Raw genomic sequence first — 102,594 nt, 5'->3', positions numbered from 1 at the left:
CGCTATTATGTAGCTGTTGCACAGGAAAAATTTTAGGGGAGCAGGTATTCTGCTCTCCTATGACGATTCGAACACCTTCATCATTAAAATGGCTGATTGATAAATACCAGAAACAGTGTCAGCAGCTTACTGCAGTTGAGGATTCAATTGCTGAGTTAACCGTAAAACGTGAAGTCTTGCGGGATTGTATTAACTCTTTGGCTAAAGTAATTGAGATACATGAAGTTCCTATTTCAGCTGTAGACATCCCCCCATTACGAAAAAACACGAAAAGAACCAATTTAGCTTATGGTTTAGTGACCAAGCTAATATATAAGTATCTTGGTCTATTGCCTGTTGACCAGGATGCTTCAGTTTCAGAGTTTTTTTACTTCATATTAGAGCAGTCAGGATGGCACAACTATGATCCAGAGAGCATCCGTCTGTTTCGAAAGGCAGTAAGACAGCGCTTACAAAATATGGCTTATCAAGGAAAGCTTCAAAGAACCCAGTTCGGCTCCCATCATTCAGAAGCACGTTATCGCGCTAAAAAATAAATTGACCTCATATTCAGATTTTTCCATACAACTATAACTTAAATAGGGCGATTGGTATCGCCCTATGCTAAGTCACGTTTTGATATCTGAAAACGAGAGGTGAACTAGTTCATTACTTATTTTCGTTAAATAGTAATTCACTTCCTCTCCTGACACCCTCACCATAACATCTCCACCAGCGTGAATAGCCAACAATCAGAGAGCGCCTCAGTGCATCAGTGAATCGGAAGCCTTCAGTAGTTCTCCGATGATCTTCTCGCCATGTCATCTCGTTACAGTAATCAAGCATGTACCTAGCCATCATCCGATGAAAAGTACCGTATTCACTCCTCCTAAGTCGGCTGAAGAACGACTCTGCTTGATTATTATTTACACCGTCAATTGTTGAGTACTCCTTTGAGTGTTCTACTGTCTCGTGAATGAACCGTGATGAAAACATCGAATAAGCAGGGCATTCGTCTGTTCGCACCAAAGCTCCTTTTTCAATGTAATTCTGGGCGATAAACCTAGCCGCACTGTCATCTTCTGCTTTTGCCAGGAAGCATCTTGTCCTGACCCCGCCTAAACCAGGTGTTACTTGCCTAACAACCATTACTATTCGGCGGTTTCTCTTCTTTCTCTCAAAATTTGCTCGAGATATTTTACTGCGCTTTGCCCCTTGGCTTTTGCCAAGCTTTATTTTTTCAGCAATGGCTTCTGGCTTAGCTTTGTTTCTAAATTGTCCACTTCTGGGCTTACCTCCGAAGTGTCCACCATCGACATGCACCTCCCCAGACATAAGAGCTTTATCTTCAGTTCTCATTAGTGCCTCACGCAATTTATGGCAAAATATCCAAGCAGTTTTATACGCAACACCCAGTTTTCTCGATAATGATGAAGCTGAAATACCGTTTGGACTGGACGTAAAAACGAACAACATAAGTAACAACTTTTTGAATGAGAGTTTTCTATCTGCCCAGACTGTTTTTGTTGTCACACTGAAATAAGCATCACAGTGCTTACAACGCCATTGCCTCCTGCTGGCTCGAAAAAAATGCTGGTCTATTGCTCCACACGATAAACAGGACTGAGTTGTTTGATTGCCCCATCTAACTTCACAAAAAAACTTGAACGCATCCTCTTCCGACATATCGGCTATGTCCATTATCGATAGATCCCTAACCGCGCTTGATAACAACCAATGTTGAGACATATTACCTCCCCCTGGCATTTCCTCGGCAAAACCTTGCATCTACCGAGAAAAGTCAGCATAGAAAATTAATTAAAATTCAGTTGGTTGAGGCGATAAGTTGTCGCACGAACTCAAGAAGGCTTCTTTTCGTGTTGACAACTTAATGTGAAAGGGACAAAATCGTGAGTATCAAAGGGGTTCGCATTTCTTTGATAAATCACTCAGGCCAGATGTTACCGCATCTGGCTTTTGTGTTTCCGGCCCCATTTAATTCATGCTCTAGCTATTCATAGCGTCCTCCCTTTGCAGATAACGGTTAATCTTTAGTGGATTTTAAGGCTTCATTCGCTAGCCAAATGGCAATGTCTCTGACCAAGGCGAACTTTCCTCGCCTGTTTTCTATCGTAAAAACTCTTACCGGCACTGTGTTTCTAGTCAACGATTGCCGAAATGCCTCATCAGAGCGATATCCTAACGAACTCCACAACGCCTCACCGGTAATAACAGGTGAGTGATGCAGTTTTAGTAACTGGTTTTCCAAATGCTCTACCAGTTTCTGGAGCTCTTCGTCTTCGCTCACGACTGAATTCCTTGCTTTGATGTGACAGAGCAAGACTAACTACGATTAAAGTGTTTTAATATGGTTTTTCTAAGGCCTGAATGACCAGTGAAATCACCTCCATGAATTTTTATCAGACTGATTTTACTTATCTATTTTTTTATCAACGATAATTTGGCACAGGTCATGCCAAACTTTTTCGCCCCAAAAATATGTTTACTTTTTCTGACTACAAGAAGCTAAAACCGGATATCAGAGCTATTGCGACTCGATATTGGGCTGAAGTTGTTAAGCAACGGCTTGGTGTTACTACGCCTAATCAGATACTAGCGAAACACCTGGGTGAAGAAGTCACTTCTATACCAGGTTGGTCGAATAATTCTTCAAGGTTCTGGAATAGAATGTTGCAGGGTAAGGCGTTGCTCAGAGAAAACAGCGCTGACAAAACGGAAGGTTTACTACCAGGGACAAAAGCAATTTTTACTCATTCACTGTGGCAGTTGCTTGGCAGCAACAGCTTTGAGCAGGTATTCATCAACAAAATTCTGTTATCTCTTTCCCCTGAAATCAGAGGCTGCATCTTTAAAGTAAACTCAGATGGGAGCTTGCACCGGAAAACAACATTGAGCACAAAAACAGCCCAATTTATATGCTCTTCAAATAGCTTGGATGCTTTGACTTGTTTACTGGCACTTACTCTAGAAGCAAAAAAGCAAGGGCGACTGCCAGTACAGCGGCATTATGAAATGGGAGTGATGTCTATCTTCTTCCGGATGGCTGCATTAACGGGGCTGAAGGTTGTTGCTATGCAGGTTTACGAATTGATTAGCAACATCTTCAACCAGAGCGCTGACGATATAAAAAGAATAACAGCTTACGATGAGAGCCTGCCAATCCCTTCACGGATATTGCCAGCACAATATCCACAAACTCAAAGAGCATTGGGATATCTCGAGACTATTTTAACATTGGCTACGCAGAAAAGGTTGATCGGCGAAGATGATAAAGAAAGGGCCATTTTCCTTAATCAAATAAATCATACCAATATTGCTGATATGCTCATGGAACTGGTGTCCGTTGAGCAGAAATTTGAGTTAATAGGAACCAATAGCACTGTTTTATCAAAGGTTTTAAGGGAGGTAAAAAAGCACAGAGCAACAAAATCAGACTAAATTGATTCTATTAGAAAGCTTCACAATACGGATAGAACCGTTTTTGCGAGGGCCTTTGCATTAAAGTGATGTAAGCTTACAGTAAAATTTAGAAAGTATTAAATCCGGACATTACGTTGTTATATGGGGACTCCGGTGCCGCCATGTCGATCGCTGAGCCATTTCGTTGTTAATGCGGGGCTGCTCTGCCGCCGCTATACCTAACCTAGTTGGCTAGTATAATTAATTCAAGCTATCTTGTCTAAGTGATTAATTCTCAAATTTAGGTGGATATATGGAGTTTCTAAACGCAGCAATATTATCAGGGTTAATCTATGATGGTATTAAAACCGGAGCATCAATAGGTGTTGACATGCTAAAGACCAAATTAAGGGCGTGGACAATCGATGATTCGGAATTATCTCAACTAGCCAAGCACTTGAGGGATGCTGGGATTAATGAAGAACTTAACCAATTGGCAATTGAGAGAAGAATTACTGAACATCAACCTCTGTGTAGTTTGATCCAGAAAATTAGGCCTTCAAATTCAGAGATGCACGTAAAACAGGCATCTGGAACTGGTCACAATATATGTAATACTGGAGACAGCAATATAACGGTTGGTGACATCATTGTTAATGACAAAGGATAGTTAATGAGCAGTCGTGACATAAATCAGGCCTCGCTAGTAGGTCATAATATAAACGCATCTGATAACGCGACTGTAAACGTAGGCGGTATTAACTATATCATTTCGGGGATTACTTCAAATGACCTTGTAGGTTACTCTAAGAGATTTTTGAAAGAAATAACCCATAGAAACATAAAGTCAGCAAAAATATACTTAAATAGCCTGGATTATTTTGACTCGCTTGACCACGATAGTAGAAGTATCAACTCTGTATTTAAGTTTAAGCTCAGCCTTTACAATGGTGGTGAGGTGCAAAAAATAGATAGGGAGCTATTTTTAGATCTTATAAAAAACAAGGGTGTAGGACCTGTAATGCGTGACATAGTAGAGTCAATTTTCATAGAGTATTTGTCTATGAGCTCTAATTGTGATGCAAGAGAGCGGTACAATAAAATAGAAGATAAAACTGATTTTACGAATGAAATTTTTTATGAAAAGGTCGCTAATTTAAAAGATTTATACTCACGTGTTGATGCGGGGTTATCGAACGTCTCAGAGAATGAGTTATGTGCGTTGGTTAGATGCGCATTCAGATGTGAAGATATCAACTTAGCTGTTCAACTCTCAACTCAGCTCAATACAGAGTTTCCAAACATTAATAGCGACATACTGTTAGTACTTGCTAGAGCTTACCAAAACAATAAAGAGATTGGAGCCAAACATTTCTGGCTAATTGATCGTTGTTTAATGACAGCTCTCGAGGGCCTTGTCGATAGATGCATAAATTTGTCAGAAGAAACAGCCGACCCGCGCGTAACCAGAATTGCAGCAGTGTTGCTCGCTTCAACATGGTATCAGAACCAAAAGTTGGCGAAACTATGCTTGGATAACATTACTGAGGCAGAAAAGGCAAATCCAAATATAGGAAGATACATAAAACCTAACAATGAAACATCGTGCAAGGTTAAAAATATAAATTATTTACTGAAGGATAGTAGACTTACAATAGATGAAGTCGACCTTGTTAATTTATTTTATGCTTACTTTGATCATGGCATTTCAAAGCGAGATTTGATGAGTTGGCACAGAAAAGGAGGTCGATTAAATTCGAAAAAATATCGGGATAAAGATTTCCTGGATTTGTTGTTCAATATTTTAGTTCTAGATTCTTCTGATGGAAAAGATAAAATTGATCTATCAAGAAGAGTTGAAAGTTTCTTAGAGAAGCACTCGTCCAAACTTAATGAATTTAATGTGATGATGATTCATTGCTTATGTAAAGGTCTACTTGAGTTTGGTCTAGCCTATCATGTAGTGAGGCTTTTAGAGCCTTTAATTCCACAATTCCCTTGGATTTCACCTGCAATAGATACATATGCCCAGGCTTTGTTGGCATCTGATCAGCATGAAAAGCTAGAATATCTTCTTGAATCCCTTAAAGGGCTTGATGACTCATATGTATTGCGATTAGTCAAAATTGAAAGAGCATGTTTTTTTAGAGACTATGACAATGCGGTCAAGCTTTCTGAGCTTGCGGTTAAAAATTACCCTAACTCGTGCTATTGTTGGTGCATTTTACTTAGAAACCTACACTTATCTAAATGCGAACACTCTGTTTTACAAACTACTTTGGAAATAATCCCCGATGATGTGTTGAACAGGTATAGTGAGGATGGTTTAAGACTACTGCATTTAATATCTAAAACTGATTCAGACTTTGCTAACTCTATCATCTTGGAGTGGTTTATTGATGATCCAGTTGGTATGGCACTGCATGTAACTAATTTGCATTTTAGTCAACTGGAACACTGGAAAGAACAATCCTATAATAAATATCCATCTAACCGTTGCTCTCAAGCGGTGGTATACAGCATAGGGAAGCGTCAACTGACAAAATTGCTTGTAGATAATGCTGATTCTAGTGAGTACTTGATCGACACTGCTTCTCCAGTAGGTATAGCTCTAGTAGAGGCTAGTGAAGGCGAAGAAATAAAGATTGGAGCAACTATTTATAGGGTAGAAGAAAAGCTTCCCCCCATAGTCGGATCATTTCGCATATCTACGGATATTCGTGACAATATAAATGCAGGTAATGATTGTTTCTATAAGTTCACAATTGAAGAAAACTGTGTTGAGGATATCCTACAATTCATAGGCGGAATATCTGATGGTCCGAAGTTATTTGATTCTGAGATTGACGGAAATAAAATTCCACTGTTAATGAGATTAAACAAGACTCATAGCTCGGACTTAATCCGAGGTGCAGTTCTCTATCTTTGCGATCACGAAAGCAACAGATATTTTTACTTATTTTCCCAAGGTGAGTCTGTAGAACATGGGGTTATACTTGACGTCCTCTCATTAGTCTATCTCGCACTTACTGGCTTAGGCAATACGGATGTCAAATTTTATGTCACGCCTGAAACTTACGACATAGTATCTGAATGGTTAACTCGAACTGGTCGTTCTGATTATCTTTCAATAGCAAAGTTGGGCGATAGTTTTGTAAAAACCACTTCAGAGAATGTTAGAAATGATCTTTTCTATAATAACTTAAATCATATTTTTGGGCTTTGTGAGATAATATCACCAAAGCGCATAGATATGCTGGGCTCCCTGACTAAGATTCGAGATGTATTAGATGTTTCGCATTATAGTTCGTTAAAGTCCTCTATTTCTCATGGATTACCATTTCTCTGTTTAGACCAATTTTTATGCGCTTTCTATAGATCCCTGAATATTAGACTAGTGAATGCCAAAAATTTCTTGTCTGATATTAATGCGAAGTTGCCAATTAATCACAAGTATAATGCCGAGTGCTTTGTAGAGTTATCGCTTGATGTCCCAGTCTCCTTTAATGATGTTTTTGAACTTTGTTGTCAAAAAGGAAGAGGTCAATATTTAGCTGCTGAGGTAATAAGAAAACATTCTCATGGTTATCCATCGTATGAGGCTGGGCTCAGAGTTCTTACGGAGTGCTGCACGAGAGCTCTTAGTAGCGCATTTGTAGGATGTAATGGAAGAATATTCGATGCCAAGGGACAGCTGAAACTCTCACAGTGGTGTCACACTGTGAATATCGTATATGCTTGCTGTAGATCTGCAATGATCTTTTTGGATGGAGTCACATCTGAGCAGCGACTATCCAAATTGATAGTAGAGGTCTTAACAACATTTGTCGATTCTAAGCGACTAGCAGTCTTTTCCATGTTCCTTTTTCAGAGATTTGTTAATGGGCACTTCCTAAGTATAGACGCCATTAATGTTGAGATAACCTCTTTAATGGGTAAGAACACGCGGGTTAGGCGATTGGAGCCCTGATTAATTGTTAGATCTTCTCCAGTTGGGCCAGAGGATGGTTAATGAAGTGATCAATGAAAGTTTTTGTTAATGCTTTATTGCCCGATACTCTAATTTTAGCTAGAACATCTCTAAAATCTTTATATACAATTTGATATTTTATTGTATTGCTCTGAGCTTTGCGCAGTTTATCAATCGCTTCATCTGAAAACACTCCTGAAGTCCAAAACTCAAAAGTCATTTTTCTATCTTTCCAATCAGGGTGTGTAAGAGCAAATGCACGGAAAATAGGAACTTGTTCTGTAAGCCAATAATTTATTTCTTCTGCTGTTACCTGATTGTTAAAGCTATATCCCTTTCCCTCGATAAATATTAGCTCCTTCTGGTTTGTGCATATTACATCTGCTTCTTTCACTCCATTCATCGTTTTGCAGAGGCGATTTAACTCTACGGACTGAGCAAACTCAGACCTCATGGCTTCAGCAATAATATACTCGAATAATGCACCTCTTAATCTGCTGGCTGCGCCTTCAATTTTTCCTAATGAATCAAATAGCATATCAATTTTTGCAGGATTTAAGGCTTGTATTGCAACCCTTGAAAGTAGATCGGTTAACTCCCTTAAGTTTCTTGCGGTTTCATTATCAAATATTGCTGCTGTAGTGGCCGGAGAGATGCCAAGGGATTTTAACTTTCTAAAAGCTGGCTCACTAAACGAGTGTGCTAAAAAGAAACAGAGCTGCTTCCCAACATTTTTTAAACTCCTAAGTGCATTGAGCTTCTGTAAAAATGGCTGTATTCCAAGTTCGCTAACTTCATGGTTTAGCAAAATATCACATACAACAAACCCTGGTTTAGGAGTGGAGCCATCGCGACCGAAGCTTATTAGTGGACTGAGATACGATGGACCTGCTAAATCCCATGCGGTAGTGCTGACAGTAGGGTTGTTTTCTAAAGTGCGAATTGCCACTTGGTTATATGAAACGAACCCAAGCTTACGCATCCAGCTTTTGACCCCCCGAAGCATAAGTTCTTCCACAAAGATCCTTGCTTTCATTACCGGGATTAGTGTTTCTATATGATTAGTATGAAGCCCTAAATATACACAGGTGCCTATACCTTCCACATGAATTTCTTTAATCAGGTTAGCATTTTTCAGTGTATTGAGTATGGCATCTACAGATAAGTGTTTCTTTTGTTTTATCGGTGCACCGCAAGCAATTTCAAAATGCTTTTTAGGCATAACACCATCTCGCTCCCTAAGTGCGGTAATTGCAAAGCCATAGGCAGAATTAGTTGCTAAAAGTGCTGATTCAAGTCTTGCCCAGTAGAGGCCACTACCAGCCTGCTCTTTTAAAAATAGAAACTTTGCCCGTCTCGGGAAGGAAAGCCCTAAGCGAAAGATACCATTTCCTGTTCTAGAAACTCGTTGCCTAGCCGCTTCTGGCGACAACTTGAATGCTTTAACCAAGTATTCTGTTATCTCTGAACTTAGAGTGGGTCCATGTTGCTTAAGATATTCATGAACTAAATTAACCATTGTCACACTGCGCTATATATACAAGATAAAATAACAATAGCATCAAAAAGAAGGCTAAGCAGAGAGCCCTTTAAATCTGGGGTCTTGAGAAGGACTTTTTCCGTGTAAATCTAGAGTCTGTCACAGTCCTCAAAATTTAGTATTTTTTGAGTATTCTAAAATGGTGCAAAAACGGTATGAGTTAACTTTACTCACACCGCAGGTCTGCTGTGCAACAGCTACATAATAGCGGGGATACTTTAAAAAGCAAGCTGGAGCGCTTTTCTGACCACATTACCCGGATTGAAGTGCACCTAAGCGATGAAAACAGCAGTGCGAAACAAGATGGCAATGACAAGCGTTGCCTGTTGGAAGCCCGGTTGCAGGGCATGGAACCGATGGCGGTGACAGAGCATGCCGCAGTGGTTGGGCAGGCAGTAAGCGGTGCGGCCGACAAGCTGCAACGTAAGTTAAGTTCGGTGCTAGGTAAGCTGCGGGACAAACAAAGCCGTTCGGTCAGCCCTGATTTCTCTGAGCCAGAGGCGGCAGAGCCAGAGCAGGGCTAAACGCCAGTAAGGCCTTTATATACTGCAACGGCGCCATTGGCGCCGTTGTTGGTTATTCGCGGTGAAACACTTTGTTGCTAGCCAGCCAGGTTTGCAGTACCTCCAACTGCCAGAGCTGCTCGGGCGGTATGGCAAAAGGATCTTGCTCCAGCACAATAAAGTCCGCCCACATACCGGGAGCCAGCGAGCCTAAGCGCTCGTCCTGAAAGGCACCGTAAGCGGCATCGCGGGTAAAGCTGCGCAGGGCTTCGGTTAAAGTAAGCCGCTGCTCGGGCAGCCAGCCACCGACCGGCTGGTTTTGCTGATCTTGCCGGGTCACTGATGCATGCAAGCCATGAAATGGATTCGCCAGCTCGACCGGAAAATCGGAACCACCCACAATAGGGCTGCTCTGATCGACAAAAGTGCGCCAGGCATAAGCACCGCGTAGCCGCGCAACTCCCAGTCGATCACCAGCCATATTCATATCCGAGGTGGCATGCACCGCCTGCATCGAAGGCAACACATGCAAGGCTTTAAAACGCGGAATATCCTGTGGCGAGACGATTTGTGCATGCTCCATGCGATGACGGCCCAGAGCTAGCTGCTCGTTGCTGGCTAATTGTTCAAAGCGATCCAGCACCATGCGATTGGCCCGGTCACCGATGGCATGCACATTGGCCTGGAAGCCTGCCTGTATGGTGGCTTGCATTTGGGCAGTGAGCCTATCCGGCTCGGTCACCAGCAGGCCACGATGCTCGGGCTGATCGCTGTAATCGGCTAACAAGGCAGCGCCGCGACTGCCCAAGGCGCCGTCACCGTAGAGTTTTACTGCCCGGATCAGCAGTAAATCCAGCTCATCGTCAATAATGCCCTGATCCAGCCAGTCCTGCAGATCGGAATTACGGGCCGAGAGCATGGCATAAATACGCAGCGGTAAGGCGTTTTCTGCGCGCAGCCGTTGGTACAAACGCGCCAGGCTGCTATCAATGCCGGCATCGTGCACACTGGTAATACCCAGCGATAACAGCTCGGCAAAAGCAGCTTCCAGCGCTTGAAGCACTTCAGCTTCATTCGGCTCCGGCAATACGGCACCGATGTACTGGCGGGCATTGTTCAGCAATACACCGGTCGGGTTGCCTTGTTCATCGCGCAGAATGCGGCCACCGGGCGGGTCCAGCGTATCCTTGGTGATGCCAGCCAGCTCCAGCGCTTTGCTGTTGGCCCAGCCAGCATGGCCATCAATCCGGCTCAGCCAGACTGGCCGGTCTGACACGGCTTCATCCAGCAAAGCGGTACTCGGGAATTCGTTGTTGTCCCACAGCACCTGATTCCAGCCGCGGCCAAGGATCCATTGCTGCTCTGGATGCTGAGCGGCAAATGCAGCCACCCGCTCCACGGCTTCTTGCTCGCTCTGGGTGCCGCGAAGTTCTACCTGCATCAGGTTTTGGCCCAGCCCCAAAATATGGCCGTGGCCGTCAATCAGGCCTGGCAGAATGGCTTTGCCCTGGCCATCCTGCCAGACGGCATCCGGGAAATCTTGTTTGATGGCATCACCCCGGGCCAGGACTTTGCCGCTGTCGGTATCAATCAGCAGTTGCTGAAACTGCACCAACTGGCCATCGGCCGCAAAGCCATAACCCTTAATATTGGTCCAGCCCAGTTGCTGGGCGAGGGCGCTGCTGCTAAGCAACAGTGCCGTAGTAAGTGCTAGTATGGATCGCATGGTCTGTTCCTGAAATTATTGTTATGTTTTCATTCTTTTTATACGTTGTATCCGACAGGGCTAAGCCGTCGGATTTACTATAACAGCTGTTATTTGTCGCTGTCAGCCTCTGCGGTCTGAGGATGGCTGGCTGCGGCCAGTCGGATCATCTGCTTGATTTGCTGCACAATGGCGGCCGTTGTTTCGGGTTCAAAAGCGGCGATGCGTGGTGTATGAATATGACCAACCGGCAGCCTGGGGGCATAGCGATCGCGCAGCAGGATGCTGCGATAAGAAATCTCATTCGACAAATAGCCACCACCTCCGCCTTGCACCGCAGTTTGATCTGCCAGCTCAGTCAATGACTGCGCTGCAAACTCACCGCGCTCCAGCGTGGTCACACTGCGATTGTCGTTGATTTGAAAGCGTCCCTCTGCCTGCATCATGGCCTGATAGGGCAGGCTGTAGGCCACAAACTCCGGGCCAGCTAAAGGCGTGCCATCCAGCTGTGGCAACACAGGGTTGCTGGCACTGCCACCGGTATAAACATTCAGATTGTCCGGTGCCTCGGCGCTGCGTCGACGGCCGGGGAAGTGCTCCAGATCAAAATGCTGCCGTCCCATGCTGACCGTCAGCAGTAGATCAATACTCTGCTCTTGAAGCAAGGGGATTAGCAGTTGTTCGATCATGCCCTGATCAAAATCGGCAAAGCGTACCGGGATCATGGCGGTTTGCACTTCGATTTGCCGGCCATCCTGTTGGAATACCCAGCCATCCAACATTAGGGCGGTGACGCCGGATGGGTTGGACTGGTTCAGGTTGCGGTCCAGTAAGAAAGGGTCGAAGCCGGTCAGCAAAATACGCACATCGCTGTCTTTTGCAAACCGGATGGTCAGCTGGCCACGACTGCTTAATTCCAATGCCTCCAACAGCAAGGGCAAATGGACGCAGGGTGGGTGTTGCTGACACCATTGGCGTAGGGTCTGCGTCATCATCAGCCGGGCCCAGTACAGGGCTCGGTCATCGTAGTTGGGGTTGGTTCTGGCTTGATAGGTCGCCTGTTGCCACAGTTGCTCGCCATGCAAGCGCAAGCGGGGTGCCAGCTCCCGGCTATGTTCGGTGTGCTGCAGTTCCAGTCGCAGGTTATTGACCAGGGGTTCAAAACGGCTTAGCACCTGCGGCATCATCAGCCAGGCTGCGTCCAGCCGTTGCTCCTCTACCGTTGAATTGGTAATTGCTGGCTCCGAAAACTGGGCGCTGCTTAACAACAAAGCAGAGGAGAAAACGGTTGCGATCAAACTGGGCATAACGGACCCCACTTAAGGGTTGGGTTGGCTCAGGAGCTGGTGTAGTGGCTCAGCCAAATGCTGTAGGTGTGTGCCAAGTATATGGCAAACCGCCAGGCGGTTCAAAGCCGCTGCATGCCAGCTGCCTTCTGCCCAATCGGTTGAGCCAGCCAGGTAGTTGACAGCAGAGGGCTCATCTTCCAGCAATATATCGGCTCTTCCTTGTTGTAACAAGCCAAAAGCTTGCTCGAGACTGGCCACCTCCAGCCGTCTTCCGGCAAAGTGCGTTTGTTCCGCCATCTTAAACCCACGGATATGCACCACGATAAGGCTGGGGTTGCTTTGCCAGTTTTCCAGGGGTGTGGTGGATAGTGCGTATGCTTTTAGGGTGAAATCTCCCAGCGGCACTGGGATCATCAGAATATCCGGGTATTCATCTTGAAGGGTACAGAGACGAAAGAGGTCTGCATCGAGCTCCTGTGAGCGGACTAAGCGTAAGCGCCGCTCGGATGGTAGGTGAAAGAAAACCGGTTGATACCCCAGTTGCTGGTAAGCTTGCTGCAAACGTTGTTCTATCAGAGTGCTCAGCTCGGATGGGCTTTGGGTGCTGCCGATACTGAGTTCAGGCAAGCTGTCAGCAAAGGCGTTGCTGACACAGAGCAAACCGCCCAGCGTGAAGCATCTTATCCAAGCATGACCACTTAGTGATAAACGCATCGAAACCCTGTGCTGTGAAGAAGTCCTTTTCAGTATAGGTTGCGATTGCGCTGTCGCCCAATGTGAACTGGCTCTGTTTTTTGTTGTTTTAACCGATCAAGCCAGGCCGCCCTGGCACAACCTGGCTGGATCCAGCAGAGCTTTCAGTTCTTTTTCAGTCAAATCCGTTTCTTCCCGCGCGACTTCTATTACAGGCCGCTGCTGCTGATAGGCTTTCTTAGCGATTTCGGCGGCTTTCATGTAGCCAATCACCGGGTTTAATGCCGTCACCAGCATAGGGTTACGATGCAGTGCCTGCTGAATATGCGCTTCATTGACGGTAAAGCCGGCAATGGCCTGATCGGCCAGCGCCTGACAGCCATTGGCCAGCAACTCAATGCTTTGCAGCAGGTTGTAGGCAATCACCGGCAGCATCACATTGAGTTCAAAATTGCCGGATTGACCTGCCACTGTGATGGTGCTGTCGTTGCCAATCACCTGCGCACAAAGCATGGCAACAGCTTCCGGCACCACCGGGTTAACCTTGCCGGGCATAATGGACGAGCCGGGTTGCAGGGCCGGCAGCTCAATTTCCGCCAGGCCAGCTAAAGGGCCTGAGTTCATCCAGCGCAAGTCATTGCTGATTTTCAGCAAGGAGACCGCCAGTGTTTTTAGCTGGCCTGACAGGCTAACGCTGAGATCCTGACTGCTGATGCCAAAGAAGAAATCATTGGCTGGGCTGAACGGGTAGCCGAGCTCACTGCTGAGCTGTTGACAAAAACTGCTGGCAAAGGCCGGGTGCGCATTAATGCCGGTACCAACGGCCGTGCCGCCTTGCGGCAACTGGCGCAGACTGTGCAGCAAGTGTTGCAGTTGATCGCGGTTATGCAACAACTGGCTTTGCCAACCAGAAAGCACCTGGCCAAAGGTCACCGGCATCGCATCCATTAAATGAGTACGACCGGTTTTTACCATGTGGCCGATGTGCTGTTCTTTTTGCTGCAGGCTGGTCAGCAGGTGTTGCAGCTTTGGCAGCAGTTGCTGCTCCAGTGCCAGCAAGGCACTCAGTTGAATAGCCGTTGGGATCACATCATTACTGCTTTGCCCCAGATTAACATCATCGTTCGGACTGACCGGTTCACCCAGCTGTTGGCTGGCGAGGCTAGCCAGCACCTCATTCACATTCATATTGCTGCTGGTGCCAGAGCCGGTTTGAAACACATCAACCGGGTACTGCGCTAAGTCGGTTTGCTGCAGTTGGGATTTAGCGGCTGTGATAATGGCATCCGCTTTGGTCGTAGGCAATAACCCCAGTTGCTGATTGGCCCCGGCGGCGGCGGCCTTAATGTGCAGCAAGGCCTGAAGAAAGCGCACCGGCAGGGTTAACCCACTTAGTTGAAAGTTTTGCACAGCACGTTGAGTTTGTGCCTGATAGAGCGCATCGGCCGGCACTTCCAGTTCGCCCATGCTATCGCGTTCGGTACGTGTGGTCATTTCAGAGCTCCATTTATTGGCTGTGGTAACTGAGACTTTGGGGCGTTTTGTAACATATCTGCCAGCCCCATTGCTGTTTTTAACAGCAGTGTAGCGGTATTCGCAACCACCTGCCGGGAAGACAGGTGGTTTTTTTATTTGGTGGGAACCATTTTTCCAATTGCCTATCGAAGCGGAGTTGGTTATTTTTGTGATACTATCCTAGAATCGCTGTGACAAGGGTTATCCTTGTCTGTTGTCTGACTGAATAAAACGATAAAAGCGCTACCGATGCCACAACCTTTGCTCACGCTTACAACCAGGCTACCGAACACGCACCGGCGCATCCTGCTGTCTTTGCTGGTGCTCAGTCTGATGATTCTATTTTGGCCCACCAGCTCTAAGCCGGAAAAGCCGTTGTTAACCTTGATGCCGGTGTTGCTAAGTGCCAGCTGGACGCAACTAGAGCCAGAGCATGGTTGGCAGCAGCAGATGCAACAGTGGCAACTGGCGCTGTTTCCTGAGCCAGAGCCAGAGGTCGATGAGTCCCTCACCCACTATGCTATCCAATCCGGCGATAGCTTAAGCCGCATCTTCTCCCGTCATGGTTTTAGCCAGCAACAGCTGCATCAGATTATGGCGGCCGATCAGTCTTTGTTGGCGCTGGATGTATTACGCCCAGGCCACACTCTGACCTTCCAGCGGGATGAACAAAACGAGTTGCTGTCGATGGAGCTTTTTATCCATGCGGGCAATCGGGTGTTGTTTCAGCGGGAAGCCGATGGTGAATTCAGCTATCAGGAACTGTTGGACGAAGGCGAATGGTACAGTCAAACCCTGGTCGGTGAAATTTACGGCAGCTTTTATTTATCGGCGCAGCGAGCCGGGTTAAATGATGCCGAGATTGCCACCGTCAGCCAGTTGTTTCGTGACAGGGTAAACTTTTCCCGAGATATCCAGGCTGGCGCCCGCTTTCAGGTGATCCGCAGCGACAATTATGTCGGTGAAGAAGCCACCGGCCAAAGTCGGATTGAAGGCATTCGTCTTTTTAACCGTCGCCAGCAGCTAACGGCTTTTCTGCATGACAATGGCCAGTACTACGATGCCGAAGGCAATAGCCTGCAGCGCGCCTTTATGCGCGTTCCGCTGCAACGCGAGTTTCGTATTAGCTCGGCGTTTAATCCACGTCGGTTGCATCCAGTAACTCGGCGGGTATCCCCCCACAACGGCACCGACTTCGCTACCCCTACCGGCACGCCGGTATTGGCCGCTGCCGATGGCGTAGTCATCCGGGTAGAAAATCACCCCTTTGCCGGCCGTTACATTGAAATTCAGCACCATGGCCAGTACAAAACCCGCTATCTGCATTTAGATCGGACGCTGGTGCGCAATGGTCAGCGGGTGGAACGCGGCCAACGCATTGCACTTTCCGGTGCCACCGGTCGGGTCACGGGGCCGCATTTGCACTACGAGCTGCATGTAAACAACAGGCCAGTCAACCCGATGACCGCCAATATTCCACTGGCACAACCGATCCCGGATGAAGGTCGTGATGCCTTTTTTGAAAAAGTCGCTTTTATGATCCAGCAAATGGACGAAGAAACCCTGCTGGCGCAAAAGCAATAGGTTGGCTGAGCTTCTTTAATGCTGGCTTATCTGACACTGTTTGTCAGCGCCTTCACTGCAGCGACCTTGCTGCCGGGCTCCTCTGAAGTCTTACTACTGGCCCTGCAGCAGCAGGGCTATCTGCCTATCTTGCTTTGGTTCTTTGCCACCACGGGCAATACACTGGGTTCTTGTGTGAATTGGTACCTCGGTAAAGAGGTCAATCGTTTTCAGCACAAGCGTTGGTTCCCTTTTACACCTGCCCAAATGACCGCTGCCAGCCTGCGCTTTCAGCGCTATGGCAGTTGGAGCTTACTGCTAAGCTGGCTGCCGGTGGTTGGCGACCCACTGACGCTGATAGCCGGTGTGTTGCGGGTGCGCTTTTCGTTATTTTTGCTGTTGGTGGCTCTTGGTAAAGGGCTGCGTTATGCGGTGTTGCTTGGACTTGGCATGGCCATCTTCCAATGAATAAAAAAGCAGGCCGTAGCCTGCTTGGTCCAAATCAGCGGCATGCTAGTACCTGGCAGCCTGGCCTTCAGCTGGCAGGGCGGCACGAATAAAGTTGCGCAAGTCGTCGTTGGACTTTTTCAAATCCTCGTAGCGCAGATACATCATATGGCCGCTGCGGTAGCCGGCAAAGTGCAGACGGTCGCGCATTTTGCTGCTGGGGTCCAGCTGCCACATGCTGTACTTGGCATCAAAGTAGTTGGTGGCACCATCGTAGTAGCCGGCCTGAAACAGCACTTGTAGATAAGGGTTTTGGGCCATGGCCTGGCGCAGGTTATCGCCGGTGTTGTCGTTGTTGCGATCCCAGGGATGCACCGGGCCGAACATGTTGTATTTGATGTCGGTGACATAATTCAGATCGTTTCGAATGTAGTGGTTGATGGCCGGGGTAAAGGAGTGCAACCAGGAGGTCAGCTCCGCCCAGTAATCCGGGCGTTCGCCCACGTCCTTTTTATCAATGCCTAAATAACGTGAATCCAGCCGGCCTAGGGTTTTACCCTGATCGCGCAGTAAGTCTTTCCAGAAAAAGGCGGTATCAATATCCAGGTTGCTGCCCAGTACTGATTGCAGTGACAAGCCGGAGTAACGGGCAACCTGCTCCGCAATACGTTGCTTTTCTGCATCCTCAATAAAAGCACCTTTGGCCAGCGCCGGCAGGTACTGATTCAGGGTAAAGGCTTCCACTTCCGGCAATAACTCATACAGATCGCGCTGCTGCAGATCTGCTGGCAGCACACCATGGTACCAGGCCGTGGCGGCAAAGTAAGGCAGGCGGTTGGCGGCTTTCACCGGACCATTGCGGTCGATGCCCATATCGGTTGGAGAAACCAGGATCACCCCGTTCAAATACATCCACTGGCGGTTTTGTAATTCCAGTGCCAGGCCAGCGACCCGGGTGGTACCATAGCTTTCGCCAATCAGAAATTTCGGCGATGTCCAGCGGTTGTGGCGGGTAACAAAGGTGTTGATCCATTCGGCCAGATAGCTAACATCTGCATTCACGCCAAAGAACATCTCGCGCTGTTTCTCGCGGGATAACAGCTCGCCCTGGCTGTTCGGCACTACCCGGGAATAGCCGGTATTGACCGGATTGACAAAAACAATATCTGCCACATCCAGCACCGAGTAGGGGTTGGTTTTCACGCCATAAGGCTGTACCGGATAGCCTTCGGCATCAATATTTAGCACCTTTGGGCCGGTGTAGGCCACATGCATCCAGACCGAGGCGGAGCCCGGACCGCCATTGAACGAAATCATCAAAGGCCGTTTGCCGACATCGGACACATCGGTGCGGCGGTAATAGGTATAAAACAAGGTGGCTACTGGCTCGCCCTGTTCGTCCCAGACCGGCTGAGTACCGGTCAGAGCGCTGTACTGCACGCGTTGGCCGTTAATACGGGTTTGGTGTTTGGTTTCCACCGCCTGATCAATCTCAATCTGGCGGGTCGTGGCATAACTGAAGCTGCTGCTGAGCAGCAGACAGACAAGTAAAAGAGGTCGAAGCATAATTTTTATTCAAATTGGCATGGGTTTCTGCATTTAAGCGGAAAAAAGCGGTTAGCGCCAGCGACCTGCGGTTAATAACGGCTGGTAGCGATAAAGCTCAATGCTCAAACTCTGCCATATGTAAAAGCAGCATAAAGGCGAATCATTATCAATATTATCTTATTGATGGCAAAGCATTTTTTGTATTTCTGCCGATTTTGGACTATGCTTAGTACCCGTTTTAATGTTCGGAGTTTGCTATGCAAGGCCATCCACAGGTGCTGGCGCAACTGAATCAGTTGCTTACCACCGAACTGACCTCGATAAATCAGTACTTTTTGCATGCCCGCATGTACAAAAACTGGGGCTTAAAAGGCCTGAACGATGCCTGTTATAAAAAATCCATTCTGGATATGAAGCAATCCGATAAGCTGATTGAGCGTATTCTGTTTTTGGAAGGGCTGCCGAACCTGCAGGCACTGGGCAAACTGAATATTGGTGAAGCTACCGAAGAAATGCTGCAATGCGATATGGATTTTCAGTTGCAACAAGTGCCGCAACTCAAGCAAGCCATTGCGCTGTGTGAGCAGCATCAGGACTATGTCAGCCGCGACCTGTTGACCGAGATGCTGGAAGATGAAGAAGAGTACATCGATTGGCTGGAAACTCAGCAGCACCAAATCAGCAGCATGGGGCTGGCCAACTACCTGCAGTTGCAGACGGGAGGTGATTAATGCAGGGCAAGCAAGTCATTATTGACGCACTCAATACTATACTGGCCAATGAGCTCAGTGCGATGGATCAGTACTTTATCCATTCGCGCATGTACCAGGACTGGGGCCTGGAGAAGCTGTACCAGCGCATCGATCATGAGTTTGATGATGAAAAAGGCCATGCCGCCGCTTTGATCGAGCGTATCTTGTTTTTGGAAGGCGTGCCGGATCTGAGCAAACGCGATGGCATCAAGGTAGGCAAAGATGTACCCGAAATGCTGCAAAACGATCTGGATGTGGAATACCGGGTGGATGCTTTGCTCAAAGACACCATGGCGCTGTGCGAGAAAGAGCAGGATTACGTGACCCGCAACATCTTGCAGCAGCTACTCGAGGATACCGAAAACGATCATGCTTACTGGCTGGAGCAACAGCTGCGCCTAATCAAGCTGCTGGGGTTGCCCAACTATCTTCAATCGCAGAGTTAAACGCATAGGCCCCTGCCAAGCAGGGGCTATAAGTATTGCCGTTGACGACAAACTCACAATAAACACCTCGAATAATTAAAAAATAAATTCCTAATCATTTTAAACGAATAATACCATCGATTTATATTGAGAATAATTCTCATTTAATGGTTGATCACTGCTGGTAGTCAGTGCCTATAATGGATATATAGATTACCGGAGATCCACATGAATACAGCCAGCCTGAGTAAATTCAGCAAACTAACCCCACGTAAACTGTTGGGCTGGGGTATTTTGCTGCTTGGGGCTGGTTATGGCTTGCAGCAGCTGGCTTTGTTAATGCAGCAGCAGGACCATGTTCGTTATGCGTTCTATGCCGGGATGGTGGCAGCTATGGCAACTGCCTTAGGCGCTCTTCCTGCCTTGTTCTCTCGCCGTCTTTCCAACCGTTTGCATGCTGCTATGTTGGGTTTTGGAGGCGGGGTGATGCTGGCTGCCAGTATTTTTTCGCTGATCGTACCGGCTCTTGCCCTGTTTGAAACCAGCGCTCAAAGCTGGCAAGGCCCACTGCAGGTGGCTGCGGCTATTTTGTTGGGGGCATTGCTGATGCTGGCGCTTGAGCGTAGCGTGCCGCATGAACACTTTATTAAAGGCGCAGAAGGTCATCAGGCGCTGGCATTAAAGCGCAGCTGGCTTTTTGTCATTGCCATTATTCTGCACAATATCCCGGAAGGGTTGGCGATTGGTGTTGCTTATGCCAGTGGCGATGCGGTAGGGGCTTCGGCTCTGACAACCGGTATCTCCTTGCAGAATGTGCCGGAAGGCTTTGTGGTGGCCATGGCATTACTTGCCGTAGGCTACAGCCGGCTGGTGGCCTTGAGCGTAGGGATGTTATCAGGTCTGGTGGAGCCCATCATGGCGGTGATCGGTGCCATCGTGATGACCAACCCGATGCTGCTGCCCTGGGGTCTGGCGATGGCGGCAGGTGCCATGTTGTTTGTGATAAGCCATGAGATGATCCCGGAGTCGCACCGGCAGGGCCATGAAATGGCAGCCACCAATGGCCTTATGCTTGGCTTTGTGCTGATGCTGGTATTGGATACAGCGCTTGGGTAAGACAAAAAGCACGATTTAAAACACAGCAAGGTTAAAGTGCGCTAGACTAATTGTGATATTATCACATTTGAAGGGGTTCTTATGCTGTGGCAGTTGATGTTGGCCGCATCCTTGGTGGTGCTGGTCGCTGTGCTCGGTGGTGTATTGTTGCTGCTGGCACGACCCTGGCTGACCTGGCTACAGCCTTTGTTGTTGTGTCTGGCCATTGGTGTCTTGCTGGGTAGTGCTTTTTTGCATCTGATCCCGGAGGCGCTTGAAATATCATCGTCACCTCATTCAGTGATGCTGGCAGTATTGCTGGGTTTTTTGCTGTTTCATGGTCTGGAGCAGGGGCTGCATTGGCATCATCATGAGCTGCCCACGCAGGGGGAAAAGCTGCCAACCTACGCCCGGATGAATCTCATCGGGGATGGCCTGCACAATGCGGTGGATGGCATCTTGATCGGTGCAAGTTTTCTGGTCGACCCGGCGCTGGGTTGGGCCACCACCCTGGCTGTAGTCTGGCATGAGCTGCCGAAGGAACTGTCGGATGTGGCCATCTTGCTGCATGGCGGTGCCAGCTTTAAGCGTGCCATAGCATTAAATGCACTGTGCAGTGTGCCGGTGTTTGCCGGTGCTTTGCTGCTCTATCTGGCTGGCCAGTGGCTGGTGTTGCCACTAGCGGCGCTCTTAGCCATTACCGCCGGTGGCTTCTTATACATTGCCCTGATCGATCTTTATCCACTGCTTAAGGGGGTGTGGCAACAACGCATGTTGTCGCAGCACCTGGCCCTCTTTACCGGCCTTGGCCTGATGCTGGGCTTTGTATTGCTGGAAGGGCATTAAAGCCGGCTGAGTCTTGTACCGCCAGCTTCGGACCGCTTAGAAGGTCAAGCCATGAAACCGAAAGGGCTCGGCGGTACTGAATTTGGCCGAGGTCTCGCCGGCATAGACCTGACGCTGATCAGCCCGCAGCACTTTGACCTCGGCTTGCTCACTAAAATCCAGTTTGGTTAAATCGACCCAGAAGGTATTGGGTGTTAATGCCGTTTCAAAGAAATAGCGCAAATGCTTGTGATCGGCCACCACCCGCCACTGGGTGGTGGATAAATTCGGGTAGCCTTCAATCTGATAGCCATAGGGCACAGAGGTATTGCGGATCACACTGAAAACACCGGCGGTGGCTATGGTCGGATCGCTGGTTTGCGGAATACTGTGGATGTAATAATGTGCCCGCACAAAACGATCGGCTGCTTTCACCGTACCCGGTAAAAATTGATTGCCAGGAATGCTGTCCCAGTATTTTTGAATCGCCAGCTGCTGCTCATAGGGTGGATCATTGGTCATCACTACATAGGACGGGTCATGATGCACCACCAGCTTGCCGTTGATGTACTCAAAAATGGCACTGTCGCCGCTGGCATCTGATACCGACAGATGCACTGTGGTCAATTTGTCAGTGCCTGGGATCACATCGGTGACCACCACAAAGTCTTCTCTGCTCAAAGCTTCGACAGTTTCTGCTACGCTGGCAAAGTTATCCAGCACATACTGCGCCCACAGCGAAATGGCCAGGCCCGGTTTATCCCCTTGCGGGCTGAAAGCCGGGTATTCGGACTCCACCAGCCACAGCATATTGGCGACCAGACCTTTCTCATTCATGCCATCCGAGGTGGCGATGTCCCAGGAGCTGACTGCCAGACTGCCATACTTCGCAGTCCATGCCAGGCTGTTAGCGCCGACCTCACCATGCCGCTGCATACCCCGTGGGAACACCCAAAGATTGGCTGGGATCGGCATGGAAAAATCCATGCTACGGCCGGTAAGAATGGTTTGTTCTGGGCCTTTGTACATCACCCGGGTGCAGGCCTCGGCCAGTTCTGTGGTGGCAAATAAAGTAAGCGTACCAGCTGCCAGCAGGCAACTTAATTTTTTCAGGGCAAAGCGCATCTGTACATCTCCGTTGTCAATGGAACTGCTGTCAGGTCAAATCGCATAATGCAAGTTTAGCAGCGTATGCATCTTTCACACAGCAAGCTGCGACATTATGCCGCATCCCTTCCTGCGGCAAGCTTTGTTAGATTAGATGAAATAAAATCATCGGCTTATTCATGGTTTCTAATATTCTGGCCCTTAGTTTACTCCCGCTCAGCCTTGCTGCAGGCCAGAACCTTATGGTGCGGCATGAGTCCTCGCTTGAGGTTCTGGTAGTCACCAGCAGCCGGCAGGCACAGGCATTGGTCAACCTGGCCGAATCCGTGGCTGTGCTCAGCGAAGAAAGCATTCAAAACGTCAATCCGGGTCATCCGGCCGAGCTGTTAAACCGGATCTCTGGGGTGCATGTCAATGATCTGGGTGGGGAAGGCCATATGACGGCCATTCGACAGCCCATCACCACCGGCGGGGTTTACCTCTTTTTAGAAGATGGTCTGCCAACCCGGCCGACCGGCTTTTTTAATCACAATGGGCTGTATGAAATTGACATGCCGAGCGCAGGCCGGGTAGAAGTAACCAAGGGGCCGGGTTCGGCGCTCTATGGTAGCGATGCCATTGGCGGTATTTTTAATATCCTCACCTCAGAGCCGACCGATGAACTCAGTGGCCGGCTGCAGGCCGAGCTTGGCAGTGATGGTTGGCAACGTGGCCTGGGGGCATTCAGCGGTGCTCTGAACGCCCAGCACCGGGCCCGGCTGCAACTGAATCGTACCCAAAGCGATGGCTTTCGCGAAGAAGCCGATTATCAGCGTTTATCCAGCAGCTTGCGCTTAGACAGTGACTTAACACCGCAGCTGCAGCTTAAAACCCTGGCCAGTTTTGGCCGCATTGACCAAAGCGGCACTTCGGGCTTAAACCTGGCTGATTTTACCAACAATCCTCGAAAAAACCGTTTTCATGGCGAGATGGGCGCACGTGATGTGCAGGCGTTTCGATTATCGACGGAACTGCGTTATCAGCTGTCCGATCGCAGCGAATGGATGCTGACACCGTTTTACCGCAACAATCGCTCGGATCTGATGCCCAGCTGGATGCTGACCTTTGATCCTGTGCTTCAGTCCACCCGCTTTTCCTCCTATGGGCTGCTCACACAGTTCTCACAACAGGCTTCAGCGGATTTAAATTGGACAGCCGGAGTGGACCTGGATGTCACCCCTGCTACTTTCCGTGAGCAGCAAATCAGTGTGTTACTGCAAGACGGTATTTTTATCGACTACCAGCAGACGGGTCGCAGCAATTACCATTTTGAGGCCGATCAAACCAGCATCTCGCCCTATGCGCAGTTGCAATGGTTTGCCTCAGAGCAATGGATCCTGAGCCTGGGCGCCCGGTACGACTGGTTTGAAGTCGATTACACCGATCAGCTGGATCCGTCGGTGCCGCAGCAAGTAGGGCGTACTAGCTGGCTTCGACCCGAGTCGCAGCGCATTCGCTACCAGCAACTTAGCCCCAAGTTCGGCGTCGTTTACAAGCTGGCTTCGAATCAGCAGCTGTATGCCAATCGTCGCCATGCCTTTCGGGTGCCTTCGGTCGGGCAGGTGTTTCGCCCTGGCTCCAGTCAGGATACCACCGAGCTGAAACCGGTCACCGCCATCAACCATGAATTAGGCTGGCGGGTGCAGCTGGATGGGCTGCGGCTTGATGCCAGTGTCTACGATTTGCAGATTAAAGACGATGTGGTCAATTACATTGATGGCAACACCCGCAAGGTCATCAATGCCGGCCAAACCTCGCATCGGGGGCTGGAGCTGATGGCCAGCTGGCAACTCAGCGACGCCTGGCAGTGGAACCTGAGTGGCACCTTTACCCGGCAAAAGTACCGTGATTTTCAGTATTTATTCAGCTGCTTTCCACCGGCCTGTGTGCCTGCTATCAACGAAACCCGCAACTTTGCTGGCTTTGAGGTAGGCAAAGCGCCGCGTCAGCTTTGGCAAAGCAGCCTGAGTTACCAACCGCACAGCATTGAGGGGCTATGGCTGGAGCTGGAATGGCAGCAGGTTGGCCGTTACTACACCGATGAGACCAACACCAATACCTACCCGGGGCATGATCTGTTCAACCTGCGGGCGCGCTATCAGCTGAGTAAACACTGGCAACTGGCGATTCGGCTGATGAACCTGACCGATAAGACCTATTCCAGCCTCACCAGCAATCAGGTGGGCTCAAGCGATATTGATTATCGGCCCGGCATGCCGCGCAGTGTTTTTGTCTCGGCGACCTGGCAATTTTAAGGTGCAGAGTATGAGGATGCAGCCATGACCACATCAAACGCAATTCGCACCAGCCAGTTGGTGCGCTGGCACCGCAGGCTGCTCTGGTTGGGTGGCATCACTTTGCTGCTGTTTGCGCTGACCGGCGTGACGCACCCCATCATGAGTTGGACCGGGCCACAGGCCGTCACCATGCGGCCGCCGATGCTTAGCTTAAGCGAAGCCGAGCTGAACCAGGCGATGCAGCGGTTGCAGCAAGCCAATCTGCCCGCTCAGTCGCTGGTGAAGCTGGTGCCCTACCAGCAGCAGGTGCTGTTGCAGCTAACCTCGGACCTGCAAAGCCCGCGCCACTACCTGAGCCTGAGCGATGAAGCCAGCGCCATCAGCGATCAGCAGATGGCGATCTGGTTGGCCACTCACTACAGCGGTTTGGATGAAACCCAGGTGCGCCGCAGCCGTTTGCAAACCGAGTTTGACAGCGCCTACCCGTCGGTCAATCGCTTATTACCGGTGTGGCAGGTCGATTTTGACCCCGGGCTCAGTCTGTATGTGCACACCGAAACCCTGAGTCTGGCGGGCATCACCAACAGCTATAAAACCAACTTGCAGGCGCTGTTTCGCCAGTTTCACAGCTGGCAGTGGCTCGATGGGGTGCCACTTATAAAAGCCCTGCTGATGACGCTGTTGCTGGGCAGTGCTTTGCTGTTGGTATTGACCGGCGGCTGGCTGTTGTTGCGACTGCCGTTTCAGGCGAAGCGTCGCGGCCTGCGCCGTTGGCATTATTTGCTGTCCTGGGGATTATGGCTGCCGGTGACCTTGTATTTGCTGACAGGTATCTATCACTTTGCTTATAAGTATGTACAGCCGGATACGCTGGGCTTAACCGCCAGCAACGCCCAGCCATTGCCAGAGCACTGGCAACTGCCGGCAAACGTGTTGCCTAGGGGTGCTGTACTGAATAGCGCCAGTCTGGTACAGGGGCCCGCTTCGCACTGGTACTGGCGCTTGTCACTGCACAATGCCGGGCAGCAGGCCGACCGGCACAGCCGCTTTGCCGGTCAGGCATCTGAGCATGGGGCGCTCTTCATCCCTCTGCTGCCGGATGCGCCAGTGCTGGATGATGCTTCGTATGCGCAGCTGTTGGCGGAGCGCTTTATTGGGCTAACACCCGAAGCGCTATCCGGACAACAGTTGGTGCAGCGTTTTGGGCCGGATTACGATTTTCGCAATAAGCGCCTGCCGGTCTGGCAGCTCGATTACGCCAAGGGTCGGATTTTTGTCGACAGTGCCAGTGGTCAACTGGTGGAGCAACAAAGCCGCAGCAGCCGCTATGAGCGTTACAGCTTTTCCTTTGTGCACAAATGGGGCATTTTGCAGCCCTGGCTGGGGCGCGATGGCCGCGATGCAGTGGTGGTGGCCATGATGGCACTGGTCTTGCTGCTGGCTGGCATGGGCTTTGCGATGCGGCTTGCTCGGCGCTGACTCTGATCATAGGCTATATATAATTTATAGGCTATGGCTGGACAGGTAATGCGAATTGAAACTATCAGCTACATCAAACAACATGCTGCCAAGCTGGAACTAGAAGAGCCGATTGTGGTGACACAAGGCGGTAAAGCGGTGTTTCGGATAGAGTCTGAAGTCAGCGCCCGCTTGCGGGATGAAGGCATTGCCTTGCTCAAGTTGATGCACCTGGCTGAGCGCGATATATGTGATGGCCACACACTAACTCTGGATGAAAGGCTGCAGCAGTTACGTCAAGTACCAGTCAGTGGAAAGTGATTTTAAGTCCGTTCTATCTTACTGTCGAAGATACTCCTCATTACAGCAATCTTCATTGCGACTGCGACACTATGTCGCATGGTGCTTTTGGGGGGCAGCCGTTATTCTTAGTGCAGACTTTTCCACTGCTGTGCGATAGTCTGTAATGACATTTTGCAACGGCTGCCTGGCAGCCGTCTTTTTTGTGGAACCTGTGTGTCATGCTCTCCCTGACTGTTCTTGAACCGCAGCACCAATTGCGTCAGTTAGCCCGCTTTCGTTGGGGGGTGATTGGCTTTATCGCACTGGCGATGTTGGCCGCCTTGCTGTTGCATTACCCGGTCAGCTCCCGGCCTTTGCTGTTGCTTTTGCTGGGCCTTTTTGCCGCCTCCAATTTGTTATTGCCGTTACTGCCCCATGCCAACCGTTACAGCATGCGGCTATATGCGCTCTACGCCGTGGGCGACATTGTATTGCTGTGCTGCATGCTGCTGTTAACCGGCGGGGTCAGCAATGGTCTGGTCGCGCTGTTGCTGTTGCCGGTGGCGATGGCTTCGGTGTTGTTGCCGGGCCGCTTGTGTTATCTGGTGGCCCTGATTGCAGTGCTGGCGTACACCTTGCTGCTGCAATTGGGTGATCTCAATGCGCTGTCAGCTGCCGGTCCCTGGTTGGAGTTGCAGCCGGAAAACGCGGCCATCCTGGCGCATGCGCATCATGGCGCTGGGCATGGCAGCTTTGATCAGCATCTGCTGCAAATGTGGTGGGCTTTTGCGCTTTCTGCAGCACTGATCAGCTGGTTTATCAGTGCTCAGGCCCGGCAAATTCGTAAGCAAGCCAGGGTGCTCAACCAGTTGCAGCAACAGCAGCTGCAACAGGAGCAAATGCTGGCACTGGCCACTTTTGCCGCCAATACCGCCCATGATTTAGCCACGCCGATTCAAACCATGGCACTGATTGCCGATGAGCTTCAGGTCGACGCAGCTCAAAGTGACCAGTTGAAGGATTTGCAACAACAATTGCAGCGTTGTCAGCATCTGGTGCAGCAGCTGCGCCAGGATGCCGGCAGTTTACGTCAGCCGCAGCAAGCCGAGCCGGTATTAACACTGACGGAGCAAACGGTGCAGCGTTGGCTGGCCAGCCGGCCTGATATTGAAGTCGACTGCCAGTTTGACCGTAAGGCTACTGATTTTTTACTGGCCGAGCCGCAAAGCTTAGCGGCGGCGCTGCTGAATATTCTGGATAATGCCGCCGATGCCAGCCTCGCGCGGCAACAGTCAAAGCTCTCAATTGCCTGCCAGCTCAGCGCGCAAGGCTGCAGCATTCGCATTCGCGACTATGGCGAGGGATTTTCCGAGCAGCGCTTGCAGGAGCTGGGGCATTTGCCACAGCTGAGTAGTCAGGGCCTTGGCATCGGTCAGTTTCTGGCCAATGCCAGCATTGAGCGATTAGGCGGTAAGGTTGTCCGCAGTAATCTGGCCGATGGCGCGCTCACCTGCATTGAGCTGCCAAGGAGGCATGTATGAATGAGCCGGAACACATTAAGCTGGTCTTGGTCGATGACGATGCGGTGCTGCTGCGCACCCTGGCACGCCGCTTTGAGCAAACCGGTGCCAGCGTGGTGACTTTTGCCGAGCCCTGTACCAGCGACCAGCTGATTGCCGAGCAGGCCGATGCCTACCTGCTGGATTTACGTTTTGCCGGCCAGTCTGGCTTGAGTTTTATTGAGCCACTGCGTACAGCCCTTCCCAACTGCCGGATTGTGCTGTTAACCGGCTATGGCAGTATCGCCAATGCAGTGCAGGCAGTGAAATTAGGTGCCGACGACTATCTGACCAAACCGGTCGATTTTCAGCAGTTGCTGCAGGTACTTTGTGGCCGGGACTTACCTGCTGAGCCTGGCCCGCCGGCAGCTGAGCAACCAGGCATAGGCCCAACGCCCAGTTTGCTCAGCCCGGAACAACTGGAATGGGAGCATATCCAGCGGGTGCTGGCAAAGCAGGATGGCAATATCTCACAAACCGCCCGGGTGCTGGGTATGCATCGCCGCACCTTGCAGCGCAAGTTGCTGAAACGTCGCCCTTAACTACGGCCTTGGTGCTGTTCATCTTGTTTTAATCTGTTCGCTGTGTTGTGTTCATCCCTTAGTCGGTTTTCCCTTCATGCCGGAGTTGTAAAGTAACCCCTGTCCGGTGTGACTGCACCCTTCACTGAAAAGGAAAACCTATGTCGACTCGAATTGTATCCGTAATTTCTGGAACCGTGCTTAGCCTGGCTGCTCTGCAGGTAGTTGCAGCGCCGGTGGTTAACAACAACATCACCGAAGCTGAGGTGAAAGCTGCCCAACAGGCTTGGGGGCAAGCGTTGATTGCTATCAGCTCTGCTTACACCGATGGTGGCCGCGATAAGGCAGAACAAAAAGCGCGCTCGGTACTGGATGCGGCTTATGGCTACGGCCATGGTGCTGTCTTGTTTAAGCCTACGCTGGCCAGTGGCGAGCAAACCTTTCGTACCAGTTACGAGGGTGCTTTGGCCTATTTTGTTGGTGGCAACAGCGCATTTCCTACTGACAGTGGCTTTGCGCTAAAAGGCTGGACCGGTTATCAGTTTAACAATGCGGCGGTGTACATCAACGGCGACCTGGCACTGACCATGGGCCATGTGATGCTGACCGATGCCAGTGGCGCTGTCACTACCGTGGACAAAACCTGGGGCTTCAAAAAAGACGAGCAGGGCGCCCTGCGCATCGTACTGCATCACTCGTCATTGCCTTTTAGTGCCAACTAAGCGGACGAGTAGGGGAGCAATGGCAAGGATGCCATTGCCAGGGTAACGTTATTTAGTGAGTAAGCTGGTTATTGTTTCTGTAAGTGTTGTTCATCCCAACCCAGTTTGGCTGGCCATCCCTCCTCTGCGGCCAGCCTTTTTTTTATTCTGGCTGCAAGCAATAACCCAAACCACGGCGGGTATGGAGCAGCTTGACCGCATGGGATTCATCAATTTTTTTGCGTAGCCGCGCCATGTACACATCCACGATGTTGGTGAGCGGATCTTCATTCAGACCCCAGACATTGGTCAGGATCCGTTCCCTGCTATAGACTTTGCCGCTATTGCTCATCAGTAATTCCAGAATGCCGAGTTCCTTGGCCGTTAATTGCAGTGCTTTACCGGCGCGTTGGGCTTGCATGCTGTCTAAATCCAGCACCAGATCGGCCACCTGCAACTGACGTTGATGCAGGCTGCTGACATCCCGTTTCGCCAGGGCTTCAATCCGGGCTAACAGCTCTTCAAAATGAAACGGCTTACCCAAATAGTCATCGGCGCCGGCCCGCAGGCCCCGTACCCGCTCATCCACTTCGGACAGGGCAGATAAAATCAGAATACGGGCCGGAATTTGTTGGCTGCGGATTTGCTGACACAGGGTCAGGCCATCCAGTTGCGGCAGCATACGATCGAGCACAATCACATCCGGCTCAAACTGCCGTACCATCTCCAAGGCATGCAGGCCATCCTGCAGCAGCAAGGTCAGGTAACCTTCCGCTTTTAAGCCTCGTGATAAAAAGCTGCCGACTTTTTCGTCGTCTTCAATAATCAGTATTTTCATGCTGGGTTCCGCTAAAAAGGGGGAGGCTAAGGCGCACCCGGGTGCCCTGAGGCTGATTGGGATGCAGCTCAATGGTGCCATCCTGCGCTTCCATAATGGCTTTGGCAATGCAAAGTCCTATTCCCAAACCATCGGGCCGGGCATTGCGGGCGGCAGTTCCGCGAAAGTGGCGCTGGAACAAGCGCTCCTGTTCTTCTGCATTGATGCCAATGCCCTGATCGCACAGCTCCAACTGCAGCTCATTGTCACTCAGTGCCAGGCTAAGCTGCAGCTGCGGGTTAGTGGCGGCATACTGTTGGGCATTGTCGGTAATAATGCGCAGCACACTGGCAAATTTGTCTGCATCGAGCAGCAGCCAGGCGTCGGCTGGTAACTTGGCTGGCATGTTCAGCGCTAACTGGTAGCCGCTACTTAGTTGCTGTTGCACCGTAGCCGTGGCGAGAGTCTGGAAATCAAATACACTGATGCGTTGCAAGTGCACATGCAGCAAGCGCTCTTCACCTCTTGCCAGCAGCAACAAATCCTCAATGCGCCGGCTTAATTGCTGGCTGGCCGCCAGAATACGGCCAAAGGCTTCTTTGTATTCAGCGCTGTCTTTGTCCTTGCCGCGCAGGCTGATTTCGGCTTCACCCTGAATGCTGGTGGCCGGAGTGCGCAGCTCATGGCTGATATCCGTCAGCAACTGTTTTTGCCGGTGCTCGGTTTCATGCAGTTGGGCCAGCGCTTGCTGCAGCTCGGCGGTGCGGGCCTGCACCCGTTGCTCGGTTGCAAGCTGGCTTTGTTTCTCCTGGCGGGCAAAAGCTTCAATGTAGCCTGACATCAGGTTAAATTGCCGGGCCAGTTCGGCAAATTCGGTTGGCCCCTGTTCCTGAATGCGGTGGGCAAAGTTGCCTTGCTGCAATTGCTTGGTACCATCCAGCAGCCGTTGCAATGGCTGGCTCAAGGCCCGGGATAAGTGCCAGCCAATGACAATGGCAAACAGCAAACCGAGCAGGCTGATCAGCAGCATGGTGTGTTGCACCTGTTGCACGGCAGACAGTGCATCCGCCTCAGTACTGCTGGCCCGCTGCTTTTGATCGGCAATGGCCTGCTGTAACAATTCAGACAGATCGGTGTCCTGAAACTTATCAAACAAGCTAATCAGGGTGCGCCAGCGCTCAAGATCATCCTGGTAGGCGGCAATTTCGCGGGTTTTCAGTGCATGTTCCAGCGTGTGTAAATTGGATTGCAGTAAGGAAATGACTTTGACCTGCTGCATAATCAGCAGCAAGTCCTGCTCGCTGGTACTGTAAAGCTGATCGCGAATGGCCAGTTGATCCAGGGTGTGTAATTGCTGTTGCATGCGGCCGAACAGAGTATCACGGAAAGCGGTATTGGCGTCGTCGGTTAGCAAGTACTCAGCCAGCCAGACTTTCAGGCGCTGCTTATCGGCCCGCAGCGAAATAAACTCGGTCAGCATCTGGTTGGCAATGCGATTGCGCTTGGTATGAAACTCAGAGTTCTGATGGGCCCAAAAACCAATACCAGACAGCAGCAGGCTGATGCCTACCAGTATACAGAGCGATACGATCAGTTTGCGTAAATACATGGCTGGCCCCGCAGACAGTCTTGTCGTCAGTATAGGGGCATTACGCTGGTCGATCATGAAAATGGGGTTAAATATGGCAATTGTTGCTGCCGGGCTCTAGACTGGGAGCATAGCTGGATAGAAGTGATCATGAAGTGAGCCAAAAAGTTGCTGCTGTGATAGGAATGCTGTGCTTGGCCGCCTATGTGGTGCCGGCTGAGCAGGCCTCTCATTTAAACTTATACACGGAAGATTATCCCCCCTGGAATTACTCTGCTGCAGATGGTGTTGCTGGCATCAATGTTGAGTTGTTGCGCCTGGCATTAAGCAAAACAGGCTATCAAGGCAATTTTGCCGTGGTGCCCTGGGGCCGTGCACAGCGCTTTACCCAGACCGAGCCGGATAGCTGTTTTTTTTCTGCCGTGCGAAGCAAAGAACGGGAAAGCATCTATCAATGGGTTGGCCCCCTGAGTCAGGAGCAGGTGCAGTTATTCAGTCTGGATCCCGCAGCATCCAGTTTTGCTGAGTTTGCATCGGTACGGGGATTTCGGATTGGCGGCCAGACGGAGGATGCTTTTACCGATTATGCCGAGAGTTTAGGCCTTCGGGTCGAGCGGGTTACGGACATTCCGGTCAATTTGGCCATGCTGCAATCCGGGCGCATAGATCTATGGCTGGCAGGCTCCGTTGGTGGTCCCTTTATCGCCCGTCGTGAGGGGATTCCGGTGTTTCCGGTCGCCACCAGCGAACGAGTGTTCGAACTTTGGCTGGCTTGCAATTCAGCCATGCCCACTGAAGTTATTCAGCGTTTAAACAGTGCATTGGAGACGTTAAAGCAAGATGGCAGCCTGGAGGCGATTTTGGCGGATTACCGTTAAAGCAAGCCGCCAGTGTCGTTCACGCTTAAAAGCCGAGCGGGATACCAAAGCTGAAGAAACCAACCAGCAGCAGGATCCAAACGCCCAAAAAGGCCAGCGAATAAGGCAGCATCATCGCAATCATTTCACCAAAGCGCAGCTCTGGATTGTATTTGCGCATAAAGGCCAGAATAATGCCGGCGTAAGTCATCATCGGGGTAATGATGTTGGTGGCTGAATCGGCGACCCGGAAGGCTGCAGCAACCAGATCCGGCGTCATCGCCGGGTTTACCATGTACAGCATCGGAATAAAAATCGGTCCCAGCAGCATCCACTTCGAGGTAAGCCCGCCGACAAAGAGGTTAATCAGCGCAGTCACCAGCACAAAGCCTATCAACAACAGCACCGGGTAGCTTTGCAAGCCCAGTAAAATCAGTGCATTGGCACCCAGGTAGGTGATGTAGGCGCCAAGACCGCTGTAGCTGAGCACGCCAAGAAAGTTGTAGCAGAAGAAGGTCAGTACCAGGATGTAACCCATGGTGTCCATTTGTTTCACCATGGCTTTCACCACATCCATCATGCTGCCAAATTTGCCGCTGGCAACGCCAAAGGCGATACCGATGGCCGCAAACACAAAGGTGATCACCAGGATGATGTTGTTCAAAAAGGGCGTCACTTCCTGACCGGCTTCATTGGTGAAAGGTGCCAGTGGACCCAGTGCCAGAGCGGCGACTGCGGCCAGTGCCAGTAGCAAGGCAATGCCGGAGGCGCGCAGGCCGCGCTGCTCTGCTGGCGTGACATCAAAGTCGGAAATCTGTAAATCTTCAGGGACGGTGTACGGCTTGTGCTCCAGTCGTGGGCCGACAAACTTTACCGTAACCCAGGCGCCGACGGCAGCCAGTACAAAAGTTGACACCAGGATGAAGTAGTAGTGCATGGTGGCTGGCGTTAAGGCCTCGCCAGCGGCATTGACGAAGGGGATGCCCTGCGCCTCGGCAAAAACCTGGGCATTGACGCCAATGATCACATCAATCGGCGTTGCTGGGATCAGGTTGGCGCTAAAGCCGGCCGAGACGCCGGCAAAAGCGGCCGCCATACCAATCAATGGATTCTTGCCCAAGCCTGCATAAAGCAAACCAGCCAGTGGGATCAAAATCAAATAACCGGCATCGGTCGCAATGGAGCTCATAATGCCTAAAAAAACCAGCAGCAGTGGCAGCCACTTCACTGGCAAGGCGCGGCTGATTTTTTTCAGCACAGCGCCAAACAAGCCAGAGTGCTCGGCAATGCCCACGCCGAGCATCACAATCAGAATAACTCCAAGTACGCCGCCGCCAAAGCCCAGCCAGTTGGCCAGCAAGGCATTATCAAACAGCCAGACCACGTTTTCCCGTGCCAGCATGTTTTGAATTTCGTGTACCACAGGCACCCCGCCAGCGCCATGGGTTTCAAAGGTGATGCCACCCATCAGGGCGGTTAGCAGCAAAGCGCCCACCAGAAAATAGATAAAGATAATGACCGGATCCGGGATCCGTCTGCCAACACGTTCTACAAAGGCAATAAAGCCGGTTTGGCTGTCTGAGACCGGGGTTGTCATAAAAACCTCGTGTTATTGGATAAAAAAATCACCGCAGCCTAAAAGAAAAATGGCTCAGGGACAAGCTTTGGGCTGAAAACGGCTACCAGACTGGGTCGAGTGTCAGCAGCAGGCGTTTGCCGGAACTGGCCGGTGAGCGGTGACTGATGGCATGGCATTGGCTGCCATCCCAGCCACTGCCTTTGAGCAGCGCAACATCGGCAGTTTGCAATTGCATGGTGGTTTCAGGTCGGGCAATTAGCCCGCCATGCCACTCGGTCGCCGGGCCGCTGTAGGTGCAGACCAGCCGGCACAGCAGATGGTCGGTATGAAACTTGGGGCACATGGGTTTATCGAGCACCCGCAGGCGCAGCCCGAGCTGCGGACAGTCCATCAGGCAGGCAAAGATGTCTGCCAGCAGCTGGATATCGCCGATAAAGTCGGTTTTGCCATCGCCAGCTGGCAGTGCCTCCGTCAAGGCATCGGCAATGTCTTGGATGGGCAGCATGCGTTGCAGTGGCAAGGACAGTTGGTCCAGCAACCGTTTGCAATACGAGTCTATAGCTGGTGCTAATGCACGCTGCCAGACCGCCAAATTGACATCGGGCTCAAAAATCGCCAGCAGGCTGTCGCGCTCTGCTCCCAGTTGCTGTCTGGCAAAAGAGTTGGCTGGGTTTGGCTCAGAGGTTGGTTCTGGCCGAATCTGTGCAATGGTGCTCATGCCTGGGTTTCCTCGGTGCTTATGTCAGAGCTTCTTCGGCGCTCTGTGCAAAAGGGTTGGCGAAGTCTTGCCAGCCAGCTTCGCCTAACGCCAGCTCCTCATCGGTTAGTAAGGCTGCGTGCAGCTGCGCCAGCATGGCGGCCTTATCCAGTTGCTGGCCAATAAACACCAACTCCTGGCGTCGGTCACCAAAGGGGTCCTGAAATTGCGCCAAAATAGCGGCCTGGCTTTCATCATCCTCTGGCCATTCTGCGCGGGGCACCGCCTGCCAGAACAAGCCTGCCATGCCATAACGGGCAATGCCGCCGGCCTGATGCCATTGCCAGGCATAGTCGGCCGGTGCCGCCAGCCAGAAGTAGCCTTTAGAGCGCAACAAGCGCCCGGTCGGCCAGTCCTGATGCAAAAAGGCATAAAAGCGCTCCGGGTGAAAAGGGCGACGGGCACTGAAGCTAAAGCTGCTGATACCGTACTCCTCGGTTTCCGGGGTGTGTTCGCCGCGCAGCTCCTGCAACCAACCCGGTGCCTGAGCCGCTTGCTCAAAGTCGAACAAGCCGGTGTTGATCAGCTGGTGCAAAGGCACCTTGCCGTGATCGGCGAGCAGTTGCTTTGCCCGTGGATTCAGTGATTTTAGCACCGCCTGCAAATTGGCCAGTTGCTCCGCGGACACCAAGTCCGCTTTGCTGATCACCAGCACATCGCAAAACTCCACCTGCTCTATCAGCAAATCGGCGACACTGCGTTCATCCTCGTCGCCCAGGCTTTCACCGGTGCTGGCTAAATCCTTCGCCTGCTGGTAATCCTGCAAAAAATTGGCTGCATCCACCACCGTTACCATGGTATCCAGCCTGGCAATGTCACTTAAACGGCTGCCATCTTCATGCTCAAAGGTAAAGGTTTCGGCCACCGGCAAGGGCTCTGAAATGCCGGTCGATTCAATCACCAGATAATCAAAGCGGCCATCCTGGGCCAGCTTGCCAATTTCCAGCAGCAGATCCTCGCGCAAGGTGCAGCAAATGCAGCCATTGCTCATTTCCACCAGCTTTTCTTCGGCACGGTTCAAGCTAACTTCCTGATTAACCTGAGCCGCGTCGATGTTGATCTCACTCATGTCATTGACAATCACGGCAATGCGCAGACCATCGCGGTTGTGCAGGATCTGGTTCAGCAGGGTGGTTTTGCCGGCACCTAAAAAGCCGGACAGCACGGTGACAGGTAAAGACGAAGGGGTTGTGGTGGCCATAATTACCTCAAAATTGTAATGTTATACTGTTGCATAATAGCAGCCTGGCTTGGTCTGTAAAGTAGGTTGCCAGGCCTTTAAAAGCAGCGGGCTAAGCCGGTAAAGTTCGTGGACTGGTGTCGGAAAATACAAAAGGCCGTCCCTGCGGCGGCCCCAGCACTTCATCGCTGTGCATCACCGAACGACCGGCAATGATGGTGGCGATGGGCCAGCCGGTGACTTGTTCGCCGTGATAGGGTGTCCAACCGGCTTTGCTGGCGATCCAGCTGTTGTCGATGGTGCGCTGGGCGTTTAGATCGACCAGGGTAAAATCGGCGTCGTAGCCCACAGCGATGCGGCCTTTGCCGGTCAGGCCAAAGATCCGGGCCGGGTTGCTGCTGGTCAAATCGACCAGTCGCTGCAAGCTGAGCTTACCAGCGGCAACATGGTTCAGCATCACCGGTAGCAGGGTTTGCACCCCGGTCATGCCACTGGGGGATTCCGGGTAGGGGCGGGACTTTTCCTCCAGCGTATGGGGTGCATGATCACTGCCCAGAATATCGACCGTGCCATCGGCGATGCCTTGCCACAGGCCTTGCTGGTGCTTGCTATCGCGCACCGGCGGGTTCATCTGGGCCAGACTGCCAAGGCGCTGGTAACAATCCGGTGCTACCAGCGACAAATGATGCGGGGTGGTCTCTACCGTAACGCGATCTTTAAACGCGGCCAGATAGGCCATCTCATCGGCAGTGGAAATATGCAGAATATGCAGTGGCCGATTGGCTTGTTCGGCCAAGGCGATGATCCGCTGAGTAGCCAGCAGGGCACTTTGGGCATCGCGCCAGAGCGGGTGGTTTTCAACCTCGCCGGCGGCCAGGGCTTTGCGCTCACGCAGCCGGGCTTCATCTTCGGCATGAATGGCCACCCGGCGCCGGCCATCCTGCAAGATGTGCAGCAGCAGCTCGTCTTGTTCTGCCAGCAAGTCGCCAAAAGAGCTGCCCATAAAGACTTTGATGCCGGCGCAGCCAGGTAATTGCTCCAGTTGTGCTAGCTGGCCCAGGTTGGCGGCACTGCCGCCGATGTAAAAGGCGTAATTGCAGTAGCTCTGCTCTGCAGCGATGCTGAGCTTTTGCTGCAAACAGTTAGCAGAGAGCGTCAGCGGGTTGGTATTGGGCATTTCAAAGAAGCCGGTAATGCCCCCCAAGACAGCGCCTTTGCTGCCATGATGGATGTCTTCTTTGTGGGTGAGCCCCGGCTCACGAAAGTGCACCTGGGTATCGATCGCACCGGGCAACAGGTGCAGGCCTTTGGCATCGAGTTGACGTTTGGCCTGCCAGCCGCTGCCGCCGATAGCGGCAATGCGCCCGGCAATCACCGCAACGTCAGTTTGCTGCAGTCCCGCCGGGGTCATTACCTGTGCACCTTGGATCAGCAAATCGGCGTTTTTGTGCTGGATGCGGCTTAACCAGTCGGTTGCGTTCATATCAAAACTCCCTGGAAGCATGAATTCGGGCATAGGCATCGTGCGGATGCAGGCTTTCCAAGTGCTGCACCTCAATGCAAACATCCGGGTACTGTGGACGTAAGCTGGCAGCTAGGCGGCGCGCTGCATCTTCGACGAACATCAGATTGGCGCCATTTAAGCGGGCAAATTCCTGTTCATCGGCACGTTTCACCGCCGTTTGTACCGGTGTGGCCAAAGCCGCTTCGGCTTGTTCAATGACGGCACTGATTGGAAAGCCAGTGGCAGTAGCTGCCAGCGAAAGTTCGATGCTGGCGACGCTGCGCTGGCTGTGTGGCGTGGCATAGCTGCCGTGTTGCAGCAGCCAGTCGGCTACGTTAGCTTTGGACAGAGCGACATCGCTAAAGTCGGCCAGAAACTTTTGCTGCAGCAATTGCCGGCTTAAGGCTGCCGAGCAGGGGCAGGTGGAGGAATACTGCACCGCCAGTTGAAGTTTCAGCAAAAAGCCTTTGGGGCTTAGGCTGGCACGCAACTGCACCGGATAACGGCGCCAACCGGACAGACCGGGAGTGATCAGCGCCGGGTGCTTGCAGAGGCGATCAAAGGACAGCTCAAGGACCACCTGATCGCTGTGACAATCCAGGTGACTGTCCAGCAGTTGCTGCAGCAGTTGCTTAAGATTTGCAGGGGTGCACAGCTGCTGCCCGGCAAAGTCATTGAGTAAACGGTATAGGCGCGACATATGGATACCGCGCGCGTCCGTTCTTGGCAGGTTAATGCCAATGTTGGCTTTTACTGGTTGCACGATGGCATCCCCGCCATCGGATAACTGCAGCAGCAGGTCCAGCTGCTGCATGCCCACCTCATCCAGCACCACACTGGTTTTTTGTACCATTTCCTGGGTGATGTCCGGCAACTCTGTTTGCATTCTGGGGTACTCCTGCACGACTGATGAAAGAAAATGTGATAGTATCACATTTTGTCGTTGTGGCATGCCTGCTGGCCGCAGTTTTGTTGCGCTACGACTGTGCTTGCATTAGCATGCCGCAAGTTTGATGAATGATGAATGGAGTTGCAGATGCTAAAGCTGTCCCCGTTGGCCTGCGCTGTTGCGTTGGCGTTGCCTGTTATGCTGAGCGCGGATGAAGTCTCTTTTGATGACGCCCGGCTGGAACGCATCGAAGTGCGTGCTTCTGGTTTACGGCGTGATGTGGTGGAGATGGCCGGGCCGGTGTCGGTGCTAAGCGGCGATGATCTGGTACGCCGTACCGAAGCCAGCATCGGCGAAACGCTGAAATTCGAGCCGGGTGTGCATGGCAATTATTTTGGCCCTGTTGCATCCAGCCCGGTAATCCGCGGCCTGGATGGCCCCAGGGTACAGGTGATCCACAATGGCATGAGCACCGGTGATGTGTCGCGCGAAGGGCCGGATCATACCATCACTGCCGATGCCATCACTGCTCAGCAAATTGAAGTATTGCGTGGACCTGCCACCTTGTTGTATGGCAGTGGTGCCATTGGCGGCGTGATCAATGTGGTAGATAACCGCATTCCCCGTACTGCGTTGGCACAGCCAGAAACGGTGTTGCAAGGGCGCTTTAACAGTGCGGCGGCTGAGCGCTCGCTGGCCTTCGCCCATGATCGTTCTGCAGAGACACTGGCTTTTCATGCTGATGGCTATTACCGCAAAGGCAACGATTACCGGGTGCCTGAGTATCAGAGCGATGATGGTTTTCGCAGCAAGCGGCTGGATAACTCCTGGTCGGAGCACCAGGTACTGAATCTGGGCAGCAGCCATGTCGCCGATTGGGGCTTTGCTGGTATCAGTTATGGCTTCATCAGCAGTGAGTACGGCTTGCCGGAAGGGCCACAGGATCCATTGGAAAACGAAGATGGTGAGTTGATCAAACTGAACCAACAGCGGCTGGCGCTGGCGGCGGAGTACCGACCGCAGCATGCCCGCTGGGAACTGGTCACCGCAGATTTGGCTTTTACCGATTACGATCATGCTGAGTACGACGACGGCGTAGCTGAAACCGAGTTTACCAGCAAGCAATGGGAGCTGCGTGTTACGGGCACTTACTTGCTTGACAGTGGTTGGCGCGGGATTGTCGGCTACCATGGCACCATGCGTGATTATCAGGCACTGGGTGATGAAGCTTTTACGCCCAATACCGATACCGATAGCCATGCGCTTTTTGTGTTGCAGGAAAAAAGCTTTGGCGACCTTAAGTTTGAGTTTGGCAGCCGCTATGAGCGTTTAACGCAAAATGCCACTGAGGTAGAAGATGTGCTCGGCGTACGCGATATTCGTGATCCCTTTCATTTGTTTAGCTGGTCACTCGGCGCTGTTTATCAGTTGAACGGCCAGCATCAGCTGACCGCTGCTTTTAGTCAGGCTCAGCGTGCACCGGCCGCAAATGAACTTTATGCCAATGGCATCCATGTTGGCACCCGCTCGTACGATATTGGCACGGCTTACCGGGTCACGCACAGCAATGGTCAGACCGAAATTCTCAGCGATGCCAGCTTATCGAAAGCAGAAAAAGCCAACAACGTTGATGTGGGGGTGCGTGGTCAGCTGGATCAGGTGCACTATCAGCTCAATTTGTTCTACAACCAGATAGAGGATTTTGCCTATTTAAGTAATCTGGGTTTTGCCATTGCCGGCTTTGATGCCTATCAATACCGGCAGGATGATGCCCGTTTACAGGGTGCTGAAGCCAGTGTGCGCTGGCAACTGGCACCAGATCATCAGCTCAGCCTGATGGGTGATCTGGTGCGGGCACGGCTGAAAGATGGTGGCAACCTGCCGCGGATCCCGCCGTTTCGGCTGGGCGCTGAGTACCAGTACACAGCCGATGCCTGGAGCGCTCAACTGGGTGTGATGCATCACGGCAGCCAGAACAAGGTGGCTGACAACGAGACAGCGACCGATAGCTACACTTTACTGGAAGCCTCAGTGAACTACCATTTCAGCTGGCAGCAATGGGAGCTGATGGCTTTCGCCAAAGCGCAAAACCTGACCAATCAGCTGGCTTTTGTGCACAGCTCCTTTATCAAAGAGGATGCACCTTTGGCTGGCCGCAATCTGACGGTTGGATTGCAGCTGCGTTTCTGATCTTTCTGCCGTGTTGCAACCTGTGGTATAACAGCCTCAGGCTGCAAAGAAAGGAGCAGGTATGGCCGGCTGGTTGGATCTCATCGCAATTTTTTGGTTTATAGCCATCTGGGTTGGTTACACCCTGTACGCCAAGCGGCGTGCGAAAAGCGTCAGCTGTTTATCCTTTGAACTAAGGCGCAAGCGCAACGACTGGATGCAGCAGATGCTGAGCCGCGATAATAAAATGGCGGATGTCGGGCTTATCTCTACCCTGGAGCGCAATGTTAGCTTTTTTGCTTCCAGCACCTTGCTGGTGCTGGCTGGCTTGTTAACGGCACTGGCGTCAGCCGATAAAATCAGTCTGGTGCTGCGCAATATACTGCCCTGGAGCTCACAAGCCGAAGTGTCGTTGCAGCTCAAGCTGTTGTGCATAGCGCTGATGTATGTATTCGCTTTTTTTCAGTTTACCTGGTCGTTACGCCAATACGGTTTTGGTGGCGTGCTGATAGGAGCGGCCCCGGATGGGCGCAGCATGGAAGAGCATGATCGCAAAGCCTATGCACTGCGCACCGCCAAAGTGATTGATCAGGCCGGTCACTCTTTCAATTATGGTCTGCGTGCCATGTATTTTTCATTGGCAGCGCTGGCATGGTTTATCGATCCCGTATTCTTTATGATGGCCACCGTGGTGGTGATGTTGATTATGAAGCAACGGGAGTTTCACTCTAAAGTGCTGCATGCCTTGCGGGATTGTTAAGCGTTATGCTGAAACGGCATCAAAGCCGTTTCAGCGAAGATATGGTTTATTGCAACTCAAAAGCCCGTACCACCCGATTGACACCATCAACATGGCGGGCTATTTCCACCGCCTTGTCGGCCTCATCCGGTGTGACCAGACCCATCAGAAACACTTCGCCGTCTTCGGTAACCACTCTGATATTCAGGCCGCTGATATCGCCGTCGGATAAAAACAGAGTTTTGACCCGGGTACTGATCCAGCTGTCACGGCTGCGGGTAGACAATGAAATGGTGTTGCCGACCCGGATTTGATTGTGCACATCACGCACACTCTGCAGATCCCGGGCGATTTGGCCGGCCCGTTGCCGTACCCGCTCGGTTTCGACCTGGCCAGTTAGCAGCACCACACCATTGTAACTAACTATATTGATGCGGCCTTGCTTGTTTAAATCTTCATCGGCAAACAGCTGACGGGCCCGCATGGCGATGCCGGTATCGTCAATCTGGCTGCCCAGGGTACGTCTGTCCTGCGCCGCCACCACGGCCGCTCCACCGCCAGCCACCACGGCTGCCGCACAGCCTTGCAGCAGACCTAACGTCAATAACAACACCCAGACACGGTTTTGGCTCATAACTCCCCCTGTTGTGGGAAAAGGTTTAGTTCAATCAGTTCGCAAACACAGTGCAGTAAAAAGGCATAGCACTCAAATACTCTGGCATGGCGATGCGCCGGAACTCTCAGCTCCGTATCCTGTGCATTCAACAGGCCGGACAGTTCATCGGCACCCTCGACAGTCAGGGCGACCACGCTCATATCACAGGTCAGTGCTGCTTCGACCGCTTTGATCAGGCTTTGTTCGTTACCACTTAAAGAAATAACCAGCAAGATATCACCTTTTTGGCCAAGCGCTTTCACTTGACGGGCATAGTAGTCGTTGTTTCTGCCCTGGCTGGCGTGCAGAGCTGCATGATCCTGATGCAATGCCATAGCTGGCAGGCAAGGCCGCTCGGTTTCGTATTGATCCAGCAACAACTGGGCAAAATGCTGTGCCAGACTGGCGCTGGCACCATCACCACAGCACATCACCTTGCCGCCTTCAATTAAGCTGCTGACAATGCGAAAAGCCGCCTGCTCAATCGGCCCGGCCAGGGCTTCACTGGTGGCAATCATGGTCTGAATGTTTTCGCTAAAAAGCTGGCGAATTTTATCCTGCATGCTAATTCCTGTATTGGCCTAACTCGCCACGATGGCGTTTTGGATCCAGTTAAACTGGTAAGGCTCAGAACCACTGATGGTGAGTACATCAAAGCGGCAAGGACCCTGATGCCGGCTGCGCTGCAAATACAGCTGGGCTGTACGAAGCAACTTTTGCTGTTGCCGGTAGCTTATAGCGGCACTGGCACCGCCATAAGCCTCAGAGGAACGATACTTCACTTCGACAAATATCAATTGATCGTGCAGGCGCATCACCAGGTCGAGCTCGCCCAGCTTGGTAGTAAAGTTGCGTGCTACTGTTTTCAGGCCCTGTTGCTGCAGGTACTGTTCTGCCAGCTGCTCGTAAACGATGCCAAGCGTATTGGCCATCTCAGGGCTCCCTGATACGCTGCAGAGCCGTTTGACTGTAACGGGCCCAATCCAGTTGACGGCGGATGTTGCGCTCGGGGGTTAAGCTTAACTCACCGGTTAGCCCTTGATGGCGTAAGGCCGGCAGCTGTTGCTGCTGGCGTAACTTGGGAATAAGTTGCAGCGCGTCGTAGCCCATGGCAAACAAGCGTTGCAGGCTTTCATCCTGCTCCGGGAAGAGTTGATCAAATTCGACCCGCAACCGCTGGCTTTGTTGCACGGTTAACATCCAGGGCATTTCGGTGAAGGTGAGTCCTGCCAGATCTCGATGATCGGTGCGGTCGGCCTGGATGCTGTGACTACGTGAGCTGGCATAGACCGGCAGGCTGGGGGCGGTAGAGCTGACAGAAACATCAAGAAACGGTTTTAACAACCGTGTCTGAGTTGGATCGGCTATCAGATAAACGGCATCAATGTCACGCCGGCTATGAGGCTCTGACTCGACTTCACCCGGGATCAACTGACTGATTTGGCGAACCCGTTGCCGGCTGGCTTCCAGCTCCAGCAGGCGGGCAATCATTGGCTCCAGCTCGTCACGGCCTGCAAAGCCATAGAGCTCAGGAGCCTGGTGCCCATAAGCGCGCCACTCACGACTAAAATGCTGGGCCAGCCGTTCGCTGCTGGTATTCTGAGCATGGATCACCACAGGCCGACGATAGTCCCTACGCTGAAATAAGGCGGCTAACTGACTGGCTTCATCTTCTAAGCTCAGGCTAAAGAAATACTGGTCACGGTCTGGCTCTGCCGGTAAACCGCTCTGGTTTAAAAACAGGGTGGGCCATGGCCAGTCACCATGCTGGCGAATTGCATCGACCTGGCTGCGCTGCAAAGGCCCAATCACAAACTCAATGTTCAGCGCCTGCAATTCTTGTTGAATCACTTCTGGTTGCTGCAGGCTGTCGATAAAAAACAGTTCCGTCTCTGGTTGGTTCACTGCTGCAGCTAAGATGCCATTTTGAATGGCCTGAGCATGAGGCCGAAGCTGGCCATGGATCGGCAACAGCACCGCGATGCGTTGAGGTTCGAAAGGCGTGAGCTCAGTCAGCGCTATGATCGTTGCTGGTAACTCGTCCAGCAGCGGCATCTGTGGATAATTGCGCTGCCATTGCTGCAAAGCACCTTGCATCGCATCGGGGCGCCCTAACTGCTGACGTATGGTGTTGTTTAGCTGTAACCAAGCCAGAGTACGGGCACCAGCATTGTGCCGTAATTGTTCCAGCTCACTGTTATCCAGTTGGATCAGCTGCTGCCATAGCTGTTGCCAGCTGTCATCTTCGGCTCGCTGCAAGGCCGCCTGTTCGTCCCACTGCAACCACCAATAGGCGGCTTTGGCTGGTTGCTGCAGTTGCTGAAATAACCGGGCAGCACTCTGGCTAAAATCAAGCCTGGCAGTGGCTGCCAACTCAGCAGGGCGACTTTGCTCAATTTTTTGCAAAGCCAAGGGGTACTGCTGCAGTTGTCGCCGAGCTTCCAACTCAATAGCCGGCAAGCGAGCCTGCAACCAGGGTTCTTTGAAGCTGCTGAGTTCTTGAACGATGGCTAAAGCCAGACGTGGGTTGGCTTCAGTTAAAGCGGCATTGGCCGCAGCAACCAATAGTTCTTGCTGTTGACGGCCTTGCTGGCGGGATGCCCGCTGCAGCAATTGCTCGGCAGTGTACTCCGGCTGTTCACCAGCGACCTCTTCACGAACCTCGGGTTCCCGCTCCGGTTGGGAGATCACGGTGCCCGGTTGTTGCGCACACCCTATCAGCAGGCTGGTGGTAAGCACGGCCAATAGCCATGGTTTTTGTTTGCTGCTCATCGCAATGCCCAGTACCATAGTCCATAATTGGCACTATCTTACTGAGTCCCACTCAGAAGCTCAAACAAAAGCGAACCCATGACTACGCAAAGCGGACAACTTTATATCGTCGCCACCCCAATCGGCAATCTGGCGGACATCAGCCAACGAGCACTGGATATACTTTCAGCAGTCGACTGGATTGCGGCCGAAGATACCCGCCATTCCTCCCGGCTACTGCAGCACTACGGTATTCAAAGCAAGCTGCTGGCGCTGCACGATCACAACGAAAAACAGCGGGCTGCTTCCTTGTTAGAGAAGTTGCAGCAAGGGCAAAGCATTGCTTTGATTTCCGATGCCGGTACGCCTTTGATTAGCGATCCTGGTTACAGTCTGGTGCGTCATTGCCAGCAGGCCGGGGTGCAGGTCGTGCCGGTACCGGGTGCCTGCGCACTGATTGCCGCCTTATCGGCTGCTGGCTTGCCGACCGACCAATTTTTATTTATTGGGTTTTTGGCGGCCAAACAGCAACAACGGTTAAGTCAGCTGCAGGCCATTCCTGCTGGCGTAGGGACTCTGGTCTGTTATGAAACGGCGCGGCGCATACAGGACACTTTGTTGGATGTGCAGCAAGTATTCGGCAGCGAGCGCGAACTGGTGCTGGCCAAAGAGCTGACCAAAGCCTTCGAGCACTTTGCCCGCGGCACCGCCGATGACATTTTGCAATGGCTGCAACAAGATCCCAAGCGTTGCCAGGGCGAAATGGTGTTGATGATAGCGCCAACGGCGAAAACCGAAAGCGAAATCAGCGAAACCGCGCTGCACACCCTGCAGCTGTTAATGGCAGAACTGCCCCTAAAAAAAGCAGCCGCCCTGACAGCCGAGATCCATGGCCTGAAGAAAAATGCATTGTATCAGCATGGCCTGAGTTTACAGCAAAAGTAGGGTGTTTGCTTGCTGGTTTTCATCCAGACGCGGGCTCCTGGCCTGACACTGGCATGGCAAATCAAAACTGTTATTTCCATCTTCTTCACATGCCTAGTGAGCTAGCAAGCAATAAATTTGGCGGCGCATCCATATGCTGCTTCAGTGCCCATCTTTCAGGATGAGCCCTAGTCAGGGCTGTAAGGACTTAAACAGAAGCTTGCGTATTTGCTAATGACGTGACAAATCAATCTCTGTAAGTGATTGTCACCAAGAAAAAAAATGGGTAGGGTTAAGCACATAAATTTTACAAAGGAGAAGGTTTAGAGGATGAATCAGATATATAGCGATAGCTATTTGGCATCGGCGCGCAATGTTCAAAATACGATGCGGTTGTCTTACACTCTGGCAATCTTGGTAGCCGTAACGATACTGGGAAATACGAGTGCCAGTGATATAATGCTCCCGCTGATTGGTCTTACCCTGCAAAAAGGGCCTGCTCTTTTGATTGCTGTTGCCCTATTCTTTGTTCTTGGATTTTCCCTTCAATTCACCTGCAAGAAAATGTACGAAGCAAGGGATGCTCTGGGTGCTGATGAGAGGAAAGCACTTGAAACATACCCTTATTTAGTCAATGGAGGGGAAACCGGAATCCTATTTGGAATTGTCGGTTTGTTTTTCGTTTTTCTGATTACCTTCATGTTTGAGAGGGAAGCGTTGTCTTTTTATAGAGTGCTTGGTATGTCATTAACGTTATGCATAGGGTACTTTTACAGTGCCCTTGTTATTGCGTACAACAAATGGTGCAAGCGAATGCTAAAATGCGCCGCTTAATCTCGCGTTACACACTCTTAATGCCGCCCTAAAAGCAAATTAAAGCCGCCCTAAAAGCAAAAGGAAAACCATTTAAATGAACTTGCAGTTGCACGACCAGCTCAAAAGCCACATCTGGGAAATCGCCAACCGTCTTCGCGGCCCTTACCGCCCCCCTCAGTACCGCTTGGTCATGCTCCCCATGGTCGTGTTGCGGCGACTGGATTGTGTATTGGAGCCCACCAAAGACGCGGTGCTGAAGCAATACGAGAAGCTGTCTGCTCAAGGTATGCCGGAAAATGCTATGGAGAAACTGCTGGGAAAGGCAGCTGACCCGAATCGCACCCATCCTCTCTACAACACCAGTCCGTTTACTTTCGAGAAGTTGCTGGGTGATTCAGAGAACATCGCGCCTAACCTGGTGGCCTACATCAATGGCTTCTCGCCTACGGCTCGGGCCATTTTCGAGCGCTTCAAGTTTACCGATCAGATCGAAAAACTCGATGCCAGCAATCGCCTGTTTACCATCGTCAAGGCGATGGCCGAAGTCGATCTGCATCCAGACCGCATTGACAACTTGCAAATGGGCTACCTGTTCGAGCATCTGGTGATGCGCTTCAATGAGCAGGCCAACGAAGAGGCTGGGGATCACTTCACCCCGCGCGAAGTTATCCGCCTGATGGCCAATCTGGTCTACACTGGCGAGCAGGATGTTTACACGCCGGGCATTTACCGCACCATTTACGACCCGGCCTGCGGGACTGGTGGCATGCTGTCGGAATCGGAAAAGTTCATCCTCGACCAGAACAGTCAGGCCAACCTGGCGCTGTTCGGTCAGGAATACAACGACGAGTCCTGGGCTATCTGCTGCTCTGACATGCTGATCAAAGACGAGGACACCAGCAGCATCGTACTGGGCGACACCCTGGGCGATGGCAAAACCCGCGACGGCTTCGAGGGCAAGCAGTTTCACTACCTGCTGGCCAACCCGCCCTTTGGCGTGGAGTGGAAAGACCAGAAAGCCTTCGTCGAAAAGGAACACAGGGAGATGGGCTTTGCCGGGCGTTTCGGTGCCGGACTGCCTGCCATCAACGATGGCTCCCTGTTGTTCCTGCAGCACATGGTTGCCAAGATGCACCCCTACAAGGAAGGGGATGACGATGCCGTTGGTTCCAAGATCGCCATCGTCTTCAACGGTTCGCCGCTGTTCTCCGGTGACGCCGGTTCCGGGCCGTCGAATATCCGCCGCTGGATCATCGAGAACGACTGGCTCGATGCCATCGTCGCGCTGCCCGATCAGCTCTTCTACAACACCGGCATCTTCACCTATGTCTGGCTGGTGACCAACCGCAAGGCCCCGGAACGGCGCGGCAAAGTGCAACTGATCGACGGCACGCGCTTTTCCCAGCGCATGAAGAAAAGCCTCAATAACAAACGCAACGAAATCACCGAAGACCAGATCCGCGACCTGACCCGCCTCTACGGCAACTACCAGGACGGTGAAACCGCCGATGTTAGAATCAACGGCGACACCGAAACCCGCGTGGTCTCCCGTATTTTCGAGAACCGCGAGTTCGGTTTTCTCAAGGTGACGGTGGAGCGCCCCCTGCGCATGAACTTTGCAGTCACGCCCGAGCGTATCACCCGGCTGGATGAACAGACCGCCTTTGCCAACCTGGCCACCTCGAAGAAGCGCAAGAACGAGGCCGCAGCCGCCAAAGAGATCGCAGAAGGAGAGCAACAGCAAGAGGCTATTCGTGCTCTGCTGGCAAGCTTGGCACCCAAGGGGCAGTACACCGACCGCGCCGTTTTCGAAGCGGACCTGAACGCCGCTGCCAGGGTGGCTGACCTCAAACTCCCGGCGCCGATCAAAAAGGCCATCTTCAACGCCTTGGGCGAGCGCGATCCCGATGCCGAAATTTGCCGCGACAGCAAGGATCGGCCAGAGCCGGACAGCGAATTGCGCGACACCGAGAACATCCCCTTGCCCGAGGGCACCCAACTGCCCCTGCCCATGCAGTTTGGCCCGGACAAGCCCAATGACGAGCTGGTGGCCGCCTTTAGGGACGATATCGACGCCTACATGGTCCGCGAGGTGCTGCCCCATGTGCCCGATGCCTGGGTGGACTACAGCAAAACGAAGGTGGGTTATGAAATCCCTATCAACCGGCACTTCTACGTCTACAAGCCACCGCGCCCGCTGGAGGAGATCGAACAGGAGATTACCGAACTGGAAGGGGAGATTGCCGGGCTGTTGAAGGGGTTGGTGGGATGATTCCAAACTACTCAGGCTCGCTACGTTATTTCGGACGAATTAAGAATGGAACTACGCCGGCTAGTGGTGAAGCCGAATACTGGGATGGTGACGTAAGATGGGCGACGCCAGAAGACTTAGGCAAACTAGTGGGCGATAGAATCGCTCTCACAAAACGCCAAGTTACTGAAAAAGCGGTAATAGAAAACAATTTAAACATCTTGCCAGTTGGGTCGGTCCTGATCTCAACTCGGGCACCCATCGGTCATATGGCCATCACTGCTGAACCAATGACCTTTAATCAAGGTTGTCGTGGAATTATCCCAAATGAGCGCGTTGACGGAGCATTTCTATACTATCTGCTCAAATCTCGTGTCCCTGAACTGAATGCAGTTGCTAACGGAACAACATTCGTTGAACTCTCTCGGGATGAGCTCGCGGCGATTCAGGTAAGCTTCCCACCCCTCAAAACCCAACGCCGCATCGCGCAGTTTCTGGATGAAAAGACCGCCCGCATCGACGGTCTGATCGAGAAAAAGCGCGCCCTGCTGGATCGGCTGGCGGAAAAGCGCCAGGCCCTGATCACCCAAGCCGTCACCAAGGGCCTCAACCCCGACGCCCCCATGAAGCCCTCCGGTATCGACTGGCTGGGGAATATTCCGGCGCATTGGGAGGTGCTTCCTGTTAAGCGGGTTTCAAAACTGGAAAGTGGGCATACTCCGGATAAGAAGATCGATGCTTATTGGGATGACTGCCAGATTCCTTGGGTATCCCTCAACGATACAGCCGTTTTACGAGCGTCAGATTATATTTCTGATACCACTTTCAAAATTAACGAACTTGGATTAGCCAACTCCTCGGCTCGCCTTCTTCCGGCAAGAGCGGTGGTTTTTACGCGAGATGCAACGATTGGAGAGAGTGCGATCACGACGAGACCAATGGCTGTCTCTCAGCATATTATTGCCTGGCTATGCCATGAAGATAGAGTGATTCCTGAATACCTACTGTTCACTATTTATGGGATGACTGGTGAGCTGCTGCGGCTCACCAATGGATCTACCATCGGCACCATTGGTCTAGGTGATGTTAAGTCGATTCGTATGGCTTTGCCGCCGATCGTAGAGCAGCGCGATATAGTTTCTGAAATCGTCTACGCGAAAAACAAAATCGACGAAGTGACCGAAAAAGCAAAACAGTCAATTCAGAGGCTACACGAATACCGCAGTGCCGTTATCACCGCTGCCGTCACCGGCCAAATCGGAGGGCTGCAATGACTTTGGCAGCCTCCACCTACTTCGAGCACCTGAAGGCCTATGTCAACAGCGAGTATGTTGTTCATGATGGTTCGGATGGCAAAGTCATTCTGACCGAGAAGTACTTCCGGCCAGAAGATCCCAAGCCCCAGAAGCGCAATATCGAACTGATGCTGCCGGGTTCTGGCATGGCCTTCAAGCTTGATCATGATGAGTTTGAGACAAAAAGGGGCAAGACTAAGCCTGCGCTGTTTCACTTTCTTGATGACCAAGGAAAGCCATGGGCAAAGCGCTGCGATTTCGTCATTTTCTACGTCAGGGGACAACGGTTCTGCGCCGACTGTATTGAGTTCAAGTCTAAGAGTTTGACTGCCGAAAAAATTGTGCCGCAGCTCAAAGCGGGAGCCTGCTGGGTCCACAGCCTCAAGCGCACCATCGAGCATTACACCGGTGACAAGCGCAAGATCCATCTGCGCAAGTTCGTCTTCGCCGAGAACGATAACCCGGATGCCTATCTGGAGCCGAACCGGCAACTGCGCGCAGACCCGTCCATACGTTATTATCATTTTGATGAGGTGCATGGTCAGGCGCTGGCCGAGTTGCAGAACACTTCGGTGCAGGAGATTTGAAGCATGAGCTTTGCTATAGTGTATGGCTACAATACTGGTTTGGCATCCTGTCTGACTGAGCGGCACAGCACAGCTATAATGTACAAGGAGGTAGCATCATCATGAATCGCGTCGCTGTTAGCCCTGAACTTGTTCAGTGGGCCCGCGAGCGTGCCCATCTGGATGTTGCGGCGCTTGTGGCTCGCTTTCCGAAGCTCCCGGAGTGGGAGCGTGGTGAGGTGCAGCCCACGTTCAAGCAATTGGAGGATTTTGCCAACGTAACGCATGTGCCTTTTGGCTATTTGTTCCTGCCCGAGCCGCCGCAGATCCCGATGCCGATCCCGGATTTTCGCACGTTGCAAAATCAGCAGTTGCAAACCACCAGCCCCGATCTGCTGGATACCATTTATGCGATGCAACGGCGCCAGGCGTGGCTGCGGGAAAGCCGTTTGGAGTGTGAAGCCCCCCCGCTGGAGTTTGTTGGCAGCGCACGCCTCGCCGATGATCCGGCAGCCATCGGTCATGAGATGCGCCGTTTGCTGGGCCTGATGGATGGTTGGGCAGCCACAGTGCGAACCTGGCAAGAAGCTGTTGGTGCTCTGCGAAGTGCTATCGAGGCAGCAGGGGTGATGGCCGTAATCAACGGTGTGGTGGGAAACAATACACGTCGCGTGTTGGACGTGGAGGAGTTTCGAGGTTTTGCGCTCAGTGATGAGTATGCACCACTGATCTTCGTTAACGGCGCGGACGCCAAGTCCGCGCAGATGTTTACGCTGGCCCATGAGCTGGCGCATCTCTGGTTGGGGGGCGAAGGCTCTGGTTTGTCTGGCTTTCCCGGAATATTTCCTGATGGTGGTGTTGTAGAAACCTTTTGTGACCGCGCTGCGGCTGAATTTCTGGTGCCGGAGGCCGAGCTTCGCGCCAGTTGGCCTGATATGCGCCGTGAGCAATCCCCCTTTGAGTTACTGGCACGACGGTTCAAGGTGAGCCCCATTGTGGTGGGGCGCCGAGCGATGGATCTGCGACTGGTGGACCGTCAGTACTTCTTCGACTTCTACGAATCATATCGGAAGTTGGAACGCAAGCAGAAGCAAGCGGCAGTGGGCGGCGGTGATTTCTACAACAATCAGAACACGCGCGTTGGTAGTTTGTTTGCCACACAAGTGATTCGCGCTGCCAGGGAAGGTCGCATTGGCTTCAAGCAAGCCTATGAACTGACAGGTTTGAACGGCGGGACTTTTCAAGAGTATGCCCGTCGCTTGGGAATGGAGTTGCCCTAATCATGTACCTTATCGATTCTGACGTACTGATAACCGCCAAGAACAGCTATTACGCCTTCGATCTGTGTCCAGGCTTCTGGAACAGCTTGCTAGCCAGGCACCAGAACGGTCAGGTGCACAGCCTGGATCGCAATCGCATGGAGTTGCAGCAGGGCCGCGATGATGATGAACTTGTCAGATGGGTACAAGATACTGTGCCGGCTGATTTCTTTTTGAGCACTCATCAGGCTGATGTGGTAGCCGCCTACACCGAAGTCATGCTTTGGGTCCAACGCAATCCGCAGTATTTTGATAACGCCAAGGCTAAGTTTGCCACCGGGGCGGATGGCTGGCTGGTGGCCTATGCCCGCATCCATGGCAGTACTGTGGTGACTCTGGAAGAGTCGCGGCCTGAGTCGCGCAATCAGATCAAACTGCCTGATGTCTGCATGCAATTTGGTGTGCGTTACGAGAATGTCTTTACCATGCTAAGGGCATTGCAAGTCCAATACAACTAAAGAATAGGGGAGTACATGTCCGGCCATTCCGAACTTGCTTTTGAAATTGCCATTGAGGCAGGCCTGACTGGTGCGGGCGGCTATCAAAAGCGCGATGCGTCGGCCTATGACGATGCGCTGGCGTTATTCCCAGATGATGTCATCGGTTTCTTGCAGGAGAGCCAGGTGGCCAAATGGGGCCAGCTTGAAGCCTTGTTGGGTGACAAAACCCGAGCGACTGTATTGGACAGTTTGGCCAAGGAGCTGGAGATCAAGGGCACCTTGCATGTGCTTCGCTATGGCTTCAAGTGTTACGGCAAGACCTTCCGGCTGGCGCACTTTCGCCCCAATTCCGGCATGAACCCGGAGGCTGCTGCTGCCTACGCGCTGAACCGCTTGACCATCACGCGGCAAGTTGCCTTTAGCTCTGTGATGAAGAAGGCCGACGGTAAAAATCGGCGCTGCATTATCGATGTCACCCTGTGCCTGAACGGCCTGCCGGTGGTCACTGCTGAATTGAAAAACCCACTCACCGGCCAGCGCGCGGCGGATGCGGTCAAGCAATACAAGCAGGACCGTGATGAACGTGATCTGCTATTTGCCTTCAAAAAACGCGCCTTGGTGCATTTTGCCGTGGATCCGGACGAGGCGTGGATGACAACGCGACTGAAGGGCAAGGATACCGTCTTCCTGCCCTTCAACCGTGGGCATGAGCATGGCGCGGGCAACCCGCCGGTGGAGAACAACTGGAAAACCCATTACCTCTGGGATGAGGTGCTAGCTAAAGACAGCCTGATGGATATTCTGCAACGCTTCATGCACCTGGAGGTGAAGGAGCGGCAGGTCAAGACCTACAAGGGTGCGCGCACCGTGCGCAAGGAGACCATGATCTTTCCCCGTTATCATCAGCTCGATGCGGTGCGCAAGTTGGTCGGTCATGCATGCACTCATGGCTCGGGGCACAACTATCTGGTGCAGCACTCGGCGGGGTCGGGCAAATCCAATTCCATCGCCTGGCTGGCGCATCGGCTGGCCAGCCTGCACGACGCTAAAGACAATAAGGTGTTTCACTCTGTGGTGGTGGTCACGGATCGCCGCGTGCTGGATCAGCAGCTTCAGAACACTATCTACCAGTTCGAGCACAAGACCGGGGTGGTGGAGAAGATTGACGAGAACACCCAGCAACTGGCCCAGGCGCTGTCTGGCGGCACGCCGATCATCATCACCACCTTGCAGAAGTTTCCCTTCATCTCCCAGGCGCTTTCTACGCTGGAGAAAAAAGGCTCAGGCGTGAAAATCAGCACCGCCGGCAAGCGCTTTGCCGTGATTGTGGACGAGGCGCATTCCTCCCAGAGCGGCGAGACAGCCTCTGAATTGCGGGGCATGCTGAACAAGGATGGCATCGAGGCGGCTATTGCTGCTCAGTTGTCCAATGAAGAAGACGATACCCTGTCGGATGAGGCCAAGGCGGCGATCCTGCGGGATTCGCTGAAGCGGGCACGGCAGCCGAACCTTAGCTTTTTCGCGTTTACCGCCACGCCCAAATTCAAGACTAAGGCCCTGTTCGATGAGCCGGGCCCCTCCGGCAGCTCTCCGTTCCACGAATACTCCATGCGTCAGGCCATCGAGGAAGGCTTCATCATGGATGTGCTGCAGAACTACACCACCTACAAGCGCTTTTTCGGCCTGATCAAGCAGGTGGAGAACGATCCGGAAGTGCCACGCAAGAAGGCAGCAAAGGCGCTGAGCCGCTATCTGGAACTGCACCCGGTCAATATCGAGCAGGTAGTTTCGGTGATTGTAGAACACTTCCGCTTGTATGTGATGAGCGAAATGGGTGGGCGCGCCAAAGCCATGGTGGTGACAGGCTCGCGGCTGGCTGCGGTGAAATACAAGCTGGCCTTTGACCGCTATATCAAGGACAACGGCTATGGCGGCATACGCTCGCTGGTCGCTTTCTCCGGTAGCGTTGAAGATCCAGACGACCCTGGTTCAGCTTATACCGAAGTCGCGATGAATGACGGCCTGGCGGAAAGCGAGCTGCCGGAAACCTTTGAGCGCGAGGATTACCGTGTGCTGCTGGTCGCGGAGAAATACCAGACTGGTTTCGACCAGCCGCTGTTGCAGACCATGTATGTGGTCAAGCGCCTGGCGGGAGTGCAGGCGGTGCAAACCTTGTCGCGCCTTAATCGTGTGGCTCCGGGTAAGGCCCGCACCTTCGTGCTGGATTTTGCCAACGAAGAAGACGATATCTATCAGGCCTTCAAACCCTACTACGAGGCTACGCCTGTCGGTGAGAATGCCGATCCGCACCAGTTGTCCGAGTTGCAACACAAACTGCTTGGCTGGGCCATCTTTGCACCCGACGATGTCAATGCCTTCGCAGAAGTCTGGTATCGGAGTAAGCGCGACCATTCTGCTTCCGACCACCGCGTGATGAATGCTGTGCTAGATGCAGTGGTTGAGCGTTTTAGGGATAGCGAGGAAGCTGAGCAAGAAGAATTTCGTGGTCAGTTGACGGCTTATCGTAACCTCTACGCCTTTCTGTCACAGATCATTCCGTATCAGGACAGCGAACTGGAGAAATTTTACACCTTCGTGCGCAACTTGCTTTCCAAGCTACCGCCGCCAGGCGATGGTCAGGCCTTTGCGCTTGATAACGAGGTAGCGCTGCGCTATTTCCGCCTACAACAGATGACGGAGGGATCCATCGACCTGGGCACTGGTGAGGCCTATCCCCTCAAAGGTCCGACCGATGTTGGCACCAGTGGTGTGAGGGAGGAGCCTGTATCGTTGTCATCTCTAATCGAAAAGCTAAACGAACGCTTTGGTACGGACTTTACCGAAGCTGACCAACTGTTCTTCGACCAGATCACCGCCAGTGCGGAGGAAAATGAGAAGATTGTCGAAGCAGCTAGGGCAAACAATCTGCCAAACTTCTCTGCCTTCCTTGAGCGTATGCTGGATGAGTTGTTCATTGACCGTATGGAAAACAATGAGGACATTTTTTCACGCGTGATGACGGATAAGGCGTTTCGCTCAGCGGCTCATGAGCATATTGCTGAGGTGATTTTCAAGCGGGTGCGTGAAGAAAAAGGTACCAGTCGTGGGTAGGAGGGGTATAGAAAGTGTATAGCAAGTGGAAGTTGGCGGATCACTTTTCGTTTCATCTGCTAAGACGCTGAACTAGAGCCTGTTGACCTATTGGACTGTGGTTCTTGGGGCTCATGGCGTTCCCCTGCACGCGTTCAAGCTCGTAGCACCTTCTCGGCTTTGAAAAATCGAACCTGACCTAGTTGCCTTTTCATGCAGCATCGGGCCCCTAGCCCAGGAAATAAGAACGGTTACCTTCTTGACCGCACCTGTTAACTGGTGCTATTAATGGTGCCATGTCGATGGTTAGGTAATCACTATGCACGTGAAATTTTCCGAGGATGTCATTCCTCTATCAGACCTTAAAATCAATCCCGGAAAGGTGGTTGGTCGAGCGCAGGATACGCATCGCCCAATTCTGCTCACCAGTCGTGGCCGTGGCGTAGCTGTGGTGCAGGGGCTTGAGGATTATGAGAGAACTGCCGAGGAGTTGCGGTTTGTAAAGGCAGTGGCGCAGGGGCTTGTGGACGTTCGCGAGGGCAACACCGTATCGTTGGAGGACGCCAAGCAAACATTAGGCATCAAGTAAATGGAATTACGCATCGCACAGTCTGCTCTTGAGGACTTACAGACTATTCAGGAATATTACAAAGAGCAGGATGTGCCACATATCGGTGATAATTACGTGGCTGCAATCCTGGAGCATTGCGAAATGCTCCAACTCCACCCTGATGCTGGCCGGGTTGTTCCTGAATTTAACCTGGATCATATTCACGAGTTGATTCATACGCCATTTCGAGTTGTCTATCTCAGGCAAGCTAAAGAGGTTGTGATCATACGAGTCTGGCGAAGTGAGAGGCAGCTTGAATTACCAGCCACAGAAACATAACCGGGCTATGCTACGGATGCCAAAGCCTCCGCTTCGCTCTGATCACGGGGTTTACTCGTCTTTTCGCTGAACTCCGGTCAAAAATAACACCTGCGCTTTCGCAGCATTTGACGTATACTGCGCCCCGAGTTGGCCAGGGCAATCGCTGCTTGCATTTGCAAGGGGAGGAAAGTCCGGGCTCCACAGGGCAGAGTGCCAGGTAACGCCTGGGCGGCGTGAGCCGACGACCAGTGCAACAGAGAGCAGACCGCCGATGGCCCGCTTGCGGGATCAGGTAAGGGTGAAAGGGTGCGGTAAGAGCGCACCGCGCGACTGGCAACAGTTCGTGGCACGGTAAACTCCACTCGGAGCAAGACCAAATAGGCCCCCAATGGTACGGCCCGTACTGGGGGCGGGTAGGTTGCTTGAGGTGCATGGTGACATGCATCCTAGAGGAATGGTTGCCACCTTGGAAACAAGGCACAGAACCCGGCTTATTGGCCAACTCACTTCTTTCTCCACTTTCTCCCTTTTATGTTGCCAAAAAACACTTCGTGAACATTCCTGCAGCTTATTACTCCCACTTTCCCTCACGGAATCAGTGGTTTTGCTGCAGCCTGCATTTTTGCTGGATCTTTCCAGTCAAATATGCACCGCTTTTACCTTGACAATGGTCGGATCACGGCCCTAAACTGTAGCATTGTGGGGATTTGTGGATAATTGTGGATCGCGATGGATCAGTCGTCGATCTCAGGACACAGCTATGCTTCGTGGCTCGTTTACACTAACAATGGACACCAAAGGCCGGATCGCGCTGCCAGCGCGCTACCGCGACTTTTTGCTGTCTGAGTGTTCAGGCCAGCTGATTTGTACCATCGATCACAAAGATCCCTGCCTGATGTTGTATCCCTTAGCCGAGTGGGAAGACATCGAAGAAAAACTCAAGCGTTTGTCCAGCTTTAACGCCCAGGAATTGCGTTTAAAGCGTTTGCTGTTGGGCCATGCCTCTGAATGCGATATGGATAAAAATGGCCGTATTTTGCTGCCGGCACCGCTGCGCAGCCATGCCAGCCTGGAAAAAAACATTCGCCTGGTTGGCCAATTGAATAAATTCGAGATCTGGGATGAAGCCGCCTGGCTAGACCGTGTGGAACAGGACATGGCGCTGGAGCGGGACATGCCGGCTGAAACTGAACTTTCTGAACGATTACAGGACTTTGCACTGTAAATGACTGCTAGCCCTCATACATCCGTATTATTGCAGGAAGCAATAGACGGACTCGCCATTCAACCGGCCGGGATCTACCTGGACGGGACTTTTGGCCGGGGCGGACACAGTCGACACATTCTTGCCAGGCTCTCTGCCGAGGGCCGTTTGTACGCGATCGATCGCGATCCCGCCGCCATTGAAGCCGCAGCCCCACTGTTGGCCGATCCCCGCTTTCATATCAGCCGCAGTCCTTTTGCGGCGCTGGACCTGATCAGCCAGCAACAGCACATTCACGGCATAGTCGATGGTATTTTGCTGGATTTAGGCGTCTCCTCCCCACAACTGGATGATGCCGAACGTGGTTTTAGTTTTATGCGTGATGGCCCGCTGGATATGCGGATGGACCCGGATGCGGGTCTGTCAGCAGCCGAGTGGCTGGCCAGCGCTGATGTGGAAGACATCAGTTTTGTGCTCAAAGCCTATGGTGAGGAAAAGTTTGGCTGGAAAATTGCCAATGCCATTGTTGCCGCCCGAGCTGAAGCGCCCCTAACGCGGACCCGACAGCTGGCTGAGCTGATTGCCGGGGTGGTGCCAAAAAGTCCGAAAGAGAAGAAGCACCCGGCCACGCGCAGTTTCCAGGGCATTCGGATTTACATCAACAGTGAGCTGGAGCAAGTCAAGCAAGCACTGGACGCCGCACTTACCGTATTAAAGCCAGGTGGCCGTTTAGTGGTGATTAGCTTTCACTCACTGGAAGATCGGCTGGTAAAACAATTTATGCGCCAGCATAGCAAGGCAGCGCCAATACCGCGTGGCCTGCCGCTTACCGATGCGCAGCTGAAGCAGCATCTGCCGCTGAAACTGGTGGGTAAGGCCATCATGGCATCCGAGCAAGAATTGGCGGCCAACCCCAGAGCTCGTAGCGCAGTGTTACGTATTGCCGAGAAAAACGCGGAGGAGGCAGCATGAGCCAGATCCGCTTAACCCAGGTGATTATGGCCGACTGGCCGCGCTTTCGCTGGCCAGTGTTGTTGTTGTGTCTTTGCGTGCTGTCGGCGTTAGCTGTGGTGCAGCTATCACACAGCAACCGTTTGCTGGTGAATGCGCAAAACCAATTGTATCAACAGCGTGATGCGCTGGATGTAGAGTGGCGAAACCTGCTGCTGGAGCAGCGGGCTCTGTCGGAACACAGCCGGGTGGAAGACATTGCCAGCTCCCGTTTACAGATGCAGCGCCCCAGTGGTGCCCGTGAAGTGGTGGTGACCTTACCATGAGCAGAGCAGCACAAAAACAACACGCCAAACGCAACCAGACACCTGGCATCGTGGGCTGGCGTTTTGTGTTCGTGATGCTTGCTTTAGCTTCGGTGTTTGTGGTGCTGGTGGCGCGGGCCGCCTACTTGCAGGTGCTGGAACCAGAAATGTTGGTGACCCAGGGCGATTTACGCAGCTTGCGGGTGACTTCCAACACTGTATTGCGCGGCATGATTTTAGACCGTCATGGCGAAGAGTTAGCGGTCAGTGTACCGGTACAGGCTATCTGGGCTGATCCCAAAGTTGTGCTGGAACGCGGTTCTCAGCAGGACCTCCGCCGCTGGGAAGCTTTGGCGGAAGGGCTGAATATGACGGCCGAACAGCTTAATAATCGCATTGGCAGCGACAGCCGTCGTCGTTTTGTCTACCTGCAGCGCCAGGTTAGTCCGGCAGCAGTCGATTATATCCGGCGTTTAAATGTACCCGGTGTTTATTTTCGTCAAGAGTCGCGCCGCTTTTATCCGGCTGGTGAAGTGACTGCTCATTTGATTGGCTTTACCGATATTGATGATGTGGGTGTTGAAGGCATAGAGCGTCGATACAATGCGTTGCTGACCGGTACGGCCGGTCGTACCCTGGTGCGGCGTGATGCGAAAGGGCGAGATATTGAAGTACTGGAGCGTGAAGATGCGCAGCAACCTCGTAATTTGCAACTGAGCATCGACCAGCGTATCCAAAGCGTAGCCTATCGTGAACTGAAAAAAGCTGTGCTGACTTATGGTGCTACCTCCGGCTCCGTGGTGATTGTTGATGTGCACAGCGGCGAAGTACTGGCGATGGCCAATAGCCCATCGTTTAATCCGAATAACAGGCGCAATACCCCGGTACACCATTTCCGCAATCGCGCTATCACCGATATGTTTGAGCCCGGCTCCACCATCAAACCCTTGCCAATTTTGGCTGCACTGGAGTTCGGCAGTGCCGACTTAAACACAGTGATTGATACGGCCCCGGGCATGCTGAGGGTTGGTGGTAGTTGGGTGCGGGATGTTGGCAGCAACAACGGCAAGCTTGATCTGACCGGCATTATGCAGAAATCCAGCAACATCGGTGTGACCAAGCTGGCTTTATCCATGCCACATCAACACTTGTTGGATTTGTACTTTTCGATGGGACTTGGCAGCGACACAGGCCTGAACCTGACCGGTGAAAGTTCCGGCATGCTCAGTCACCGGAATCGGTGGTCTGACCATGAGCTGGCCAGCTTGTCTTTTGGTTACAACCTGTCGGTGACGGCGGTGCAGCTGGCCCGGATGTATGCAGCTATTGGCAACGGTGGCATCCTGCGGCCACTGACCATCATCAAATCAGAACAAGGCTTGCCCGGTGAGCGGGTGTTGTCGCCAGACTATGCCCAGGCCATGCTGGATATGATGGAGGCCGTAATCGAGCCTGGTGGTACCGCTACCCGTGGTCGGGTCGATGGCTACCGGGTTGGTGGCAAAACTGGCACAACCCGTAAAGCCGTGGCTGGCGGTTATGGCGATGATTATGTTGCATCCTTTGCTGGTGTAGCGCCTATTTCCAACCCACGTTTTGCCACTGTCGTGGTGCTAAACGAACCGGCCAGCGATTATTACCACGGCGGTGAAATTGCTGCCCCGGTTTTTGCCAACATTATGAACTCGGTGCTACGGCTGAAAAACATCACACCCGATGCCGACGGCGTACGGATTTCCAAGCGTAAAGGAGGCCGTGATGCTGGTTAAAACAGCCGCCAGTTGGCTGGGCGAAATGGCCGCTCATCTGCCGCAAGAGCCACTTCAGCACTTGCAAATCGACAGCCGCAACGTGCGTCAGAACGATGTATTCCTGGCTTTGCCTGGGCATCAGCAACATGGCAACATCTATATTGGCCAAGCTCTGCAGCAGGGTGCCGCTTTTATTTTGAGCAACGAGGTACCAGCCGGCTATGCGGAGCATGCGAGGGTGTTACTGGTACCTGATTTACTGATCCAGTTACCAGAGTTAGCCAGTCGTTTTTATCAGGACCCAGCGGCTCACTTGCAGCTTATTGCGGTGACTGGCACCAATGGTAAATCCAGCACTGCCTGCTTTGTTCAGCAGCTGGCGCAACAGTTGCTCCAGCGCTCTGCGGTGATTGGAACTTTGGGGTATGGCCGCCCAGATAAACTGACGCCTTTGCCCAATACCACGCCGCATCAGGTGGAGCTACAAAAGATCCTGGCCGAGCTCAAGCAGGATAACTGCTCTTTGGTGGCGATGGAGGTGTCATCCCATGCCATGGTGCAGGGCCGGGTAGCAGGTATTCAGTTTGATGTGGCCATTTTTACCAACCTAAGTCGGGATCATCTGGACTATCACGGCACGATGGAAGCCTATGGTGCAGCCAAAGCACGCTTACTTACCCCTGAATACTGCCGTCAAGCGGTAGTCAATGTATCCGATACCTATGGTGCAGAGCTGGTGAAAAAACTGGATGTGCCTTATTGCGCTGTCGGAAAACTGGACGACTGCAAGCAGCATAACCGTTACCTTGGCTACCATCAGGTAGAAGCCGTCCCCGGTGGTTTTCGCTGTAAGCTGCAAACCGATGAGCAGCAATTTACTTTGCATCTGCCGTTGATCGGCGATTTCAATATCGACAATGCGGTAGCAGCCATCGCGGCCCTTTGGTTGCAAGGTTCGGACTTAGCAGAGTTATGTCAGGCTGCAGCTGTGCTAAATGCTATCCCTGGGCGCATGGAACAGTTTGATTTTCCGCACCCGCTGACGCTGGTGGTGGACTTTGCTCATACCCCGGATGCACTGCAACTGGCGCTGCAAGCGCTGCGTCCGCACTGTCAGGGTCACTTATGGTGCGTTTTTGGCTGTGGTGGCGATCGTGATCAGGGCAAGCGTCCATTAATGGGAAAAGTAGCAGAGCAATGCGCGGATCGAGTAGTGATTACCTCAGACAACCCCAGGCACGAGCCGATGGAGCAAATCTGCCAGCAGATTGCAGCTGGCATGTCGGATGAGGCGTGTTACCAGATTGAACCGGATCGTGAGCTTGCTATTAAGTTGGTGTTGGCAGAGGCCCAGGCGCACGACATGATTTTACTGGCCGGCAAAGGCCACGAAACCTACCAACAAATTGGCGATAACTACCGCGAGTACGATGAGCGCGCGTTTATTCGTCAGCTACAGCGGGAGATGAGCTTATGATCGCGCTGGATACGCAAACTTTGGCCAGCATCACCGGTGGTGTTTTACTGGGTAACAATGTGACCATCAAGGCCGTCAGCACCGACAGCCGGCGCATTGAGCCGGGTGATCTCTTTGTCGCGTTAAAAGGAGCCAGCTTTGATGGCCAGGCTTTTGTTGCCGAAGTGGCCGACAAAGGAGCAATAGCTGCTCTGGTGCACAGCCCGCAAACGGTGGACTTACCGCAAATAGTCGTGGCCGATACTACCATAGCTCTGGGGCAGCTCGGTGCCTGGGTGAAGCAGCAACTGCAAGTTCCTTCCGTAGCTGTCACTGGTAGTGCCGGGAAAACCACCGTTAAAGAGATGCTGGCGGCGATTTTGTCACGTCGAGGCAAGGTATTGGCAACGGCCGGTAACTTCAACAATGCCATTGGGGTGCCACTCACCTTGCTGCGCCTGGACAGCAGCCATAACTTCGGTGTATTTGAGCTGGGCGCCAATCATCAGGGTGAAATCGCATACACCAGCGCTTTGGTGCAGCCAGATGTCGCCATTATCACCAATGTGGCCGAAGCGCATTTGGAAGGTTTTGGTGACTTACAGGGCGTGGCTCGCGCTAAGGGTGAAATCTTTTCTGCACTCAAACCCGGACAGGTTGCCATTATTCCATCGGACAGCGAGTTTACTCCTTACTGGCAGAGCCGATTGGGCAAACAGCAGGTCGTCACCTTTAGCCTGAACAGTGATGCAGATTATCGCGCCGAAAATGTACTGCTGGACAGCCATGGCAATGCAGGTTTTGAACTGATTTGCCCGGCTGGCCGCCGCTTTATGCAGCTGAACCTACCGGGGATCCATCATGTTGCCAATGCACTGGCCGCAGCAGCCGGATCTATGGCGCTTGGTGCCAGTTTGCATGATGTGCAGCTTGGCCTTGCTCAGATGGCGGCAGTGCAGGGGCGAACCCAGGTGATTGAAGTGCGCGATGGCCTGCGCATTATCGATGACAGCTACAATGCCAGTGTTGGTGCTGTGAAAGCGGCGATAGATCTTCTGGCAAGCTACAGCGGCCAGCGCATCCTGGTGCTGGGTGATATGGCAGAATTGGGCTCTGATGCCCGTTTATACCACGAACAGGTTGGAAAATACGCAAAGGAGCAAGGGGTTAATCTATTGTTCACGCTGGGCGTGCTATCACAGAGCGCCAGTGACTGTTTTAACGGTCAGGGGCATCATTTCAGTGCCCGCCAGAGTCTGGTAGAGCGACTGATGCCTTCCTTAGCCCAGCACGCCACCACGATTTTGGTGAAGGGATCACGCAGCGCCAAAATGGAGCTGGTAGTGCAGGACTTGCTAGAACGTTGTCAGCAGGAGAAAACCCCATGCTAGTGTGGCTCGCCGAGTACCTCACGCAGTACATGACTTTTTTTAACGTCTTTAGTTATCTGACGTTTCGCTCAATTTTGGGCATTCTTACCGCATTATTGCTCAGTGTGTATTTCGGGCCCAAGCTGATTGCCCGCTTGCAAAGCATGCAAATTGGCCAGATGGTGCGCAATGACGGCCCGGAAAGCCATTTCTCAAAGCAAGGCACGCCTACCATGGGGGGCTTGCTCATCTTGGGATCGGTGCTGGTCAGTACCCTGCTATGGGCCAACTTGAGCAATAAATACGTTTGGGTGGTGCTCTTTGTGTTGGTGAGCTTTGGCACCATAGGCTTTATCGACGATTACCGCAAAGTGATCCGCAAAGATCCACAAGGACTGATCGCGCGCTGGAAGTACTTTTGGCAATCGGTGTTTGCCATCATCACAGCCTTGTTTTTATTTATCACTGCCGAGCAACCTGCAGAAACAGCTCTGTTGGTGCCTTTCTTTAAAGATGTGATGCCACAGCTCGGGTTGATGTTTTTACTGCTGAGTTATTTTGTCATTGTTGGCACCAGCAATGCGGTCAATCTAACCGATGGCCTCGATGGCCTGGCCATAGTGCCCGTGATTATGGTGGCAGCTGCCTTTGCCGTGATTGCTTACGCTAGTGGCAATGTGGTGTTTTCCGGCTATCTGAATATCCCGCACTTACCACACACCAGTGAGTTGGTAGTGCTGTGCTCGGCGTTGATCGGCGCTGGCCTTGGCTTTCTCTGGTTCAACACCTACCCGGCACAGGTCTTTATGGGCGACGTTGGCTCGCTGGCGCTAGGCGCGGTGCTTGGCGTTATTGCCATTTTGGTGCGGCAGGAACTGATCCTGTTCATCATGGGTGGTGTTTTTGTGATGGAAACACTGTCGGTGATCCTGCAGGTGGGCTCTTACAAGTTGCGTGGTCAACGCATCTTTCGGATGGCGCCTATTCATCATCATTATGAGCTAAAAGGCTGGCCGGAACCGCGGGTGATCGTGCGCTTTTGGATCTTGTCGGTGATGTTTGTTTTGGTAGGGCTTGCAACCCTGAAATTAAGGTAATACGACGATGCTAACTGCCTGGCAACAAAAACGCATTGCGGTGGTAGGACTTGGCCTTTCCGGTCAGGCCACCGTGCGCTTTTTGCTGCAGCATGGCATCCGGCCGGTGCTGATGGATAGCCGCCGTAAAGTGTCGGGTATGGATAGCCTGCCATTGGATAAAACCGATGGCCTGTACTTAGGCGAGTTGGATGCGAACCGCCTGGCACAGATGGATGTCTTGGTGGTTAGCCCTGGGCTCGACTTGCGCCACCCGGCCATTCGCTTTGCCGTGGCGCAGGGCGTGGAAGTGATGGGTGACATTGAGTTGTTTGCTCGTTGTAATTCAAAGCCGGTGATCGCCATTACCGGCTCCAATGGCAAGTCTACCGTGACCCGGATGGTGGAAGCTATTTTGCAGCACAGCGGCATCAAAGCGGTGGCTGCAGGCAACATCGGCCTGCCCGCGCTGGATGCTATCCAAAGTGCGGATACTGAGGTCTTTGTATTGGAGTTATCAAGTTTTCAGCTCGATACCACCAAGAGCCTGCAATCGTTAGCCAGCACCATCTTGAATATTTCTGCTGATCACTTGGATCGCTACCCATCGATGCAGGCCTATTGTCAGTCCAAGCAAGGGGTCTATCAGGGCAGCCGCATTGCGTTTTACAACAGAGCCGATAGCCATACCCTGCCACAAGGTAAGGTAAGCGAGCAGCACAGTCTAGGTTTGGATGCCCCAGAGGATGTGGATGGTTATGGCATCGCAGAGCGTGCGGGTAACGATTATCTGGTGCTTGCGGGTAGCGAGTTGATGCCCGTAAGCCAGTTGTCCTTGCTCGGGCGTCACAACCACTACAATGCGCTGACCGCCGCAGCCCTTAGTCTGGCCGCTGGTGCCGATTTTGCCAGTATCCGCCATGTCCTAAGTCAGTTCCAGGGGCTGGAACACCGTTGTCAATTAGTACACCAGCACAACGAGATACGCTGGGTAAATGATTCAAAAGCCACCAATATAGGTGCTACCTTGGCTGCACTGGATGGGCTGCGGCCGGTGATTGCAGGACAGCTGATCCTTTTGGCTGGCGGTGATGGCAAAGGCCAGGACATGACCGAGCTGAGTCAGAGTCTGCAACAGCAGGTGGATCAACTGATTACCTTTGGGCAAGATGGCCCTGCGATCGCAGCATTAAAAGCGGGCAGTCATCAGGTCAAGGATTTAACCGAGGCGGTCAGCAAGGCGGCAACACTGGCACAGCCGGGCGATCTGGTGTTGTTGTCACCCGCTTGCGCCAGCCTGGATATGTTCAGTAACTACCAGCAGCGTGGTGAGCGGTTTGCCAAAGCCGCTAAAGAGGTGGCCAGATGAAAGCATTGACGCTGCCACTATGGTCAAAACTCCAGTTATTGCTCGGTAGCCGAGAAGAGCAGAGCGATTACGACAGCTTATTGCTGATGCTGTTGCTGGTTTTGCTGGCGATAGGTCTGGTCATGGTGAATAGCGCTTCAGTGCCAGTTGCGGAGCGGTTGTTCGGCAACCCGTTGCATTTTACGTACCGTCATCTGGTTTACCTTGGGCTTGGCACCGCCATGGCCATAGTGGTGCTGAATATTCCGGTGCACCGCTGGCATCAGGGGAATTTGTTGTTACTGGCACTGGCTGCGGTTGGCCTGGTGGCTGTGTTGCTGTTTGGTCGCACAGTCAATGGTGCGACCCGCTGGCTGGCTCTCGGGCCCATTAGTATTCAGGCCGCTGAGCCCGCAAAGCTATTCTTTTTTGTCTACCTGGCCAGCTACCTGGTGCGGCGGCACGAAGAGGTACGCGAGAATTTCAAAGGCTTTATCAAGCCGATGTTGGTGTTGCTGTTGCTATCGGTGTTGCTGCTCTTGCAACCAGACATGGGGACGGTGATCGTGATGTTCGCCACTGCGCTGGTACTGCTGTTTTTGGCAGGTGCCAAACTGTGGCAGTTTATCGTGTTGTCGCTGACCGGAGTCAGCGCCGTGTTGTTTTTGATTGTGTACAGTGAGTACCGCTGGCGCCGGGTAACCGCCTTTTTGGACCCCTGGGCCGATCCTTTTGGCAGTGGTTATCAGTTGACTCAATCACTGATGGCCTTTGGCCGCGGCGGTTTCAGTGGTCAGGGCCTCGGCAACAGCATTCAGAAGCTGGAGTACCTGCCAGAAGCACACAATGATTTTATTTTCGCCATTATTGCGGAAGAAATTGGCTTTATCGGGGTGTTCGGCGTGTTAGCGCTGCTGTTTTTGCTGGTAGCCAGAACCCTGTGGATTGGCCGACAGGCCATGTTAAAGCAATTGCATTTCCACGGTTTTCTGGCGCTGGCGATGGCGATCTGGTTTGGTTTTCAAACGGCGGTCAATATCGGGGTGGCCAGTGGTGTGCTGCCAACCAAGGGCTTGACACTACCCTTTGTCAGTTCAGGCGGCAGCAGCCTGATTATTATGCTGATAGCGGCAGCTTTGGTGTTGCGGATTGACTTTGAAGTGCGCATGGAAGGCAAGCAAGCCATCAACCGGGGAGGGCGCAGCGGATGACAGCAAAAACGCCCACAGTATTGTTGATGGCCGGAGGGACGGGTGGCCATATTTTCCCGGCACAGGCATTAGCCGAAGAGTTGGCCAGCCGTGGCTGGCACATTCACTGGCTGGGCACTGCCGATCGGATGGAAGCCGACTTAGTACCTAAACTGGGCTGGCCATTTCATAGCATTGTGGTACGAGGCCTGAGAGGTAAAAGTAGTCGCCAATTGCTGAGTGCACCCTGGATGTTGCTGAACGCCATCCGGCAAGCCCGGCAGCTGCTAAAGCAGTTGCAACCTGATTTAGTGGTTGGCTTTGGTGGTTACGCCAGTGGTCCGGGGGGCGTCGCAGCCTGGTTGCAGCGCACCCCTTTGCTGATCCACGAACAAAATGCGGTAGCAGGCACCACCAACCGTTGGCTTGCAAGACTCGCTGCCAAGGTGCTGGTGGCTTTTCCGCAGGCTTTTGCGGGCCATGCAAAGCAGCAGTTGGTAGGGAACCCGGTGCGTAAAGCCTTGATCGCCGCCAAAGAACCAGGAAGCAAGAGCGAGCAAACAGATCTGCATGTTCTGGTCATTGGCGGCAGCCTCGGGGCGAAAGCACTGAATGATGGGCTGCCTGAACAGCTGGCGACTTTGAGCGAGACGACGCCACTTCAGGTAAAGCATCAGACTGGCAGTGCCATGCAAGCCGAAGTGCAGCAGCACTACCAGCAATTGCAAAGCGCATCTTTTGTCGGTGAGGCGCAGGCTTTTATTGACGATATGGCCTCGGCCTATCAATGGGCCGATCTGGTGATTTGTCGGGCTGGTGCTCTGACCGTCAGTGAAGTGGCCTGTGCTGGTGTGGCTGCGGTCTTTGTACCTTTGCCACAAGCGATTGACGATCATCAGACCGCCAATGCCAACTGGCTGGTTGGGCAGCAGGCGGCCTTATTACTGCCTCAACAGCAGCTGCAGCAGGGCGGGCTCATAGCACTGTTGCGCCCGCTACTTGGCGACAAAACGCAATTACAGCAACTGGCGGCAAGAGCGCGCCAGTGTGCACTGGATAATGCAGCGCAGCAATTGGCTGACGCCTGTGAACAGCAACTGGGAGCTCGGGTATGAATAAAGCGGTATTACCAAAGCACAGTCACGCCATGCGTCGCATAGGTCGCATTCATTTTGTTGGGATTGGCGGTGCCGGTATGGGTGGCATTGCCGAAGTGTTGCTGAACGAAGGCTACAGTGTCAGCGGTTCGGATATTGCCCCAAATACAGTGGTAGAGCGCTTGATTTCGCTTGGCGCCGATGTGCGCTTTGGTCACAGCGCTGACCATATTCAAGGGGTGAGTGTGGTGGTCGTCTCCAGTGCCATCGCCAAAGACAATGCAGAAGTGGCTGCGGCCATGGCGCAACGGATCCCGGTGATCCGCCGGGCTGAGATGCTGGCCGAGCTGATGCGGTTTCGTCATGGCATTGCCATTGCCGGTACCCATGGTAAAACCACCACCACCAGTTTGTTGGCATCGATTTTTGCTGAAGCGGGCACAGACCCGACCTTTGTGATTGGCGGTTTGCTGAACTCTGCTGGCAGCAATGCCAGGCTGGGTACTGGTCCTTATCTTATCGCCGAAGCCGATGAAAGTGATGCTTCCTTCCTGCATTTGCAGCCGATGGCGGCTGTCATCACCAATATCGAACCGGATCACATGGACACCTATGGCGGTGATTTTGAAAAACTCAAGGCCACCTACGTCGAGTTCTGCCATAACCAGCCATTTTATGGTGTGGTGGTGGCCTGCCTGGATGATGCGGTTATTCGTGAGTTGCTGCCCGTCATCGGCCGGCCTGTGCTGACCTACGGCTTTAGCGACGATGCCGATTACCGTATCAGTCAATTCAGTCAAAGCGGTGCCCGCAGCCTGTTTGTCATTACCGATCCGGCTCAGCAGAGCTGGCAAATAGAGTTGAACTTGCCCGGCCGGCACAATGCCTTGAATGCAACCGCTGCTTTTGCGCTGGCACAGGATGAAGGCATTGAGGAGCAGGCGATTCTGGCGGCGCTGCACAAATTTGCTGGCATTGGCCGGCGCTTTCAGCAATACGGTGAATTCGATACCGGCCAGGGCAAGGTATTAATGGTCGACGATTACGGTCACCATCCGACTGAAGTTGCTGCGACCATAGCGGCGGCCCGTAGTGCCTGGCCGGAGCGGCGTTTAGTGATGGCCTATCAGCCACACCGCTTTAGCCGTACCCGTGATTTGTATGAGGATTTTACCCAGGTGTTGTCCGGTGTGGATCAGTTGTTGCTGTTGGATGTGTATTCGGCTGGGGAACAAGCCATCCCAGGTGCCGACAGCAAAAGTCTGTGTCGATCTATTCGGGCCCGTGGTCAGGTTGATCCCATTTATGTCGCACCACCGCAGGAGCTTGGCGCTGTGCTGGCGGATGTGCTGAAAGATGGCGATGTGCTGTTAACGCAAGGTGCTGGCAATATCGGAGCTATAGCGCGTGAGCTGGCGGAAAAACAGCTGAACTGTGCGCTGTTAAAGCAGACAGGAGGTGCTGCATGAGCCGTTTTGGTCGCGTTGCTGTGCTATTTGGTGGTACCTCAGCCGAGCGGGAAGTTTCACTGCGCTCGGGAACAGCGGTACTAAACGCCTTGCTGCAAAGTGGGGTGGATGCCTTTGCCTTTGACCCCAAGTCGCAACCTCTGGCCGAGCTGGCAGCCCGCAAACCGGACCGGGTTTTTATCGTGTTGCATGGCCGCGGTGGTGAAGACGGCAGTATGCAGGGAGCTCTGCAGCTGTTAGGCCTGCCTTATACAGGCAGCAAGGTTCTGGGCTCTGCGCTGGCGATGGATAAAATACGTTGCAAATGGTTGTTTCAGGCACAGGGCATTGCCACGGCTGATTTTCGTGTGCTGCGCTCAGTGCCAGAGGCTACGACAGCCTTATTGGCAGAACTCGGTGGCAAAGTGATGGTAAAACCTGCCAGCGAAGGTTCCAGCATTGGCATGAGCATGGCTGATAACGTGGTCGCCTTGCAAGCAGCTGTGGCTGAAGCGCTGCGTTTTGATCAGGATGTGCTGGTGGAGCGGTGGATCCAGGGCCGTGAGCTAACCGTTGCGGTTTTGGGTGAACAGGTACTACCCATTATTGAGATGCGAACGCCGCATACGTTTTATGATTACCAGGCGAAGTACCAGGCAAATACCACCGAGTATCTGTGCCCGGCGCCGATCGATGGGGCACTGGCTGAGCGTGTACAACACATGGCCTGGCAAGCTTTTACTGCCGTTGGCGCTTCGGGCTGGGGCCGAGTCGACTTTATGCTGGATCAGCAGGGTGAGCCCTATGTGCTGGAGGTAAATACGGTGCCTGGTATGACTGAAAAGTCGCTGGTACCCATGGCGGCTAAAGCCGCTGGTTTAAGTTTTAGCGAGCTGGTACTGCAGGTACTGGCTCAAACCGGGCAGGATGGCTTATGAGCAATAGCGCTAGCAACCAGCAAAACCGCCGGGCATTCATTGCCGGATTGGTGTTTTTCATGCTGGCGTTGTTAGCGCTGGGTTGGGGTGGCTGGCAATTGAAGCTGTACGTTGAGCAACAACAGACCACGCCCATTGCTCAGGTCCGTTTGTTTGGCGATTTTCGACATATTGAACCCACCCGGCTGCAGCAACGGCTGCATGATCAGTATGTCGGTAATATTTTTCGGGTGGACGTGGCAGAGGTGCAGCAGTTCCTGTTGCAGCAGCCTTGGGTGTATCAGGCCGCCGTGCGCAAACAATGGCCGGATACCCTGGTGGTGGTGGTCACAGAACAACAACCGGTGGCAATCTGGAATGACCAACAATTAATCAACCAGCATGGTGAGCTGTTCCAGGCACCACTGGACCAATTGATTGCCGTGTTACCGGTGCTAACAGGCCCCACTGGCAGCGAGCAGGATGCCCTGTCCATGTTCCGTTACATAGAGCAGCTACTGAGCTTGCATCAGCTTAGCGCTGAACGACTGGAGTTGACCGAGCGTTTTGCCTGGCAAATTCAATTAAGCAATGACATTCGGTTAAAGCTGGGACGTCAGCATACAGTACCGCGCGTACAGCGTTTTCTGGAATTGTACCCGGTGCTGCGTGAGCACAGTGATGCAGCTATTGCAGAGGTTGACTTGCGATACGATACCGGGGTAGCTGTCCGTTACAGCACAACAGAACAGAAGAGAGAAGCATGACGAAGTCGGTCGATCGGGAAATGATAGTGGCACTGGATATTGGCACGGCACAATGCAAGGCTGTGGTCGGTGAAGTGACGCCAGACAGTAAGCTGAGTATTGTTGGTGTGGGCACCCATACCACCCGTGGCATGGACCGAGGTGGCGTCAACGATCTGAATCTGGTGATGCAATCGGTGCAGCGGGCTATCAATGAAGCGGAACTGATGGCCGACTGCCAGGTGTCCTCGGTGTATCTGGGGATCAGTGGTAAACACATTCGTTGCCAGAATGAGAGTGGCATGGTGCCGATTGGCGATACCGAAGTAACCGCTGACGACGTAGCCAGTGTGATCCATGCGGCCAAGTCGGTGCCGATTTCAGCCGAGCGTCGCATGCTGCATGTGCTGCCACAGGAATTTTCGGTGGATATGCAAGAAGGTATTAAAAGCCCGGTCGGCATGTCCGGGGTGAGGATGGAAGCCCGGGCGCACATTATTACCTGCGCCAATGACATGGCCAAAAACATTGAAAAATGTGCCGAGCGCTGTGGTTTGAAAGTCGATCAACTGATTTTCTCCGCGCTGGCATCGAGTTACGCCGTGCTGACCGAGGATGAAAAAGAACTGGGTGTCTGTGTGGTGGATATGGGGGGCGGTACCATTGATATTTCTATCTATACCAATGGGGCTGTGCGTCATACTGCGGTGGTACCGGTCGCAGGCAATCAGGTGACCAGTGACATCGCGAAAATTTTCCGCACCCCGATAAGCCATGCCGAAGACATTAAAGTGCAATATGGCTGTGCGCTGCGCAGCATGGTGGGTAAAGAAGAAAGCATCGAAGTTCCGAGTGTAGGAGGCCGCCCGGCACGCAGCATGTCCAGACATACCCTGGCAGAAGTGATCGAGCCGCGGTATCAGGAACTGTTTGAACTGGTGATGGAAGAAATTCATAGCAGCGGTCTGGAAGAGCAAATCGCCGCTGGCGTAGTGCTGACCGGTGGTGCCGCTAAAATCGAAGGCGCAGTTGAGTTTGCCGAAGATGTGTTCCAGATGCCGGTACGGCTGGGCCACCCGATGCAGGTGACCGGCTTGAAAGACTATGTGCAGGACCCGGCTTACGCCAGCGTGGTGGGGCTGCTGTTGTATGGGCTGGAAAGCCAGGAGCAAAGCAAAGCGCCAGCTAGTCCGAAAGATACAGTAAGTGGACTGGTGAAGAAACTGGCCAGTTGGTTTAAAGGTGAATTTTAACGACAGCGCAAGCTGTCAACTGCTTCAGCAATGAAGCCTATGATAGATCCGCCGGTCGTTGTTCCTGACTCAGAACAGCGGCTGAACGAAAAAGCAAAAAACGGAGAGAGAGCAATGTTTGAATTAATGGATAGTCACAGCGAAGAAGCTGTAATCAAAGTCGTTGGTGTTGGTGGCGGCGGTGGTAACGCCGTGGAGTACATGGTTGCCAGTAACATCGAAGGGGTGGAGTTTATTGCCGCCAATACTGATGCGCAGGCGCTGCGGAACTCATCGGCCCATGTCACCCTGCAACTCGGTGCCGCTGTGACCAAAGGCCTTGGTGCCGGAGCCAACCCGGACATCGGTCGACGTTCGGCTGAAGAAGATCGGGAAACCATCAAAAAGACCATTCAGGGCGCGGATATGGTATTTATCGCTGCAGGTATGGGCGGTGGTACCGGTACCGGAGCAGCTCCAGTGGTAGCCGAAGTGGCCAGAGAGCTAGGCATTCTGACGGTAGCTGTGGTTACCAAGCCGTTTCCGTTTGAAGGCAAAAAGCGCACCGCTTATGCCGACGATGGCATTTTGGAGCTGAGCAAGCATGTCGACTCTTTAATCACCATTCCAAACGATAAGCTGCTCAAAGTGCTTGGTAAAGGCACCAGCTTGCTGGATGCTTTCAAAGCCGCCAACAATGTGTTGTTGGGTGCGGTGCAGGGTATTGCTGAACTGATTACCCGTCCGGGCCTTATCAACGTAGACTTCGCCGATGTGCGTACCGTGATGTCGGAAATGGGCACTGCCATGATGGGTACCGGCACCGCATCTGGTTCGGATCGGGCCGAAGAAGCAGCCGAGCAAGCAATTTCAAGTCCCTTGCTGGAAGACATCGACTTGTCAGGTGCTAAAGGTATTCTGGTCAATATCACCGCGGGTCTGGATATCAGCATAGAAGAATTTGAAACGGTCGGTAATGCGGTCAAAGCTTTTGCTTCTGAAAATGCCACAGTGGTGGTGGGTGCGGTGATCGACCCTGAAATGTCGGATGAACTGCGTGTCACTGTGGTTGCCACAGGCATAGGGGCAGCTCGCCGGCCGGATATCAGTCTGGTGGCAAATCAACGCCAGGAAGTGACCACGCCGGTGTACCGCACGGCCGGTGGCAATACTGCGCAGCAGATGCAGACTGAAGTTATTGCCCAGCCTAAAGTGCAGGCTGAGCAGCGGGTTGAGCATAAGCCTGCTCAGGATATCTTCGATATTCCGGCGTTTTTACGCAAGCAAGCTGATTAGAAAAATTGGTTGAAGTGTTGGGTACTGACTGAGTTATGCGATTGAGTTCATCGCAGGTTCAGTTTTGGTTGGCATAATTATTAACATATGCTAGACTTCGTGCCCGCTTTGGGTTGTTCATTTTTTGAACTGGAAACGACTATGATCAGACAACGTACCATCGCACAAACTGTCCAGTCGGTCGGGGTTGGCCTGCACAAGGGTGAAAAGGTCACGCTCACTCTCCGGCCTGCACCTGATCACACCGGAATTATCTTCCGGCGGGTTGACCTGGATCCGATTGTCGACTTTAAACTCAATCCTGAAATGGTTGGGGATACCGTGCTGTGTACCTGTCTGATCAATGAAGATGGCGTACGCTTGTCTACCACCGAGCATTTAATGGCTGCGGTGGCTGGCCTTGGTATCGACAATCTGATCGTCGAAGTGGATGCTGCCGAAGTTCCGATCATGGATGGCAGTGCCAACCCTTTTATTTACCTGTTGCTGGAAGCTGGTATCAGTGAACAGAAACAGGCGAAAAAATTTATTCGCATCAAGCGGCCGATCCGGATCGAAGATGGCGATAAATGGGCCGAGTTCAAGCCTTACAATGGTTTCAAACTGGATGTGGCTATTGATTTTGATCATCCGGTGATTGCCGGTACCCAGCAGCGTTTGCAGATGGAGTTTTCTGCCGCCAGCTTTATCAAAGATATCAGCCGGGCCCGCACCTTTGGCTTTATGCAGGACATCGAGTATCTACGCGCCAACAACCTGGCTTTAGGCGGTAGTTTTGACAATGCCGTGGTGCTGGATGAATTCCGGGTGTTAAACCAGGATGGCTTGCGTTACGACGATGAGTTCATCAAACACAAAGTGCTGGATGCCATTGGCGATCTGTACATGGCCGGCTACAGCATTCTGGGTGAATTCAGTGCCTACAAAACCGGCCATGCGCTGAACAACAAACTGTTGTGTGCCATGTTAGCGGATGAAGCAAGCTGGGAATTTGTCACCTTTGAAGATGAAGCCGAAATGCCGATTTCGTTTTTGGCACCCCAGCTGGCCTGATCCCAGCACACAAAAAAACCAGCTGCGGCTGGTTTTTTTGTGTGTGTCTGCATGGTGGCAGGGCTATGACAAGACAGAGTCAGATGTTCCGACGGCGGATTAGTTGCTCAATGTGCGCTTTCAATGGCCCGGAACTGGCATCGGCCAGCTGTTGCAAACGCTTGCAAGCATCGTCTCTGACTGGCGGGATCTGAGCTGCTTTGGCTGCTGGTGGAGGCGCGATGCTGGCTTTGGGCGTGATCTCTATGTCGAGACCACCCAATTCAGGCAAGATCTTTTGCCGAAAATTGTCTAAAATGGCGTCGCGTTGCATTTTAACCCGGGTAGCCCAAGCCGCCGACTGGCATAAAATCACGGCTCGCCCTTGATAAATGCGGGCGACCTGACAGCCGTGCGCTTGCTGTTGCAACAATTGGTTGAGCAACTGATTGAATTGCTGCAGCTGGCTAAGACTTTGTTGCTGCTGCAACAATGGCAGTTTATCGAACAGCTGGTTCAGGGGTGCTGGTTTTTGTGAATAACGGGCCATGATGCGTACTGTCAGACAACCAGTTTGCAGTGTAGCACGGTTGTCTTTTTCCTGCCTACGCTTGAAACTGGCAACCACAAGCTCCATATCTGCAGCATGCTTCACTTTGGCTTAATGCCGTGGCGCCTGACGGCAAAGAAAAGTTGATTGGACATCCGGTGCATAGATGGGTAATGTCACCCGCTGATGTAATAATAAAATCGAATTTAATGGTAACCACAACATGTTTGGAAAATTGTTCACCAAGTTGATTGGCAGTCGCAATGACCGTTTCCTGAAAAAGCTGCAGAAAAAAGTCGACGAAATTAATGCGCTGGAAGCCCAGTACGAAGCCTTATCCGATGCCGATTTAAAAGCCAAAACCGCCGAATTTAAGCAGCAAGTTGCTGGCGGAGCCAGTTTAGATGATGTATTGGCTCCTGCCTTTGCTACGGTGCGCGAAGCCAGTAAGCGGGTGTTTAAAATGCGCCACTTCGATGTTCAGTTGATCGGTGGCATGGTGTTGCATCAGGGCCGTATCGCAGAGATGCGTACCGGTGAAGGGAAGACCCTGACGGCGACGCTGCCAGCCTACTTGAACGCACTCAGTGGTAACGCCGTTCATGTCATTACCGTGAACGATTATCTGGCCCGCCGTGACGCCGCCACCAATGGCCCTTTGTTTGAGTTTCTTGGTTTGAGTGTTGGCGTCAACGTACCCGGCATGCACCCGCAGGAAAAACAAGAAGCTTATGCGGCCGATATCACCTATGGTACCAACAACGAATTTGGCTTTGATTACCTGCGCGATAACATGGCCTTTTCGGCCAAAGAGCGGGTGCAGCGCAAGCTGGCCTTTGCCATTATCGATGAAGTCGACTCCATCCTGATCGATGAAGCCCGAACCCCGCTGATCATCTCTGGCCCGGCCGAAGACAGTTCCGAACTGTACAAACAGATCAACCTGCTGGTACCTCAACTGAAAAAGCAGGAAAAAGAAGATGAAGAAGGGGTGGAAGGCGATGGCCATTTCACCATCGATGAAAAAGCCCGTCAGGTTTATCTGACCGAATTGGGTCAAATTCGGGTGGAAGACATGCTGAAAGAGCATGGCCTGATCCAGCAGGATGATCATCTGTTCTCAGCCTCCAATATTACCTTATTACACCATGTTTATGCGGCGCTGCGCGCCCACAACCTGTTTAAAAAGGATGTGGACTATGTGGTGAAAAATGGTGAAATCGTGATTGTTGACGAACACACCGGTCGTACCATGGAAGGCCGGCGTTGGTCGGAAGGTTTGCACCAGGCGGTAGAAGCCAAAGAAGGCGTGAAGATCCAGAATGAGAACCAAACGCTGGCTTCCATCACCTTCCAGAATTACTTCCGTCTGTACGACAAGCTGGCCGGTATGACGGGGACCGCTGATACCGAAGCCTTTGAGTTCCAGCAGATTTATGGCCTGGAAACCATCGTTATTCCAACCAATAAGCCAATGGTCCGTCAGGATATGCCGGATTTGGTGTATTTAACCGCCGAAGATAAGTATCAGGCTATTATTGAAGACATCAAGCAAAGCCGCGATGCTGGTCGACCTGTGTTGGTCGGTACTGCCTCGATTGAAAGCTCGGAGTACTTATCCGGCTTGCTGAATAAAGCCAAGATTAAGCACCAGGTGCTGAACGCTAAGTTCCATGCCAACGAGGCTCAGATCATTGCGCAGGCTGGCCAGCCGGGCACGGTGACCATTGCTACCAATATGGCTGGTCGTGGTACCGATATTGTGCTGGGTGGTAACCTGCAGGCCGAAATTGCCGCGCTGGAAAACCCAGGCGAAGAGCAGGTTGCCAAACTGACCAGTGAGTGGCAACAGCGCCATGACGCGGTGATTGCCTCAGGTGGTTTGCATATTATCGCCACTGAACGGCATGAGTCACGTCGTATTGATAACCAGTTACGTGGTCGTTCTGGTCGGCAGGGTGATCCGGGCTCGTCGCGCTTTTATTTGTCGCTGGAAGATCCTTTAATGCGGATCTTTGCCTCCGATAGAATGGCAGGCATGATGCGCAAACTGGGCATGAAAGAAGGCGAAGCCATTGAACACCCCTGGGTTAGCCGTGCCATTGAAAATGCCCAGCGCAAAGTCGAAGCCCGCAACTTTGATATTCGTAAGCAGTTGCTGGAGTTTGATGATGTCGCCAATGATCAGCGCAAAGTGGTGTACGAGCAACGCAACGAGCTGATGGATACTGACGATATCGGGGAAACCATTCAGGTGATCCGTACCGATGTGATTGATTCGGTCATCAGCCAATACATACCGCCACAATCGCTGGATGAGCTGTGGGACGTGCCTGCGCTGGAGCAGCGATTAAAAGCCGATTTCTCGCTGGAGCTGCCGATCGCCAACTGGCTGGCCGAGGACAACAAGCTGTACGAAGAGAAGCTGCGTGAACGCATCCAGCAAGAAGTCGAAACGGCCTATCAGGCGAAAGAGCAAATGGTTGGCCCGCAAGTACTGCGTCAGTTTGAAAAAGCCATCATGTTGCAAAGCCTGGATACGCACTGGAAAGAGCATCTGGCGGCGATGGATCATTTACGTCAGGCTATTAACCTGCGCGGCTATGCCCAGAAAAATCCAAAGCAAGAGTACAAGCGCGAGTCGTTTGAACTGTTCTCGCAAATGCTGGATAACCTGAAACTGGATGTCGTCAGCGTGCTCAGCCGGGTACAGGTCCGTGCTGCAGAAGACGTAGCTGCTGTCGATGAGCAGCGCCGCAAAGCTGATGCAGTTCCGCACGAGTACCAGCATGCGGAGGCCGAGCAGGTAGGCGGTGAAGCCCCGGCACAGCCTGCAGGCCCGATCGTGCGGGATGGCGTGAAAGTCGGGCGCAACGACCCGTGTCCTTGCGGCTCAGGCAAAAAGTACAAGCAGTGCCATGGCAAGCTCAGTTAAGCCTGGCAGTTGCGCAGCAAAGGGGCCAAGCGCCCCTTTTCTGCATGTCGCGGTAGGGGTGATTGTGCAGCAGGGCCAGGTGTTACTTAGCCATCGGGCTGGCCATCAGCATCAGGGCAATAAGTGGGAGTTTCCTGGCGGTAAACTGGAGGCAGGAGAGCCGGTACAAAGCGCTCTGAGCCGAGAGTTGGCTGAGGAGCTGGCTATTCGTATCGAAAGTGCCGAGCCTTTCATGCAGGTCCGGCATCAGTATCCTGAGCGGGAAGTGCTGCTCGATATCTGGCTAGTCAAATCGTTCTCTGGTAAACCTAGGGGTATGGAAGGGCAGCAGGTGCAGTGGTTTGCCATCAAGGATCTTGATAAGCTGGTTTTTCCGGATGCCAACCAGCCGATTGTGCAGCGTTTGCAATCACTCTTTATTTAAAAAACGCGTTGTCCTGATCCATCAGTTCGGCTTCCAGTTCAGCCAGATAGGCTTCACCGAGTTCTGGGTTTACGGCTGACTTATCGGCAATGCGATGGTTTTCAGCGGCCCAGTCGCCTAAATCAATCAGCTTGCAGCGCTCGCTGCAAAATGGCCGAAAGCGTGAGGCTGGCTCATACACCACCTTGGTCTGACACACGGGGCAGTCAACAACAGGTTTGTTCATTGCCTGGAAACTCCTTTGGAACACATGCGCTGATTTTAACAGCAAGCCAGCGCAAAGGGGATGGTTTTCTCACTGGCAAAGCGGCCACTGGCATCGCTCAGCTGCATAAAGCGGATGGCAAAGCGGTATTTGTTGCCACTGATGGTGGGGTACACTCCCAGTTTGCTGTCGTATTTTAGCCGCAACAGCTCAAATTGATCGGTGGTGCTTTGGTAAAAACCATTGTCGGCTTCCATGCTCTGAAACTGCCCCCGCTCACGCACAAAGGTCAAAACAAAATCAATACTTTGTATCGCCAGGTCCAGTTGCTCAAGCCATTTATTCAGGCTGAGCTGTCGCTGTTCAGCTGGTAAATGACACCAATAATGCAACTGAGGCACATCGAAAGAGCAGGCACCACCCGGCATGGCATAACGCTGGCGTAACGGGGTTAAAAAGCTGTCTTCTTTAAACTGACTGCACAGTTTGCCGCTTCGGTTCAGTTCACTTTGCAGTCGTACCGCTTTTTGCAGCATGTGTTGCAAGGCATCATTGGATACCGATGGGTGCTTCGACCAGTTCACCAGGGCCTGTTCGCAGCGCTCAATGTCTTTCAGTAAATCCGGCCTTACATCGTTGCGCTCCATGACATCCAATAAGGCAAAAAAACTGGTAAAGAAGGCTTGTTGCTGAGCTGCATGTTGCATACTGGCATGCGACTGGACTTGCCGGTACAACTGTTCAATGCGAAGAAAAGTACGTACTTTTTCATTTAAAGGATGTTCGTACAGTACGTCTGTCATGCTGCTCATGGTTTCCCGTTGGCTCTTTGGTTGGCCAGCTGCAGATACTTCTGATGCAGCTGGGCGATTCGTGCGCTCAGTTGCTCCGGCTCTGCACTGTTGTCAATGATATCATCGGCTGCTGCCAGCCGCTGCTCTCGACTGATTTGAGCAGCCATAATGGCGGCTATCTGTTGTTCAGACCCGCCATCCCGCTGTAAAGTTCGCTGCAATTGCAGTGGCTGCGGAATATCGACCACCAGCAAGCGGTCAATCCTATCCTGCAACTTGTTTTCCAGCAGTAAGGGGGCCACAAAAAGTACATAGGGTGAGCGGGCAGCTAGTAGCTGGCGTTGCATTTCTGTCCGGATCAGCGGGTGTAGTAGCTGATTCAGCCAGTCTTTTTCCGCTGGATGGCTAAATACCCGTGCCCGCAAAGCGGCTCTGTCGAGTTGGCCATCCGTTTGAAGCAGTTCCTCACCGAAGTGGGCAACGATTTGTTGCAAGGCTGCGCTGCCGGGCTCTACCAGCGCGCGTGCGACCTGATCAGCATCAACCAGTTCAATGCCAAGGGCGGCAAAACCATTGGCCACGGTGGTTTTGCCAGAGCCGATACCGCCCGTCAGACCAATCACCAGCGGCTTGGGTGTGGCTGGCTGATTCAAAGCCCGAGTACCTGCAGATACCAGCCGGTAAGCTGTTGTCCAAAGAGCATGGCGACAAAGCCCGCGATGGCGATGTAGGGACCAAAGGGGATAGGGGTGCTCTTGTCTTTGCCTTGCAGCAACAACAACAAGGAGCCTATAACAGCCCCGACAGCCGAGGATAATAAGATAATCAAGGGCAGTTGCTGCCAGCCTAATAAGGCACCAAACACCGCCAACAGTTTAAAGTCGCCATAGCCCATGCCTTCCTTACCGGTTAAAAGCTTAAATCCCCAGTACACCGACCAGAGGCTGAGGTAACCGGCTGCAGCGCCAATAATGGCATCGGCTGGTGTGGGGCCATAGCTGCTCAGGCTAAACAACAGCGCCAGCCAAAGCAACGGCAGGGTGATCTGATCCGGCAGCAGCATTTTATCCAGATCAATAAAACTCAGCGCAATCAGCGACCAGAGCACCAGCAAATACACCAGGGTGGTCAGTGTGGGGCCAAACTGCCAGGCAATTAGTACAGAAAGCATGGCTGTTAAGCCTTCCACCAACGGGTAGCGGGCAGAAATCGCCGTGCCGCAATGGCGGCAGCGGCCCTTGAGCCACAGCCAGCTTAGAATGGGAATATTGTCTCTGGCCGCAATCGGCGCCTGGCAACTGGGACAAGCCGAGCGGGGTACCGCCAGGTTAAAACGCTGGTTTGTGTTCGTTAAGCTATCGGGCTCAAAATAGGCCTGGTAATCCTGCTGCCAGCTAAGCTCCATCATTTTCGGTAAACGGTAAATCACCACATTCAAAAAGCTGCCCACCAGCAGGGCCAATACCAGCACCAGGCTATAAAAAAACCAAGGAGCCTGTTGTAATACAGCAATAAAATCAGTCATCATCCGACAATTTGTCCAAGTTGGAAGATGGGCAAATACATGGCAATAATCAAACCACCAATTATCACACCCAGCACCGCCATGATCATGGGCTCCAACAAGGCGGTCAGGCCATCGACCGCATCGTCCACTTCCTGCTCGTAAATATTGGCGACTTTGCTCAACATGCTATCAAGCGCACCGGACTCTTCACCAATGGCCACCATTTGCACTACCATCTCCGGAAACTGTTTGGTGTTTTTCATCGCAAACTGCATCTGATTACCGGCGGTCACTTCATCACGGATTTCCAAAATGGCATTGCGGTAAATTTCATTGCCGGAAGCGCCGGCGGCGGACTCCAAAGCATCGATCAACGGCACACCGGCAGCAAAGGTGGTAGACAGGGTGCGAGCAAAGCGGGCCACAGCGGCTTTATTTAAAATGCCGCCAAATACCGGCGCTTTTAACAGCATGGCATCCATCGCCGTGCGGGCTTTCAGGTTTTTGTTGTAGGCCTGCTTGGTGATATAACCTGCAATGACTACTGCCCCCAGCACGGCCCACCAGTAGGCCTGCATCAGCTCGGAAATCCCCAGTACAAAGAGGGTAAAGGCCGGCAGCTCGGCACCAAAGCCGGCAAAAATCTCGGCAAATTGCGGTACTACAAAAATTAGCAAAATCGAGGTCACAATGGCTGCCACTACCAGCACAGCGACAGGGTAGAACATGGCTTTTTTGATTTTGGATTTCAGCGCTTCGGCTTTTTCTTTGTAAATAGCGATGCGGTCAAAAATCGCATCCAGCGCACCGGATTGTTCGCCGGATTTCACCAGGTCGCAGTACAGCTCATCAAAGTGTTTTGGGTGCTCCCGCAGCACTTCCGATAACGGCAAACCGGCCTGTACCTTCACCGACACCTTTTGCATCAGGGTGCGCAGGCTGGCTTTATCAGCGCCACTGGCAATCAAATCGATGGTTTGTACCAGCGGCACACCGGCACCCAGCATGGTAGCAATCTGGCGGGTGACCACGGCAATATCGGCAGCGGTGACTTTCTTTTCGGTATTAAACAGTGGTTTAGGTTTGCGTTTTACCAGGGAGGGGGTAATGCCTTGCTGGCGCAGCAGCGCTTTGACTTCCTGGCTGGAGCCACCTTTGATTTCACCGGTGGTTTTTTTTCCGCGGCGGTTTAAACCTTTCCAGCTGTAGGTTTCAAGCTCTTTGATTTTGTATTTTTGGGCCTGAGCCATGGTCTGTATCCTATGTGAATTGCACAGCACCGGTAGTTTGCATGCAACGTAATCTCATCAATGTAACTGTGTCTTTTCAGTACTCAGCATTAAACACTCAACACTCAACACTCAACACTCAACACTCAACATTCAACATTCAACATTCAACATTATCCCTTAGTCACCCGGTTCACTTCAGCCAGGCTGGTGAGGCCAGCGGCAGCTTTAATTAAACCAGATTGTCGCAGGTTGTGAATGCCTTCTTGCTGGGCCTGCTGCACAACATCCAGCGAGGTGCCGCCATCCATAATAATTTCTGCTATTTTTGGGCTGACCGGCATCACTTCGTAAATACCGACCCGGCCCTTGTAGCCGTTGGTGCAGTGATCGCAACCCACCGGTTTAAATAACTTTAAACCGGGCAGCTGCTCAGGGCTAAATCCTTGTTGCAACAGCTCAGCCTCGGGCAGCTTTTCTTCGGTTTTGCAATGGCCGCACAAACGACGGGCCAAGCGCTGAGCAATAATCAGGCTGACCGAGCTGGCAACGTTGTAAGCCGGTACCCCCATATTCAGCAAGCGGGTCAGGGTTTCCGGCGCTGAGTTGGTGTGCAACGTGGACATGACCAGGTGACCGGTTTGGGCGGCCTTAATGGCAATTTCGGCGGTTTCCAGATCGCGGATCTCCCCCACCATAATGACATCCGGATCCTGACGTAAAAAGGCTTTTAATGCTGAAGGAAACGTCAAGCCCGCTCTGGGGTTGACCTGTACCTGGTTGATGCCGGGCAGGTTAATCTCGACCGGATCTTCGGCGGTAGAAATATTGCAGCCTTCGGTATTCAGGATATTCAAGCCGGTATACAGCGACACCGTTTTACCACTACCAGTCGGTCCAGTCACCAGGATCATGCCCTGAGGCTGTGCCAGGGCATCCATATACAGTTTTTTCTGATGCGCTTCGTAGCCAAGGATATCAATACCAAGCATGGCGCTGTCGGAATCCAGGATCCGCATCACCACTTTTTCGCCCCAGATCGTCGGCAAGGTACTAACCCGAAAATCAATGGACTTTTTACCGGATATTTTCAGCTTAATGCGGCCATCCTGCGGCACCCGCTTTTCAGCGATATCCAGCCGCGACATCACTTTAAGCCTGGCCGATAACCGATTGGCCAGGGCAATGGGTGGCGAAGCGACTTCGTGCAAAATACCATCGATACGAAAACGGATACGGTACATTTTTTCATAAGGCTCAAAGTGCAGATCAGAAGCACCCTTACGAATAGCATCCAGCAGCATTTTGTTGATAAAGGCGATGATGGGCTGATCGTCTTTATCTGGCTGCACCGCCATATTGTCGGTTTCGTCATCTTCTTCTTCGGTGCTCAGGGTACTAAGATCCCAATCGCTGCTGCCGCCCGAATCAAAGCTGTTGTCAAAAATCTTATCAATCAGTTGTTGCAGTTGGTCGTACTCGACCACCACCAGCTCGGCATGCAGGCCGGTGTTAAACTCAAAATCTTCAATTGGCGCTATATTGGTTGGATCAGCAACAGCCAACTGCAGGCTTCGGCCCGCTCGCGCTAACGGCATAATCTGATGCTTACGCACCAGTTTTTCATTGCGCAATTCTTTCGGGATGGTCTCAATATCGAAGAAGCTTAAATCAAAGCGGGCGTGATGGGTCAAGCTAGCTGCTTGCTCGGCCAGGTCGCGCGCAGAAACTAGTTTCTCCTGCAGTAGAAACTCCGGCAGATTTTTGTACTGCCCGCCTCTGCGCCCCAGCAGTTCAGTGGCCGCTGTGGCGTTGATCAGCCCTTGCTGGGCCAGGCGCTTGAAAAGCGATGAGTTTGCTGAAACTGCCATAAATTAGAAAACCAGCAAGCGAGAAACCATTGGTCTTTTGATTATGCCAATATTGTTTGGTTATTCAAGTTTTTACTGGGATTCATCGTTTTAAGTCAGCAGCCGACGCCTCGTAGCGGGCAGCGGCTGGCTTTTTTTTTCCGTTTAGCGTGCAGCTGCGGTTAACGCCTGCTGCAAATCCGCCAGCAAATCATCGATATGTTCAATACCAATGGATAATCGCACCATATCGGCCGAGACGCCGGCAGCGGCCAATTCAGCATCGTTCAGTTGGCGATGGGTGGTGGCGGCCGGGATGGCGGAGCAACTTTTGGCATCGCCAATATTGACCAGTCGTAATATCAATTGCAGGGCATCGTAGAAGCGAGCACCGGCTTCGCGGCCGCCTTTGATGCCAAAGCTCAGAATGCCCGAGGCATTGCCCTGCATGTACTTTTGTGCCAGGCCGTGGTCTTTGTGCTCTGGGAGGCCAGCGTATTTCACCCAGCTGACTTGTGGTTGCTGCTGCAACCAATGGGCCACCGCCTTGGTATTTTGGTTTATCCGCTCAATGCGCAGCGCCAGCGTTTCCAGTCCCTGCAGCAGATTCCAGGCCGCCTGGGCACTTAACGCTGCCCCCATATTACGTAGGGGGACCACCCGGGCCCGGGCAATAAAAGCGGCTTCACCCACATCCCTGGTATAACTGACGCCGTGATAGGAGATATCCGGCTCGTTCAACAGCGGAAAGCGCTTGGCGTGTTTGGCCCACGGGAATTTGCCCGAGTCGACAATCAGACCACCAATCGTCGTGCCATGGCCGCCAATGTACTTGGTGGCAGAGTGCACCACAATATCGGCGCCCTGTTCAATCGGTCGCCATAAAAAAGGCGTTGCCACGGTATTGTCTACAATCAGTGGCAAACCATGGCGGTGCGCCAGTGCGGCCAGTGGTTCAATATCGACAATGCTGCCGGATGGGTTGCCAATGCTTTCGCAGTACACGGCTTTGGTGCGCTCATCAATCAGCTGCTCTATCGTTGCGTAGTCGTCTTTATCGGCAAAACGGACCTCAATGCCCTGGCGGGGCAAGGTATGGGCGAACAGGTTGTAAGTGCCACCATAGAGCTCACTGATGGAAACAATGTTATCACCGGTTTCAGCAATGGTTTGAATGGCATAGGTAATGGCCGCCATGCCGGAGGCCACCGCCAAAGCGCCGATGCCGCCTTCCAGCGCAGCAATGCGTTGTTCGAGCACCGCGCAGGTAGGATTCATAATGCGCGAATAGATATTGCCGGTTTCTTTTAAATCGAACAAATCGGCCGCGTGCTGGGCGCTGTCAAAGCTAAACGAACTGGTTTAGTGAATGGGCACGGCCACCGAGTTTTGGTTATCTGGTTGGTAGCCATGGTGCAGGGCGATGGTTTCTCGTTTCATGCAAAGCGTCCTTCAGAATTAGGGATGCCTCATCAAAGCATGCAGCATCCCTGGTGTCAATCTGAATGTCTGGATGGCTATTATGGTTTGGTGTGTTAGCAAGCCGGCCTCGAAGGCTGATTGAACCGTGAAAGCATGTAATGGGTGTGTTAGGCGCTAACTTGCGTTTAAATAACCGCTTTCGCATGAATATAAGGTGTCGATAGACAAGATGTTGAAAATTCTTCTCTGATGCTCGCTATTTTATGGAGATTTTATTCAGCAGTGAGACACGCAAGAAATTTTGTTCTGACCCCGAAATTTAATAAGTTTTCCGACAAAATCGTCCAATTGGGAACCGATGCTCACGCTGGTTGTTCTGACCCGATATTTAGAAACCAATAAACAGCATATCCAGTGCTTCGGATACCTCCTGTTGTTGCTCTATCAGACTGCCAATTTTCTGCTTTAGCTCAGTTTCCGGCATGGCTGCCATAAACTGAGTCGCCATCAGGTACGATTGATTATCAATGTCAAAAATAGGATTTAAGCGTTTGGCAGCTTTAGGTGCTGTGTCCAGAGGAAGTAGAGGCACAACCACGCGGGTGTTCAGACCAGCCAATAAATCGGTTTGTACATCCAGTAAGTAGCCTGCGCTACTTGACCGGTAAACATCGAAGCGGGCCATTAGAAATGCCGGTACTTTGCAAGCGGTAAGCCATGTTGTGCGACAAAATCATTCGAGCTTTCAATCGCCTCGCTATTTTCTTGCAGCCAGCGCTGCTGTTTTTGCAGTTTAACTGCTTGTGCCAGGCCCGCTTCGGCAGATTGCGACACATTAATACCCAGTAGCTTTGCCTCGTGCAGTAATTGACTATCAATGGAGAGGTTGGTGCGCTTTTTGTGGCTGGCTACAGGGCTGTCGCATAACATAGCAATATCCTCACTCACTGTTGTGTAGTAAATATACACACCATAGTGTTGCGTTTCAAGCGCAGCTTGTCAGCATGCTGCCTCGTCGCTGACCTGCAATATTACAAGGTTCTGTTTGAGACCGTTGCTCCTTGGGATTTGACCCCGAAGGTTGGTAAGGGAATTTGTTCAGCAGTTAGACACGCACGAAATTTTGTTCTGTCCCCGATATTCTGGAGATTTTATTCAGCAGTGAGGCACGCAAGACATTTTGTTCTGCCCCCGAAATTTACCCCGAAATTTACCCCGAAATTTCCGGTTCTGACCCCGAAATTTCCGCAAGAAATTTTGTTCTTCCCCCGAAACTCTGCTAAAAGTTGACCTGGATTGTTGGGTGCTCCGTTATACTCTGGTTAAGAAAATCACTCACTATATGCCCCAGTCTGTCATTAAATGGCAGCCAATCATAAGGGCGATAGTTTGCCAGCAGCACCAGGACATCGCCTTGTGTTGTAATCATGGTAAGTGCAGTCACGCCAGGTAAGCTTCCATCGCGCCAGTAGTGGATGGTTTTATCGCTCACTACATGTTTATAAAAAACCAACCCATGGTATCGCCGCCACTCTGTTACTTCACTCGTTTGAAGATATTTATGGCTTGAGAAGGTTAGCTCTGCTTGGTACAAGTTTGGTAAGTGTTGTTGTATTAGTTGGCTGAGATCTGATGTCGTTCCTCCCCAGCCACCGGAGGCAAGCATCGCATGAGAATTAAGTTGCAATAAGGCTGTTTTGCTATCAGGTGGTTCAAAAAAATACTCTACTTCTTGTGAATGAAATCGTCCCGCTTCGATGGTTTGGATGCTTGGATATTGAGCTAATCGCAAGGTTCCCCGAATTAAGGTTTTTAGGGGTTGTTGCGTAAGGTTGGCAATACCCTGGCCCAGTAAACAGTATCCTAAATTCGAGTAGACCATTTTTTTTCCCGGGGGGAAATCCAGAGCAATATTCTGCAGAGTGTCAATATCTAAAGGACACCATGGCTCGGATTGCATCATCGGATCACCAGCTAGGAGCCGATCAAACCCAGCTCGATGGGACAGCAGATGTTGTACCGTAATAAACGACATTTGCTCATCCAAGAAGGGGCCGGGTAACGCCAGTAAATTCAGTAAGTTGGTATCAAGTGCTATTTTATCCTGCTCAATTAATGAGAAAGTGGTCAAAGCGGTTAGCACTTTGGATAAACTGGCGTAGCGAAACGAGTCGTCTGGATGAACTTGCTTTAGTCTTAGCCCCTGGAGTTGCCAGCCAAAGGCACAGTGTTGTGCCGGGCCATTAACTGACAGAATGGATAATTGCCCTCCGGCCAGCCCCAGTTGATGAAATTGTTGCAACAAGCTCTTTAGTGCAGGTGATGCTTCATTGTTACAGTGATGCACTTTAGGAAGCTGCATAGCTACTTGGTAGCGGATGGCATCTGCATGTTTCACCATAGCGAGCAGAATTACCAACAACAGCATACAAAGTAAAAACAAAGGTCTCATGATTGCGATACTTTGTTTGGCAGAAGCAGCTTTTTCAAACGCGCGAGCGCACCTTGCGAAGCGATATGCCTGGCATAGGCCTGATATTCGGGAAATTGCATCAGGTGACGCTCTTCTGTTTTCGCTCTTAGGTAGTAAATGGAACTGACAAAGGTCAAACCAGCCAGATTTCGTAGTAACTCATAATGGTTGCTTACTCCATAAAACGGCACCGTGTGCAACCACCAGTAGATATTTTTGGCTATATATGCCGGGTGTTTGCTGTATTTGTAAGGGCCAACGTCGATGAGTTTACGCCAGGTTAGGTTGGAAAAATACCAGCCAAAGCTAGCCGTCGACAACCAATACGTGAGCCAACTGAGTGTGATAATAAAAGCCCAGAACCAGTAAAGCGGATGGTCCATGCTCAGCCAATCATGCCACAAATAGTCATCGGTCTGACGGGCAAACCATTGATAGATGATCAGTAAAGGTGGATAACAAATCATACAGACCAGCCAGCCAGACAGAGTAGCGTCTGTGCTTTTTACATCGTTATCCAGCAGCTTGCTGGCAAACACATAGCCAATGCTGGCGATGATTAAATCAAATGCCAGACCAAAGAAAAACAATCCTTTGACTAAAGCTAAGGGATGTAACGACCAGTTAAATAACAGCAACTGCTCTGTAATATCAAACAGAGCACCGAGCATAATGGGGATAAATAGTAGCTTCACCAGGCTTTTTAGTAGTAAGGCTTTGTGCTCAACCAAATAAAAAGGTTGCTGTCGTAATAAGCAAAAGCCCAAACGAGCATATTCATCCACAGGCTCAGTTTGCCGCTTACTCATAAACGATAAATACCGGGGAAGCAGCAGCAGCAATAGCGGAAGCAGTAGGAGATATTCAAATACAAAACTGGTAAATGGTGCTACGCCAAATTGCGACATCAAATGGCCATATAGCAGCAGCAGGAGGAGAAAACTACCAATGCTCACTGTTTTGGCTTTTATAACCTGCTGACTGGGAGCGCTGATAACTGGTTTTTTTGCTAGTTGCTTGCGTAGCAAAATCAGTAGGGATGGGAGAATCGTACCAAGGATAAGCAAGCGACTGCTGAGCACATGTCCAATCCAATCAACCAGATTGAACCAGCTAAATAGTAATAGCAGCAAACAAAAACTAGCGAATAAGGCAATAGCAGCTTTCATGATATTCCAAATTAAAGGCGCCGAGGGGGCGCCTTTAGTATGGTTAACTTAGTGAGAAAGAATTAGCCACCTGAACCACCACCAGCAGCACCACCACCACCACCTGCACCTGCCAATGCACATGCACCAGTACCAGCCTGACATACCACATTCTGTCTAACTGTCGCATTACCACGAACTGGTGTAGTGAAGTTGATATTGTCGTTGTTGTTGTAATTTTCTCGTGTTAATGCCAGCGTTGCAGGTGCTTCACAAGAATTAGCTACGTATGGATCTGGTATTGGCATCGACTCATCTGCTAAAGCACCTACAGCAGCGCCCATGTAAGCTCTTGCTTCGCTCAAACATGAACCATTTGCACCGCGTTGGGTGTAGTCACGGTACTGAGGCAACGCAACAGCAGCCAAAATACCAATGATTGCCACAACAATCATCAATTCGATTAAAGTAAAACCCTGTTGGGCTTTTTGCATAGTCTTCATGGTAAAACTCCTGAGTTGTTAACAGCCAATGAAAGGCTACCTCTTATTTTGCGGTAAATTACCAAATGCGCAAGTTGAAATGCCGGTTTTTTTTAATTTTTTTCATCAATTTGATTTTTAAGAAAAATAATTCATTTTCTTGCCAAAGTAGCCAAATAATAACTAGTAATAAAGTATTAGTTGTTGGGCCAGTTTGGCGCGATTATCTACCCAAATGGGTTGGTTGCGGTGCAAAGAGTCGGGGTCAGATCCCCAACGTAATAGTTCCGCAAGGGGAGGTCTGCTGCTTAGCTGCCAAACAACGCCAGCCGGCCGATAAATTCCTGGCCATGCTGGCTTAGCAGCCAGGCGATCAGCATGGCATTGCCGAGCACCACCAACCAGAATTCGCGTTGAAAACGAAACTTACGGCGTTTGTGCGCCAGTTTCTTTTGCGCCAGCAGGGCGCCGGGCCAACCGCCGATAAAGCTGTAAAGTTGCAGGCTTTCTTCCGGCAGGCGCTGCACCTGGCCATTGATGGCGGCCGCTTTATCTTGCTGATACAGCCAGTAGGTAAAGAGGCTGGCTTCGATGTACAAAATGGGCAGTACATAGGGCAGACTGCCAAACAATAGGGCGATAATCAGCAGCATCAAAAAGCCACTGCGAAAATACAGTGACACATCTTCGGCATAGTCCAGATCGATGGTTTGACTGGTTTTGCTGGGCTGGGCTTGTTGTTTATCGGCATCGGCAAATTGCAGCTGAGTAGCGATGGGGCGGCCGTGTTTGTCTTTACTTAGGCGAAAATGCAGCTCATCGTTAAGTTCGGGACGAGCGGACTTGGTGACAAAATCACGGATATGAAAAAATAGCTTTTTCTGGCTTTGCTGGCAGATTAGAAATCCGAAGCCTTTCACATCCTGCCAGAACACCACCCGCCCGGTGCGCGGTTGCTCTGATTGCTGCATGGCTTGTCTTCAATGTTGTTGAGTGTACCTGTTTGAGTGTAACAGAAGTCGACAGTTCAGTGTCAGTTTTTTGGTGGTAGTCAGCCTGCTGTTGCAGGCTGCTGGCTATAGCGGTCACTGCTTAATCTGCAACCGCATCGATAAATCAATGGCCTGCACATGCTTGGTCAGCGCGCCGGAGGAAATAAAATCCACCCCGGTAGCAGCCAGTTCACGCAGCCGTTCGCTGGTGATATTACCGGACACTTCCAGTTTGGCTTGCTGTTGATTGATGGCAACGGCTTGCTGAATATCAGCCAGGCTGAAATTATCCAGCATAATGATATCGGCACCGGCGGTCAGGGCCTGTTGCAGCTCTGCCAGGTTTTCAACCTCCACCTCTACCGGTTTGCCGGGAAAGTTGCTGCGGGCCTGCGCCACGGCTTTAGCAATGCCGCCAGCCGCGGCGATGTGGTTTTCTTTGATCAAAAAGGCATCGAACAAGCCAATGCGATGGTTCTGGCCTCCACCGCACAGTACGGCGTATTTTTGTGCCAGCCGAAGCCCTGGCAGGGTTTTGCGGGTATCCAGCAATTGGGTTCGGCTGCCGGCCAGTTGTTGCACAAACACATCCGTGGTGGTGGCGGTGCCACTTAAACATTGCAAAAAATTCAGCGCACTGCGCTCACCGGTTAGCAGGCTGCGGGCATTGCCCTGCAGGCGGCAGAGCAGTTGGTTGGGGGCAACACTGTCGCCGTCTTGTACCTGCCAGTCCAGCTGCACGCTGGGGTCCAGTTGCTGGAACACTTCATTGACCCAGGCCACGCCACAAATAATGGCCGCTTCCCGGCTAATGATGGTGGCACTGGCTAGCTGGCTGGCCGGGATCAGGCTGGCGGTGATATCACCTTGTTCAACCGGCAAGTTGCCTAAATCTTCTGCCAGCGCGGCGGCAACAGAGGCGCGAATATGGTGCTGCAGTTCAGCGGTAATGGTCATCGACATAGGATCAGCGTTGTATCAGAGTCAGTTGGTTGGCTTGTTGATTGAATTCTAACTGGTTCAGCGCACTCATGCCTAATAAAATCTCGGTACCACCCAAATTGGGCACTATGCTGGCCTCGACCTGCCGCAGCCGAATATCACCCAATTGCAACTCGTCAATTTGGCTGCGCCAGGCATCCGCCACGCCATTGGCGGTCATGACCTGAATACGCTGGCCCTTGCTCAGGCCCAGTCGTCTGGCTGCCTGTTCCGAAACGGCGACTGTAGTGGCACCGGTATCCAGCATAAAGTCTGCTGGTAGACCATTGATCAAGGCAGTGCCGACATAATGACCGGAACGGCTACGCACTAGGGTGGTGCGGATTTCGCCCTGCACGCCATGAATGCTGTGCAGTTGCTGGTTGGGGTTATTTTGATTGTGCAAATAGCCCTGAAACCACCAGACCAGCAGGCCAAGCAGCAACAGCCAGGCTATGACGGTAAAACTTTTACCGATATATTCTGTCGATTCAGTTGGTTGCTTCTCTGTCATCCGCTTCTCTTTTTATAGAGCCCTCTGTTTACCAGTGCTATGATACGGCCAAACTAGCTTATGCGAACAGGAAAATTATGTTGCAAGCCCCGGTGGATCTTGTACGCCAGTCACCGCATTGCGATCAGCGCCCCGACGGTGAGTGTATCAGCTTGCTGGTGATCCATAACATTAGTTTACCCCCAGGTCAGTTTGTTCCTGCCGGGGAGGAAAAGCGTCACATCGACGATTTTTTTCTCGGCCAGTTGGATGTGTCGGCTCATCCTTTTTTTGCTGACATTGCGCATTTGCGGGTTTCGGCGCACTGCGTGATTTGGCGCGATGGCCAGATCTGGCAGTACGTGCCTTTTGACCGACGCGCCTGGCATGCCGGCGTCAGCTGCTTTGCTGGCCAGGAGCAATGCAATGATTTTTCTATTGGTATTGAGTTAGAAGGCACCGATGATTTGCCGTATACTGATGCACAGTACCAGAGTTTAACGCGTTTAACGCACTGGTTGATGCAGCAGTACCCGGCCATTACGCCTGAGCGGATCACCGGGCATCAACACATTGCGCCAACACGGAAAACGGACCCCGGCCCAGCGTTTGACTGGCAGCGTTACCGGACGGCATTACAGGAGAGCACCCTATGACCTTAGTGAGTATGTTACTGGCCCTGATCATTGAGCGGTTGGCCGCCCGCAGTGAACTGTGGCAAGGCAGTCGTTATGTAAAAAGCTGGTTTTCGCTAACGGCAGATAGCAAACTGGCTCAGGTAGCCCAGCATCCGATTGGTCAGTATGGCTGGATCCTGTTACCAGGCCTGGTGGTCTGGTTGTTGCTTTGCCTGATTGACCAATGGCTGGTGACCACCCTGGTCAATGCCTTGCTATTATTGCTGGCGATTGGTTGCTGGCATTACCGCCAGCTTTATAAGCAGTTTTTAAATGCGCAAGACCGTAACGACGATGAAGCGGCCTTTCTGGCGATGCAGCAAATTCGTCAGCACAGTGGCTTGCAGTCGGACGATGCCAGTTATGGCCAAAGCCTGATTTGGCTGAACTTCCGCTATTATGCCGCGGTGTTGTTCTGGTTTTTGCTGCTGGGGGCTTTTGGCATCATTACTTATGTGATTCTGCGTCAGCTGAACCAACCTAGCCATAGCGAAGATCCGCAAATGCTGCAGCTCGAGGCTTTGCTGCAACAAGATCACGAAGGCACGCCGGCTTACCAGCGGCTGATGCACATTGCCGATTGGTTCCCGGCACGCTTGTTTGGGATCGGTTTTGCCCTGGTCGGTTATTTCTCCCGAGCCTCCAGTGCCCTGTTGGGTTATTTTCTGGATTTCACCAGTCCGAACGAGCAGGTAGTGATAGATGTGGCCACTGCTGCCGAGCCGATTGATGAAACCATGCTCAATACCGCCGAAGAAACGGCCACCATGGTGCAGCTGGCCAAACGCAATATTCTGTTCTTCCTGGCCTTTACTGCCATCCTGACACTGGCCGGCTGGCTGCGCTAAAACAGCTGCTTTACCCGCTATTATCCAAGCAGCCGCTGCCGGTGCAGCGGCTTTTTTGTGCCTGACCGGCTGTCATGCTGGTCATACCAATTCTGTCTGTCCCTGTTTCCGCAGGGATAGCTAGAGCCTTAGCTCTAACTTTTTTGCGGGTTTGCATCTGCATACTTCTTCTGCTTTATTTACTTGTTATGCAGAAACTGATACCTTAACCACCATTGCGGATAATTGGTCTTACCAATTTACACGGCTTGCACAGCTTAGATGGCGGATGACGCTTTTGATTATTAAACCAGCCAAGTTATCGGATCGCATTGTCGAGCAGCTCGAACACATGCTGCTGGAAGGCAGTTTCGCTCCCGGGCAGAAGCTGCCGCCAGAGCGTGAGCTGGCGTTGCAGTTTGAGGTCTCGCGGCCGTCGCTGCGCGAAGCGATCCAAAAATTAGAAGCCAAGGGGCTGGTCAAGCGGCGTCAGGGCGGTGGTACCTATGTCTGCGATAATCTGGCGGTGGGGTTAACTGATCCTTTGTTTGAACTGATTGCCCGCCATCCGGAATCGCAGTTCGATTTGCTGGAGTTTCGCCATGCCTTAGAAGGCATTTGCGCTTACTATGCTGCGCTGCGCGGTACCGCTGCCGATTTTGCGCAAATAGAGCAGCGTTATCACAGCATTTGTCAGGCGCAAGCCAATGCGGATTTGGCGGCGGAGTCGCGGGCGGTAGGTGCCTTCCATCAGGCGGTGGCGGAGGCATCGCACAATGTGGTGTTGCTGCATCTGGTGCGTGGCATGACGCCGTTGGTAGAGCAGAACATTCATGCCAACCTCGCCACCATTCAGCAAAAACCAGAAATCAAGGCGCAACTGAACGCCCATCGGGAACACCTGATGGAGGCCATTGTTCAGGGCGAACCGGAAAAAGCACGTCAGGCAAGCCACCGGCACCTGGCCTATATCGAAGAAGCTCTGCTTGAAGTGGGCAAAGAGCGCTCCCGGCTGGAGCGCTCTTTGCGCCGTTCGCAACAGGGCGATGCACATTAACACAGGATGCAATCCTGAACTGTGAACAACCAAAGGAATCCCGATATGTCTGAAGTCAGTCAAGTGGACATCGACGCACTCGAAACCAAAGAGTGGCTGCAAGCGCTGGAATCAGTGGTCCGTGAAGAAGGTGTTGAACGCGCCCAGTTCTTACTGGAGCAGGTGCTGGAGCAAGCCCGGCTGGACGGCGTGGATATGCCAACCGGCGTGACCACCAACTACATCAACACCATTCCGCCGCAGCAAGAGCCTGCTTACCCTGGCGATGTCAATCTGGAGCGACGCATTCGTTCGGTGATCCGCTGGAATGCCATCATGATTGTGCTGCGGGCTTCGAAAAAAGATCTGGAGCTGGGTGGCCATATGGCATCTTTCCAGTCTTCGGCAGCCTTTTACGAAACCTGTTTTAATCATTTTTTCCGTGCGCCGAACGACAAAGATGGCGGTGATCTGGTGTTTTACCAGGGCCATATTTCACCCGGTATTTATGCACGCGCTTTTGTCGAAGGCCGCTTAACGGCTGAGCAGTTGGACAACTTCCGGCAGGAAGTCGGTGGTAAAGGTTTATCCAGCTACCCGCACCCGAAACTGATGCCGGAATTCTGGCAGTTCCCAACGGTATCGATGGGCCTTGGTCCTATTGCCGCCATTTATCAGGCGCGGTTCTTAAAGTATTTAAACGGCCGTGGTTTAAAAGATACCAGCCAGCAACGCGTCTATGCCTTTTTAGGCGATGGCGAGATGGACGAGCCAGAATCCCGTGGTGCCATTTCGTTTGCTGCCCGCGAGGGCCTCGGCAACCTGTGCTTCCTGGTCAACTGCAACTTGCAGCGGCTGGATGGCCCGGTCATGGGCAATGGCAAAATCATCCAGGAGCTGGAAGGTCTGTTCCGCGGTGCTGGCTGGAACGTGATCAAAGTAGTCTGGGGCAGTGGCTGGGACAAGCTGCTGGCCAAAGACACCACCGGCAAGCTGCTGGAGCTGATGAACGAAACCGTCGATGGCGATTACCAGACCTACAAATCCAAAGATGGCGCCTATGTGCGTAAGCATTTCTTTGGCCGTTACCCGGAAACCGCTGCGCTGGTCGCTGATATGACCGACGAGGAAATTTTTGCCTTAAAGCGTGGTGGCCATGAGCCATCCAAGCTGTATGCAGCCTTTAAAGCGGCGCAGGAGTGCAGCGATAAGCCAACCGTGATTCTGGCGAAAACCGTCAAAGGCTACGGCATGGGTGAAGCAGCCGAGGGCAAGAACATTGCTCACCAGGTGAAGAAAATGGACATGACGCATGTGAAGCAAATTCGCAAGCGTTTGAAGCTGGAAGACTTTATCAGCGAAGACCAGGTCGATGCACTGCCGTACATCACGCTGGAAGAAGGCACACCAGAGCACAGCTATTTGCACGAGCGCCGCAAAGCGCTGCATGGCTATACGCCGGTACGTTTGCCACGCTTTAGCGGTGAACTGACCCTGCCTGAGCTCAGCGCGTTTGAGCCGCTTTTGGAAGAGCAAAAGCGCGATATCTCCACCACCATGGGCTTTGTGCGGGCGCTGAATATCCTGTTAAAAGACAAGCACATCGGTAAGCAGATTGTACCTATTATTGCCGATGAAGCCCGTACCTTTGGTATGGAAGGCTTGTTCCGTCAGATTGGTATTTACAACCCGCGCGGTCAGGGCTATACGCCGGAAGATCGCTCGGTGGTGTCGTACTACAAAGAAGATGTGTCGGGCCAGGTGTTGCAGGAAGGCATCAACGAGCTGGGCGCGATGTCGTCCTGGGTCGCTGCCGCAACATCGTACAGCACCAACGATTTGCCGATGATCCCGTTTTACATCTACTACTCGATGTTTGGTTTCCAGCGGGTGGGCGATATGGCCTGGCTGGCCGGTGATCAGCAGGCGCGTGGTTTCCTGTTGGGTGCCACCGCCGGTCGTACCACGCTCAATGGTGAAGGCTTGCAGCACGAAGATGGTCACAGCCATGTGCTGGCCGGTACCGTACCCAACTGCATTTCCTACGATCCAACCTACGCTTACGAGCTGGCGGTGATTATTCAGGACGGTATCCGCCGCATGTACGGCCCTGCGCAGGAAAATGTTTACTACTACATCACAGTGATGAACGAAAACTACCACCATGGTGCTATGCCAGATGGTGCGGAAGAAGGCATTCGCCGTGGTATGTACAAGCTGGAAAGCCTGACCGGCGATAAGGCGCAGGTGCAGCTGCTGGGCTCTGGCACCATCCTGAACGAAGTACGTAAGGCCGCGCAAATCTTAAGCGAAGAGTACAGCATTGGCTCCAATGTCTATTCCGTGACCTCGTTCAACGAGCTGGCGCGGGATGGTCAGGATTGTGAGCGCTTTAACATGCTGCACCCGGAAGCTGAGGAAAAAGTGCCGTACATCGCTACGGTGATGAACAGCGCTCCTGCCATTGCTGCCACCGATTACATGAAGAGCTACGCCGAGCAGGTGCGGGCCTTTGTGCCGGCCGACTCCTACAAAGTGTTGGGTACCGATGGCTTTGGTCGCTCCGACAGCCGTGAAAACCTGCGCCGTCACTTTGAAGTGAACGCGGGTTACATTGTAGTGGCTGCGTTGAACGAGCTGGCGAAAAAAGGCACGCTGAAGAAGTCGGTGGTGGCCGAGGCCATCAAGAAATTCGACATCGACAGCGATAAAATCAACCCACTGTACGCATAAGAGGACGACAAATGAGCATTGAAATTCATGTGCCGGACATTGGCGCCGATGAGGTGGAAATCACCGAAATTCTGGTCAGCGTCGGCGATACAGTGGAGCCGGAGCAATCCTTAATCACGGTTGAAGGCGACAAAGCCTCGATGGAAGTACCGGCCAGCGAGGGCGGTGTGGTGAAAGCCATTAAGGTGAACACCGGCGATAAAGTCAAAACCGGCAGCTTAATTATGCTGTTTGAAGCGGCCGATGGCGACAAAGCCGAGGCTGCAGATGATAAGGATACAAAGGGTAGCACGGACGAAGCTACAACCGATGAGCCGGCAAGCAGCGAAGACGCTGCAGGCACTGAAGACAAAGAAGTCGAAGTACCGGATATCGGTGGCGATGAAGTTGAAGTCACCGAGATCATGGTCAGTGTCGGCGACAGCGTCGAGGCCGAGCAGTCGCTGCTGACGGTGGAAGGCGATAAAGCCTCGATGGAAGTACCGGCGCCATTTGCCGGTACCGTCAAAGCCATTAAGGTAACTACCGGCGATAAAGTAAAAACCGGCAGTATGATCATGGTGTTTGAAGTGGCAGGTTCTGGCAGCAGCAAAGCCAGCAAGCCGGCTGCCAATCAGGACAAGACCGAGGCCAAGGCCGAACAGCCAGCCAAGGCTGAGAGCAAAGCAAGCTCAGACAGCAAGCCGACGGCTAGCGACAGCAAGGCCTCTGGCAAGGATGAGTTTGTTGAAAACGACGCCTATGCCCATGCCTCACCGGTGGTACGGCGCTTAGCGCGTGAGTTTGGTGTGAATTTAGCCAAAGTCAAAGGCACTGGTCGCAAAAGCCGGGTGCTGCGCGAAGATGTGCAAAACTATGTCAAAGAGCTGGTGAAGCAGGCCGAATCCGGCAAAGCCAGCGGTGGCACTGGCATGGATGTCCTGGCCTGGCCAAAAGTGGATTTCGCCCGTTTCGGCGAGGTGGAAGAAAAACCACTGAGCCGTATTCAGAAGATTTCCGGTGCCAACCTGCATCGCAACTGGGTACGCATTCCGCATGTCACCCAGTTTGACGAAGCCGATATCACCGGACTGGAAGATTTCCGCAAAGAGCAAAATGCGCTGGCCGAGAAGAAAAAGCTGGGCGTGAAGTACACCCCGCTGGTGTTTATCATGAAAGCGGTGGCGAAGGCGTTGGAAGAATTCCCAACCTTTAACTCCTCGTTATCGGAAGATGGCCAGAGCCTGATCCTGAAAAAATACGTGCACCTGGGCATTGCGGTCGATACGCCGAATGGCCTGGTGGTGCCGGTGGTACGGGATGTTAATACCAAGGGTGTGATTGAGCTGTCGAAAGAGCTGATGGAGATTTCTGCTAAAGCGCGGGATGGCAAGCTGACCTCGTCCGATATGCAGGGCGGCTGCTTTACCATTTCCAGCCTGGGCGGCATTGGTGGCACGGCCTTTACCCCGATTGTGAATGCACCTGAGGTTGCCATTTTGGGGGTTTCCAAATCGGAGATCAAACCGAAGTGGAACGGCAAGGAGTTCGAGCCTAAGCTGATGCTGCCGTTGTCGGTCTCCTACGACCATAGGGTGATTGACGGCGCGCTGGCAGCACGCTTTACTGCCACTTTGGCGAGTTATCTGGCGGATATTCGTCAGATTATTATGTAGTTTCGGGTAAGGATAACTTAGGTGTAGGTGCTACTGATTGGGTAGCGCACACAGACACGCCGTGAACCCATCCGTGGGGGCTGCGTTTTGCCATCCCTGGCAAAAAGCGTCTGTTTAGCGTACCCAGTCAGCAGCACTGGCAGAGATAGCTTAGGTGTAGGTGCTGCTGATCGGGTAGCGCACACAGACACGCCGTGAACCCATCCATGGGGGCTGCGTTTTGCCATCCCTGGCAAAAAGCGTCTGTTTAGCGTACCCAATCAGCTGCACTGGCAGAGAACGGTGTGGCCGCGTACGCTACCCGGTCAACTCCCTAAGTCAACTCTAAGGTCGTTATTAGCCAGCAAACTTTTGTTGCTGCGCTGAAAAGTTACAAGACATCATTCAGGCTGAATGCTAAAATTCAGCCACATTTTTCGTCGGCAGCCTGCGCGGTTGTAAGCAACCAGCCAGTACGCACGCTGCCACTATGGTTCACAAGGTGAAAGGTATAACGATGAGCAAAGAGATCAAAACGCAGGTCGTGGTATTGGGCGCAGGCCCTGGTGGCTATTCTGCAGCATTCCGTGCTGCCGACTTAGGCCTGGACGTAACCCTGGTAGAAGCCCGCAGCACCCTGGGCGGTGTTTGTCTGAACGTGGGTTGTATCCCTTCCAAAGCCTTGTTGCATGTTGCCAAAGTGATTGACGATGCCAAAGAGATGGCATCACACGGCGTGACTTTTGGTGCGCCGGAGATTGATCTGGATAAAATCCGTGCCTGGAAAGACAAAGTGGTTGGTCAACTGACCAAAGGCCTGGATGGCATGGCTAAGATGCGTAAAGTGAAAGTGGTGAACGGCTACGGCAAATTCACCGGTGCCAACACCCTGCAGGTCGATGACACCACCATCACCTTTGAACACGCTGTCATTGCTGCCGGCTCTGAGCCAGTGTCGCTGCCGTTTATTCCAAAAGACGACGACCGTATTATCGACTCGACCGGCGCGCTGGAATTAAAAGACATTCCTGGCGAAATGCTGGTATTGGGCGGCGGCATCATCGGCCTGGAAATGGGCACAGTGTACCGGGCACTCGGCTCCAAAGTGTCGGTCGTTGAATTTGCCGACCAGCTGGTACCAGCGGCGGATGCCGATATCGTCAAAGCCTACACCAAGTTCAACAGCAAAAACTTCACCATCATGCTGTCGACCAAAGTGGTGGGCGTGGAAGCGAAGAAAGACGGCCTGTACGTGACCTTTGAAGGCAAAAACGCGCCAGAGAAAGCGGTACGTTACGACAAAATCCTGGTGGCAGTTGGCCGCAAGCCAAACGGCAACCTGCTGGATGCGGCCAAAGCCGGCGTCAACGTGGACGAGCGTGGCTTTATCAATGTCGATAAGCAGCTGCGTACCAATGTGAAGCACATCCACGCCATCGGTGATGTGATTGGCCAGCCAATGCTGGCGCACAAAGCGGTGCATGAAGGCCATGTTGCTGCCGAAGTGATTTCGGGCATGAAGCATTACTTCGACCCACGCGGTATTCCTTCGGTGGCTTACACCGATCCGGAAATGGCCTGGGTAGGTGTGACCGAGAAAGAAGCCAAAGAGCAGGGCATTAAGTACGAAGCAGCGACCTTCCCATGGGCTGCCTCTGGCCGAGCTATCGCTTCTGCCCGCACTGAAGGCTTCACCAAGCTGATTTTCGATAAAGAAAGTCACCGCATCATTGGTGGTGCCATTGTTGGTATCAACGCCGGTGAAATGCTGGGTGAAATTGGCCTGGCCATTGAGATGGGCGCCGATGCCGAAGACATCGCCCTAACCGTGCATGCCCACCCAACGCTGAACGAGTCCATCGGCCTGGCAGCCGAGATCTACGAAGGCTCGATCACCGACTTGCCAAACCCAAAGGCAAAGAAGAAAAAGTAATATTTCTTCATTAAATCGCATTAAAAGGCCGCAAATGCGGCCTTTGTTGTTTCTGTGCAACTTGGTTTTAGAATGTAGTATGATTTTTTATAGTTGCGTTGAATAGACAGTGTCTTAAAAAAAGGATTTTCCATGAAGAAACTGCTTGTTGTACTACTGGTTCTGGCCGGTCTTTACCACTTTTACCAGGGCGATAGTGGCCAGCTATCGGTAGCTCCAGGAGCTGAAGTAACTCAGTCTGGCAGTAGTGCACAACCGCGCATGCCTGCCCAGCAGTTGGAACTGCAAAAGACGCTGCAGCGGATCCAAAGCAACGGCCCATTTCCTTATGACCGTGATGGCATTACCTTCCACAACCGGGAGCGTTTATTGCCGATTCAACCCCGAGGTTACTACCGCGAATATACGGTGGATACACCAGGTCTGTCGCATCGCGGACCAAGACGAGTAGTCACTGGAGGAAATCCGCCGGTAGTCTTTTATTACACTGAAGATCACTATCAGTCCTTTCGTCGCATCAGTGGTGATCCATATGAACGCATTCATTGACAATCCAACTGTGCAGCTTCGGCATGAAGCTGCTCCGGCCGATGCTGTCTGCCTTGCTTGCAATGGTCGTGTAGATAGAGAAACGATGCTTGCCTGCCTTGCCACTCACTTTCAGTTTCCAGATTGTTTCGGCAATAATTGGGATGCAGCTTATGATCTGTTGCTGGATAAAGTGGATGCACTGGCGGTGGACACAAGTTGGCGTTTTAGTTCAGGCTCAGCTGTGCACACAGATCCCGAGGCCATCACCAGCTTTTTGCAGCTGATGCAGGATCTGGTTGATTATGCATCCGACCGAGGGATCCGATTACAAGTTGAGCTCTTTCTGGACTCTGGTGAGGTAGATTGATTGACGACTATCGCAGTAATCACTACTTGCTTCGGATTCTGCTAAGACTCTATTACCGATGTGCCGTACCCAAAAGCAAAGAAAAAAGTAATCTTTGTTGTTGATAGAAAGTGATGGTTCAAGGTTTTCAAACTGCTATTTCGCATTCTCAGCGCCTTTCGCTAGAAAAGAACAAGTGAGTTGGCTTTTCTGGGATTTGCTCAAATCGGTAAGGTAAGCTTGTTCCAAACGAACGTAAATCAAGCTGCTGCCTCTGGCTACTCTGGAAATTGATGCAGGGTTTGAGCAGGGAAAATAGCCTGCATACTCGAATCTATTTTTCTGCGCGAATGGAATGAGGTAGGCAATAATCACGCTGCCAATAAACCAGCCCATCAGCAACAGGCCTGCGTGTCGATAGATAATGCTGGTTTTGTGTTTTAATCCCGTATACTGCACCAGGCTAAGCAGCCAAAAAATAGACATCAGCAGTACAGCACTTACGCCCGAGTCATATGCAATGACAGGTTGCTGCTGTTGCAGCGCTTGTTCTACACGGCAGATATCGTAAACTAGGTAACCTACCGCAAAGACAGCTAGTATATTTAAGAAAACAAATACTAGCTGTGCAGTTTTAGGTTTCATCCGGGAGTTACTCCTTTACGCTGGAACCTGAAGAAGCTGACATGCAATGTTCTGTAAAACGACTCACTGAATTTCTCAGCAATATCAGCAAGCTCAAG

The 102,594-nt window shown here is 52.3% G+C and carries 93 protein-coding genes, 1 other RNA gene and 1 pseudogene (1 of these 95 cut by a window edge); 57 read left to right on the top strand and 38 right to left on the bottom strand.

What is annotated here, in order from left to right; translation table 11 throughout:
- Positions 1-536, top strand: a 536-nt coding sequence (locus BLW37_RS13565; RefSeq protein ID WP_216351833.1) for a hypothetical protein, incomplete at its 5' end; no start/stop codon positions are given.
- Positions 537-648: 112 nt separating this feature from the next.
- On the opposite strand, the gene BLW37_RS13560 is transcribed toward BLW37_RS13565, so the two are convergent.
- Both BLW37_RS13560 and BLW37_RS13555 read right to left on the bottom strand, forming a co-directional pair.
- On the bottom strand, positions 649-1,665 hold the full coding sequence (locus BLW37_RS13560; protein WP_281248660.1) for an IS1595 family transposase: 1,017 nt from the start codon (positions 1,663-1,665) through the stop codon (positions 649-651).
- A 358-nt stretch (positions 1,666-2,023) separates the two neighbouring features.
- A complete protein-coding gene (locus tag BLW37_RS13555; protein WP_425426628.1) occupies positions 2,024-2,248 on the bottom strand; it encodes a hypothetical protein in 225 nt (74 codons plus the stop codon).
- 230 nt (positions 2,249-2,478) lie between these two features.
- Between BLW37_RS13555 and BLW37_RS13550 the strand changes: the two genes are divergently transcribed.
- From BLW37_RS13550 to gapS6b, 3 genes are all read left to right on the top strand, one after another.
- Positions 2,479-3,438 carry a hypothetical protein gene (locus BLW37_RS13550; RefSeq protein WP_091343714.1) on the top strand — a complete coding sequence of 320 codons (960 nt, stop codon included), beginning with the start codon at positions 2,479-2,481 and terminating at the stop codon, positions 3,436-3,438.
- Positions 3,439-3,712: 274 nt separating this feature from the next.
- The gene (gene gapS6a, locus BLW37_RS13545) at positions 3,713-4,069 is read left to right on the top strand and encodes a GapS6a family protein (protein ID WP_091343711.1); all 357 of its coding nucleotides are present in this window, start codon (positions 3,713-3,715) and stop codon (positions 4,067-4,069) included.
- Positions 4,070-4,072: 3 nt separating this feature from the next.
- A complete protein-coding gene (gene gapS6b, locus BLW37_RS13540) occupies positions 4,073-7,369 on the top strand; it encodes a GapS6b family protein (RefSeq protein ID WP_091343709.1) in 3,297 nt (1,098 codons plus the stop codon).
- Positions 7,370-7,376: 7 nt separating this feature from the next.
- Here the strand turns inward: gapS6b and BLW37_RS13535 are convergent, their stop codons facing one another.
- Entirely contained in the window at positions 7,377-8,888 is a 1,512-nt protein-coding gene (locus BLW37_RS13535) for a hypothetical protein (RefSeq protein WP_091343707.1), read from the bottom strand.
- A 209-nt stretch (positions 8,889-9,097) separates the two neighbouring features.
- Between BLW37_RS13535 and BLW37_RS13530 the strand changes: the two genes are divergently transcribed.
- A complete protein-coding gene (locus tag BLW37_RS13530; protein WP_139243721.1) occupies positions 9,098-9,433 on the top strand; it encodes an HPF/RaiA family ribosome-associated protein in 336 nt (111 codons plus the stop codon).
- 52 nt (positions 9,434-9,485) lie between these two features.
- On the opposite strand, the gene BLW37_RS13525 is transcribed toward BLW37_RS13530, so the two are convergent.
- From BLW37_RS13525 to BLW37_RS13510, 4 genes are all read right to left on the bottom strand, one after another.
- Positions 9,486-11,138, bottom strand: a complete 1,653-nt coding sequence (locus tag BLW37_RS13525; RefSeq protein ID WP_091343705.1) for an amidohydrolase — start codon at positions 11,136-11,138, stop codon at positions 9,486-9,488.
- 89 nt (positions 11,139-11,227) lie between these two features.
- Positions 11,228-12,424, bottom strand: coding sequence for a hypothetical protein (locus BLW37_RS13520; protein WP_245785739.1), 1,197 nt, complete (start codon positions 12,422-12,424; stop codon positions 11,228-11,230).
- Positions 12,425-12,436: 12 nt separating this feature from the next.
- Positions 12,437-13,120: a hypothetical protein gene (locus BLW37_RS13515; RefSeq protein ID WP_091343703.1), complete on the bottom strand. Its 684-nt coding sequence runs from the start codon at positions 13,118-13,120 to the stop codon at positions 12,437-12,439.
- A 96-nt stretch (positions 13,121-13,216) separates the two neighbouring features.
- A complete protein-coding gene (locus BLW37_RS13510) occupies positions 13,217-14,593 on the bottom strand; it encodes a class II fumarate hydratase (protein WP_091343701.1) in 1,377 nt (458 codons plus the stop codon).
- 270 nt (positions 14,594-14,863) lie between these two features.
- On the opposite strand from BLW37_RS13510, the gene BLW37_RS13505 reads away from it, so the two are divergent.
- Both BLW37_RS13505 and BLW37_RS13500 read left to right on the top strand, forming a co-directional pair.
- Complete coding sequence (locus tag BLW37_RS13505) at positions 14,864-16,198, top strand: peptidoglycan DD-metalloendopeptidase family protein (RefSeq protein ID WP_091343699.1); 1,335 nt, start codon at positions 14,864-14,866, stop codon at positions 16,196-16,198.
- A gap of 21 nt (positions 16,199-16,219) precedes the next feature.
- Positions 16,220-16,645 (top strand): YqaA family protein, encoded by a 426-nt coding sequence (locus tag BLW37_RS13500; protein ID WP_091343776.1) that lies wholly within the window; start codon positions 16,220-16,222, stop codon positions 16,643-16,645.
- Positions 16,646-16,690: 45 nt separating this feature from the next.
- Here the strand turns inward: BLW37_RS13500 and BLW37_RS13495 are convergent, their stop codons facing one another.
- Positions 16,691-18,190 carry a S10 family peptidase gene (locus tag BLW37_RS13495; RefSeq protein ID WP_091343697.1) on the bottom strand — a complete coding sequence of 500 codons (1,500 nt, stop codon included), beginning with the start codon at positions 18,188-18,190 and terminating at the stop codon, positions 16,691-16,693.
- A gap of 239 nt (positions 18,191-18,429) precedes the next feature.
- Here BLW37_RS13495 and bfr (BLW37_RS13490) point away from each other — a divergent pair, with 239 nt between their 5' ends.
- The 4 genes from bfr (BLW37_RS13490) to BLW37_RS13475 all read left to right on the top strand — a co-directional run bounded on the left by bfr (BLW37_RS13490) (position 18,430) and on the right by BLW37_RS13475 (position 21,290).
- Complete coding sequence (gene bfr / locus BLW37_RS13490) at positions 18,430-18,903, top strand: bacterioferritin (protein ID WP_091343696.1); 474 nt, start codon at positions 18,430-18,432, stop codon at positions 18,901-18,903.
- On the top strand, positions 18,903-19,370 hold the full coding sequence (bfr, locus tag BLW37_RS13485) for a bacterioferritin (RefSeq protein ID WP_091343694.1): 468 nt from the start codon (positions 18,903-18,905) through the stop codon (positions 19,368-19,370). Before bfr (BLW37_RS13490) ends, bfr (BLW37_RS13485) begins: the two co-directional genes overlap by 1 nt.
- 207 nt (positions 19,371-19,577) lie before the next feature.
- Positions 19,578-20,465 (top strand): ZIP family metal transporter, encoded by an 888-nt coding sequence (locus BLW37_RS13480; protein WP_091343692.1) that lies wholly within the window; start codon positions 19,578-19,580, stop codon positions 20,463-20,465.
- An 81-nt stretch (positions 20,466-20,546) separates the two neighbouring features.
- A complete protein-coding gene (locus BLW37_RS13475) occupies positions 20,547-21,290 on the top strand; it encodes a ZIP family metal transporter (protein WP_091343690.1) in 744 nt (247 codons plus the stop codon).
- Between the two features lie 36 nt (positions 21,291-21,326).
- Here BLW37_RS13475 and BLW37_RS13470 read toward each other — a convergent pair whose 3' ends face one another.
- On the bottom strand, positions 21,327-22,394 hold the full coding sequence (locus tag BLW37_RS13470) for a linear amide C-N hydrolase (protein ID WP_091343688.1): 1,068 nt from the start codon (positions 22,392-22,394) through the stop codon (positions 21,327-21,329).
- Between the two features lie 161 nt (positions 22,395-22,555).
- Here BLW37_RS13470 and BLW37_RS13465 point away from each other — a divergent pair, with 161 nt between their 5' ends.
- The 6 genes from BLW37_RS13465 to BLW37_RS13440 all read left to right on the top strand — a co-directional run bounded on the left by BLW37_RS13465 (position 22,556) and on the right by BLW37_RS13440 (position 29,194).
- Entirely contained in the window at positions 22,556-24,670 is a 2,115-nt protein-coding gene (locus tag BLW37_RS13465; RefSeq protein ID WP_091343686.1) for a TonB-dependent receptor, read from the top strand.
- A 24-nt stretch (positions 24,671-24,694) separates the two neighbouring features.
- Positions 24,695-26,131 (top strand): PepSY domain-containing protein, encoded by a 1,437-nt coding sequence (locus tag BLW37_RS13460; protein WP_091343683.1) that lies wholly within the window; start codon positions 24,695-24,697, stop codon positions 26,129-26,131.
- Positions 26,132-26,179: 48 nt separating this feature from the next.
- Positions 26,180-26,431 (top strand): prevent-host-death protein, encoded by a 252-nt coding sequence (locus tag BLW37_RS13455; RefSeq protein ID WP_091343682.1) that lies wholly within the window; start codon positions 26,180-26,182, stop codon positions 26,429-26,431.
- A 200-nt stretch (positions 26,432-26,631) separates the two neighbouring features.
- Positions 26,632-27,933, top strand: coding sequence for a sensor histidine kinase (locus tag BLW37_RS13450; RefSeq protein WP_091343680.1), 1,302 nt, complete (start codon positions 26,632-26,634; stop codon positions 27,931-27,933).
- The gene (locus tag BLW37_RS13445; RefSeq protein ID WP_091343678.1) at positions 27,930-28,493 is read left to right on the top strand and encodes a response regulator transcription factor; all 564 of its coding nucleotides are present in this window, start codon (positions 27,930-27,932) and stop codon (positions 28,491-28,493) included. The genes BLW37_RS13450 and BLW37_RS13445 overlap by 4 nt, the downstream gene beginning before the upstream one ends.
- Positions 28,494-28,633: 140 nt before the next feature.
- Positions 28,634-29,194 carry a phosphoribosyl-AMP cyclohydrolase gene (locus BLW37_RS13440; protein WP_091343677.1) on the top strand — a complete coding sequence of 187 codons (561 nt, stop codon included), beginning with the start codon at positions 28,634-28,636 and terminating at the stop codon, positions 29,192-29,194.
- A 142-nt stretch (positions 29,195-29,336) separates the two neighbouring features.
- On the opposite strand, the gene BLW37_RS13435 is transcribed toward BLW37_RS13440, so the two are convergent.
- Positions 29,337-30,011 carry a response regulator transcription factor gene (locus tag BLW37_RS13435; RefSeq protein ID WP_091343675.1) on the bottom strand — a complete coding sequence of 225 codons (675 nt, stop codon included), beginning with the start codon at positions 30,009-30,011 and terminating at the stop codon, positions 29,337-29,339.
- A complete protein-coding gene (locus tag BLW37_RS13430) occupies positions 29,992-31,599 on the bottom strand; it encodes a sensor histidine kinase (protein WP_091343673.1) in 1,608 nt (535 codons plus the stop codon). Before BLW37_RS13430 ends, BLW37_RS13435 begins: the two co-directional genes overlap by 20 nt.
- Positions 31,600-31,733: 134 nt before the next feature.
- Here BLW37_RS13430 and BLW37_RS13425 point away from each other — a divergent pair, with 134 nt between their 5' ends.
- Entirely contained in the window at positions 31,734-32,456 is a 723-nt protein-coding gene (locus tag BLW37_RS13425) for a substrate-binding periplasmic protein (protein WP_245785738.1), read from the top strand.
- 25 nt (positions 32,457-32,481) lie between these two features.
- Here the strand turns inward: BLW37_RS13425 and BLW37_RS13420 are convergent, their stop codons facing one another.
- The 5 genes from BLW37_RS13420 to folE2 all read right to left on the bottom strand — a co-directional run bounded on the left by BLW37_RS13420 (position 32,482) and on the right by folE2 (position 38,341).
- Complete coding sequence (locus BLW37_RS13420) at positions 32,482-34,032, bottom strand: AbgT family transporter (protein WP_091343670.1); 1,551 nt, start codon at positions 34,030-34,032, stop codon at positions 32,482-32,484.
- An 82-nt stretch (positions 34,033-34,114) separates the two neighbouring features.
- A complete protein-coding gene (locus BLW37_RS13415; RefSeq protein WP_091343668.1) occupies positions 34,115-34,732 on the bottom strand; it encodes a DUF1826 domain-containing protein in 618 nt (205 codons plus the stop codon).
- Positions 34,733-34,751: 19 nt separating this feature from the next.
- Positions 34,752-35,972 (bottom strand): zinc metallochaperone GTPase ZigA, encoded by a 1,221-nt coding sequence (gene zigA, locus BLW37_RS13410; RefSeq protein ID WP_091343666.1) that lies wholly within the window; start codon positions 35,970-35,972, stop codon positions 34,752-34,754.
- 91 nt (positions 35,973-36,063) lie between these two features.
- Positions 36,064-37,434, bottom strand: a complete 1,371-nt coding sequence (locus BLW37_RS13405; RefSeq protein ID WP_091343665.1) for a dihydroorotase — start codon at positions 37,432-37,434, stop codon at positions 36,064-36,066.
- Between the two features lies 1 nt (position 37,435).
- Positions 37,436-38,341, bottom strand: coding sequence for a GTP cyclohydrolase FolE2 (gene folE2, locus BLW37_RS13400; RefSeq protein WP_091343663.1), 906 nt, complete (start codon positions 38,339-38,341; stop codon positions 37,436-37,438).
- Positions 38,342-38,491: 150 nt separating this feature from the next.
- Here folE2 and BLW37_RS13395 point away from each other — a divergent pair, with 150 nt between their 5' ends.
- Entirely contained in the window at positions 38,492-40,534 is a 2,043-nt protein-coding gene (locus BLW37_RS13395) for a TonB-dependent receptor (protein WP_091343661.1), read from the top strand.
- A gap of 61 nt (positions 40,535-40,595) precedes the next feature.
- Entirely contained in the window at positions 40,596-41,273 is a 678-nt protein-coding gene (locus tag BLW37_RS13390; protein WP_091343659.1) for a DUF599 domain-containing protein, read from the top strand.
- Positions 41,274-41,319: 46 nt separating this feature from the next.
- Here the strand turns inward: BLW37_RS13390 and dolP are convergent, their stop codons facing one another.
- From dolP to BLW37_RS13370, 4 genes are read right to left on the bottom strand one after another with little or no spacing between them, the layout of a single operon-like run.
- Entirely contained in the window at positions 41,320-41,886 is a 567-nt protein-coding gene (dolP, locus tag BLW37_RS13385) for a division/outer membrane stress-associated lipid-binding lipoprotein (RefSeq protein ID WP_091343657.1), read from the bottom strand.
- Entirely contained in the window at positions 41,883-42,470 is a 588-nt protein-coding gene (locus tag BLW37_RS13380) for a D-sedoheptulose-7-phosphate isomerase (RefSeq protein WP_091343656.1), read from the bottom strand. Before BLW37_RS13380 ends, dolP begins: the two co-directional genes overlap by 4 nt.
- A gap of 18 nt (positions 42,471-42,488) precedes the next feature.
- Entirely contained in the window at positions 42,489-42,839 is a 351-nt protein-coding gene (locus tag BLW37_RS13375; RefSeq protein WP_091343654.1) for a YraN family protein, read from the bottom strand.
- A 1-nt stretch (position 42,840) separates the two neighbouring features.
- On the bottom strand, positions 42,841-44,679 hold the full coding sequence (locus BLW37_RS13370; protein WP_245785737.1) for a penicillin-binding protein activator: 1,839 nt from the start codon (positions 44,677-44,679) through the stop codon (positions 42,841-42,843).
- A gap of 78 nt (positions 44,680-44,757) precedes the next feature.
- Here BLW37_RS13370 and rsmI point away from each other — a divergent pair, with 78 nt between their 5' ends.
- The 27 genes from rsmI (at position 44,758) to lpxC (ending at position 74,670) form a co-directional block, all read left to right on the top strand.
- Entirely contained in the window at positions 44,758-45,603 is an 846-nt protein-coding gene (rsmI, locus tag BLW37_RS13365) for a 16S rRNA (cytidine(1402)-2'-O)-methyltransferase (protein WP_091343650.1), read from the top strand.
- A 309-nt stretch (positions 45,604-45,912) separates the two neighbouring features.
- Positions 45,913-46,416: a hypothetical protein gene (locus BLW37_RS13360; RefSeq protein ID WP_091343648.1), complete on the top strand. Its 504-nt coding sequence runs from the start codon at positions 45,913-45,915 to the stop codon at positions 46,414-46,416.
- Positions 46,417-46,492: 76 nt separating this feature from the next.
- Positions 46,493-48,670, top strand: coding sequence for a type I restriction-modification system subunit M (locus BLW37_RS13355; RefSeq protein WP_091343646.1), 2,178 nt, complete (start codon positions 46,493-46,495; stop codon positions 48,668-48,670).
- Entirely contained in the window at positions 48,667-49,923 is a 1,257-nt protein-coding gene (locus tag BLW37_RS13350) for a restriction endonuclease subunit S (protein ID WP_091343644.1), read from the top strand. Before BLW37_RS13355 ends, BLW37_RS13350 begins: the two co-directional genes overlap by 4 nt.
- Positions 49,920-50,531, top strand: a complete 612-nt coding sequence (locus BLW37_RS13345) for a hypothetical protein (RefSeq protein WP_091343642.1) — start codon at positions 49,920-49,922, stop codon at positions 50,529-50,531. Before BLW37_RS13350 ends, BLW37_RS13345 begins: the two co-directional genes overlap by 4 nt.
- Positions 50,532-50,749: 218 nt before the next feature.
- On the top strand, positions 50,750-51,790 hold the full coding sequence (locus BLW37_RS13340; RefSeq protein WP_342744215.1) for an ImmA/IrrE family metallo-endopeptidase: 1,041 nt from the start codon (positions 50,750-50,752) through the stop codon (positions 51,788-51,790).
- A gap of 2 nt (positions 51,791-51,792) precedes the next feature.
- Positions 51,793-52,287 carry a DUF4411 family protein gene (locus BLW37_RS13335; protein ID WP_245785736.1) on the top strand — a complete coding sequence of 165 codons (495 nt, stop codon included), beginning with the start codon at positions 51,793-51,795 and terminating at the stop codon, positions 52,285-52,287.
- A gap of 15 nt (positions 52,288-52,302) precedes the next feature.
- Positions 52,303-55,380, top strand: coding sequence for a type I restriction endonuclease subunit R (locus BLW37_RS13330; RefSeq protein ID WP_091343636.1), 3,078 nt, complete (start codon positions 52,303-52,305; stop codon positions 55,378-55,380).
- Between the two features lie 298 nt (positions 55,381-55,678).
- Positions 55,679-55,948: a type II toxin-antitoxin system Phd/YefM family antitoxin gene (locus BLW37_RS13325; protein ID WP_091343634.1), complete on the top strand. Its 270-nt coding sequence runs from the start codon at positions 55,679-55,681 to the stop codon at positions 55,946-55,948.
- Positions 55,949-56,248, top strand: a complete 300-nt coding sequence (locus tag BLW37_RS13320) for a type II toxin-antitoxin system RelE/ParE family toxin (RefSeq protein ID WP_091343632.1) — start codon at positions 55,949-55,951, stop codon at positions 56,246-56,248.
- Between the two features lie 125 nt (positions 56,249-56,373).
- Positions 56,374-56,740, top strand: an RNA gene (rnpB, locus tag BLW37_RS13315) — RNase P RNA component class A.
- Positions 56,741-56,990: 250 nt separating this feature from the next.
- Complete coding sequence (gene mraZ / locus BLW37_RS13310) at positions 56,991-57,455, top strand: division/cell wall cluster transcriptional repressor MraZ (RefSeq protein ID WP_091343630.1); 465 nt, start codon at positions 56,991-56,993, stop codon at positions 57,453-57,455.
- Positions 57,456-58,406 (top strand): 16S rRNA (cytosine(1402)-N(4))-methyltransferase RsmH, encoded by a 951-nt coding sequence (gene rsmH / locus BLW37_RS13305; protein WP_091343628.1) that lies wholly within the window; start codon positions 57,456-57,458, stop codon positions 58,404-58,406.
- Positions 58,403-58,711 carry a cell division protein FtsL gene (ftsL, locus tag BLW37_RS13300; RefSeq protein ID WP_091343626.1) on the top strand — a complete coding sequence of 103 codons (309 nt, stop codon included), beginning with the start codon at positions 58,403-58,405 and terminating at the stop codon, positions 58,709-58,711. The genes rsmH and ftsL overlap by 4 nt, the downstream gene beginning before the upstream one ends.
- Positions 58,708-60,459: a penicillin-binding transpeptidase domain-containing protein gene (locus tag BLW37_RS13295; protein WP_091343624.1), complete on the top strand. Its 1,752-nt coding sequence runs from the start codon at positions 58,708-58,710 to the stop codon at positions 60,457-60,459. Before ftsL ends, BLW37_RS13295 begins: the two co-directional genes overlap by 4 nt.
- The gene (locus tag BLW37_RS13290) at positions 60,449-61,918 is read left to right on the top strand and encodes a UDP-N-acetylmuramoyl-L-alanyl-D-glutamate--2,6-diaminopimelate ligase (RefSeq protein WP_091343622.1); all 1,470 of its coding nucleotides are present in this window, start codon (positions 60,449-60,451) and stop codon (positions 61,916-61,918) included. Before BLW37_RS13295 ends, BLW37_RS13290 begins: the two co-directional genes overlap by 11 nt.
- Entirely contained in the window at positions 61,915-63,288 is a 1,374-nt protein-coding gene (locus BLW37_RS13285; protein ID WP_091343620.1) for a UDP-N-acetylmuramoyl-tripeptide--D-alanyl-D-alanine ligase, read from the top strand. Before BLW37_RS13290 ends, BLW37_RS13285 begins: the two co-directional genes overlap by 4 nt.
- Positions 63,282-64,364 (top strand): phospho-N-acetylmuramoyl-pentapeptide-transferase, encoded by a 1,083-nt coding sequence (gene mraY / locus BLW37_RS13280; protein ID WP_091343618.1) that lies wholly within the window; start codon positions 63,282-63,284, stop codon positions 64,362-64,364. Before BLW37_RS13285 ends, mraY begins: the two co-directional genes overlap by 7 nt.
- A 7-nt stretch (positions 64,365-64,371) precedes the next feature.
- A complete protein-coding gene (gene murD / locus BLW37_RS13275) occupies positions 64,372-65,712 on the top strand; it encodes a UDP-N-acetylmuramoyl-L-alanine--D-glutamate ligase (RefSeq protein ID WP_091343617.1) in 1,341 nt (446 codons plus the stop codon).
- Positions 65,709-66,902 (top strand): cell division protein FtsW, encoded by a 1,194-nt coding sequence (ftsW, locus tag BLW37_RS13270; protein ID WP_091343615.1) that lies wholly within the window; start codon positions 65,709-65,711, stop codon positions 66,900-66,902. Before murD ends, ftsW begins: the two co-directional genes overlap by 4 nt.
- Positions 66,899-67,996, top strand: coding sequence for an undecaprenyldiphospho-muramoylpentapeptide beta-N-acetylglucosaminyltransferase (murG, locus tag BLW37_RS13265; RefSeq protein WP_091343611.1), 1,098 nt, complete (start codon positions 66,899-66,901; stop codon positions 67,994-67,996). The genes ftsW and murG overlap by 4 nt, the downstream gene beginning before the upstream one ends.
- Positions 67,993-69,447 carry a UDP-N-acetylmuramate--L-alanine ligase gene (murC, locus tag BLW37_RS13260; RefSeq protein WP_091343609.1) on the top strand — a complete coding sequence of 485 codons (1,455 nt, stop codon included), beginning with the start codon at positions 67,993-67,995 and terminating at the stop codon, positions 69,445-69,447. Before murG ends, murC begins: the two co-directional genes overlap by 4 nt.
- Positions 69,444-70,364: a D-alanine--D-alanine ligase gene (locus BLW37_RS13255; RefSeq protein ID WP_091343608.1), complete on the top strand. Its 921-nt coding sequence runs from the start codon at positions 69,444-69,446 to the stop codon at positions 70,362-70,364. The genes murC and BLW37_RS13255 overlap by 4 nt, the downstream gene beginning before the upstream one ends.
- Positions 70,361-71,110, top strand: a complete 750-nt coding sequence (locus tag BLW37_RS13250) for a cell division protein FtsQ/DivIB (RefSeq protein ID WP_091343606.1) — start codon at positions 70,361-70,363, stop codon at positions 71,108-71,110. The genes BLW37_RS13255 and BLW37_RS13250 overlap by 4 nt, the downstream gene beginning before the upstream one ends.
- Entirely contained in the window at positions 71,107-72,342 is a 1,236-nt protein-coding gene (ftsA, locus tag BLW37_RS13245; RefSeq protein ID WP_091343604.1) for a cell division protein FtsA, read from the top strand. The genes BLW37_RS13250 and ftsA overlap by 4 nt, the downstream gene beginning before the upstream one ends.
- Positions 72,343-72,456: 114 nt before the next feature.
- On the top strand, positions 72,457-73,617 hold the full coding sequence (ftsZ, locus tag BLW37_RS13240) for a cell division protein FtsZ (protein ID WP_091343602.1): 1,161 nt from the start codon (positions 72,457-72,459) through the stop codon (positions 73,615-73,617).
- A gap of 141 nt (positions 73,618-73,758) precedes the next feature.
- Positions 73,759-74,670, top strand: a complete 912-nt coding sequence (gene lpxC, locus BLW37_RS13235) for a UDP-3-O-acyl-N-acetylglucosamine deacetylase (protein ID WP_091343600.1) — start codon at positions 73,759-73,761, stop codon at positions 74,668-74,670.
- Positions 74,671-74,749: 79 nt separating this feature from the next.
- On the opposite strand, the gene BLW37_RS13230 is transcribed toward lpxC, so the two are convergent.
- Positions 74,750-75,286: a DciA family protein gene (locus BLW37_RS13230; protein ID WP_245785735.1), complete on the bottom strand. Its 537-nt coding sequence runs from the start codon at positions 75,284-75,286 to the stop codon at positions 74,750-74,752.
- A 136-nt stretch (positions 75,287-75,422) separates the two neighbouring features.
- Here BLW37_RS13230 and secA point away from each other — a divergent pair, with 136 nt between their 5' ends.
- Positions 75,423-78,134 (top strand): preprotein translocase subunit SecA, encoded by a 2,712-nt coding sequence (gene secA / locus BLW37_RS13225; protein WP_091343598.1) that lies wholly within the window; start codon positions 75,423-75,425, stop codon positions 78,132-78,134.
- Entirely contained in the window at positions 78,118-78,558 is a 441-nt protein-coding gene (gene mutT, locus BLW37_RS13220) for an 8-oxo-dGTP diphosphatase MutT (protein WP_091343596.1), read from the top strand. The genes secA and mutT overlap by 17 nt, the downstream gene beginning before the upstream one ends.
- On the opposite strand, the gene BLW37_RS13215 is transcribed toward mutT, so the two are convergent.
- The 15 genes and pseudogenes from BLW37_RS13215 to BLW37_RS13145 all read right to left on the bottom strand — a co-directional run bounded on the left by BLW37_RS13215 (position 78,551) and on the right by BLW37_RS13145 (position 92,155).
- Positions 78,551-78,784: a DNA gyrase inhibitor YacG gene (locus tag BLW37_RS13215; RefSeq protein ID WP_091343595.1), complete on the bottom strand. Its 234-nt coding sequence runs from the start codon at positions 78,782-78,784 to the stop codon at positions 78,551-78,553. The genes mutT and BLW37_RS13215 overlap by 8 nt on opposite strands.
- Positions 78,785-78,819: 35 nt before the next feature.
- A complete protein-coding gene (zapD, locus tag BLW37_RS13210) occupies positions 78,820-79,566 on the bottom strand; it encodes a cell division protein ZapD (RefSeq protein WP_091343772.1) in 747 nt (248 codons plus the stop codon).
- 5 nt (positions 79,567-79,571) lie between these two features.
- Positions 79,572-80,210, bottom strand: coding sequence for a dephospho-CoA kinase (gene coaE / locus BLW37_RS13205; protein WP_245785734.1), 639 nt, complete (start codon positions 80,208-80,210; stop codon positions 79,572-79,574).
- Positions 80,207-81,082 carry a prepilin peptidase gene (locus BLW37_RS13200; protein WP_091343768.1) on the bottom strand — a complete coding sequence of 292 codons (876 nt, stop codon included), beginning with the start codon at positions 81,080-81,082 and terminating at the stop codon, positions 80,207-80,209. The genes coaE and BLW37_RS13200 overlap by 4 nt, the downstream gene beginning before the upstream one ends.
- On the bottom strand, positions 81,082-82,314 hold the full coding sequence (locus tag BLW37_RS13195) for a type II secretion system F family protein (protein WP_091343593.1): 1,233 nt from the start codon (positions 82,312-82,314) through the stop codon (positions 81,082-81,084). Before BLW37_RS13195 ends, BLW37_RS13200 begins: the two co-directional genes overlap by 1 nt.
- Positions 82,315-82,466: 152 nt before the next feature.
- The gene (gene pilB, locus BLW37_RS13190; protein ID WP_091343592.1) at positions 82,467-84,164 is read right to left on the bottom strand and encodes a type IV-A pilus assembly ATPase PilB; all 1,698 of its coding nucleotides are present in this window, start codon (positions 84,162-84,164) and stop codon (positions 82,467-82,469) included.
- A 144-nt stretch (positions 84,165-84,308) separates the two neighbouring features.
- Positions 84,309-85,583 (bottom strand): annotated as a pseudogene (locus tag BLW37_RS13185) (O-acetylhomoserine aminocarboxypropyltransferase/cysteine synthase family protein).
- Between the two features lie 370 nt (positions 85,584-85,953).
- Positions 85,954-86,250, bottom strand: coding sequence for a CcdB family protein (locus BLW37_RS13180; protein WP_091343590.1), 297 nt, complete (start codon positions 86,248-86,250; stop codon positions 85,954-85,956).
- Positions 86,250-86,495, bottom strand: a complete 246-nt coding sequence (locus BLW37_RS13175) for a type II toxin-antitoxin system CcdA family antitoxin (protein ID WP_091343588.1) — start codon at positions 86,493-86,495, stop codon at positions 86,250-86,252. Before BLW37_RS13175 ends, BLW37_RS13180 begins: the two co-directional genes overlap by 1 nt.
- A 349-nt stretch (positions 86,496-86,844) precedes the next feature.
- Positions 86,845-88,017 carry a serine hydrolase domain-containing protein gene (locus BLW37_RS13170; protein ID WP_091343587.1) on the bottom strand — a complete coding sequence of 391 codons (1,173 nt, stop codon included), beginning with the start codon at positions 88,015-88,017 and terminating at the stop codon, positions 86,845-86,847.
- Positions 88,014-88,847, bottom strand: coding sequence for a hypothetical protein (locus BLW37_RS13165; protein WP_139243720.1), 834 nt, complete (start codon positions 88,845-88,847; stop codon positions 88,014-88,016). Before BLW37_RS13165 ends, BLW37_RS13170 begins: the two co-directional genes overlap by 4 nt.
- A 422-nt stretch (positions 88,848-89,269) precedes the next feature.
- The gene (locus BLW37_RS18955) at positions 89,270-89,689 is read right to left on the bottom strand and encodes a pilin (RefSeq protein ID WP_425426626.1); all 420 of its coding nucleotides are present in this window, start codon (positions 89,687-89,689) and stop codon (positions 89,270-89,272) included.
- A 287-nt stretch (positions 89,690-89,976) separates the two neighbouring features.
- The gene (locus BLW37_RS13155) at positions 89,977-90,639 is read right to left on the bottom strand and encodes a DUF1294 domain-containing protein (protein WP_091343583.1); all 663 of its coding nucleotides are present in this window, start codon (positions 90,637-90,639) and stop codon (positions 89,977-89,979) included.
- A 114-nt stretch (positions 90,640-90,753) separates the two neighbouring features.
- Positions 90,754-91,617 carry a carboxylating nicotinate-nucleotide diphosphorylase gene (gene nadC, locus BLW37_RS13150; RefSeq protein WP_091343765.1) on the bottom strand — a complete coding sequence of 288 codons (864 nt, stop codon included), beginning with the start codon at positions 91,615-91,617 and terminating at the stop codon, positions 90,754-90,756.
- Positions 91,618-91,627: 10 nt separating this feature from the next.
- On the bottom strand, positions 91,628-92,155 hold the full coding sequence (locus BLW37_RS13145) for a retropepsin-like aspartic protease family protein (protein WP_091343581.1): 528 nt from the start codon (positions 92,153-92,155) through the stop codon (positions 91,628-91,630).
- Positions 92,156-92,232: 77 nt separating this feature from the next.
- On the opposite strand from BLW37_RS13145, the gene ampD reads away from it, so the two are divergent.
- From ampD to BLW37_RS13105, 8 genes are all read left to right on the top strand, one after another.
- On the top strand, positions 92,233-92,790 hold the full coding sequence (gene ampD, locus BLW37_RS13140; RefSeq protein WP_091343579.1) for a 1,6-anhydro-N-acetylmuramyl-L-alanine amidase AmpD: 558 nt from the start codon (positions 92,233-92,235) through the stop codon (positions 92,788-92,790).
- A complete protein-coding gene (ampE, locus tag BLW37_RS13135; protein WP_091343578.1) occupies positions 92,787-93,659 on the top strand; it encodes a regulatory signaling modulator protein AmpE in 873 nt (290 codons plus the stop codon). The genes ampD and ampE overlap by 4 nt, the downstream gene beginning before the upstream one ends.
- A gap of 268 nt (positions 93,660-93,927) precedes the next feature.
- A complete protein-coding gene (gene pdhR / locus BLW37_RS13130) occupies positions 93,928-94,695 on the top strand; it encodes a pyruvate dehydrogenase complex transcriptional repressor PdhR (RefSeq protein ID WP_091343576.1) in 768 nt (255 codons plus the stop codon).
- A gap of 45 nt (positions 94,696-94,740) precedes the next feature.
- Positions 94,741-97,407 carry a pyruvate dehydrogenase (acetyl-transferring), homodimeric type gene (gene aceE, locus BLW37_RS13125; RefSeq protein ID WP_091343574.1) on the top strand — a complete coding sequence of 889 codons (2,667 nt, stop codon included), beginning with the start codon at positions 94,741-94,743 and terminating at the stop codon, positions 97,405-97,407.
- A gap of 11 nt (positions 97,408-97,418) precedes the next feature.
- Positions 97,419-99,062, top strand: a complete 1,644-nt coding sequence (gene aceF, locus BLW37_RS13120; RefSeq protein WP_091343572.1) for a pyruvate dehydrogenase complex dihydrolipoyllysine-residue acetyltransferase — start codon at positions 97,419-97,421, stop codon at positions 99,060-99,062.
- Between the two features lie 496 nt (positions 99,063-99,558).
- Entirely contained in the window at positions 99,559-100,974 is a 1,416-nt protein-coding gene (gene lpdA, locus BLW37_RS13115) for a dihydrolipoyl dehydrogenase (RefSeq protein WP_091343570.1), read from the top strand.
- Between the two features lie 132 nt (positions 100,975-101,106).
- The gene (locus BLW37_RS13110) at positions 101,107-101,523 is read left to right on the top strand and encodes a guanyl-specific ribonuclease (RefSeq protein ID WP_091343568.1); all 417 of its coding nucleotides are present in this window, start codon (positions 101,107-101,109) and stop codon (positions 101,521-101,523) included.
- Positions 101,507-101,872: a barstar family protein gene (locus BLW37_RS13105; RefSeq protein WP_091343566.1), complete on the top strand. Its 366-nt coding sequence runs from the start codon at positions 101,507-101,509 to the stop codon at positions 101,870-101,872. The genes BLW37_RS13110 and BLW37_RS13105 overlap by 17 nt, the downstream gene beginning before the upstream one ends.
- A 135-nt stretch (positions 101,873-102,007) precedes the next feature.
- Here BLW37_RS13105 and BLW37_RS13100 read toward each other — a convergent pair whose 3' ends face one another.
- Positions 102,008-102,496 carry a hypothetical protein gene (locus BLW37_RS13100; RefSeq protein ID WP_091343565.1) on the bottom strand — a complete coding sequence of 163 codons (489 nt, stop codon included), beginning with the start codon at positions 102,494-102,496 and terminating at the stop codon, positions 102,008-102,010.
- A protein-coding gene (locus BLW37_RS13095) for a hypothetical protein (protein WP_091343563.1) crosses the window boundary here: on the bottom strand, positions 102,493-102,594 show its final stretch. The gene runs 153 nt beyond the window's last position; the window shows 102 of its 255 coding nt (coding positions 154-255); its start codon lies beyond the right edge, outside the window; its stop codon occupies positions 102,493-102,495. Before BLW37_RS13095 ends, BLW37_RS13100 begins: the two co-directional genes overlap by 4 nt.

Source organism: Alkalimonas amylolytica (assembly GCF_900107845.1).
Taxonomy (GTDB): Bacteria; Pseudomonadota; Gammaproteobacteria; order Enterobacterales; family Alteromonadaceae; genus Alkalimonas; species Alkalimonas amylolytica.
The sequence above is the reverse complement of the archived record's forward strand: the minus strand, read 5'-3'. Positions and strand labels throughout refer to the sequence as shown.

Excerpts from the sequence above, each read along its gene's own strand:
- ampE (WP_091343578.1), top strand. The coding sequence starts at position 92,787 with ATGACCTTAGTGAGTATGTTACTGGCCCTGATCATTGAGCGGTTGGCC.
- BLW37_RS13325 (WP_091343634.1), top strand. The coding sequence starts at position 55,679 with ATGCACGTGAAATTTTCCGAGGATGTCATTCCTCTATCAGACCTTAAA.
- BLW37_RS13445 (WP_091343678.1), top strand. The coding sequence starts at position 27,930 with ATGAATGAGCCGGAACACATTAAGCTGGTCTTGGTCGATGACGATGCG.
- BLW37_RS13285 (WP_091343620.1), top strand. The coding sequence starts at position 61,915 with ATGATCGCGCTGGATACGCAAACTTTGGCCAGCATCACCGGTGGTGTT.
- BLW37_RS13165 (WP_139243720.1), bottom strand. The coding sequence starts at position 88,847 with ATGAGTAAGCGGCAAACTGAGCCTGTGGATGAATATGCTCGTTTGGGC.
- BLW37_RS13550 (WP_091343714.1), top strand. The coding sequence starts at position 2,479 with ATGTTTACTTTTTCTGACTACAAGAAGCTAAAACCGGATATCAGAGCT.
- BLW37_RS13370 (WP_245785737.1), bottom strand. The coding sequence starts at position 44,679 with ATGAGCAGCAAACAAAAACCATGGCTATTGGCCGTGCTTACCACCAGC.
- BLW37_RS13535 (WP_091343707.1), bottom strand. The coding sequence starts at position 8,888 with ATGGTTAATTTAGTTCATGAATATCTTAAGCAACATGGACCCACTCTA.
- zigA (WP_091343666.1), bottom strand. The coding sequence starts at position 35,972 with ATGGCCACCACAACCCCTTCGTCTTTACCTGTCACCGTGCTGTCCGGC.
- ftsA (WP_091343604.1), top strand. The coding sequence starts at position 71,107 with ATGACGAAGTCGGTCGATCGGGAAATGATAGTGGCACTGGATATTGGC.
- BLW37_RS13495 (WP_091343697.1), bottom strand. The coding sequence starts at position 18,190 with ATGCTTCGACCTCTTTTACTTGTCTGTCTGCTGCTCAGCAGCAGCTTC.
- BLW37_RS13320 (WP_091343632.1), top strand. The coding sequence starts at position 55,949 with ATGGAATTACGCATCGCACAGTCTGCTCTTGAGGACTTACAGACTATT.
- murD (WP_091343617.1), top strand. The coding sequence starts at position 64,372 with ATGCTAACTGCCTGGCAACAAAAACGCATTGCGGTGGTAGGACTTGGC.
- BLW37_RS13505 (WP_091343699.1), top strand. The coding sequence starts at position 14,864 with ATGCCACAACCTTTGCTCACGCTTACAACCAGGCTACCGAACACGCAC.
- BLW37_RS13420 (WP_091343670.1), bottom strand. The coding sequence starts at position 34,032 with ATGACAACCCCGGTCTCAGACAGCCAAACCGGCTTTATTGCCTTTGTA.
- ampD (WP_091343579.1), top strand. The coding sequence starts at position 92,233 with ATGTTGCAAGCCCCGGTGGATCTTGTACGCCAGTCACCGCATTGCGAT.
- bfr (WP_091343696.1), top strand. The coding sequence starts at position 18,430 with ATGCAAGGCCATCCACAGGTGCTGGCGCAACTGAATCAGTTGCTTACC.
- BLW37_RS13460 (WP_091343683.1), top strand. The coding sequence starts at position 24,695 with ATGACCACATCAAACGCAATTCGCACCAGCCAGTTGGTGCGCTGGCAC.
- BLW37_RS13395 (WP_091343661.1), top strand. The coding sequence starts at position 38,492 with ATGCTAAAGCTGTCCCCGTTGGCCTGCGCTGTTGCGTTGGCGTTGCCT.
- BLW37_RS13195 (WP_091343593.1), bottom strand. The coding sequence starts at position 82,314 with ATGGCTCAGGCCCAAAAATACAAAATCAAAGAGCTTGAAACCTACAGC.
- BLW37_RS13250 (WP_091343606.1), top strand. The coding sequence starts at position 70,361 with ATGAGCAATAGCGCTAGCAACCAGCAAAACCGCCGGGCATTCATTGCC.
- mraZ (WP_091343630.1), top strand. The coding sequence starts at position 56,991 with ATGCTTCGTGGCTCGTTTACACTAACAATGGACACCAAAGGCCGGATC.
- pilB (WP_091343592.1), bottom strand. The coding sequence starts at position 84,164 with ATGGCAGTTTCAGCAAACTCATCGCTTTTCAAGCGCCTGGCCCAGCAA.
- BLW37_RS13560 (WP_281248660.1), bottom strand. The coding sequence starts at position 1,665 with ATGTCGGAAGAGGATGCGTTCAAGTTTTTTTGTGAAGTTAGATGGGGC.
- BLW37_RS13145 (WP_091343581.1), bottom strand. The coding sequence starts at position 92,155 with ATGACAGAGAAGCAACCAACTGAATCGACAGAATATATCGGTAAAAGT.
- gapS6b (WP_091343709.1), top strand. The coding sequence starts at position 4,073 with ATGAGCAGTCGTGACATAAATCAGGCCTCGCTAGTAGGTCATAATATA.
- BLW37_RS13155 (WP_091343583.1), bottom strand. The coding sequence starts at position 90,639 with ATGCAGCAATCAGAGCAACCGCGCACCGGGCGGGTGGTGTTCTGGCAG.
- BLW37_RS13255 (WP_091343608.1), top strand. The coding sequence starts at position 69,444 with ATGAGCCGTTTTGGTCGCGTTGCTGTGCTATTTGGTGGTACCTCAGCC.
- BLW37_RS13390 (WP_091343659.1), top strand. The coding sequence starts at position 40,596 with ATGGCCGGCTGGTTGGATCTCATCGCAATTTTTTGGTTTATAGCCATC.
- BLW37_RS13435 (WP_091343675.1), bottom strand. The coding sequence starts at position 30,011 with ATGAAAATACTGATTATTGAAGACGACGAAAAAGTCGGCAGCTTTTTA.
- BLW37_RS13415 (WP_091343668.1), bottom strand. The coding sequence starts at position 34,732 with ATGAGCACCATTGCACAGATTCGGCCAGAACCAACCTCTGAGCCAAAC.
- rsmI (WP_091343650.1), top strand. The coding sequence starts at position 44,758 with ATGACTACGCAAAGCGGACAACTTTATATCGTCGCCACCCCAATCGGC.
- BLW37_RS13290 (WP_091343622.1), top strand. The coding sequence starts at position 60,449 with ATGCTGGTTAAAACAGCCGCCAGTTGGCTGGGCGAAATGGCCGCTCAT.
- BLW37_RS13380 (WP_091343656.1), bottom strand. The coding sequence starts at position 42,470 with ATGCAGGATAAAATTCGCCAGCTTTTTAGCGAAAACATTCAGACCATG.
- BLW37_RS13100 (WP_091343565.1), bottom strand. The coding sequence starts at position 102,496 with ATGAAACCTAAAACTGCACAGCTAGTATTTGTTTTCTTAAATATACTA.
- ftsL (WP_091343626.1), top strand. The coding sequence starts at position 58,403 with ATGAGCCAGATCCGCTTAACCCAGGTGATTATGGCCGACTGGCCGCGC.
- BLW37_RS13330 (WP_091343636.1), top strand. The coding sequence starts at position 52,303 with ATGTCCGGCCATTCCGAACTTGCTTTTGAAATTGCCATTGAGGCAGGC.
- BLW37_RS13515 (WP_091343703.1), bottom strand. The coding sequence starts at position 13,120 with ATGCGTTTATCACTAAGTGGTCATGCTTGGATAAGATGCTTCACGCTG.
- BLW37_RS13110 (WP_091343568.1), top strand. The coding sequence starts at position 101,107 with ATGAAGAAACTGCTTGTTGTACTACTGGTTCTGGCCGGTCTTTACCAC.
- BLW37_RS13215 (WP_091343595.1), bottom strand. The coding sequence starts at position 78,784 with ATGAACAAACCTGTTGTTGACTGCCCCGTGTGTCAGACCAAGGTGGTG.
- BLW37_RS13465 (WP_091343686.1), top strand. The coding sequence starts at position 22,556 with ATGGTTTCTAATATTCTGGCCCTTAGTTTACTCCCGCTCAGCCTTGCT.
- BLW37_RS13105 (WP_091343566.1), top strand. The coding sequence starts at position 101,507 with ATGAACGCATTCATTGACAATCCAACTGTGCAGCTTCGGCATGAAGCT.
- nadC (WP_091343765.1), bottom strand. The coding sequence starts at position 91,617 with ATGACCATTACCGCTGAACTGCAGCACCATATTCGCGCCTCTGTTGCC.
- BLW37_RS13450 (WP_091343680.1), top strand. The coding sequence starts at position 26,632 with ATGCTCTCCCTGACTGTTCTTGAACCGCAGCACCAATTGCGTCAGTTA.
- BLW37_RS13360 (WP_091343648.1), top strand. The coding sequence starts at position 45,913 with ATGAATCAGATATATAGCGATAGCTATTTGGCATCGGCGCGCAATGTT.
- BLW37_RS13180 (WP_091343590.1), bottom strand. The coding sequence starts at position 86,250 with ATGGCCCGCTTCGATGTTTACCGGTCAAGTAGCGCAGGCTACTTACTG.
- ftsW (WP_091343615.1), top strand. The coding sequence starts at position 65,709 with ATGAAAGCATTGACGCTGCCACTATGGTCAAAACTCCAGTTATTGCTC.
- mraY (WP_091343618.1), top strand. The coding sequence starts at position 63,282 with ATGCTAGTGTGGCTCGCCGAGTACCTCACGCAGTACATGACTTTTTTT.
- BLW37_RS13350 (WP_091343644.1), top strand. The coding sequence starts at position 48,667 with ATGATTCCAAACTACTCAGGCTCGCTACGTTATTTCGGACGAATTAAG.
- mutT (WP_091343596.1), top strand. The coding sequence starts at position 78,118 with ATGGCAAGCTCAGTTAAGCCTGGCAGTTGCGCAGCAAAGGGGCCAAGC.
- BLW37_RS13175 (WP_091343588.1), bottom strand. The coding sequence starts at position 86,495 with ATGTTATGCGACAGCCCTGTAGCCAGCCACAAAAAGCGCACCAACCTC.
- murC (WP_091343609.1), top strand. The coding sequence starts at position 67,993 with ATGAATAAAGCGGTATTACCAAAGCACAGTCACGCCATGCGTCGCATA.
- BLW37_RS13200 (WP_091343768.1), bottom strand. The coding sequence starts at position 81,082 with ATGACTGATTTTATTGCTGTATTACAACAGGCTCCTTGGTTTTTTTAT.
- BLW37_RS13355 (WP_091343646.1), top strand. The coding sequence starts at position 46,493 with ATGAACTTGCAGTTGCACGACCAGCTCAAAAGCCACATCTGGGAAATC.
- BLW37_RS13345 (WP_091343642.1), top strand. The coding sequence starts at position 49,920 with ATGACTTTGGCAGCCTCCACCTACTTCGAGCACCTGAAGGCCTATGTC.
- murG (WP_091343611.1), top strand. The coding sequence starts at position 66,899 with ATGACAGCAAAAACGCCCACAGTATTGTTGATGGCCGGAGGGACGGGT.
- bfr (WP_091343694.1), top strand. The coding sequence starts at position 18,903 with ATGCAGGGCAAGCAAGTCATTATTGACGCACTCAATACTATACTGGCC.
- folE2 (WP_091343663.1), bottom strand. The coding sequence starts at position 38,341 with ATGCAAACAGAGTTGCCGGACATCACCCAGGAAATGGTACAAAAAACC.
- BLW37_RS13230 (WP_245785735.1), bottom strand. The coding sequence starts at position 75,286 with ATGGAGCTTGTGGTTGCCAGTTTCAAGCGTAGGCAGGAAAAAGACAAC.
- dolP (WP_091343657.1), bottom strand. The coding sequence starts at position 41,886 with ATGAGCCAAAACCGTGTCTGGGTGTTGTTATTGACGTTAGGTCTGCTG.
- secA (WP_091343598.1), top strand. The coding sequence starts at position 75,423 with ATGTTTGGAAAATTGTTCACCAAGTTGATTGGCAGTCGCAATGACCGT.
- BLW37_RS13480 (WP_091343692.1), top strand. The coding sequence starts at position 19,578 with ATGAATACAGCCAGCCTGAGTAAATTCAGCAAACTAACCCCACGTAAA.
- BLW37_RS13520 (WP_245785739.1), bottom strand. The coding sequence starts at position 12,424 with ATGCCCAGTTTGATCGCAACCGTTTTCTCCTCTGCTTTGTTGTTAAGC.
- BLW37_RS13170 (WP_091343587.1), bottom strand. The coding sequence starts at position 88,017 with ATGAGACCTTTGTTTTTACTTTGTATGCTGTTGTTGGTAATTCTGCTC.
- BLW37_RS13475 (WP_091343690.1), top strand. The coding sequence starts at position 20,547 with ATGCTGTGGCAGTTGATGTTGGCCGCATCCTTGGTGGTGCTGGTCGCT.
- BLW37_RS13470 (WP_091343688.1), bottom strand. The coding sequence starts at position 22,394 with ATGCGCTTTGCCCTGAAAAAATTAAGTTGCCTGCTGGCAGCTGGTACG.
- BLW37_RS13405 (WP_091343665.1), bottom strand. The coding sequence starts at position 37,434 with ATGAACGCAACCGACTGGTTAAGCCGCATCCAGCACAAAAACGCCGAT.
- lpdA (WP_091343570.1), top strand. The coding sequence starts at position 99,559 with ATGAGCAAAGAGATCAAAACGCAGGTCGTGGTATTGGGCGCAGGCCCT.
- ftsZ (WP_091343602.1), top strand. The coding sequence starts at position 72,457 with ATGTTTGAATTAATGGATAGTCACAGCGAAGAAGCTGTAATCAAAGTC.
- BLW37_RS13375 (WP_091343654.1), bottom strand. The coding sequence starts at position 42,839 with ATGGCCAATACGCTTGGCATCGTTTACGAGCAGCTGGCAGAACAGTAC.
- BLW37_RS13335 (WP_245785736.1), top strand. The coding sequence starts at position 51,793 with ATGTACCTTATCGATTCTGACGTACTGATAACCGCCAAGAACAGCTAT.
- gapS6a (WP_091343711.1), top strand. The coding sequence starts at position 3,713 with ATGGAGTTTCTAAACGCAGCAATATTATCAGGGTTAATCTATGATGGT.
- BLW37_RS13455 (WP_091343682.1), top strand. The coding sequence starts at position 26,180 with ATGCGAATTGAAACTATCAGCTACATCAAACAACATGCTGCCAAGCTG.
- BLW37_RS13525 (WP_091343705.1), bottom strand. The coding sequence starts at position 11,138 with ATGCGATCCATACTAGCACTTACTACGGCACTGTTGCTTAGCAGCAGC.
- BLW37_RS13440 (WP_091343677.1), top strand. The coding sequence starts at position 28,634 with ATGTCGACTCGAATTGTATCCGTAATTTCTGGAACCGTGCTTAGCCTG.
- pdhR (WP_091343576.1), top strand. The coding sequence starts at position 93,928 with ATGACGCTTTTGATTATTAAACCAGCCAAGTTATCGGATCGCATTGTC.
- BLW37_RS13430 (WP_091343673.1), bottom strand. The coding sequence starts at position 31,599 with ATGTATTTACGCAAACTGATCGTATCGCTCTGTATACTGGTAGGCATC.
- aceE (WP_091343574.1), top strand. The coding sequence starts at position 94,741 with ATGTCTGAAGTCAGTCAAGTGGACATCGACGCACTCGAAACCAAAGAG.
- BLW37_RS13295 (WP_091343624.1), top strand. The coding sequence starts at position 58,708 with ATGAGCAGAGCAGCACAAAAACAACACGCCAAACGCAACCAGACACCT.
- aceF (WP_091343572.1), top strand. The coding sequence starts at position 97,419 with ATGAGCATTGAAATTCATGTGCCGGACATTGGCGCCGATGAGGTGGAA.
- rsmH (WP_091343628.1), top strand. The coding sequence starts at position 57,456 with ATGACTGCTAGCCCTCATACATCCGTATTATTGCAGGAAGCAATAGAC.
- BLW37_RS13510 (WP_091343701.1), bottom strand. The coding sequence starts at position 14,593 with ATGACCACACGTACCGAACGCGATAGCATGGGCGAACTGGAAGTGCCG.
- lpxC (WP_091343600.1), top strand. The coding sequence starts at position 73,759 with ATGATCAGACAACGTACCATCGCACAAACTGTCCAGTCGGTCGGGGTT.
- BLW37_RS18955 (WP_425426626.1), bottom strand. The coding sequence starts at position 89,689 with ATGAAGACTATGCAAAAAGCCCAACAGGGTTTTACTTTAATCGAATTG.
- zapD (WP_091343772.1), bottom strand. The coding sequence starts at position 79,566 with ATGACAGACGTACTGTACGAACATCCTTTAAATGAAAAAGTACGTACT.